The following is a 113,132-nucleotide window of genomic DNA, read 5'->3' as shown; positions in this document are numbered from 1 at the left end:
ACCAGCTGCCGCGCCAGCTGCACGAGCTCGGGCAGATCGCGCTCCAGGCTCCAGATCTCGCCATCGGGGCCCCGCCCGTACTTCGGCGGATCGAGCATCAGCCCATGGTAGCGGTTGCCGCGCCGCACCTCGCGCCGCAGAAACTTCAGCGCATCATCCACCAGCCAGCGCACCGGCGCTTCGGCGAGGCCCGAGAGCACCGCATTGTCCTTCGCCGCCGCCACTGCCTTCTTGCTCGCATCGACATGCGTCACCGTCGCCCCCGCCGCCGCCGCGATCAGGCTGGCGAGCCCGGTATAGCCGAACACGTTGAGGAAGCTGCGGCCCGCCCCCATCCGCGCTTCCATGAAATCCCACTGCACCGCCATGTCGGGAAAGAACCCCAGATGCCGGAACGGCGTGTTGGCCGCATGAAAGCGCACCGCCCCGCGCGCAAGGTCCCAGCGCGGCGGCACCCGCGGCACGAGCTGCCAGCGCCCGCCGCCCTCTTCGTCGCTGCCGCCCAGAAACTCGCCATCGGCCTCCCATTCCGCCGCCGCCGGCGTCCACATCGCCTGAGGCTCGGGCCGGATGAAGCGATACGGTCCATAGCGCTCGAGCTTCCTGCCCCCGCCCGAATCGACCAGCCCATAATCTGACCAGGGCTCGGTCACGAGCAGGCTCAGCGTTCCATCCCAGCTCATGCCGCCTTCCGACGTTTCGCTCCGGCCCCGATCTCCGCCCGCGCCGGCGCATGGGCAAGCATTGCCGCCCCCGCCGCGCGCGCCTCGTCCACGCTCACCGCCTCCAGCCGCGCGATCACTTCGCAAGGCTCGAGGAAACGCCCGTGGATCACCAGCTGCCGCGCTGCATAATCCGCCTGGCCGGTCGGGCTTTCCAGCGCCATCAGCAGCCCCGCCACCGCCTGCGCCCGCGCCCGCTCGAGCTCGGCCGTGCTCAGCGTTTGCACGGCACCCGCCAGCACCTCGTCGATCAGCGCCCGCGCCGCAGCAGCCTGGTCCTTCGCACACGCCGCATGCACGCTCATCAACCCGCCATCGGCATAGGGCGAAACAGCTGCACTCACCGAATAGGCCAGCCCCCGCGCCTCGCGCACATCCTGGAACAGCCGCGAAGACATGCCGCCCCCCACTGCCATCGTGAAGAGCACCGCCGCATCATGCGTCGCATCATGGTAGCCGGGTGCCGGCAGCCCCATCGTCAGCTGCGCCTGCTCGGCCTTGCGATGGTCTGCCGCCGTACCGGCCGAAAAACGCACCGCCTCCGCCGCCGCGCGCACGCCGGGCGTCCCCGCCGGCACGAACGCCGCCTCGGCCAGCCGCATCACTGCATCATGCTCGGCCTTGCCCGCCACCACCAGCGTCAGCTGCCCCGGCTGATAATGCGAATCGCGCCAGCTGCGCAGATCAGCGGCCGTGATCCGCTCCAGGCTGTCCTCGCTCCCCAGGATCGACCGCCCCAGCGCCTGCCCTGGAAACGCCGCCTCCTGCAGATGGTCGAACACGATGTCGTCGGGCGTATCGCGCGCCTCGCCCAGCTCCTGCAGCACCACATGCTTCTCCCGGACCAGCTCCTCCTCGTCGAAGCGCGGGTCCCCGAGCATGTCGGCGATCAGGTCCAATCCCAGCGGCAGGTCGCGCGCCAGCACGCGCGCATGAAACGCCGTCATGTCGCGCGAGGTCCAGGCATTCAGCTGCCCGCCCACATCCTCGATCGCTTCGGCAATCTCGCGCGCCGAGCGCCGCATCGAGCCCTTGAACACCATATGCTCGAACAGGTGCGCCACCCCGTTCAACGCCTCGCTTTCATAGCGGGCACCCGTGTCGGCGAGCAGGTTGATCGCCACCGTCTCTACCCCCGCCACTTCGCACGTTGCCACCCGCAGCCCATGGCGCGTCACGCCGATCAACGGCACCCTCATGCCGCCACCGCGTCCGCCGGCCGCGCCCGCTCGGCAATGAACGCCTGCACAGCACCCAGCTCGGCCGGCAGCACCGCATAACGCTCCTCGCGGTCGAACAGCCCCGCCACCCGCGCCGGTAGTGCCGGCCGAATGCCGCACGCCCGCTCCACCGCATCGCGGAACTTCGCCGGGTGTGCCGTCGCCAGCGTCACCATGGGTGCGGCCCCCACATGCCGCTTCGCCGCCGCCAACCCGATCGCCGTGTGCGGATCGATGATCTGCCCGCACTTGTCCTGCGCCCATCGCAGCGTCTGCGCCATGCTGTCCACATCCACTCGCGCGCTGGCAAACAGCGCAGAAGCCTCGCCGCGCATCGCATCCGGAACTGCCATCGCGCGCGTCGCCTCGAAGCCCTGCATCGTTGCCGCCAGTGCGGCACCATCACGCCCATGCAGGTCGAACAACAGCCGCTCGAAGTTGCTGCTCACCTGGATATCCATCGAAGGGCTGCTCGTCGGCGCCACCTGGCCCACCGAATAATCGCCGGCACTCAGCGCCCGGTGCAGAATGTCGTTCTCGTTGGTCGCCACCACCAGCCGCTCGATCGGCAGTCCCATCCGGCTCGCCACATAGCCGGCAAACACATCGCCGAAATTGCCCGTCGGCACCGAAAACGCCACCGCCCGCTCGGGCGCGCCAAGCCGCACCGCCGCATAAAAATAATAGACGATCTGCAGCATCAGCCGCGCCCAGTTGATGCTGTTCACCGCCGAAAGTGGGAACCGCCGCGCGAACGAAGCGTCGTTGAACATCGCCTTCACCAGTGCCTGCGCATCATCGAAGCTGCCCTCGATGGCGATGTTGTGCACATTCGGCGTCAGCACCGTCGTCATCTGCCGCCGCTGCACATCGGACACCCGGCCCTTCGGATGGAGCATGAACACCTCCACCCCCTCGACTCCGGCAAGCGCATTGATCGCCGCCGACCCCGTATCCCCCGAAGTCGCCCCGATCACCGTCAGATGCCGCCCCGAGCCACTCAGGAACCGCTCGAACAGTTGCCCCAGCGCCTGCATCGCCACATCCTTGAAGGCGAGTGTCGGCCCATGAAAAAGCTCCAGCAACCAATGCTGCCCATCGAGCTGCACCAGCGGCACTGTCGCTGCATGGCTGAAGCTCGCATAAGCCCGCCCGAGCAACGACCGCAGCTCCGCCTCACCGAGCACATCCCCCACAAACGGCGCACACACCCGCACCGCCGTCTCGACATAATCCAGCCCCGCCAGGTCCGCGATCTCGTCCCGGCTCAGAACCGGCCAATCCCGCGGCACATAAAGCCCGCCATCACTCGCCAATCCGGCCAGCGTGACACTCGCAAAATCCAGAACGGGAGCGCTCCCGCGCGTGCTGACATAATCCATGCCCCCGCCTAGCGCCGATTCGCGCGTGATGGAACAGCGATGGTGATGCAAGACCTTACAGGCGCGGCCACCAGCCGCTCACCCCGGCAACGCCTTCGCCCGCCGCCGCAGCACCAGCCCATAAATCGCCAGCATCGCCGCCGCCAAGCCGAACCACTGTCCTGCATAAGCAAGGTGATTGTCCGGCAAGTCCCGCGCCGAAGGCAGTCGCGAAGGCTGCAGGCCGGGGATGGCGGTCGTCGGGATCAGCATGAAGTGCGGGCGGTCGGGCTCATCGCCATAAGGGCGTTCGATCACCAGCCCTTCGAACATCGTGTCGACGGTATAGCTCGCCTCCATGGCGCGGGCACTTCGCGTCCATCCCGCCACCACCACGATATCGGGCGGCTTGTCGTTCGGCCGGCACGAGACGAGCACCAGAAAGCCGCCCTGCCCACTGCGGTTGCTGCCGCCCTTCAGGTCATAGGGACGGACCGTCCCCGGACGGCAGACATGTTGCGCGCGGCGATATTGCACGCTCCTGAGGCCGACCATGCTCTCGTAGAAGTCGGTCGGCCCCAACAGCGGCTGGTCGGGAGCGGCCTCCAGCTTGGTGACAAGATCGGCCTTCCACGCCGCGCGCTGCAGCTGCCACACGCCAAGGCTGACCAGAAAGGCGGTGAGCGCAAAAACCAGCAGCGTCGCCAGAATCGGCACACGCCGTGCCGTCATTGCCGCCCCTCGCGCGCGTCCTGCTGATACTCGATTCCCAGCAACACGCCCTTCGCCAGCCGCATCAGCCCGAGCGAAAGCCCTAGCGTCAGCGGGAGCCACAGCAGCGCATGCACCCACCAGGGCGGCTCGCGGCTCAACTCGAGCCACAACGCCAGCCCGGTGATGACAGCACCCACGATCAGGATCAGGAAGGCCGCCGCCCCGTCGCCCACATTGAAGCTGGAATAATCGAGCCCGCATGCCGTGCACGCCGGCGCATAAGCCACCGGCCCGGCAAAAAGCGCGCCTTCGCCGCAGCGCGGGCAGCGGCCTCGCAGGCCATGCTGCACCGCACTGCGAGGCGGCAGATCAGCCAAACGCGGTCTTGAGTACGGCGGCGCCGAAGTTGGAGCCCCACACATAGATGGCGATGAACAGGAACAGCCACACCACATCGACGAAGTGCCAGTACCAGGCCGCCGCCTCGAAGCCGAAATGCTGCTTCGAGGTGAAGTCACCCTGATAGACGCGCGCCAGGCACACCATCAGGAAGATCGTCCCCACCACGACGTGAAAGCCATGGAAGCCCGTCGCCATATAGAAGGTGGCGCCGTAGATGCTGCTGTCCATGCCGAAACTGGCATGATGATACTCATAGGCCTGCACCGTCGAGAAGAGCAGACCCAGCGCCACGGTCAGCCACAGCCCCTGCTTCAGCCCCTTGCGGTCATCATGGATCATCGCATGATGCGCCCAGGTGACGGTGGTGCCCGAAAGCAGCAGGATCAGCGTGTTCAGCAGGGGATAGACGAACGGATCGAGCACCTCGATGCCACTCGGCGGCCACACCCCGCCCACCGTCTCATGGCTCGATGGATAAAGCGCAGCGTTGAAATAGGCCCAGAACCAGGCAACGAAGAACATGACTTCCGACGCGATGAACAGGATCATCCCGTAGCGGTGGTGCAGCTGCACCACTGGCGTATGGTCGCCGCCATTCGCTTCGCGAACCACCGAGCGCCACCAGAAATAGAAGCACGCCACCACGCCGCCCATGCCGGGCCAGAAGGCCAGCTGCCCCCAGGCCATCTCGTGCATCCAGCCAATCGCACCCGCGGCCATCACCAGCATCGCGGCGGACATCGCCAATGGCCACGGCGAGGGATTGAGAATGTGGAAATCGTGCGTCTTGCCGCCGGCCATTGTCAGCCCTTCCTGATCATCATGTCTTGCTCGCGCTCGCGGCGTTCTGCCGCAACTGCGAAGTGGGTGTCGCTTACGCCGCCCGGATACCCGCTGTCCAGCACCCGCTAATCCGCCTGCGGGAAGAAGGTGTATGACAGCGTGATCTCCGAAATGCGGTTGGCGCTCGGATCATCGAGGATCGCCGGATCGATATAGTAGATGACCGGCATCTCCACCGTCTGCCCCGGTGCCAAGGATTGCTCGGTAAAGCAGAAACACTCGATCTTGCGGAAGTATTGCCCCGCGGTGTCGGGCGACACATTATAGGTCGCCCGCCCCACGATCGTCTTCGCACTCGTGTTGGTCGCGGTATAATAAGCGAGCGCCTTCTCGCCGATCTTGATGTCGTTGGTGATCTGCCTGGGCTTGAACCGCCACGGCAGCCCGGCAGCGGTGGTGGCATCGAAACGGATGCGAATCATCTGCCCGCCAAGCGCCTGCACGCGCGCCGCATCGGGCAAGCTCGATGCATCGGCGCGGCTCACCGTGCCATTATAGCCCGTCACCTGGCAGAACAGCCGGTAGAGCGGCACCGCCGCATAGGCCGCCCCGATCATCGACACCGCCCCAAGCGCAGCCAGCCACCCCGTCCGGCGCTTGGCAATCTCGAGCTGCGTCGTCATCGGCCGTCCCAGCCCGGCTTCTGGGCCTGCAGCTTTGCCTGAACCTCACCCGAGGGCGGCACCATCCGCACCATGGTGATGCCGAAGAACAGCACCGTCAGCGCGGCCAGCAAGATCCCCAGCGCCAGGTTGCGCGAGCGCCGCCGCGCGTCGAAGGCCGCGCGCTCGGCGGCGCTCCACAGAGCAGGATCGGTCATGCCAGCCACACATCGGCGACAAGCGCGCCGAACAGCGAGGCCAGGTAGAACAGGCTGAACTTGAACAATCGCTTCTCCGCGAACATCTCGGCCGAGGAGACGGACGTGCTGCGATACACCTGCACCGCAAAGGCAATGAACAGTGCTCCGGTGAAAATCGCCGTCGATCCATAGGCCCAGCCCGCCAGCCCGGTGATCCCCGGCAGCGGCACCAGCGTGCAAGCGACCAGCGCGAACGAATACCAGAGGATCTGCCGCCGCGTTTCGGCAAGTCCATGCGTCACGGGCAACATCGGCACCCCGGCCTTGGAATAATCGGCTTCCATGAACAGTGCCAACGCCCAGAAGTGCGGCGGGGTCCACAGGAAGATGATTCCGAACAGCACCCAGGCCATCAGCGGCGTGTCTCCCGCCACCGATGCCCAGCCCACCAGCACCGGAAACGCCCCGGCAGCACCGCCGATCACGATGTTCTGCGGCGTGCGGCGCTTGAGCCACATCGTGTAGACGAACACGTAAAAGCCGATCGAAACCGCCAGCCACGCCGCAGCGACCCAGTTGAGCGCCAAGCCCATGATCATGACGCTGCCCACCGACAGCACGATCCCGAAGGTCAGCGCCTCGCCAGCAGCAAGCCGGCCGGCGGGAAGCGGGCGGTTGGCCGTGCGCTTCATCAGCGCGTCGATATCGGCCTCATACCATTGGTTGAGCGCACCCGCGGCACCGGCCGCCACCGCCACGCACAGCACCGACACGAACGCCAGGAACGGATGCAGCTGGCCGGGGGCGGCCACCATCGCGCAGGCGGCCGTGAAGATGACCAGGGTCATCACACGCGGCTTGAGCAAGGCAAAGTAATCGCGCCAATCGGCGAATGCCGTCACCGGAGCCGTCGAAAGCGGCTCGCTGGTCTGTGCTGTGTTCATAACCCTATCCGCAGCGGCAGGAGGCACCGCCCCCTGCCGCCCACGGCCTTATTTGATGACAGGCAGCGTCTCGAACTGGTGGAACGGCGGAGGCGAGCTCAGCGTCCATTCCAGCGTCGTGGCGCCTTCACCCCAGTAATTGCCTTCCACCCGGCGACGGCTCGAAAGCGAGACGACGAGGTTGAGGAAGAAGATCAGCATGCCCACACCCATCACGGCATAGCCGAACGAGGCAATCTGGTTCCAATAGGCATACATCTCCGGATAGTCGGGAATGCGGCGCGGCATGCCATCGGCACCCAGGAAGTGCATCGGGAAGAACATGATGTTCACGCCGATGAAAAACACCCAGAAGTGCAGCTTGCCGAGGAACTCGTTGTAAGGCTTGCCGCTCATCTTGCCGAACCAATAATAGAAGCCGGCAAAGATGGCGAATACGGCGCCCAGCGACAGCACATAGTGGAAGTGCGCCACCACATAATAGGTGTCGTGGAAATAGGTATCGACACCACCATTGGCGAGGATGACACCCGTCACGCCACCGACGGTGAACATGAAGATGAAGCCGATCGCCCAGAGCATCGGGGTCTCATAGGTCATCGAGCCGCCCCACATCGTTGCGATCCACGAGAAGATCTTGATGCCGGTCGGCACCGCGATGATCATGGTGGCGGCAGTGAAGTACATCTTGGTGTTCACATCCAGACCGGCGGTGAACATGTGGTGCGCCCACACCAGGAAGCCGATGAAGCCGATCGCCACCATGGCATAGGCCATGCCCAGATACCCGAACACCGGCTTCTTCGAGAAGGTGCTGATGATCTGGCTCACCATGCCGAACCCCGGCAGAATGAGGATGTAGACCTCGGGGTGGCCGAAGAACCAGAACAGATGCTGGTAGAGAACCGGGTCACCCCCGCCATCGGCCGTGAAGAAGTGCGTGCCGAAGTTGCGGTCGGTCAGCAGCATGGTGATGGCACCCGCCAGCACCGGAAGCGACAGCAGCAGCAGGAAGGCGGTCACCAGCACCGACCACACGAACAGCGGCATCTTGTGGAGCGTCATGCCCGGTGCGCGCATGTTGAGAATGGTGGTGATGAAATTGATCGCCCCAAGAATCGAGGAGGCACCTGCGATGTGGAGCGACAGGATCGCCATGTCGACGGCAGGTCCGGGATGGCCCTGCGTCGAGAGCGGCGGATAAACCGTCCAGCCCGTACCCGCGCCGTTAAAGCCCGCAGGCCCCTCGACGAACATCGACCCGCACAGCAGCAGGAACGAAGGCACCAGCAGCCAGAACGACACATTGTTCATGCGCGGGAACGCCATATCGGGCGCGCCGATCATGATCGGCACGAACCAGTTGCCGAAGCCGCCGATCATCGCGGGCATCACGGTGAAGAACACCATGATGAGGCCATGGCCGGTGATGAACACATTCCACAGATGATAGCTGGCATCGAGATTGCCGTCGGTGAACCAGGTCAGATACTGGATCCCCGGCGCCGCCAACTCGAGCCGCATGATGCCCGAGATCGCTCCGCCGATCGTGCCGGCGATGATCGCGAAGATCAGGTAGAGGGTGCCGATGTCCTTGTGATTGGTCGAGAACAACCAGCGCTGGATGAAGCCCAGCTTGTGGTCGGCGTGGTCGTCATGCGCATGGTCCTGGTGGCCAGCAAGCGCGCTCGGGTTTGCCATTGTCGTCCCTCTCAAGCGGCAGGTGCTGCGGCAGGCGCCGCGGCAGTGGTGGCGGCGGCAGGTGCCGCGGCAGGTGTATCGGTGGCAGTAACGGGCACCACGGCAGCAGCCGGCGCTTCGGCCAGCTCGGGCGTGATGCCGTTCTCGGCCTGTTTGGCAGCGATCCAGGCATCGAAACGCGGCTGGCTCACCACCTCGATGGCGATCGGCATGAATGCGTGCTTGGTGCCGCAAAGTTCCGAACACTGGCCGAAATACACGCCCTCGCGCTCGACCTTGAACCAGGTTTCATTGATGCGGCCAGGCACGGCGTCCATCTTCACCCAGAAACTCGGCATCGCGAAGCTGTGCATCACGTCCGATGCCGTGGTCAGAATCTTAACCGTGGCCCCCACCGGCACCACGACGCGATTGTCGGTGTCGAGCAGCTTGGGGCTGCCGCGTTCCGCCGATTCGGTATCGGTCAGCATCACTGCATCGAAGCTGAAGCCGCCCTGGTCGGGATACTCATACTCCCAATACCATTGATGGCCCGTTGCCTTGATCGTGAGGTCGGCCGCGGGCGGATCATATTGGTCGGCCAGCAGCCGGAAGCTTGGCACCGCGATGATCGCCAGCAGCAGCACCGGCGCCGCCGTCCAGATGAACTCGATCGTGGTGTTGTGGCTGGTCTTGCTCGCCACCGGATTGGCCGAAGCGCGGAAGCGCCACATGGCATAGAGCAGCAGGATCAGCACGAAGATCGCTACTGCCGCCATCATCGGGTTGAGCAGGTAAAAGGTCAGGTCATACGCCTGCCGACCAAGCTCGGTGACCGGCGCCTGCATGTCCCAGCCACCCAGCGGCTGGCCATAGGCTGCATCGGGCGCCACATACACGGGGCCGGCAGAGGGAATGGCGGTGGTCGTCACCGTCTCGACCGGCGCTGCCACCGGGGCATCGGTTTGCGCTCGCGCAGCCATAGCCCAGCCTGCTGCCAGGGTCATCGATGAGAAACGCAGAGCGCGCGAAAGAGTGCGCATAAAGGCCCTTCGAAAATCGAGGCCGGACTATCCGGTCTTTTGCTGGGCCGTCTATGACGCGATGCAGCGCAGCGGGCAAGCGGCCTTGACGTCGCGCCCCCCCGATTTCAACCCTTCAAATCGGCAAAAGCCGCGTTCTGCCGCGCCATCTGCGCCTTCACCGCCTTGGGCACATCCTCGCCCTGCAGCATCGCGGCATTCCAGAGCGCCACATATTCCAGCCCATCCTCGATGCTGTGGTCGCGGCCATGGTTGAGCACACGCTTGATGCCCGTCACCGCCAACGGCGATTTGCCGGCAATCTCGTGCGCCATCGCCCGTGCGCTCGCCATGGCGGCGCCATGGTCTTCCTCGACCCGGTTGAGGAACCCCCAGTGCTTGGCTTCCGCCGCCGCAAAGCGCCGCCCGGTATAGGCGAGCTCGCGCACCAGCCCCTGCGGCAGCAGATGCGGCAGCCGCTGCAGCGTGCCGACGTCGGCAACGATGGCGATGTTCACTTCCTGCACCGTGAAGAAGCAGTTCTCGGTGCCGATGCGGATGTCGCACGCCGTGACGAAATCCACACCGCCGCCGATGCAGCCGCCCTGCACCACCGCGATCACCGGCACCCGGCAGCGATCGACGACGTTGAACGTCTCCTGCATCTCCAGAATATGCCGGCGAAACGCCTCGCGCGCCCGCCCCGCATCGGCATCCGGGTCATGGCCCGTCGCCCCCGCCCAGCCCAGGTCGAGCCCCGCGGTGAAGTGCTTGCCGCTCGACGCCACGATCACGGCGCGGATCGAAGGCTCGGCGTCGATCGCCTTGAACACCTCGATCAACTCGGTCCAGAACGCCTTGTTCATCGTGTTGAGTTCGGCCGGTCGGCACATCGTCACCTCGGCGATCGGCCCCTCGACGCGATACTCGAGCGTGGTCAGTTCCATCTTGGCATCCCCTCGGCTACAGGCTTGTTCGCATGACGCGCTTCACCATCAACAACTCGCCGGTCGAGTTCAAGCTTTCTCCCGACACGCCGCTGCTTTGGGCACTGCGCGATGCCGCCAACCTCACCGGCACCAAATATGGTTGCGGCGCCGGGCTGTGCGGCGCCTGCACCGTCCATGTCGATGGCATCGCCACCCGCTCATGCCAGGTCACCATCGGCGCGCTGGAAGGCACCTTCGTCACCACGATCGAAGGCCTGTCGGACGATCGCTCACACCCCATCCAGCAGGCCTGGATCGCCGAGCAGGTTCCCCAGTGCGGCTTCTGCCAGTCAGGCATGATCATGGCGGCGGCAGCACTCATCAAGGCCAAGCCCGAGCCGACACCCGCCGATATCGATGCGGAGATCACCAACCTCTGCCGTTGCGGCACCTATCCGCGCATCCGCCGCGCCATCATCCGCGCCGCACGCGGAGACTTGCCGACGCCGCTGCCGGGGCCGGACACGGCGCCCGGCGAAGCCGTGCGACTGGCTCCCAGCCTCAGGCCGCGGCAACCACCGACCGGATGACACGCCGGCGCCGCATCGTGGCGCCCACCAGACCGAAGCCGGCGATCATCATTGCCCAGCTCGCGGGCTCGGGGATCGGCTCCATCAGGATGTTGCCGCCGGCATAGGTGCCGAGATGGATTTCGGCACTCTGCGTCGCACTCTTGCCGATCACGCTGCCCTCGAGGACCTGGGTGATGTTGAGCGCCGCGTTCACTGCAAGCACGCTGCCATGAAACTGCCGGTTGAAATTGATCGCAGTGGCTTCGACGAAGTTCCAGATGATCCACGGGTTCAGGTCGCGCGGATTGATGGTGCCGGTGACAGCATTGGCATTCCAGTCGATCGTCCCCGTGCCGAGCACATTGATGACGATCGGCTGCACCGGCCCGACGAGGTTGAAGGCAATCTGGTTGCCGACGTCGGCGGCGTTGATGGTGAACAGCGCATACCCGTTGCTGCTGTCGGCAACGTTGAAGATTGCCCCCTGCCCGCCCTGGGTGATGGTGTTGGGGTTGCCCTCCCACTCATAGGCCGCAAGCTGCGACGAGAGCGCGGTGAAGCCCGCGATCAACGCCGAGCGTTCCGCCGTCAGCGAATTGACCAGTGGCTGGGTGAAGCTCGGGCCCAGATTGGCACTCAGCGTGGCACCGTTGAGGTTGAAATTGCCCGACGTGGCACCACCCACCTGGATCGTCGATCCCGAAGATCCGTTGACGTTGCTCGCGGAACCACCAACCTTCAGCGTCGCATTCTGCGCGTTCATGTTGAGGTTGCTCAGATTGCCACCAACGGTCACTCCGGCCGGCGTCCCCACATTGCCGCTGCCACCGTTCGAGCCATTGTTGAGCTGGCCGCCAAGATTGGCATTGCCCACGACCGTCAGCGTCGGCCGCGACGACACCGCGCCGCCCTGCGAGCCATTGCCGATGCCCCAATTGGCATTGCTGTTGGCATTGCCACCGATGAAGGTCTTGCCCTCTACCTCCTGGCCCGATGAGCTGTAGTCATTGAAAACCATGAGGTTCAGCTCGCGCATCGCCTGCAGGGCACCAGCGGCCGACGAATCGAACGCCACAACTGCATGCGCCGGCGCAGTCGCCAGCAGTGCGAGGGAAACAGCAACGGCAGACGTCGTGGCGAATCGCGAAACCATGAACAACTCCTTAATTCATGTGCCGCGATAACGTAATGGCAACATTTCATCAAGCAGTGTTTACGGCTGTTAACCTGTTTACGTTTGCTTACAATTTGGAAAGCATTCCCATCGTCGCCTGCGCTTCTGCCAGCAGCCGCCGAACGATCTCGCCCGCCGGCAAGATCTCGTGGATTGCCCCGCCGCCCTGCCCTGCCGCCATGCACTGCAGCGCCGGATTCACATCCTCGACCACGCCGCCGATCGGCCCCAGCAGATTGTGCTGCATCGATCGCATCACCTGGCCCGCAAACGGCAGGGCGGGCTTGCCCTCCCATTCCTTCGTCGTCTCATTGGCAATGCAGCGCAGCGTCTTGCCGGTAAACGCCCGGCTGATCACCGTATCCGCCTCGTTCATCGCCAGGATCGCGTCCTTGTACGGCTGTCCTGCATGCGCCTCGGTGCTGGCAATGAAGCGCGTGCCCATCCACACCCCGGTGCATCCCATTGCCAGCGCAGCCACCAAGCCGCGCCCGTCGAAAAGCCCGCCGGCCGCCACCACCGGCACATCGACTGCATCGACCACCTGCGGCCACAGCGCCACGCTCGCCACCGACCCGGTGTGCCCGCCGGCCTCGGTCCCCTGCGCGATCACCACATCGCACCCGGCCTCCACCGCCTTCACCGCATGGCGCACGTTGCCCGCCATGCACATCACCACCAGCCCCGCCGCCTTTAATTGGTCGACAATCGCCACCGGCACCCCGAGCCCTGCGATGAACGCCTTGGCGCCGCCCTCGATGATCACCTCCACCGACGCCTTCAGCGACTCCGGCTGCGCCGTCAGCAGATCGACTCCGAACGGCTTGTCGGTCAACTCGCGCACCTGGGCCATCTGCCGCGCAATCTCCTTCGGGCTCAGCCCCGCCATTCCCAGCGACCCGAAGCCCCCGGCCTCTGACACGGCAGCACACACTTCGGCATAGGAAACGCCCCCCATGCCCGCCAGCAGGATCGGATGCTCGACGCCGAGCAGGTCGCAAATCGGTGTCCGCAGAGTCATTCCGCTGCCTCCAAACCCCAGCCGATGATGGCCTTGGTTTCCAGAAACTCCGCAAACGCATGCGGTCCCCATTCGCGCCCATTGCCCGATTGCTTGTAGCCCCCGAACGGGGCCGCGAGGTCGAGCCCCGCGCCATTGATGTTCACCTGGCCTGCCCGCAGCTGCCGCGCCACCGCCTTGGCCTTCTCGGGCGAACCCTGCACATAGCCGGCCAACCCATAGATGGTGTCGTTGGCCATCGCGATCGCCGCGTCCTCGCCCTCATAGGCCAGCATCGCCAGCACCGGGCCGAAGATTTCCTCGCGGGCAATCGTCATGTCGTTCGTCACATCGGCAAAGATCGTCGGCTTCACATAATAGCCCGTCTCCAGCCCCTCGGGCTTGCCGGGGCCGCCCGCCACCAGCGTAGCACCCTCGGCAATGCCCTTCTCGATCAGCCCCTGGATCTTGTCATATTGCGTCTGGCTCACCACCGGCCCCATCGCGGCATTGCCATCGGGCGATCCCACGGTCGTGCCCTCGGCGACCGATTTCGCAATCGCCTTGGCCTCTTCCATCCTGCCCGCCGGCACCAGCATCCGCGTCGGCGCGTTGCAAGATTGGCCTGAGTTCATCATCACCGCCTTGATGCCCCCGGTCACCGCCGCCGCCAGATCGGCATCCTCCAGGATGATGTTCGCGCTCTTGCCGCCCAGTTCCTGGTGCACGCGCTTCACGGTCGGTGCCGCCGCTCGCGCCACTTCCACGCCCGCCCGCGTCGATCCGGTGAAGCTCACCATGTCGACCTGCGGGTGCCGGCTCAGCGCTGCCCCCACAGTCGGCCCATCGCCATTGACGAGGTTGAACACGCCCGCCGGCACACCCGCCGCGTGCAGCACCTCGGCCCACAGGATCGCCGAGAACGGCGCGATCTCGCTCGGCTTGAGCACCATCGTGCACCCGGTCGCCAGCGCCGGCGCAACCTTGCAGGCAATCTGGTTGATCGGCCAGTTCCACGGCGTGATGAACGCACACACCCCGATCGGCTCCTTGGCGATCAGCGTCGTCCCCTGCATCTCGTCGAAGCTGTAGGTCTTCAGCACTTCCAGCGCCGTCATCACATGGCCGATTCCCAAAGCCGCCTGCGCCTGCATCGCCAGCCAGCCGGGAGCCCCCATCTCCTCGGTGATCGCCGAGGCAATCTCGGGCATCCGCTTCTGATATTCGGCGGCAATCGCCCCCAGCAGCTCGATCCGCTCGGCGCGGCTCGTCCGCGCATAGCCCGGAAACGCCGCTGCTGCCGCGGCCACCGCGCGGTCGACATCGGCCTCGCTGCCCAGGCTGATCCGCCCCGCCACCGCCTCGGTCGCCGGGTTGATCACATCGAGCGCATTCGGCACCGCCGGCTCGACCCACTCACCACCAATATAGAATTTCCGATAGTCGCGCATGGCATCCTCCCAAGGTTCGGTGGCGCCATCCTAGCACGCACATCAAGGCTGCCGAGCCGGTCTTTCCGAGAGGGTCACCGCAAAAGTCGCTGCACAATTCCGAGGTGAAGCATCGGCCCCAACCGCCGTTACCCAACGCGACCCCTGCACCGGAGCCCCTGATGCGCCTGCCGTTTTTCCTGCTGGCACTTGCCCTCTGCGCCCCGCTCGGCGCCCAGCAGCTCCGGCTGCCGCCTCCGTCGCAAACGGTGGCGACCGATCCAGCGGCCGACCCCTTCCTGCAGGCGCTCGCCGTGCGGGAGGCTGCCGCCACGGACGATTTCGCCGCGCGCATCGCCGAGGCCGTCCTCCGCCATCCGCAGAGCGGCATCGCGCAAGCCGGCACGGATGCCGCCGCCGCGCGCCGCCAGCAGCTGCGCAGCGCCATCTTCCCGCGCATCGAGGCCGCGTTCATCGGCGCCCGCGCCCTCGATCGGGATTTCTCCGGCAACAGCACCATCATCGAGAGCAGCATCCCGCGTGGCCGTGCCGATGCCCAGCTCATCGTCGAAGCACCATTGTTCGATGCCGGCGCCATCGGCCGCATCGCCGGCGGCAGCGCCCGGCTGCGCGCCGCCCGCGCCGATGCCGGCGCCACCGGGCTCGACACGGCACTCGAAGCCATTTCCGCCCATTACCAGCTGCTCGCCCTCGCCGGCCTCGCCGATATCGCCGCCGCGCGCGCCGAGCGCCACCGAACCATCCTCGATGCCACCAGCGAGCGCGTCCGCGCCGGCGTCGGCGCCGGCGGCGACATTCCCCGCGCCCAGGCCGGGCTCGCCCAGGCCGAAGCCGAAGCCACCCGCCTGCAGCGCGGCCGCGAGGGTGCAGCCGCCCGCTACACCGCCGCCTTCGGCCTGCCCGCCCCGCTCCTCCCCATGCGCCCGCAGCCCCCCGCCAGCCGCGCCACCAGCCCGGAGGCCGCAGCGGCGCTGGCGCAGTCGAGCCCCGCCGTCGTTGCCGCCGAAGCGGAAGCCGAGGCCGCCCGCGCCGATGCCCGCGCCACCGCGCGCGATCGGCTGCCCACGCTGGCCGCCTCGGTCTCGGGCACGCGCTACAATGTCTTCGATGCCGGCCCCAACCAGGAGGTGCGCGGCCAGCTCATCCTCCGCCAGGGCTTCTCCACCGGCGGTCTCGAAGCCGCGCGCACCCGCGAAGCCCAGGCCCGCGCCCGCGCCGCCGGCCATGCCGCCGATCTCGCCCGGCAGGAAGCGATCCGCGAGACCATCACCGCCCTTGCCGATGTGCAGGGCATCGACCGGCTGCGCGCCAACCTGCGCGCCGCCTATATCGCCGACCGCCAGACGCGCGACACCATGGCCGAGCAGGTGCGGCTCAGCCGCGGCGAGCTCCTCGAGCTCATCCGCGCCGAAGACGCCCTTGCCGCCAGTGCCGCCGCGCTGCTGCAGGCCGAACTCGAAACCGATCTCGCCCGCTTCACCCTCACCGCCCGCACCGGCGAGCTCGCCGCCGTGCTCGGCCTCCAGACCATGGATCCTCGCTGATGACCGCCCTTCCCGAGCATCGCCTGTTCGAAGCCGCAACCAAGGCCATGGACGAGGCCACGCCGCTGCCCGCCGTCACCCCGCCGCACTGGTTCTGGACCCCGCTCTGGCAGGCGCGGGGCCTGCTCGGCCAGGTCGCCATCGCCGCGGTCATCGTCAATGTCCTCGCCCTCGCCACCACCCTTTATTCGATGGCGGTGTTCAACCGCATCCTCCCCGCCGGCGCCAGCGCATCGCTCACCGCACTCACCCTCGGCATGATGCTGGTCATCGCCTTCGATTTCGGGCTTCGCACCGTGCGCGGCTATTTCACCGACATCGCCGCCCGCCATGTCGATCGCGCCGTCGGCGGCCGCCTCTTCGCAAGCCTCACCGATCTGCGCATGGCCGACCGCAAGGGCTCCGCCGGCCAGCTGTCAGGCCTGCTCCGCGAATTCGAGACGCTGCGCGAGTTCGTCGCCTCGGCCAGCATCACTGCCCTCGCCGATCTCCCCTTCCTGCTTCTCTATATCGCCATCATCGCCTGGCTCGCCCCCCCGCTCGCCATCGTGCCCCTCGTCACCTGCCTCGTCATCGGCGGCGTGGCGCTGGCCAGCCAGCCACTGCTCGATCGCATCGCCGCCGCCGGGCTCGGCCAGAACCTCACCAAGCAGTCGGTGCTGGTGGAAACCGCATCGGGCCTCGAAACCGTCAAGACCAGCCACGCCGCCCCGATGCTGGCACGGCGCTGGGCACTGGCAGTCGATCATCACGCCGCCCTGTCGCTCCGCCAGCGCCTTGTCGCCGCCCTCCCCGTCAACCTCGCCGCCACCGCGCAAAGCCTTGTCTATGTCCTCACCCTCGCCGTCGGCGTGGCGCTGGTGCAGGATCGCGCCATCAGCCTCGGCGCGCTCATCGCCGTCTCAATGCTCGCCGGCCGCTGCGTCGCCCCGCTCGCACAGGTCGCGGCCCTCGCCACCCGCCTCAGCCAGAGCCGCCAGGCCTTCCTCGCCCTCGATGCCCTCATTGCGCAAGGCGCCGAAGGCGATGGGCAGCTTCACCGCCTGCGCCGCCCGGTGATGGCCGGCCAGATCAGTTTTCGAAATGTCAGCTTCACCTATCCGGGCGCCCGGATGCCGGCGCTCGATGACGTCAGCTTCGACATCGCCCCCGGCGAGCGCGTGGCCGTGCTCGGGCGCACCGGCTCGGGCAAGTCCACCCTCACCCGGCTCATCCTCGGCCTCTACACCCCGCAATCGGGTGCCGTGCTTGTCGATGGCGCCGATGTCCGCAGCCTCCATCCCGACGATCTTCGCGGCAATATCGGTGCCGTGCTGCAGGATGTCGTGCTGTTCTCGGGCTCCATCGCCGACAATATCCGCCTCGAAGACCCGCTGGTCACCGATGCCGATGTCCTCACCGCCAGCCGCCTTGCAGGGTCCGATGGCTTCATCGGCGCCCTCCCCGGCGGCTACGATACCCCGCTTGCCGATCGCGGCGAGGGCCTGTCGGGCGGCCAGCGCCAGTCGATCGCGCTGGCCCGCGCGCTCGCTCGCCCCCGCCCGATGCTGCTCCTCGACGAGCCGACCAGCGCCCTCGACCAGGTGAGCGAAGCCGCCCTCATCGACCGGCTGGAAGACCAGCTCTCGGGCCAGACCCTGCTCATCGTCACCCACCGCCAGTCGCTGCTGCGCCTCGCCACCCGCGTCATCGTGATGGACGGCGGCCGCCTCGTCGCCTCCGGCCCGCGCGACGCCGTGCTCCACAGCCTCGGCCTCCCCGCCGCCTGAACCTTCGGAAAGCGCCCCCATGACCCTCCCCGCACCCCTGACCGCCTTCGGCCCGCCTGTCCTCCCGCCAGCCCTGCCCCTCGGTCTCGACCGGCTGCCCGATGATCTCACCCCCAGTGCGGCCGCACGCATCAGCTTCCGCCTCATCGTCGGCAGCCTCGCCGCGCTGCTCGCCTGGGCCGCACTCAGCCGCATCGAGGCAAGCGCCACCGCCCCCGGCACCGTCGTCCCCGCCGGCAAGCTGCAGACCGTCAGCCACCCCGAAGGCGGCACGCTCAAAGCCATCTTGGTCAAGCCCGGCCAGCGCGTCCGCGCCGGTGCCGTGCTGCTCCGCCTCGACCCCGGGCTCGCCGGCGGCGAGCTCGGCCGCAACGCCAGCGCCCGCAACGCGCTCGATGCCCGCATCGCCCGGCTGCGCGCCGAAGCCACCGGCCAGGCCCCGGTCTTCCCCGCCGCCCTCACCGTCGCCGCCCCCGCCCTTGTCGCCGCCGAACAGGCGGTCCACGCCGCGCGCATGGCGAGTTTCGCCAGTGCGGGCGGCGGCGAGGCCGCCTCGGTCGATGCAGCCCGCCGCACCCTCGCCGAAGCCGAGGCCGATGCCGCGGCGCGCACCGAAGCCAGGGCGCAGGCCGCCCGCGAAGTCACGCTGATGGCCAGCCTTGTCGAGAAAGGTCTCGAGCCCCGGATCAGCCTCGATCGCGCCCGCTCGGCGCTCGCCCAGGCCCAGGCCGGCGCCGATGCCGCCGCCGCCGCCATCGCCCGCGCGCGCGCCGGCGTCACCCGCGCCGGCGCCGGCCTCGCGGGTGTATCCCAGAACCAGCGCGCCGAAGCCGGCCAGGCGCTCGCCGCAGCGCTTGCCGAGCGCGCCGGACTCGCCGCCGGCCTGCCCTCGCTCGCTGGCCGCGTCGATCGCACCACCATCCGTGCAGCGGCGGACAGCGTCGTCAATCGCGTCCTCGTCAACACGCCGGGCAGCGCCGTCACTCCGGGCCAGGCCCTTGTCGAGCTGCTCCCGGCCGGGGAGCGCCTTGTCATCGACGCGCGGTTGAAACCCGCCGACATCGCCTTCGCCCATGCCGGCCAGCGCGCCACCGTGCGGCTCACCGCCTATGATTCCGCCGTGTTCGGCAGCCTCGACGGCACCGTGGAAGCCATCTCCCCCGATGCGATCACCGATCCCCGCACCGGCGAAAGCCATTACGATGTCCGCATCCGCCTGAAGGGCGCTGCCCTTGAAGATGCCGGCGGCGCCCCCCTGCCCATCGCCCCCGGCATGGTCGCCGAGGTCAGCCTGCTCGGCCAGCCGCGCTCGGTGCTCAGCTGGCTGCTCACCCCCTTCACCCGGCTCCGCCAGCAGGCGTTCCGGGAAAGATGATCAGCGCTCGGGCCGCCCCCGGCCGATGCGCGCCAGCGGATGCACCCCGCTGGGGTTGGCCACCCAGCCATAAAGCGTAGGGCTCACCAGCGCCCAGCGTGCCGCGGTGAACAGCGGAATGAACGGCGGCGCCGCCATCAACAGCGCTTCGGCCTGCGCAAGCGCTGCCGCCCGCTGGTCGGGCGCCAGCATTCGTGCAGCCACCAGCGCCGCATCCGCCGCCTCGTTGCAATAGCCGGTGCGCGTGCAGCGAAACCGGTCGAGCAGCGCCGCCGCATCGGCCACCGCCAGGCTCCTGTCATCCAGCGCCAAGTCGTAATCGCCCTTCTCGATCAACCCGCGCATCATGTTGGCATCGACGATCTGCAGCTGCAGCACGATGCCAAGCGGCCGCCAGTCGACCGCCACGCGCTCGGCCACCGCCGCATGCTCGCGCCCCGGCCGCACCAGCAGCCGCAACACCACCGGCGCCGGCGGCGCCAGCGTCATCGGTGGCGCCAGGGGCGACTCCGCCACCGGCGCCGTGTCCGATGCCGCATTCGCAGCCCCATTCGGCGCAGCCCCATTCGGCGCAGTCTCGTCCACCGGAGCCGGCGCCGTCACCGCAGCCCCGCCGCGGAGCGCCGCCGGCAAGATCCCGCCCTGTGGTGCAATCGCCGGCGTCGCAAAGCTGCGCGCCAGCCCGTCGCGGTCGATGCTGGCACTCAGCGCCCGGCGCAACGCCACATCGACAAGCGGACCCGACCGGCTGTTGATCCGCCAGCCATAGACGCCGTGCAGCGGCTCGACTTGCAGCGCCTCGCGCCGGCTTCCGATCCGCGCCGCAAACAGCCCAGCCAGCCCCTCGCCCACCACGATATCGGTCTTCCCGTCGCGAAACGCCGCCACCGCAGTCTCCACATCGGTCGCCGCCACACTGTGGATGCGCACCTCGGCCGGCCGCGCTTCGGGGCTCGCCGTCATCGCCCGGCGCTGCAGCACGGTCGTCGCATCACCCTCCACCGGCGCCTGCCGCGCATAGCGCGCCAGCGTCGGCGCCCCCGGCCGCCGCACCGACATTCCCGGCTCGGCCAGCCACTCGAGCAGCAGCGGCGACGGCGCATCGAGCCGAAACTCCACCACACGGCTGGTCGGCGCCATCACGCCGAGCTGCCGCGCGCTGCGACTCCCACCTGCCGCTCTCGCCACCGCCTCGGCCCCCACCAGCCCCGCCAGTCGGAACGCCCGCTGCGGCGCCGGCGGCGCTGCCGCCCTGCGAAACCCCGCCACCACGTCATCCGCGACCAGCGGCTTGTCATCGCTCCACTTGATCGGCCGCAACCGCAGGATCAGCGACTGGCCGGAATCGACGAACCGCCACGAAGACGCCAGCCCTCCCACCAGTTGCCCGGCATCATCGCGCTCGATCAGCGTCGTCGCCGTCAGCTCATCGGCCATTCGCCGCGCCAGTGGCCCCGCCACCTGCCCCCCGACCGCCGTCGTCTCGGCATCCAGCCCTACCACCGTCACATCGAGCGTGCTGCCCTCGGGCCGGTCCCCCGCACAGCCCGCAAGCAGCACCAGCAGCGGCAGCGCCGACCGCTTCATGGCTGCCGCTGCAGCAATGGGCGCTCGTCGGACATGCGGCATTCTCCTGCAAACTCCCGGACGCAACAAACCCCGGACACAACCAAATCCCGGACGCAACCAAATCCCGGACGCAACAACCGCCCACAGCACAGCTTGGGCAACCCCAAGCAGCGATGGGTTGTGCGCAGCCATAGCGCCGCGCTAAGCCCGAGGCCATGGCCATCGCATCCGACATCATCAGCCTCATCGGCAACACGCCGCTTCTCGCCCTCAAGGGACCCAGCGCCGAAACCGGCTGCACCATCCTCGGCAAGGCGGAGTTCCTCAACCCCGGCGGCAGCGTCAAGGACCGTGCGGCGCTCTCGATCATCGAGGATGCCGAGGCCAGCGGCGCGCTCTCCCCCGGCGGTACCATCGTCGAGGGCACCGCCGGCAACACCGGCATCGGCCTCACCGTGGTCGCCGCCGCCCGCGGCTACCGCACCATCATCGTCATGCCCGAGACCCAGAGCCGCGAGAAGCAGGACACGCTGCGCGCGCTGGGTGCCGAGCTCGTCCTGGTGGCGGCCGCCCCCTATGCCAACCCCGGCCATTATGTGCACACCTCGCGCCGTATCGCCGAGGAAACCCCGGGGGCGATCTGGGCCAACCAGTTCGACAATATCGCCAACCGCCGCGCCCATGTCCGCACCACCGCCCCCGAGATCTGGGCGCAGACCGAAGGACGCGTCGATGGCTTCACCTGCGCGGTCGGCACCGGCGGCACCCTCTCCGGCGTGGCGCTGGGCCTGCGCGAGAAGAACCCGGACGTGAAGATCGCCCTCACCGATCCCGAAGGGGCGGCCCTCTACAACTGGTTCGCCTGTGGCGAGCTGCGCGGCGAAGGCTCGAGCGTCTCCGAAGGCATCGGCCAGAGCCGCATCACCGCCAACCTCGAAGGGCTCGCCGTCGATGCCCAGTACCGCATCCCCGATGCCGAAGGCCTCGCCTGGGTCCGTCGCCTCAACGCCGAGGAAGGCCTGTGCCTCGGCCTGTCCTCGGGCATCAACGTGGCCGGCGCGGTCCGGCTGGCGCAGGCGATGGGCCCCGGTCACACCATCGTCACCATCCTGTGCGATTCGGGGCTGCGCTATCTTTCGACCATCTGGAACCCCGAATGGCTGGCCGGAAAGGGCCTTGGCTGACCAGGCACCGATTCGGCTGCGACCGGCCCGCACCTCGACAGGCACGGCCATCGCGCCTATCTCGAACCCATGAGCATGCGTCTGCGCCCCTCCCGCGCCGCCAGCCCGCGCACACGCCTCGGCATCACCGGGCTGGCCGCCGTTTTCCTCATGGTGCTCCTGGCGTCGGTGGTTCTGCCCACGATCGGCGGTCCCCTCACATCACCCCCCCAGGCGGCCGACCCGTTGGAAACCCTCGGCATTGCGCCATCAGCGCCCCCGGCGCCGGCCCCGGCTCGATGATCTTGCCGGCGCGCCCCTTGGCAGCGCCGCGCCCGCAGATGCCCGCGCCAATCCCCCGGCCGACCATCGTTTCACAGACTTATCCACAGGCAGTACGGGGTTTTTGTGCACTGCACATTAACACTGTTTCGGACGCTTTTCCCAAGGATATCCCCTGATTTCTCCAGCCTTGCCCACCAATTCCCATTGAGGCCCGCCTAATCCCATGTTAAACCCCATCCACAGTGTGGTTAGGCATTGAATTCGGCTATCGGGCGCTTCGCCCAGGACCCCGCCTTCTCCCGCCGCACGCAATGGGCGGGATCAATTGTCGAACGGGTTGTTTCTTGGTTATGGGCTGAACGCCGTCGATGCGAAGAGCCGCCTGTCGATTCCGGCCGACTTCCGCGAAGTCATGGCCGCGCGCGGCGCCGACAAGGCCTTGTTCATCGGCCCCGGCCATGGCGGCGCCGATTGCCTCGTCGCCTATGATCGCCACTATGTCAGCAAGGCCGCGCAGGAATACAGCGATCGCCACGGCTCGAGCACCGAGCGCGCCCGCTTCGACGAGGCCGGCGTGCTGTTCGGCGCCGCTGCCTCGGTCAAGATCGACGACGCCGGCCGCATCGTCCTCTCCGCCGCCCTGAAGTCGCTCGGAGACATCGGCAGCCATGTCTGGTTCGTCGGCGGGCTCGACTGGTTCGAGCTCTGGAACCCCTGGCGCTATCTGGTCCGCGACACGCTCGATCCGCGCGTCGCCCGGCTGGTCCGCGCCGAAATGGCCGCCCGCGGCCTCGATCCCGCGCAAGAGCCGGCGGCATGAGCGCGCTCCCCCACATCCCCGTCCTGCTCGCCGAAACCCTTGCCGCGCTGGGGCTCCAGGCCGGCGACGTCTATGTCGATGCCACGCTCGGCGCCGGCGGCTATCTGCGCGCCGCGCGCAACGCATTCCCTGATTCCGGGCCCGGCCTCGCCCATGCCTATGGCTTCGACCGCGATCCTTCCGCCATCGCCATGGCCGCCGATCTCGCCGCCCTCGCCGATGTCACCCTGATCGAGCGGCCCTTCGCCGAGATGGAGGCCGGGCTCGCGGCGCACGGCGTCGATTCCGTCGATGCCATCGCCTTCGATATCGGCGTGTCGTCGATGCAGATCGACGAGGCGGCACGCGGCTTCTCCTTCCAGGCCGATGGCCCGCTCGACATGCGGATGAGCCAGGCCGGCCCCTCGGCCGCGGATTTCGTCAACACCGCCACCGAAGCCGAGATCGCCGACGTGCTCTGGGCGCTCGGCGACGAGCCCGCCGCCCGCCGGCTGGCGCGCGCGATCGTCAACGATCGCCCGTTCAGCCGCACCAGCGAGCTCGCCCGCCTCTGCCGTTCGGTCATCGGCGGAAAAGCTGTTCCGGGGCGAGACGCCGCCACCCGCACCTTCCAGGCGCTGCGCATCCATGTGAACGACGAGCTCGGCCAGCTCGATGCCGGGCTTGCCGCCGCCGAGCGGCTGCTCCGCCCCGGCGGCCGCCTCGCGGTGGTCAGCTTCCATTCGGCCGAGGACCGGCGGGTGAAGAACTTCCTCCGCGATCGCTCGGGTGCCGCTCCCGCCGGCTCGCGCCATGCCCCCATCGCCGCCGATGCCCGCGCGCCGAGCTTCGCCCGCCCCGCCAAGGCCGTTCGGCCGGGCGCTGCCGAGCTCGCCGCCAATCCGCGCGCCCGCTCCGCCACGCTGCGCGCTGCCGTGCGCACCGCAGCCCCCGCCTGGAACAGCACCCGCGCCGAAGCTGCAACTATCGCCGCCAAAAACGTCTCTGGGAGGGTCGCATGAAAGACTATGCCGGCACTGCGCTGATGGTGGCGCTCACCACGATCGTCGGCATCGGCTGCTACGGCGCCACCGCGCACGGTGTCGCCCAGCGCGCCGAGATCGAATCGATGCAGCGCAAGCTCGTCGCCGATGGCCGCGCCATCCGCGATCTGCAGGTGGAGCTGCGCACCCGCGCCCGCATGCCGCTTATCGAGCGCTGGAACGATGATGTGCTCAAGATGTCCGCGCCCCAGGCCGGCCAGTTCATGCGCTCGCCGGTGCAGCTGGTGTCGATGATCGCCCCAGAGCTCGAGCCCGGGCCCGAGCCCGGGCCCGGGCCCGAGGGCAATGCCCTGCCGTCCGCCCCGCAGATGCGGCTGGCAATAACCCCCGAAGCGCCCGGGCCAGGCGCGCGCGTGGTGCAGGCAGCGCTGGTCGATGCCCCCGCCACCGAAGCACCCGCCACCCTTCTGCGGGCATCCTACCCCTCAGACGAGCGCTGAGCCCGATGGCTTCCCGCGCGCTGTCATCCTTCATCGGCGGCGTACCGGGCCTCGGTGCACAGCCTGAACTGCCGGCCATGCTGCCGGGCCAGCGCCAGGCTGCGCAGCGGCTGGCGCGGCAGCGGCTGGTGATCGTCATGGTCATGTTCCTCGCCGTGCCGCTGGTGTTCGCCGGCCGGTTGTTCGATCTCGGCGTGCTCGAAGCCCAGCCCGTCAGCCGCAGCGGCATCGCCAGCAGCGCCCCGCCACGCGGAGATATCGTCGATCGCAACGGCCTCGAACTCGCGCGCACCTTCGAGGCCTATGCCATCTCGGTCGAGCCGCAGAAGCTGGCGTCGGACCCGCGCCGGCTGGCGCGCGACCTCGCCTCGATCCTGACCGGCAGCGACGAGGCCCAGCTCTACGACGAGCTCACCCACAAGGGCCGCTTCCGCTATCTGGCGCGCCGCGTGCTGCCGAGCGAAGCCCAGGCGATCAACGATCTCGGCGAGCCCGCCATCTACCTTCGCCGCGAGGCCGAGCGGCTCTATCCCAATTTCAGCCTCGCAGCGCATGTCATCGGCTATCCCGATGATGAAGGCCGCGGCAAGGTCGGGCTCGAACTCGCCTTCGACGAGCAGCTCTCTGCCCCCGCCACCCGCGGCCAGCCATTGCAGCTGGCGCTCGACCTGCGCGTCCAGCAGGCACTCGAACATGAGCTGGGCACGCTTTATCGCGACCAGAAGGCGCAGGGTGCCGTGGGCATTGTGATGGATGTGGACAGCGGCGAAGTCGTGGCAATGACCTCGCTGCCCGATTTCAACCCCAACGCCCCGGGCCTTGCAACCGACGATGGCCGCTACAACAAGGCGAGCTTCGCCACCTATGAGCTGGGCAGCACCTTCAAGGCGCTCACCATCGCTTCGGGGCTCGATGCCGGCACCATCTCCACGCTGCAGAAGCGCTATGATGCCACAAGGCCCATCCAGATGGGCCGCTTCCGCATCCGCGACGATCACGCCAAGAATCGCTGGCTCACCGTGCCCGAGATCTTCATCCACTCCTCCAACATCGGCACCGCGCGCATCGCCGTCGAAGCCGGCCGCGACGTGCAATATGCGATGCTGGAGAAACTGGGCTTCTTCAAACCCATCGAGATCGAGCTTCCCGAGCGCGCGCGCCCGCAGTTCCCGTCGCTCGAGCGCTGGGGCGAGCTTTCGACGATGACCATCGCCTATGGCCATGGCATCTCGGTCACCCCGATGCACCTCGCCTCGGCCTATGCCACGCTCGTGAACGGCGGCATCTACCGCGCCCCCACCCTGCTCAAGCGCGATGTCCCCGGCCCCGGCATCCGCGTGTTCAAGGCGGAAACCTCGGAGACGATGCGCAAGCTGCTGCGCCTCACCGTCACCAAGGGCACCGGCCGCCGCGCCAATGCCCCCGGCTACCGCGTTGGCGGCAAGACCGGCACCGCCGAGAAGATCGCGTCGGGCCGCTATGTGCGCGGCGCCAACGTCTCCACCTTCGCCGCCGCCTTCCCGATGGACGCGCCGCGCTATGTCGTCATCGCCATGGTCGATGATCCGCGCGGCTCGAAGGAAAGTGCCGGCTTCCGCACCGCCGGCATGGTCGTTGCCCCCGCCATCAGCCGGCTGGTCAGCCGCATCGGCCCCATGCTCGGCGTCCAGCCCGATTCGACGCGCGAAATCGACATGGCCGGGCTGTTGCCCGAGCCACCCGGCGCAAATCCCGCGGCGGTGGTCGAATGAGGCTCGGCGATCTGGTCGAGAATGGGGGGCCGGTCCATGTGACCGGCTTCGCGCTTGATTCGCGCAAGGTTGCCGAAGGCACGGTGTTCGGCGCCTTTCCCGGCGTGAGCAAGAATGCGCGCGTCAACGGCGAGGATTTTGTCGATGCCGCCGTCGCCGCCGGTGCCGTGGCGGTGGTCGCCCGCCCGCACGTGAAAGTGGAAGGCGCGCTCCACATCGCCGCCGCCGAGCCGCGCCAGCGCTTCGCCGCCCTGGCAGCAGCCTTTTTCGCCCCCTTCCCCGCCACCACCGTCGCCGTCACCGGCACCAACGGCAAGACCTCGACCGTCGAGCTCACCCGCCAGCTCTGGCGCCTCGCCGGCGAGCGCGCTGCCAGCATCGGCACGCTCGGCGTGACGACGAGCGAGGACCGCGTCACCGCCGCCGATGGCACCGGCGGGCTCACCACCCCCGATGTCGTCACCTTCCTCGCCACCATGGCCGGGCTGGCGCGCGAAGGCATCAGCCACGCCGCCTTCGAAGCCTCGAGCCACGGCCTCGACCAGTATCGCACCGAGGGGCTGCCCGTGCAGGCCGCCGCCTTCACCAACCTCAGCCGCGATCATCTCGATTATCATGGCACGATGGAGGCCTATTTCGTCGCCAAGCTGCGGCTGTTCGAGGAAGTCCTCGATCCCCAAGGCACCGCCGTCGTCTGGGCCGATGATGCGCCTTGGTCCCAGCACGTCATCGCCGCCGCCACCGCGCGCGGCATCAGGGTGATGACCGTCGGCACCTGGGGCGAAGCACTGAAACTCGTCGGCCGCACCGCCACGTCGCTCGGCCAGACCCTCGAAATCGACGCCGCCGGGTCCCGCCACAAGATCCTGCTGCCGCTCATCGGCGCCTATCAGGCCGCCAACGCCCTGCTCGCCGCCGGGCTCGTCATCGCCACCGGCGGCGATACGGCGCGCACCCTGTCCGATCTCGCCCGCCTCCAGCCTGTCCGCGGCCGCCTCGAACGCGCCTGCATCACCCGCGCCGGCGCTCCCGCCTATGTCGATTATGCCCATACCCCCGATGCCCTCGCCGCCGCCTGTGCAGCACTCCGCCCCCACACCCGCGGCCGGCTGATCCTGGTGTTCGGCGCCGGCGGGGACCGCGACACCGGCAAGCGCCCGCTGATGGGCGAAGTCGCGGCGCGCGATGCCGACCTAGTCATCATCACCGACGACAACCCCCGTTCCGAAGATGCAGCCGCCATCCGCACCGCCATCCACGCCGGCGCACCCGGCGCGCAGGTCATCGCGGATCGCCGCGCTGCCATCGCCGCCGGCCTCGTACAGGCCGGCGGTGATGATGTCGTGCTCATCGCCGGCAAGGGCCATGAACAGGGCCAGATCGTCGGCACCCAGGTGCTGCCCTTCGACGATGTCCAGGTCGCCCGCGAGTGCGCGGCATGACTCCCCTCTGGACCGCATCCGAAATCGCCGCCGCTTGCCGCGGCATCGCATCGGCTGACTTCAACTGCCAGAGCGTCACCTTCGACAGCCGCGAAGTGCTGCCCGGCGCCCTGTTCGTGGCGCTGAAGGGCGAGACCACCGATGGCCATCGTTTCATCGACGCGGCCGTCGCCGCCGGTGCCGCCGGCCTGCTCGTCAGCACTCCCGTCGATGCCCCGCATGTCCTTGTGGATGATACATTCCTGGCCCTCAATGCCCTTGGCAGTACCGCGCGTGACCGTTCGGCATCCCTCCGCATCGGCATCACCGGCTCGGTCGGCAAGACCGGCACCAAAGAAGCCCTCGCCGCCGCCCTCGCCCGCGCGCTGGGCCGCGATGCCGTCCATGCCTCGGTCAAAAGCTACAACAACCACACCGGCGTCCCCCTCAGCCTCGCCCGCATGCCCGCCGAAGCCCGCTTCGGCATCTTCGAAATGGGCATGAACCACGCCGGCGAACTCACCGCCCTTTCAGCCCTTGTCCGCCCGCATATCGCCGTCATCACCTGGGTCGCTTCGGCACACCGCGAATTCTTCGCGTCGGAAGCCGAAATCGCTGATGCCAAAGCAGAAATCTTCTCCGGCCTGATGCCCGGCGGCACCGCCATCATCCCCCGCGACAACCTGCATTTCGAGCGCCTGCTGGCCGGTGCCGCGGGTGCTGGCCGCATCATCACCTTCGGTCTCGAGCCCGGCGCCGATGTCGTCGCCGAGACCTTCACCCTCCATCCCGATCATTCGCAGGTGATGGCCCGCATCGGCGATCAGCGCCTCGGCTTCACCATCGGCATGGCCGGACGCCACTGGATAAACAACGCCCTGGCCGTTCTCGCCGCCGTCTGGGCCGCCGGCGGAGACCTCGCCGCCGCCGGGCTCGCCCTCGCCGACCTGTCCGATCTCCCCGGACGCGGCTCCCGCCTGCGCGTGCAAGCAGGCAGCGGCGAAGCGCTCATCATCGACGAAAGCTACAATGCCAACCCCGCCTCGATGGCCGCCTCGCTCGCCGTGCTAGGGGACGTCACCCCGGCAGGCACCGGCCGCCGCCTGGCCCTGCTCGGCGAAATGAAGGAACTGGGAGACTTGAGCGACCAGTTTCACGCCGATCTGGCACCACATGTTGTGGCTGCGGGCGTAGAGTCCATAATAGTTGTCGGTAACGCGATGAAGCCGCTGGCCGAAGCCCTTTCGGCCAAGCTAAATGTAAAACTTGTGGCCAACGCCGGCGACGCCCTTGCGGAGGCTGAAACGCTGCTCAGTGCCGATGACGTGTTGCTCGTCAAGGGCTCCAACTCCGTCCGGCTCGGCGAGGTCGTGGCCGCCCTCGCGCGCCGACAGGAGAGCCAGGCATGATCACCGCCCTCGCCGATCTCGCCGGTTTCGAAGGCGTTCTCAACCTCTTCCGCTACATCACCTTCCGCACCGTGGCCGCACTTGTCACCGCCCTCGCCATCGCCCTCGTCATCGGCCCGCGCTTCATCAACTTCCTCCGCGCCAAGCAGGGCAAGGGCCAGCCGATCCGCGAGGATGGCCCCGCCTCGCACCTGCTCACCAAGAAGGGCACGCCGACCATGGGCGGGCTGATGATCCTCATCGCCATGACCATCTCGACGCTGCTGTGGATGGACATGGGCAACGGCTTCGTCTGGGCCTGCCTCGCGGTCACCCTCAGCTTCGGCGCCATCGGCTTCATGGACGATTACGACAAGGTGACGAAGAACAGCCATGCCGGCCTGTCGGGCCGCACCCGGCTGCTGCTCGAATTCTTCATCGCCGGCCTCGCCTGCACCTTCATCGCCAGCCGCACCGGCACCACCCTCTACTTGCCGTTTTTCAACGACTTCGGCATTCCGCTCGGTGTCTTCTACATCGCCTTCGGCGCCTTCATCATCACCGGATTCGGCAACGCCGTGAACCTCACCGACGGCCTCGACGGGCTGGCAACTATGCCGATGATCATCGCGGCAGCCGCCTTCGCGCTCATCGCCTATCTCATCGGCAACATCCGCTTCGCCGATTATCTCGGGGTCCATCACGTCGCTGGCGCCGGCGAGCTCGCGGTGTTCTGCGCCGCTCTCATCGGCGCCTGCCTCGGCTTCCTCTGGTACAACGCCCCCCCGGCCGCGGTGTTCATGGGCGATACCGGCAGCCTCGCCCTCGGCGGCGCCCTCGGCACCATCGCCGTCGTCACCAACCATGAGCTGGTGCTGCTCGTCATCGGCGGGCTGTTCGTCCTCGAAACCGTCAGCGTCATCGTTCAGGTCGCGAGCTTCAAGATGACCGGCAAGCGCGTATTCCGCATGGCGCCGATCCACCATCATTTCGAAGCCAAGGGCTGGGCCGAATCGACCGTCGTCATCCGCTTCTGGATCATCGCCATCGTGCTGGCGCTCGCCGGCCTCGCCACGCTGAAGCTGCGGTGATCACGTCCCCCGCCTTCGCCGGAAAGACCTATGGCGTCTTCGGGCTCGCCCGCTCGGGCCGCGCGACCGTGGCCGCCCTGCACGCTTCGGGCGCACAGGTGCTCGCCTGGGACGATGGCGACGCCGCCCGCGAAGCCTTCGATGGCGAACTGACCGACCTCGGCACCGCCGACCTGTCCGGGCTGGCCGCGATCATCGTTTCCCCAGGCGTGCCGCACTCCGCCCCCATCTTCGCCCGCGCCGCCGCCGCAGGCGTGCCGGTGGTCGGCGATATCGAGCTGTTCGCACAGGCCCGCGCGGACCTTCCCCCACACCGCGTCGTCGGCATCACCGGTACCAACGGGAAGTCGACGACGACGGCGCTCATCCACCACATCCTCGTCCAGGCCGGCGTGCCGGCAGCGATGGGCGGCAACATCGGCTTGCCGATCCTCGCGCAGGACCCGCTGCCCTCGGGCGGTGTCTATGTCCTCGAACTGTCGAGTTATCAGCTCGAGATCACCGAAAGCCTCGCCTGCGAGGTGGCGGTGTTGCTCAACATCACCCCCGATCATCTCGAGCGCCACGGCACCATGCCCGCCTATGCCGCCGCCAAGGCGCGGCTGTTCGCGATGCAGCGCGAGGACGGCATTGCCATCATCGGCGCGCAGGCCGCGCATGACCATCATCTGCCCGGCCAGCACATCGAGGACGTCACCACCGGCGACCAAACGGCCTGGCCCGCCCTGCAAGGCCCGCACAACCTCCAGAACGCCCGCGCCGCCACCGCCGCGTGCCGTGCCCTCGGGCTCAGCAACGCCGCCATTGCCGCCGGCCTCGCCTCCTACGCCGCCCTGCCGCACCGCATGGAGCGCATCGGCACCCGCGGCGGCGTCCTCTGGATCAACGACAGCAAGGCCACCAACCCCGAATCGACCGCCCCCGCCCTCGCCGCCTTCCCGCGCACCCACTGGATTGCCGGCGGCAAGGCAAAGGGCGCCGATCTCGATGCCGTCATGCCGTGGCTCGGCAATGTCGTCGCCGCCTATCTCATCGGCGAGGCAGCCCCGCTGTTCCGGCCGCTGCTCGCACCGAAGCTGCCCGTCACCATGTCGGGCACGCTCGCCCAGGCCGTCTCCGATGCCGCCGCCGCCGCGCGCCCGGGCGAGACGGTGCTGCTGTCGCCGGCCTGCGCCAGCTTCGACCAGTTCCGCGATTTCGAGCATCGCGGCGATGCCTTCCGGACGCTCGTGGAGGCCATCGCATGAGCCGCACCGGAATCGCCTTTTCGCGGCGGGACAGCAGCTGGGCCGGGGACTGGTTCCGCACCACCGACAAGCTGCTGATGATGCTGGTGTTCGCCCTCATCGGCTGCGGCATCATCGCGGTCGCTGCCGCCTCGCCCGCCGCCGCGCGCCGTCTGTCGGGCACCGCCTTCACCTATGACAGCCTCTACTTCCTCAAGCGGCAGGTGATGTGGGTGCTGCTCGGACTGCCGGTCCTGCTCGGCGTGTCGATGCTCCCCATAAGGCTGGCGCGACGTGCTGCCGTGCTCGGCTGCGGCGTGTTCGGCGTGCTGCTGGTGCTCGTGCTGGTGGGGGGCACCAGCGACGGGGCCACCAATGGCGCCACCCGCTGGATCATGCTCGCCGGCATCAAGATCCAGCCGTCCGAATTCCTCAAGCCGCTGTTCATCGTCACCACCGCCTGGCTGTTGTCGCTCCGCTTCGAGGACCCGTCGCTGCCCACGATGCAGCTCAGCTTCGGCATCTTCGCGGTCTTCGCCGCCCTGCTGCTCATGCAGCCCGATCTCGGGCAGACGGTGCTGATGGGCGCCATCTGGCTGATGCAGGCGGTACTTGCCGGCATGCCGCTGCTGCTCGTCGGCCTCATCATCCTCGCCGGGCTTGTCGGCATCGGCATCGCCTATGTCACCCTGCCGCATGTCGCGGACCGTATCGACAAGTTCGTCACCGGCGAAGGCGACACCTACCAGATCGACAAGGCGCTCGATTGTTTTCGCGCCGGCGGGCTGTTCGGTGTCGGCCCCGGCGAAGGCGTCATGAAGTTCCGCCTGCCCGAGCCGCAGACCGATTACATCTTCTCGGTGATCGGCGAGGAATTCGGCATCATCACCTGCCTGTTCATCGCCGTCCTCTACATCACCATCGTCGTGCGCGTGTTCCTGTCGCTGCTCGACGAGGAAGACCCCTTCATCATGCTCGCAGCATCCGGCCTTGTGGCGCAGTTCGGGCTGCAGGCGACGATCAACATCGCCGTCAACCTCAAGCTCGCTCCATCGAAGGGCATGACCCTGCCCTTCATCAGCCACGGCGGCTCGTCCTTCCTCGCACTCTGCCTCGGCATGGGGCTGCTGCTGGCGCTCACCCGCCGCAACCCCTTCCTCAAGGCCTCGCCCTATGTCGAGCGCTGGAGGGGGGCATGATCGTCCTCGCAGCCGGCGGCACCGGCGGCCATATGGTCCCAGCGCACGTCCTCGCCGGCGAGCTCGCGGCGCGCGGCCAATCGGTCCACCTCGTCACCGACACGCGCGGCCTGCGCTTCCCCGGCCTGTTCGATGGGGTCCCACGCACCGTTGTCGAAAGCGGCTCGGTCGCCCGCTCGGGGCTGCTCAGCCTGCCGAGCGTCGCCTTCTCCGTCCTCAAGGGCCTGAGCGCCGCCCGCGCGCTGTTCCGTGATATCCGCCCCCGCGCCGTCGTCGGCTTCGGCGGCTATCCCGCCCTCCCCGGCCTGCTCGCGGGGCTGTCGATGCGCCTGCCCTGCCTCATCCATGAGCAGAATGCCGTCCTCGGCCGCGTCAACCGCCTGCTCGCCCCGCGCGTCGCCGCCATCGCCACCAGCTACCCCCAGGTCCGCCGCATGGAGCCCGGCTGGGCAGCGCGCACCACCCTCACCGGCAACCCCGTCCGCGCCGCCGTCATTGCCACCCGCGCCGTGCCCTTCGATGCCCACGCCGCCCGCCTACGCCTGCTCGTCACCGGCGGCAGCCAGGGGGCGAAAGTGCTGAACTCAGTCGTCCCCACCGCCGTCGCCCTGCTGCCGGAAACACTCCGCGCCCGCCTCGATGTCGTCCACCAGGGCCGCGACGAGGACGCCGAGGCGATGCGCACCGCCTATGCCGCCGCCGGCGTCACCGCCACCATCCGCGCCTATTTCGAGGACCTGCCGTCCGAAATGGCCGCAGCACACCTCGTCGTCGCACGCGCCGGCGCCTCGACCGTCGCCGAGCTCACCGTCGCCGGCCGACCCGCCATCCTCGTGCCGCTCCCCATCGCCGCCGACGATCACCAGACCGACAATGCCCGCGCCATGGCGGGCGCCGGCGGCGCCGTCATGATCGCCCAGCCGGATTTTGCACCGTCCCGGCTGGCCGCCGCCCTCGAAGCGTGGCTCGGCAACCCCGCTGCCCTTGCCGCCGCCGCCGCCGCAGCGCATGGGCTCGGCCGCCCCGACGCTGCCGCCCGGCTGGCCGACCTCGTGATGGACCTTGCTGCATGACTCCGCTCGCCAACCCCGCATCGCTGCGTCCCGGCTTCCGCACCGATATCGGCATCATCCATTTCGTCGGCATCGGCGGCATCGGCATGTCGGGCATCGCCGAAGTGATGAAGAACCTCGGCTTCGCCGTGCAGGGCTCGGATTCGGCCGAAAGCTATGTCGTCCAGGGCCTTCGCGCCAAGGGCATCGAGGTGTTCATCGGCCAGAGCGCCGAGAATGTCGCCGCCGCTTCGGTAGTCGTCATCTCCACCGCCATCAAGCGGGACAATCCCGAGGTCGTCGCCGCCGCCGCACGCCGCGTCCCCATCGTCCGCCGCGCCGAGATGCTCGCCGAACTGATGCGCCTGAAAAGCTGCGTCGCCGTCGCCGGCACCCATGGCAAGACCACCACCACTTCGATGGTTGCCGCCCTCCTCGATGCCGGCGGGCTCGATCCCACGGTCATCAACGGCGGCATCATCAACACCTATGGCTCCAATGCCCGGCTGGGTGCGGGCGAATGGATGGTCGTCGAAGCCGATGAAAGCGACGGCAGCTTCCTGCGGCTCGGCGGCACCTTCGGCATCGTCACCAACATCGATCCCGAGCATCTCGACCATTGGGGCGATTTCGCTGCCGTCCGCGAAGGCTTCCGCCAGTTCGTCGAGCATGTGCCCTTCTATGGCGCCGGCATCCTCTGCATCGATCACCCCGAAGTGCAGGCACTGCTGCCAAAGGTCTCCGATCGCCGCATCATCACCTATGGCTTCTCCGCCCCCGCCGATGTGCGCGGCGAGAATGTGACGCCGGTCCCCGGCGGCAACCGCTTCGCCGTTGTCGTCAGGTTGCGCGACGAAGAGCGCCGCATCGAGGATCTCGAGCTGCCGATGCCCGGCCGCCACAATGTCCTCAACGCGCTCGCCGCCGTCGCCGTCGCGGTCGAGCTCGGGCTCTCCGACGAGGAAATCCGCACCGGCTTCGCCCGCTTCGGTGGCGTCAAGCGCCGCTTCACCCATGTCGGTGACGTCGATGGCATCACCATCATCGACGATTACGGCCATCACCCGGTGGAAATCCGCGCCGTCCTCGCCGCCGCCCGCGAAGGCGCCACTGCCCGCGTCCTCGCCGTCGTCCAGCCGCACCGCTTCACCCGCCTGCGCGACCTGATGGCCGAGTTCCAGGCTGCCTTCAACGATGCCGACCGCGTCTATGTCACCCCCGTCTACACCGCCGGCGAAGCCCCGATCGAAGGCGTCGATGCCCAGGCGCTCGTCACCGGCCTGCTCGGTGCCGGCCACCGCGGCGCCACCACTGTCGCCGACGCCGAAGATCTCGCCCGCCAACTCGCCACCGATGCAGCGCCGGGCGACATGATCGTCTGCCTCGGTGCCGGAGACATCACCAAATGGGCAGCCGGCCTCGCCGACGCCATTTCCAGGGCGCGCACCGGATGATGCGCCATCCGTCTCTTTCTTCCCTCTCCCCTTGCGGGAGAGGGCGACTCGCCGCAGGCGAGCGGGGTGACGGGTCGCCATGCTGACCCCGCGCGGCACCCTCACGCCCCACGCCCCGCTGGCACCGCTCGTCTGGTTCAAGGCCGGCGGCCCCGCCGAATGGCTGTTCGAGCCCAGGGACGTTGCCGACCTTCGGGAATTCCTGCGCGCTCTCGATCCGGCAGTGCAGGTCATGGCGCTCGGCCTCGGCTCTAACCTCATCGTCCGCGATGGCGGCGTGCCCGGCGTCGTCGTGCGGCTCGGCAAGGCCTTTGCGCAGGTGAGCGCCAACGACATGACCCTCCATTGCGGCGGCGGCGCCTCGGGCATCCTCGTCGCCAGCACCGCGCGCGATGCGCAAGTGGCGGGCCTCGAATTCCTGCGCGGCATCCCCGGCACCGTCGGCGGCTTCGTGCGGATGAACGGCGGCGCCTATGGCCGCGAAGTCGCCGATATCCTTGTCGATTGCGATGTGGTGCTGCGCTGTGGCGCGCTCGTCACCCTCGCCGCCGCCGATCTCGGCTTCTCCTACCGCCATTCGACGCTTCCGGAGGGCGCCATCGTCGTCGCCGCCCGGCTGCGCGGCCAGCCTGGCGATCGCACCGCAATCGCTGCCGAAATGGACCGCATCGCCGCCGCGCGCGAAGCCAGCCAGCCGCTCCGCTCGCGCACCGGCGGCTCCACCTTCAAGAACCCCCACCCCCACAAGGCCTGGGAGCTTGTCGACGCCGCCGGCTGCCGCGGCCTCCTCCGTGGCGGCGCGCAGGTGAGCGAGAAGCACACCAACTTCCTCATCAACACCGGCACCGCCACCGCCGCCGACATCGAAGCGCTCGGCGAGGATGTCCGCGCGCGGGTGAAGGCGCAGTCCGGCATCTCGCTCGAATGGGAAATCCAGCGTGTGGGTGTTCTGGCATGAAGGTCGCAGTCCTCATGGGCGGCTGGTCCGCCGAGCGCGACGTGTCGCTCAGCTCGGGCGCCGGCATCGCTGCAGCGTGCCGCACGCTCGGCCATGACGTCACCGAGATCGACATGGGCCGCGATGTCGCCCAGCGGCTCGCCGCCGCTGCCCCCGATGTCGTGTTCAACGCCCTCCACGGCACGCCCGGCGAGGACGGCAGCGTCCAGGGCCTGCTCGACATATTGGGCCTGCCCTACACCCACAGCGGCTGCACCACCTCGGCCATCGCCATCGACAAGGAGCTGACCAAGGCCATCCTCGTCCCCGCCGGCATCCGCATGCCGCAAGGCGTTCTGGTCAGCAGCGCAAGCCTGTTCGCAGCCGATCCGCTGCCGCGCCCCTATGTGCTCAAGCCCGTCAACGAAGGCTCGTCGGTCGGCGTCGCCATCGTCACCGACGCCTCCAACTTCGGCAACCCCATCGCAGCCGCCGCACGCGGACCATGGCAGGAGTTCCCGACCCTCCTCGCCGAGCCCTTCATCGCCGGGCATGAACTCACCGTCGCCGTCATCGACGAAGCAAACGGCCCGCGCGCGCTCGCGGTCACCGAGCTGAAGCCCAGCTCGGGCTTCTACGACTATGCCGCAAAATATACCGATGGCCTCACCCTCCACATCTGCCCGGCCGAGATCCCGGCCGACATCGAGGCCGCTGCCCTCGCCATGGCGGTCAAGGCGCACACCCTGCTCGGCTGCCGCGGCACCAGCCGCGCCGATTTCCGCTGGGACGACGCCCAGGGCGAAGCCGGGCTCTTCCTGCTCGAAGTCAACACCCAGCCGGGCATGACCCCGCTCAGCCTCGTGCCCGAACAGGCGCGTGCATGCGGGATCAGCTATGAAGCGCTGGTGCAACGCCTCCTCGACGCCGCCGTCGCAGGAGCCTGCTGATGGCCAGCACCCGCATCAAGCGCGGCGCCAAACCCGCGCCGCCGAAGCGTCGGTTCAAACTGCCCGCGCTGTCGCCGCGCACGCGCCGCGCGCTGATGATCGGCGTTCCCGCCCTTCTCGCCACCGCCGGCGTCGCCACCGCCGTGATTGCGGACGTCCCGGCACGGATGCGTGCCAGCCTCGCCCTCGAATCCGCCGCCGCCGGCTTCGAGATCCACCATGTCGAAGTGCAAGGTGCGCGTGAAGTGCCGCGCATGGTCGTCTACAATGCCGTGCTGCAGGGCACGAGCAACCCGCTGCTCGGCGCCGATCTTGCCGCCATCCGCGCCGAGCTCCAACGCCACCCCTGGGTCGCCGATGCCAGCGTCAGCCGCCGCTTGCCGGACACGCTGGTGGTGCGGCTGGCCGAGCGCCAGCCGGTGGCGCTCTGGCAGCACCGGCAGCGCTTCCACCTCATCGATATCGGCGGCCGCGTGCTCGGCACCGGCGATCTCGATCGCTTCGCCGGGCTGCCGCTGGTGGTGGGGCCAGGCGCCAACCATCAGATTGCCGACTGGCTGACTCTCACCGCCGCATCGCCACAACTGGCCGGCCGGATCGAAGCCGGCGTGCTCGTGGGAGAGCGCCGCTGGAACGTCCATTTCAAGTCGGGCGAAACGCTGGCCCTGCCCGATACCCCCGATGGCGCCCGCGCCGCCCTCACCCGCTTCGCCGGCCTCGAAGCCGATCTGCCACCCAACCGCAAGCTGCTCGGCACCCATTTCGAGCGGTTCGACATGCGCGTCCCCGGCCAGCTCATCGTCGGCGGGCCGGAAGTGAAAAAGGCGCTCGATGCCGCCGAAAAGGCCGCGCGCGCCAAAAAAGCGGCAACAATCTGATGGCCAAGCTTCCCCTCGGCCCGGCCCGCAACAACGAGCGCACCGTGGCAGTGCTCGATATCGGCAGCTCCAAGGTCGCTGCCCTCATCGCGCGCATCGGCGCCGATGGCGTGCCCGTCGTCATCGGCACCGGCCAGAAGCCCTGCACCGGCCTCAAGCACGGCCTGGTCTCCAGCTTCGAGCGCACCGAAACCGCGGTGCGCGGCGCCATGGACCAGGCCGAGCGCGCCGCCGGCATGCAGGTCGAGTTCGTCCACGCCTCCATCTCGGCAGGCAATCTGCAATCGACAGTCGCCTCCACCGAGATCGACATCGCCGGCGCCAGCATCACCCCCGCCGACATGGAGACGCTGCGCACTGCCGGCCGCGCCGCCATCCAGCCCGGCAACCGCACCGTCGTCCACGCCCAGCCCGCCCTCTACGCGCTCGACGGTGCTGCCGCGGTCGAAAGCCCGGTCGGCTTCCACGCCGATCGGCTCGGCATGGATGTCCATGTCGTCACCGCCGAAACCCCGCCGCTCAAGAACCTCGATCGCGCCATCAAGAACGCCCATCTCGGCTTGCGCACCCTCGTCGCCGCCCCGCTCGCCGCCAGCCTCGCCACCCTCGATGCCGAGGAGCGGCTGCTCGGCGTCGCCCTCATCGAGATCGGTGCCGGCGTCACCACCGTCGCCGTCCACAGCGGCGGCATGCTCGTGGGCGTCGCCACCATCCCCATGGGCGGCAGCGACATCACCGCCGACATCGCCGCTGCCTTCAGCATCCGCATCGTCGATGCCGAGCGGATAAAGACCCTCGAAGGCGCAGCCATCGCCATGGCCAAGGACATGAGCGAGACGATCGAGCTTCCGCCGATCAACGATGAAGGCATGTCCGAAGCCACCCGCGTGCCCCGCGCCCAGATCATCGCCGTCATCCGCCAGCGCCTCGACATGATCTTCGGGCTGGTCGAGCAGCAGCTCGCGACGCTTGGCTTCACCGGCCCACGCGCTCGCCAGGTCGTGCTCACCGGCGGCGGTGCCGAGCTGCGCGCCATCGCCGATTTCGCGCAAGGTCTGCTCGGCCGCAACGTCCGCATCGGACGCCCCGGCGGCCTCGTCGGCCTGCCGCAGGCGCAATCGAGCCCGGCCTTCGCCACGCTGGCCGGGCTGGTGCTGTTCGCCGCCGCCGAAGAGCCCGACATCTGGCACAACCCGCCCACCAGCCGCGATGGCCCGCGGCGAACCGGGCTGCTTTCGGCGTGGGACCGGCTCTTCAAGGAATTCTGACTCTATTCTTCTGATTCAATAGATATAGTATGCTTGCGCACATGGGAGACACGATATGCTGGAGTTCGAACGGACCGAGCTGACCGAATTGAAGCCTCGGATCACCGTTGTCGGCGTCGGTGGCGCCGGCTGCAACGCGGTTGCCAACATGATCAATGCCGATCTGCAGGGGGTCGATTTCATCGTCGCCAACACCGATGCGCAGAGCCTTGCCGCCAGCAAGGCGGAAACGCGCATCCAGCTCGGCATGAAGATCACGCAAGGCCTGGGCGCGGGTGCCCGCCCCGAGATCGGCCGCGCTGCCGCCGAGGAGACGCTCGAGCAGCTCGAGAACAGCCTTGAAGGCGCGCACATGTGCTTCATCGCCGCCGGCATGGGCGGCGGCACCGGCACCGGCGCGGCCCCGGTCGTGGCACGCGCCGCGCGCGAGAAGGGCATCCTCACCGTCGGCGTCGTCACCAAGCCCTTCACCTTCGAAGGCTCGCGCCGCATGCGCGCCGCCGAGGAGGGCATCGCCGAGCTGCAGAAGGTGGTGGACACGCTGATCGTCATCCCCAACCAGAACCTGTTCCTCATCGCCAACCAGTCGACCAGCCTCGTCGATGCCTTCGCCATGGCCGATCAGGTGCTCCACCAGGGCGTGCGCGGCATCACCGACCTGATGATCCTCCCCGGCCTCATCAACCTCGATTTCGCCGACATCCGCACCGTCATGAGCGAGATGGGCAAGGCGATGATGGGCACCGGCGAAGCCAGCGGCGAGGGCCGCGCGCTCTCGGCCGCCGAAAAGGCCATCGCCAACCCGCTGCTCGATGAAGTGAGCATGCGCGGCGCCAAGGGGGTCATCATCAACATCACCGGCGGCACCGACCTCACGCTGATGGAGGTGGACGAGGCCGCCACCTACATCCGCGATCTCGTCGATCCCGAAGCCAACATCATCGTCGGCAGCGCGCTCAATCGCGATCTCGAAGGCACGATGCGCGTCTCGGTCGTCGCCACCGGCATCGATGCCGCTGCCAAGCCCGAGCCGGTGCGTTCGGGGTCGCGCGATCCGGCGCGTCACAAGCCCGAGCCGGCTGTCTCCACCCAGCCGAGCATCTTTGCCTCGGCCCCCAGCATCGTGCCGACCGCCAGCACACCCAAGCCCGCATCCGCCGATACCCCGGTCGCCCCCGAGCCCGTCGCCGAAGCTCCGGCCGAGGAGGACGAAATCGATCTCGGCGCCATGGCCGAGCGCATCGAGCCCGAAGCGCCCATGGCCAGCGGGGAAAGCTTCCGCTTCACCCCGGCCAATGCGCCGGTCGGCCCCGCCGGCCCTGCCCAGGCACCGCCCGCCCCGGCCGCCAAGGCCACTCCGGCGCCCGCCCCGCCCGCCCCGACGCCCGTCGTGGTCGAACCCGTGGCGGCGGAGCGCGCGCCGACGCTGTTCGAGAAGATGCTCGGCCTGTCCGGCGGTCATCGCCCCAAGCCCGTGCCGCCGCCCGCCAACCTGGCTCCCGAGCCGGAAGCGCGCGAGCCCGAAGTCGAGATCCCGCCCTTCTTCAAGCGCCAGATCAACAACTGAGGCCAGGAAACGAAAAACGGGCCGGCGCGAGACATCGCGCCGGCCCGTTTTTCGTCCTGGCCAGCTATCAGCCCGGCGTCAGCGCCAGCTTGCCGTCCCCTTCATCCACCGCCACGCTGCTGCCGTCCGCCACGGCGCCCGAAAGGATCAGTTCCGCAAGCGGGTCCTGCAGATGCCGCTGCACGGTGCGCTTCAATGGCCGCGCCCCATAGACCGGGTCATAACCCACCCGCGCCAGCCAGCGCCGCGCTGCATCGGTGAGCGTCAGCGTAATCTTGCGGTCCTTGAGCAGCGCCTGCACGCGCAGCACCTGCAAATCGACGATCGGTGCCATCGCACTCTCGCCGAGCCGCTGGAACAGCACGATCTCGTCCAGTCGGTTGAGGAACTCGGGCCGGAAATGCCCGCGCACCACTTCCATTACCTGCGCCTCGGCATCCCCCACCGGCTGGTCGTCGCGCAGTGCAGCGATATACTGCGAGCCAAGGTTCGACGTCAGGATGATCAGCGTGTTGGTGAAGTCCACCGTCCGCCCCTGGCCATCGGTCAGCCGGCCATCGTCGAGCACCTGCAGCAGCACATTGAACACATCGCCGTGCGCCTTCTCCACCTCGTCGAACAGCACCACCTGATACGGCCGCCGCCGCACCGCCTCGGTCAGCACCCCGCCTTCCTCATAGCCCACATAGCCGGGAGGCGCCCCGATCAGCCGCGCCACCGAATGTTTCTCCATGAACTCGCTCATGTCCAATCGCACCATCGCGCGCGGATCGTCGAACAGGAAGTTCGCCAGCGCCTTGGTCAGCTCGGTCTTGCCCACGCCCGTCGGCCCCAGGAACAGGAACGATCCAAGCGGCCGGTTCGGGTCCTGCAGCCCGGCCCGCGCGCGGCGCACCGCCGCCGAAACCGCGCGCACCGCCGCCTCCTGCCCAATCACCTGTGCCGACAGGATGCTCTCCATCTTCATCAGCTTGTCGCGCTCGCCCTCGAGCATCCGGTCGACGGGAATCCCCGTCCAGCGCGAGACCACCGCGGCGATATCGTCCGCCGTCACCTCCTCGCGCACCATCGCACCCACCGTCGCCCCCTCGGCTTCGGCCAGGTTGCGCTCGAGCTCGGGGATGCGGCCATAGGTCAGCTCGCCGGCCTTGGCATAATCGCCCGCCCGCTGCGCCTGCTCAACTTCCAGCCGCGCGGCATCGAGCTGCTCCTTGATATGCGTCGCCGCCGCCAGCTTGTCCTTCTCCGCCGTCCAGCGCAGCGTCAGCGCCTGGCTGTCCTCCTCAAGCCCTGCAAGCTCGGACCGCAGCGCCGTCAGCCGGTCCCTCGACGCGGTGTCGCTCTCGCGCTCCAACGCCGCGGCCTCGATCTTCAGCTGCACGATCCGCCGGTCGAGCCCCTCGATCTCCTCGGGCTTCGATTCCACCTCCATCCGCAGCCGCGACGCCGCCTCGTCCATCAGGTCGATCGCCTTGTCGGGCAGAAACCGGTCCGCGATATAGCGGTTGGAAAGCGTCGCCGCCGCCACGATGGCACCATCGGTAATCCGCACGCCATGGTGCAGCTCATATTTCTCCTTCAGCCCGCGCAGGATCGACACCGTATCCTCCACGCTCGGCTCGCCCACCAGCACCGGCTGGAAGCGCCGCTCGAGCGCCGCATCCTTCTCGACATATTTGCGATACTCGTTGAGCGTCGTCGCGCCGATGCAGTGCAGTTCGCCGCGCGCCAGTGCGGGCTTCAAGAGGTTGGAGGCATCCATCGACCCTTCCGAAGCCCCCGCGCCCACCAGCGTGTGCATCTCGTCGATGAACAGCACCACGTCCGAGCCTTCGGCGCGCACCTCGTCGAGCACGCCCTTCAGCCGCTCCTCGAATTCGCCGCGATATTTGGCGCCGGCAATCAGCGCGCCCATGTCGAGCGACATCAGACGCTTGTCCTTCAGCCCGTCGGGCACATCGCCATTGGCGATGCGCAAGGCCAGCCCCTCCACCACCGCGGTCTTGCCCACGCCCGGCTCACCGATCAGCACCGGATTGTTCTTGGTCCGCCGCGCCAGCACCTGCACCGTGCGCCTGATCTCCTCGTCACGGCCGATCACCGGGTCGAGCTTGCCGTCGCGCGCCGCCTGCGTCAGGTCGCGCGCATATTTGTTGAGCGCATCGAAGCTGTCCTCGGCCCCGGCCGTGCTCGCCGAGCGGCCCTTGCGCGCCGTCTCGATCGCGGCATTCAGCGCCTGCGCACTCACCCCCGCCCGCGCCAGCGCCTGGCCAGCCAGCGTCGTTGCGGCGAGCGCCATCGCCGTCAGCAGCCGCTCCACCGTCACAAAGCTGTCCTTGGCCTTCGTCGCAAGCTGCTCGGCCGAATCGAGAATTCGCACCGTGTCATTGTCCCACGCCAGCTGCTGCGCACCGCCGCCCGAAACCTTGGCAATCCGTGCCAGCGCCAGGTCGGTCTCGCGCAGCGCCACCGCCGGGTCGCCGCCGCCGGCGCGGATCAGCCCCGCCGCCATGCCCTGGTCATCATCGAGCAGTGCCTTCAGCAGATGCTCGGGCGCCACACGCTGATGTTGCTCGCGAATCGCGATCGTCTGCGCCGCCTGCAGGAAGCCCTTGGCGCGATCAGTGAATTTCTCGATGTTCATGGGACCCATCCTCCGTTGCAGGCCGATATGGTGTGCCCTTTTTGCAACACAAGTGGCCGCGTGCTTTTGCGTGACGCCTCGAGCGGCGTCAGCGTTTTTTGAGCCGCCCGAACACCAGCCCGCCCAGCGCCCCCGCGGCGATCATCAGCCCCAGCCCCAGCGGCGACCGGGCGCCCGCGATCGGGGTCATGTCGAACTGCAGCTTCATCAGCATGAGTGCCACCGCAATCGCCACCGCACCCGCCAGCGGATAGGCAAGTGCCGGCGCAAAGCGATACAGCCCGCCGGCAATGAGAAAGGCGATGGCAAAGCCCAGCGCCGTCACCGCACCCAATGCGGGCAGCAGGCCAATGAAATCGCGTGCCATCGTCTCCAGCCGCAGCCCCGCCGGAATGGCGATGCCGAGATCGATCAGCCCTTGCTGTACCATCAGCGAGTGCACGAGGCTCATGAAGAAGGTGGTGACCAGCGCTGCAATGAGCCAGAACGGGAGGATGCGAAGACGAGCCATGGCCATCAGCCTACACTGAAGGCGGCGAATCGGAAATGCGGGGGACAATCGTGCTGAAACTGCCACGCCTATTTCTGGGGCTGCTGCTGGCGCTGCTCTGCGGCACCACAGTCGCCGCGCAAACCATCACCACCATGGCGAAGGGCCTCGACCACCCTTGGAGCCTCGCCTTCCTCCCCGATGGCCGGGTGCTCGTCACCGAGCGGCCGGGCCGGCTCCGCATTATCAACCGCGACGGCAGCCTCGGCACCATCGAAGGCGTGCCCCCGGTCTTCGCCCGAAGCCAGGGCGGGCTGTTCGACGTGGTTCTCCACCCCCGCTTCGCCGACAACCAGACGCTCTATCTCTCCTACGCGGCCGGCACCAACGCTGCCAACGGCACCGTCATCGCCCGCGCCCGCCTCGAAGGCCGGCGCCTTGCGGATCTCGAGGTCATCTGGCGCAATGCCCCCCTCAAGGCGGGCCCGGTCCATTTCGGCGGCCGCATGGCCTGGCTCCCCGACGCCACGCTGGTGATGAGCACCGGCGATGGCTTCGATTACCGCGAACAGGCGCAGGTGAAGTCCTCGGGCCTCGGCAAGATCGTCCGCCTCCACGCCGATGGCAGCTTCCCGGCAGACAACCCCTTCCCCGGCTCCGCCGTCTGGAGCTACGGCCACCGCAACCCGCAAGGCCTCGCCCTCGATCCCGCCACCGGCATCCTCTGGGCGCATGAGCACGGCCCGCGCGGCGGTGACGAGGTCAACCGCATCGAAAAGGGCCGCAACTATGGCTGGCCCGTCGCCACCAAGGGCCTCGATTATTCCGGCGCCACCATCAGCCCATTCAAGAGCTACCCCGGCATGGTGGAGCCACGCGTCGTCTGGATACCTTCGATCGCACCCTCGGGCCTCGCCGTGTATCGCGGCGCCATGTTCCCCGAGTGGAACGGCAGCCTCATCGTCGGCGCCCTCGCCGCCCAGGAAGTGCGCCGCGTCGTCCTCGATGCCGGCGGCCGCGAACTGTCGCAGGAGCGCATCCTGCCGCAACTCAAGGCCCGCGTCCGCGATGTCCGCGTCGCCCCCGATGGTGCGCTCTGGCTCACCACCGACGACGCGGCCGGCAGCGTGCTGCGCGTCACCCCCCGCTGAGGGGCAGCGTCAGCGCGCGGCAAGCTTCTCCAGCACCACGCCCAGCCGCGTCCGGTCGATGTCATTGGCGAGCGCCTGCCTTGCCCGGTCGGCGGCCTCCAGCGCCATCGCCGCGGCCGGTGCCGCAAACTGCGCCGGCGCCATCCGCGCCAACGCCGCCAGCGCCTTCTGCAAGCGGATCTGCACTTCCACCAGCGCCGCACCATCGCGCGCGATCGGCAGAAACGCATCCTCGATCAGCTCCTGCCCGGTAATCGCCGGCACCATGATCCGCGGATATTCCGGCTCCAGCCCGTCATCCCCCAGCCAATGCCCGAGGATGCGCACCGTCCGGCCGAGCACATCGATCGCCGTGCCGGGATCATTGACCGCAGGCGACAGCGCCCGCGACGCGATTTCCGCAAGCACGATCAGCCCGAACCGCGGGTCCTGATCGAAATTGCGTTCCGCCGCGATCGTGAAGGCATCGCGCAGCTGCGCGAGCACCGCCGCATCGGTGTTGCGGCCGACCACCAGGAAAAGCGGATCGGCGAGCGTGGCAAAGCTGCCGGGCAGGTCGACAAGCCAGATGTTGAGGTCATGCGCTTCCGCACAGTCGGACAGCATCTCCATGTCGACATGCTGCACATAGCCGGTCTTGCACGCGAGCACCGGCAGCGCCGTCAGCGGCGGCCCATGGCCGGCATTCTGCCCCCCCAGATACGGCGATTTCGCTCGTGCGATGAGCGCCCTGGTCGCGGCTGCCTCCACGCGCCTCAGCGTGTCCCCCATCCGGCCGAAGCGCATGATATGGTTGATCCACCGCAGCAGCATCCCCACCACCAGCGCGATGACCGCGACCGTGGCCAGAAAGAGCACGACCCGCCCCTGCGCGCCATAAGCCCCGGTGGCGAGCGCGATGATGCCCACAAGGCTGAACAGGAACGCGCCGACAAACACCGACAGCACATTCTGGGTGGTCGAATCCTCCTCCAGCAGCCGCGATGCCCGCGGCGTGGCGCTCTCGGCGGCGGCGGCAAAGGCCTGCACCGCCACCGAAAGCGAAAAGGTGACCACCGCGAGCATCGACGATGCCAAAATGGTCAATATGTCATCGACCGCGCCCGCGCCGAGCATGTCCTCATAGCGGCCCGGAATGAACCGGCCGAACACGATACCGGTCAGCGCCACGACCACGCCGAGCAGCCCGATCGCAACCGAGCGCACCCAGATCTGCCGCACGAGCTGCCGCAGCAGCCAGGCAGACTTGTCGATCATCCCGAAAGGCCCAGCGGACGCACCATCCCCCACCGATAAGCAGCAAGCCATGCCCCGGCAAGCACGGCGGCGCTTCGCTACTGCCGCTTGAGCGTGAACCGCACCCGTCGGTTGCCGAAGTCCAGCGCCACCCGGTGGAACACCTGCAGCACGTCCGATCCCAGCAGCAGCGCTGGCGTGCTGCCCAGCCCGAACAGCGTGAACGGCCCGGCATCTGCAAAGGCGATCGGCAGCTTGCGCAAGATCAGGCTGCCCACCCGCAGCTCGGGCAAGATCCCGAGATCGGCCACCAGCGGCTCGCCGGTCACCGACATCAGCGTGATCTTGCCGGGGTCGGTGATCTGCTGCCGGCTGAACAGCCGCCGCGCCAGCGCCATGTTGCCCAGCGTCACTTACGAGCCGCTGTCCACCACCGCATAGAGCGAAAGCCCGCCGGCGCGCACCTGCGTCAGGATCAGCTGGCCCTTGCGCCGCCGCGCCGTCACCACGATCTCCTCCTCCCCCGCCGCCGACCGCTCGGGCGCGCTGCTGCTCGGCTGCACCGTCACCCGCCGCCGCTCGTAATCGAGCAGGATCCGCTGCGTGCCGAGCGCATCGATGCCGATCAGCCCATCCGCGCCGATCCAGGCCTCGGGCAGGGCCGGCAGCCGCATGGCGCGCGATGTGGCGCGCCCAAGGGAAAGGCTGTCCACCTCGACCGTCTGCACTTCCGATCGCCCGGCCATGCTCTGCAGCATCGCCACCCCCGCCAGCGGCAGCCCGAGCCGGGCTGCCAGCGCCGTCCCCACCACCGACCGGTCGGCACCGCTGTCGACCAGAAAGCGATACGGCCCGGTGTCGTTGATCGAAACATCCACGAACAGCCGGCTGCGCGTGCGCTCGGCCGCCAGCGGGTCGCCCTCGATCTCCAGCGTGTCGTCGATCATCGCCGGCGGAATGTTCGGCACCTGCGCCCGCCCGATGGCGGGAAGCAGCAAAGCGCCTGCCAGAAAGGAACGCCGGGAACTTTTCCAGGGACTGCGCATCGTCGGCGGCTCATGCGCCCGCCGTCCCGCCAGCGCAAGCCGCCGGCCTGCCGCAGCCGATCTCCGGTTGCCCAAGGCGGCGTTGCCCGCCATGACAGCGTCGATGAGCGCGCCGATCCTCCCCCCGTTCGCAGATGACGGCGCATGATCGATCCGCCATCCCTCCACGCCATCGCCGCAATGGTCCTCACCGGCGCGATGTTCTACGCCTTCGCCGCCGGCAAGCTGAAGGTCGAGATCATCTGCCTGCTGATGCTCAGCATCATCGCGCTGGGCCTCTACTGGTTCCCGCTCCCCGGCCAGGCCCCGTCGGACGGGCTCAAGCTCGCCTTCGAAGGCTTCGGCCATTATGCGCTCATCACCATCTGCGCCCTGATGATCCTCGGCCGCGGCCTTGTCGTCACCGGCGCCCTCGAGCCGGTGGTCCAGCAGCTCACGCGGGTCTGGCGCTTCAACCAGCGGCTTGGCCTGCTCGTCACGCTCATGCTGGCGATGCTGATGAGCATGTTCGTCAACGATACCCCGGTTCTGGTGCTGCTGCTCCCCATCCTCGTCACCCTCGCCACCCGCGGCGGCATGCCCGCCTCGCGCACGCTCATCCCGGTCAACAGCGCGGTCCTCATCGGCGGCATGGCCACAACCATCGGCACCTCGACCAACCTGCTCGTGGTCTCGCTCGCCACCGATCTCGGCATGCCGGCGATGAGCGTCTTTTATTTCACCCCGCTTGTGGTCGCCGCCGCCGCCGTGGCGCTGCCCTTCATGTGGCTGGTGATGCCGAAGCTGCTCCCCGACAATTCGCCCGAAGCCGGCCACAGCCCGCGCCACTTCCGCGCGATGCTGCGCCTCGGCACCACGTCCCCCGCCATCGGCAAGACGCTCGAATCGGCACTCGGCGCGTCGGTCGAAGGCATCGACATCGTCTCCGCACCCGAAAGGCCGCTGCAAGCCTTCGACCGGCTCGTCATCTCCGCGTCGCACGAGGCCATCGAGGATGTCATGCGGCTGCTCGGCGCCACCACCGCCCCCCTGGTGCTGCTCGAACGGCTCAAGGCCAGGTCGAGCGCATCCGAGGAGGATCTTGCCGTGGTCGAGCTTTCGGTCGCCCGCGATTCCACCCTCATCGGCCGCTGGATCGCCTCGTCGGGAATCGCCCTCACCCATGATGTCGCGGTCATCGCCGTCCATCACGCCAGGTCGGACAACACCGATATCTCCAGCAGCGCCGTCGAGCCGCCGCTGGCCGTCGGAGACATCATCCTCGCCACCGGCACGCTCACCGATCTCTCCCGCCTGGCCCGCGAAGAGGGCCTGCTGATGCTCGATGGCTACAAGGAGGTGCCGCGCACCGCCAAGGCGCCGCTGGCGCTTGCCATCATGGCGGGTGCCGTGGTCAGCGCCAGCCTCGGCCTGCTGCCCATCGCCATCTCGGCGCTCGGCGGCGCCATCCTCATGTTCGTCACCGGCTGCGTGCGCTTCAATCGCGTCGGCCGCGCGCTCTCCGCCAATGTCATCGTGCTCGTCGCCGCCAGCATCGCCGTCGGCCGCGTCATCCTCGAAAGCGGCGCCGCCGCCTGGCTCGGCCAGCTTATGGCGCTGGGGCTCATCCATCTGCCCGCCGGCGCCGTGCTGGCAGCGGTGATGGTGTTCGTCACCGTCCTCACCAACTTTGCCTCCAACACCACCGCCGCCGCCGTGGGCACCCCCATCGCCTTCAGCCTCGCCCAGGCGCTGTCGGTGCCGGTCGAGCCACTCGTCCTCGCCGTGCTGTTCGGCTGCAACCTCTGCTACGCCACCCCGGTCGCCTACCAGACCAACATGATGATCATGTCCGCCGGCGACTACAGGTTCGGAGACTATACCCGCACCGGCCTGCCGCTGGTGCTCATCATGATCGTCACCCTCTCGGGCCTGCTCACGCTGCGCTACGGACTTTACTAGGCCGCAGACGGATAAACCGTGAATGGCCGGGTGGAAAGCGGACATTCGCTACATTAGGTTTGAGCGATGCTCGATGCCCGTCAATTCAACATTCTGGACGCCGGACGCCTTCTCTGCCCCGCGTGCGGCTTCCCGGATTATGCTGGCGAACCTGCCTACAACGAGCAAGGTGGGTTAGCGGGCATCACCATCTGCTCGTGCTGCATGTGGGAACCCGGTTTCGATGACGATGCAATCGCTTCGGCAGGTGCCAAGGCATCTATCCTAGGTTCTCTTCGCGCTTTTCGCAGTGGCTGGGACGGCGAACTGCAATGGCAGGGTAGGCTGGCTGAACGTCCCATGGGCTGGGATGGCAAACGACAGCTCGCCTACCTGTTCGAGATTGCGCCAAACGTCCGATAGGGAGCGGAAGCTGCCATCGCCGCGGTGTCCGCAAGGGAACCAAAAACTTTACCCACCAACCGTATCAGCCGTCGACTGTTACTATCGCTCGTGCTGAGGCTCGCCGTTTACGTGCACTGGCCGGGAACAGCCGTTCTCAGTTTGCAGAACCGTGAAGGTGGCTCGGCCAGGCGGCTCCTTGTCCAACGTATGAGAGCGGCTCTCTGATTTGGTGTTCACTAACTGCGGCTCAACAGTTTGGCAGACTAGAGCCGCCGTCTGAGATTCACTGCTGGAGTAAGGCGCCGCACCTGCAATCACGAAACCTGTGAGCGAAATCACGAAAGAGGAAACCAGCATCGGGAACTCCCAGCAAGCACTCGAGAATATCAGATGGACACGTACTCGTCAAAGTCTAGGTCGGTCGAGCGAACGACGACTTTGACGTAGTTGGACCGATCAACATGGTTGTCGGCATTCTGGCGCCAGCAATCGCTCCCATCTCACGGCTTCACGACCAAGCCCTCACTTGCCGCTGAACGCCGTCGGCCGCTTCTGCAGGAACGCCGAAACCCCCTCGACGAAATCCGCCGTCCGCCCCGCCTGCAGCTGGTTCTGCCGCTCGATCATCAGCGCCTGCGTCAGCGGCAGGTCGAGGCAGGCGCGGATTCCCTGGCGGATCAGCGCATAGGCCCGCGTCGGCCCCGCCGCCAGCTTGCGCGCCAGCGCATTCGCCTCGTCCATCAGCGCGTCCGCATCGGTCACCTTGTAGATCATCCCCCAATCCAGCGCCTGCTCGGCCGAAATCCGCTCGCCCAGCATCATCATCGCCTGCGCCCTCGCCCGCCCCGCCAGCCGTGGCAGCATCCACGTCGATCCCACATCGGGCACCAGCCCGATATTCACGAACGCCTGCAGAAAATACGCCGAACGGCTCGCCAGCACGATGTCGCCGGCCAGCGCATAGGAGCAGCCCGCCCCCGCCGCCGGGCCATTGATCGCGGTGATGAACGGCACCGGCAGCGCGAACAGCCGCTCGAGCAGCGGGTTGAAGTGCGTCTCCAGCACCTTTCCGGCATCGGGCGGCCCGCTGCCGCCACCACCGCCACCAGCCCCGCCCCCCGCCAGATCGGCACCCGAGCAAAACGCCCGCCCCGCACCCGTCAGCAACAGGCACCGCGCGCTGCCCTCGTCGCGCACCCGGTCCACCGCCTCGATCATCTCCTGGATCACGCCCACATGCAGCGCATTGAGCTGTGCGGGTCGGTTGAGCGTCAGCGTCGTCACGCCATCGGCTTCGTCGAACAGAATGTGCTGATAGGCCATGGCGCAGGATCCTCGATTGCCGAACGCCCTTGTTGTGGCCGCTCACGGGGCTTTGGGAAAGTATCGGATTTGGGGGGTGCCCTACGGCCCTGCGTGCACCGGCTCGTCGGAAAGCGGCGCCGGCGCATCCTCGAGTTCAAGCCAGTTGGTCGCCGGCAAGCCATAGAGCAGGTCGAAGAACTCGAGCTGCAGTCGCGCCGCCTGCGAATGGTTGCTGTTCCACAGCATCACGATGCCGCTTTTCAGCTCGGGGTCGAACAGGATCAGCGAGCCATAGCCATCAACCGACCCCCGATGCCCCACCAGCGCATGGCCGGCATAGGTGAAGGATCGCCACCCCAGCCCATAGGCCGCCCCTGTCAACGCCCGGTCCATGGCGCCGCGCCGCCGTGTAGGCAGTGTCGCCACCCGCGGCCGGTGCAGCGTTTCGAGCGTCTCCTTTGGCAGCACCGCGGGCATCTCGCCCATCTGCGCCTGCATCCAGCGCAGCAGGTCGCGGATCGAGGAGTTCACCCCGCCCGCCGCCGGCACCCGGTAATAGCTTTCCTTCACCGTCGTCGGCTGCCGGTTTCCGCGATGCGGATGCGCCCAGCTCTTCGCCCGCTGCAGGCCCTCCAGGCCGATGCTCGCCTGTGTCATCCCGAGCGGCCCGAACAGCATTGAAGACGCGGCATCCGCATAGCGCTTGCCCGACGCACGCTCCACGATTTCGCTCGCGGCATCAAAGGCGATGTTCTGATAGCCATAGCAGGTCCCCGGCGGGCAGAGCGGCGCCAGCGTGCCGAGCCCGGCGCGCAACAGCTTGGGGTCCTCGCCCGCTTCCAGCCGGTCGTCCCAGGCGTTGCGCACCAGCCCCACGCGGTGCGAAAGCACATGGGCGATCGTCACGCCGCGCGAATCGGCGGGCAGCGTCAGCGTCGTCCCCATGCTGTCCAGCTTGGCATCGAGCGAAAGCCGGCCGTCCGCCGCCAGCCGCGCGACCAGCGCCGACGCCACGCCCTTGGAAACCGACGCCCAGCGAAACACCGTGTCGGGCGTCACCGCCGCACCCGATTCCGCCACCGTCTCCCCATAACCGCGCGCAAAGCGCACCTGCCCATCCTCGACCGCACCCACGGCGAGCCCCACCATGCCGCGCTCCTGCATCAGCCGCTCGATCCGGGCCTCGAGCCGCCGGTAATCGACCTTCGGCGGAAGCCGCGGCCTGTCCACCACCTCCAGTTGCACCACAGCCACGGCATCGGCTTGCCGGGGCGCGCCAAGGATCAACCACAGCGCCGCCGCACAGCCCGCAACCGCCAACCCGGCCAGCAACCAGCGCCAGCGCCGATGTGCCGGAAGCGAAGGCGGCGCCGGTTCAGCCATGGCTGATGGCTGGAACCCACCGCCGAAGCCCGGCGCACCGGACGTCGTGCATCCCCCGGCCGCGGATCATTCCCATTCGATCGTCCCCGGCGGCTTCGACGTATAGTCATAGACCACCCGGTTGATGCCCTGCACCTCGTTGACGATCCGCGTCGCCACCCGGCTCAAAAACGCGCTTTCGAAGGGAAAGACATCCGCCGTCATGCCATCGACCGACGTCACCGCGCGCAGCCCGCACACCTTTTCATAGGTGCGGCCGTCGCCCATCACGCCAACGGTGCGCACCGGCAGCAACACCGCAAACGCCTGCCATATCGCGTCATAAAGCCCGGCCTTGCGGATCTCGTCCAGATAAATGGCATCGGCCTTGCGCAGCGTGTCGCATGCCTCGCGCGTCACCTCGCCGGGAATGCGGATCGCCAGCCCCGGCCCCGGAAACGGATGCCGCCCCACGAACGCCGGCGGCAGCCCCAGCTCCACGCCAAGCCGGCGCACCTCGTCCTTGAACAGCTCGCGCAACGGCTCCACCAGCGCCATGTTCATCCGCGCCGGCAATCCGCCCACATTGTGGTGGCTCTTGATCGTTACCGACGGCCCGCCGGTGAACGACACGCTCTCGATCACATCGGGATAGAGCGTGCCCTGCGCCAGAAACCGCACCCCGCCGATCTTCTTCGCCTCGGCCTCGAACACATCGATGAAGGCGCCGCCGATGAACTTGCGCTTGGCTTCCGGGTCGGTCACCCCCGCCAGCCCGGCCATGAACGTCTCCGACGCATCCACATGCACCAGCGGGATATGGTAATGCTCGCGGAACAGCCCCACCACCTGCTCGGCCTCGCCTTGCCGCAGCAAGCCATGGTCGACGAACACGCAGGTCAGCTGGTCGCCGATGGCCTCATGGATGAGCACCGCCGCCACAGCCGAATCGACTCCGCCCGAAAGCCCGCACAGCACCCGCTCGCTGCCGACCTGCGCGCGGATCTCGGCAATCTTCGCGGCCCGGAAGCCCGCCATGCTCCAGCTCGCCGACATCCCCGCCACCTTGTACACGAAATTGGCCAGCAGTGCGGCCCCCTCGGGGGTGTGCACCACCTCGGGGTGGAACTGCACCCCATAGCGCCGCTGCACATCATCGGCGATCGCCGCAAAGGGCGCCCCGTCGGACACCGCGACCGCGCGATAGCCCGGCGGAATCGAATCGATCCGGTCGCCATGGCTCATCCACACCTCGCGGCGCTCGCCCTTGGCCCAGACGCCCTCGAACAACAGGCAATCATCGACGATGTCGATTCCGGCACGGCCGAATTCGCGGTGCCCCGAAGGCAGCACCTTGCCGCCGGTCTGTTCGCAAAGCACCTGCTCGCCGTAGCAGATGGCAAGGATCGGCACGTCCGCCGCCAGCACCGCCTCGGGCACCCTCGGGCTGTCCGCATCGGCCGCCGATGCCGGGCTGCCCGAAAGAATGACCGCGCGCGGCCGCAACCGCTCAAAGGCTTCGCCGCCCTTGGCGAACGGCACGATCTCCGAATAGACCCCCGCCTCGCGCACCCGGCGGGCAATGAGTTGCGTCACCTGGCTCCCGAAATCGAGGATCAGGACGGTCTCTTCGGGATGGCTCATCCCCGGCTGCTAAAGCGGCATGGAGCCCATGTCCAGCGTCGCCAGCCGCGATCGCCATGCGGCCGGCAGCGGCACCGGCCGCCGGCTGGCACGATCGACATGGACATGCACGAAGAACCCCTCCGCCGCCGGCCCTTCATGGCCGGCCGTGAACAGCCCCACCTCCCAGCGCACCGAGCTGCCGCCCAGCCGCGCCACGCGCACCCCGGCCTCGACGATCTCGGGAAAACGCACCGATCGATGGTACCGGCACCCGGTTTCCACCACCAGCCCGATCACGGCGCCGGATTCCACGTCAAGCAGCCCCCAGTCGATCAGCAGCGCATTCACCGCCGTGTCGAACCAGCTGTAATAGATCGCATTGTTAACATGCCCATAGGCATCATTGTCCATCCAGCGCGTCTGGATGCTGCGAAACGCGCCGAAGTCGCCACGGCGCAAGCCGGCACCCGAGCCCGATACCGGCATTGTCATTCGGCGGGTTGTGGCGCCTGCACCGGTCGCCAGGCCGCCGGCAGCTTCGCGTCGGCCGCCACCTTTTCGCGGGCATTGCCATACATTCTCGCCGTCAAAGCAAAGCATACCCCCAGCAGGATGTAGGCGACCGGCAGGTTCGATTCGCTCGATTGAACAGATTTGATGATCAGCAGATTGAACAGCCCGATTCCCATCGGGACCAGCATCTCGACATCGTTGTCGTTCTTGCGAAAAACGCTCTTGAACGCCAGGAACAAGGGCGACGAAAAGATTAGGAAGAAGAGCGGCAGCGCAATCACCCCATAGTCGAGCATCAGCGACAGATAATAGGTATCGATCGTCAGGCTGCCGCCGAGGTTAGTATAGCCAAGCGTTTCGGCGGAGTTGCCCGCGCCATGGCCGATAGGGTTGCGCTGCAAGATGTCGATCCCGTTGGCCCATTGCACTTCACGCGCCTCGTTCGATGGTGAATGCTGGCCACCGCCGAGCACAAGCACATAGGCGCGCCGCCAGAGTAGGATGGTGGCGACCCCCACCATTGCAATGACAGGATAGCTCACCAGCGTTGCCATTGCGCCGATCGAACCGGGATTGTCCGTGCGGCGCCGAATTGCTGCCAGCATCGTGTAGAGCCCGAAGGTCAGCAATATCCCGATGTTGCCGGAGCGCGCCCCGGTCAGATACATCGCCACCATCATTGCCATAATACCCGCAGCCAGAAGAGCGCGCTTCCAGAAAATCTTGGACGTGAAGGCAAGATGCACCGCCAACGGCAGCACCATCGACAGATACTCGGCAAAATACAGCGCGTTCATCGTGGTGCCACGCACCCGATACAAGTCGGCGGTCGTGCTGCGTGCCGAAGAATCCAACAGGTTCCCGACCAGTTCGGTATCACCCCACAGCCAAGTCGGTAGATACTCCACCCAGAAAACCTTTCCGACCCGGAACTCGTACATGGAGGTCAGCGCGGCAGGGATGGTCGAGGCGACAATCGCAACCGCAGCACGTCGTGCCATCCCCTCGCGCCGCCCCACCACGGCACCCAGCACGAACATCATGGTCCAGAAGATCTGGTTGTTCACATATTTGGTGATCGCCTGTGACGGGTCGCGGCTGATGAACACCGTAAGCGTCGTGAGCAGCCAGAAACACCAGAAGACCGTATTGATCCGCGGCAGCACCTTCACGCTCGCCGCCGCCTCGCTGCGCATCTGTTGCGAGGTGGCGAGGTTCATCAGGAACGTCGCCACCAGAATTGCCATCACGATGCGCGGCGGGCTGATCCAGGGCAGGCCGGGCACATTGAGCGCGATATAGGGCGGCCACAGCATGTGCACCGCCAGCACCCACAGCAGCAATTTCTCGTAGAAGCGATCGTGCATGCCGCCGATATCGGGCAGCAGCCACAGGATCAGCCCCGCCATGATCAGGATCGGCGCCAGCGGAAACGAGATCAGCCGCATCGGCAGCACCGCCGCCATCATCCCGTAGAATGCGGACACGGCAACCAGCGCCACAAACAGCAGCACACGCCATCCGACCCACAGCTTCCGCTGCGGATCATAAGGTCTCAGAACCGCATTGCTCGCCACGCTGCCAGATTGACTCCGTTCGTCTCTCCCCTGCCCATTACGGCCTTGCTGCGCTGCATTCAAACACTTCTGCAATGAAGTTGCCCGGCGCAGTGGCCGGCACGGCATTCCGGCACCGGCCCCATGGTTTACCGAAGCAGTCCTTTGTGCGACGGGACAGCGATGCAAGACGCGCCCCATCCGGTCATCGCGGCCCCGCACCCGGCCGACAGCCCGGCATATCGCAAGGCCACCCTGGCCGGCCTTGTTGCCGCCGTCCGCGCCCGCTGGCTCTGGGTGGTGGTCGCCGCCGTGCTGGCGCTGGTCGCCGCGGTGCTTTGGCTGCGGGGTGCGGAATACCGCCACCATGTCGAGCTGCGCGTCGCCGCCAGCCCCGGCAGTTCGGGCCGCAGCACCAATCTCGGCGGCCTCGCCAGCCTCGCCGCCATCGCCGGTGTCGGCACCACCGTCGAAGCGACGCCGTTCCGCCTCTATCTCGAGGATCTCACCAGCCCCGCCGCTGCAGCCGATCTCGCCCGGGATGCGCAGGCCATGCGCGCCCTTCTCGGCCCGGCATGGAACGGCAAGGACTGGCAACCCCCCGCCAGCCTCGGCGAGCGGCTCGCCACCGACCTGCTCGGCCTGCACGACGACGCGGCCGCACCGCAAGGCCCGCTGCAACTGCAGGCCTGGCTCGCCAGCCGGATAAGCGTCGCCCAGAGCGAACGCAGCCCCATCGTGGTGGTCGCCCTCGATCATCCCGATCCCGAGGCCGCAAAGGCGTTGCTCTGGCGCCTCCACCGCCTCGCCGATGCCCGCGCCCGCATCCGCACCCTCGAGCGCGCGCGCCGCAACATCGATCATCTCGACCAGCGAATCGGCAGCGTGCAGGAGCTCGATCACCGCCAGGCGATGGTCGCCACCCGCGCCACCGAGCAGCAGCGGCTGATGATGACGCAGAACCCCGCCCCCTATGCCGCCCAGCCGCTCGGCCAGCCGGTCGCCTCGCCGGGCCCGACCAGCCCGCGCCCCGGCCTCGTGCTGGCGCTGGCGCTCGTTCTCGGTGTCGCCGCCGGCGTCGCCGCAGCCCTGCTCGCCGGCCCGGTGCACAAGCGGACTGCGCCGTGATCATCTCGATCGTCACCCTGTCGTTCAACCAGGCCCCCTTCCTCGAAGCCGCCCTCGCCTCGCTCCACGACCAAGGATTTGACGGCCTCGAGCATATCGTCGTCGATCCCGGCAGCACCGATGGCAGCCGGGACATCCTCGAGCGCTGGCGCCCCAAGCTCTCCCGGCTCATCCTCGATCCCGACGCCGGCCCCGCCGACGGGCTCAACAAGGGCTTTGCCGCCGCCACCGGCGATGTCCTCGGCTACATCAACGCCGATGATCTCGCGCTTCCCGGCAGCCTCGCCACCATCGCCCGGCATTTCGGCAGCCCCACGGCTCCCGCGATGATCCTCGGCCGCGGCCTGCTCATCGACCGCCAGGGCCGGCCGCGGCGCACGCTGCGCTCCTCGAAGCTCAACCTGCGCGATGCCGCCTTCGGCGCCATGACCTTCGTCCAGCAAGGCCATTATTTCACCCGCACCGCCTTCCAGCGCGCCGGCGGCTTCAACCCCGCCAACCGCACCTGCTGGGATTGGGAGCTGCTCATCGACATGGCGCGCGCCGGCGCCACCGCGCGCACCGTGCCCGAAAAGCTCGGCGCCTTCCGCCTCTATGGCGATACCATCTCGGGCTCGGGTCGCCTTGCCGAACGCATGGCGGTCGATCTGGCGCGCATCCGCGAAAAGGCCCTTGGCCGGCCGCGCCGCGCCACCGATGCCACCGAGGCACATCTCCGGCTGCTCGCCCGGCGGCTGCGTGATCCCGCCGCCACGCTCGAAGGGCTCGCCGCCCGCCTGCGGCCGAGCGCTGCGGCAAGCTGAGCCACGGCGATGGCCGCCCTCATCCTGCCGCTGCTGTTCGTCGCCATGCTCGCGCTGGCCTTCGTGCAGCCGCGCACCGCCCTGCTCACCGCGCTGTTCTTCGTCTCCTGGAGCGGCCTCGAAGTCGATGTCGGGCTGCGTGTCACCGGCTATCAGCTCGTCATGGCACCGCTCTGCCTCGGCGTGCTGCTGCGCACGCTGCACAGCGCCGCCCCGCTCCCCGCAGTCGCGCTCGGCCTGCCCTTCGTGGCGATGCTGCTCTACGCCATCGTCAATTCCACCTTCCAGATCGGCTTCCTCCCCGAAACCGCCATCGCCAGCGGCGCGCTGCGCGGACCCACCGTGCGCGCCATCATCCAGATCTTCCTCCATGTGTTCAGCCTCGCCCCGCTGCTCATGGTGCCGCTGCTGATGAAGGGCCCGGCCGATGCCACCACGATGCTGCGGGTGTGGCTGACCGCGCTCGTCGTGCTCGCCCTCATCAGCTGGGTGCAGATCATCATCTGGTATGGCACGGGCACGAACCCGCTTCCCACCGGCGCCGTCAACCGGCTGCTCGGCGGCTCGGTGGACATGATCCGCGAAGGCCGCTTCGATTTCGAAGGCTTCGGCATTTACCGCATGAACAGCCTTGCCAACGAGCCGCGCAACCTCGGCACAGCGCTCGCACTCGGCCTCGTCGGCTTGCAGGCCTGGGCGCTGGCAGTGCGCGACCTGCCGGGCCGCAAGATGGCCGCCCTTTGGCTGTTCCTGTTCGTCTCGGCCGCCGCCACCTTCAGCACCTCCTTCGCCGCGGTCTGGCTCATCGGCACCGTCGCGCTGTTCCCCGCCTTCTGGATCACCCGCACCCCGATCGCGCGCTCCACCGCCAGCATCCTCGGCACCTTGGCCGCGCTGCTGGTGCCGCTGCTGCTGGCGATCGCGGGTGCGGAAGCCGCCGGCGTCCCCGTCCTCGATCTTCTCGCCGAGCGCACCATCGACCGGCTGGAAGACATCGGCCCCGTCGAGGATTTCGATCTCGCCATCTCCGGCTGGCTCGCCGCCAATCCCGATCGGCTGTGGTTCGGCGGCGGCATCGGCAACGCGCACCTCTACGCCATGCCCTATCTCGATCCAGAGCACGCCGCCTATGCCGAGGGCCAGGTGTTCCTTGCCAAGACGCTCCTGCTGCGGCTGCTGTCGGAGCAAGGCATCATCGGCCTGCTGCTGCTGCTGCTGTTCGTGCTCAGCACCGTCCTGCACGCTGCGCCGGCCCGCCACCTGCGCGCACAGGCGGTGCTGGCCCCGCTGGCGCTGGCGCTGCTCGCCATGAACATGGCGTCGGCGCAACTGGTCATCGAATTGTGGTTCCTGGTCGGCACGCTCGTGCTCGTCGCCCGCCCATACATCAACCCCACCCCCCAACGCCCCCCCCAGCAACGCCCACTCGCCCCGGCATGACCATGCGGCTGGTGCAAAGCGTGGACAGCCTCGCCGAGAAGCACGGCGGCCCCTCGCGCGCCATCGTCATGCTCGCCGAAGCGCAAGCCCGCGCCGGTTCCGACGTCCAGCTCATCGCCCGCGCTGAAGCCGACAAGCCTTATGCGCCCGATCCCGCCCTCGTGCCGCTCACGCTGGCGCAGGGCTTCGCCGAGCGCTGCCGCCACACCGCCGCCCTCCTTCGGTCCGAAGCCCCCTCGCTGCTCCACGACAACGGCCTCTGGCTCCCCGCCAACCTCGCCGCCACCGCCACCGCGCGCCGGCTCGGCCGGCCGCATGTCATCAGCCCGCACGGCATGCTCGCCCCCTGGGCGCTGGCGTGGCGGCCATGGCGCAAGCGCATCGCCAGCGCCCTGTTCCAGCAGTCGCTCCTCGAAAGTGCCGCAGGCCTTGTCGCCGCCGCCGAGCCCGAGCGCAGCCACATCCGCGCCCGGCTGCCGCGCGCCCGCATCGCCACCATCGCCAATGGCGTCAACATCCCCGCCTCCCTCCCCGCGCGCGCGCCGCAGCCCATGCGCACCCTGCTGTTCATGTCGCGCCTCCACCCGGTCAAGAACCTGCCGGCGCTCATCGCTGCCTGGGGCCGCATCATCGCCGACCCGACCTTCGATGCCTGGCGCCTGCACATCGCCGGCCCCGATGAGGACGGCCACCGCGCCGAACTGGCACCCCTTGTCACCGCGCTGGGCCAGCACCCGCGAATCACCTTCACCGGCCCGGTGAGCGAAGCCGACAAGGTCGCCACCTATGCCGCCGCAGACCTTTTCATCCTGCCCTCGCTGTCGGAGAATTTCGGCATCGTCGTCGCCGAGGCGCTCGCGCACGGCCTGCCCGCCATCACCACCCATGCCACGCCCTGGAGCGACCTGCCGCGCGAAGGCGCCGGCTTCCACGGCGCGCCCGATGCCGCCAGCCTCGAAGCCATGCTCCGCCAGGCCCTCGCCTGCCCCCCGGCCGAGCTCATCGCCATGGGTGCGCGCGGCCGGGCGCTGGTCGAGCGCCGCTTCGGCTGGCCGCGCATCGCTGCGCAAAGCCTCGCCTTCTACGAATGGCTGCTCCACGGCGGCCCCACCCCCGATTTTGTGGAAGCATGAAAAAACCCCCGCACCGGATGGTGCGGGGGCTTGTTCTGGTGGAGCCTAACGGGATCGAACCGTTGACCTCTACAATGCCATCGTAGCGCTCTCCCAGCTGAGCTAAGGCCCCAAAACTCATTGGCACTTTCTGGGTAGAAGTGCCGGGATGCGCCGCCTATGCCAATCGGCGCGGGAGCGCAACCCCTTTTAAATCTCCCCCCGTCAGCTTTCCCCCGATCAGCTCTCTTCGTCGTCGCCGCCCTTGACCACGCCAAGGTCGTCGTCATCGTCGCCCAGGTCCACGTCCGGCGCTTCGGCATCTTCCTCGGCGTCGATGTCCAGATCGTCGTCCGCCACCACCGCAGCAGCCTCGGGATCGACAACCGGCTTGGCCTGCTCAAACGGCGTCGTCTGCTTGGACTTGAGAATCGGCTCGGGCGCCCAGGCATGACCGCAATTGATGCAGGTCACAGGCTCGTCCTTCGCAAGATCATAGAAGCGCGTGTTGCACTTCGGGCAGGCACGCTTGGTACCCCATTCAGCCTTGACCACGTCATTCTCCGCACATCGACCGGCCATGCACGCGCACGCCGGGAAAGGCGGGCGCATTGCCACAGCCACAAAGCCCTGTCAAAGCGCCGCCGCATGTCTGCCGCGCCGCCAATCCCCCCCCAAGCCCCTTTGAGCCTCACCATCACCGGCCCCCTGAGGGGCAGCATCACCGTGCCGGGGGACAAGTCGATCAGCCACCGCGCCCTCATGCTCGGTGCGCTGGCAGTCGGGGAAACCCGCATCACCGGCCTGCTCGAAGGCGAGGATGTCCTCGCCACCGCCGCCGCCATGCGCGCCATGGGCGCCACCATCACCCGCCACGCCTCTGGCTCCTGGTCGGTCCATGGGGTCGGCGTGGGCGGCCTCCTCCAGCCACAGACCGCCCTCGACATGGGCAACAGCGGCACCAGCACGCGCCTGCTGATGGGCCTCATCGCCAGCCACCCCATCACCGCCACCTTCATCGGCGACGCCAGCCTGTCGCGCCGCCCGATGGGCCGCGTCATCGATCCGCTGTCACTGATGGGCGCCAGCTTCTCATCCGCCCCCGGCGGGCGCCTGCCGCTCACGATGACCGGCCTCACCCCCGCCGTGCCGCTCGAATACACCCTCCCCGTCGCCAGCGCGCAGGTGAAGTCCGCCATCCTGCTCGCTGGCCTCAACACCCCCGGCCACACCGTCATCATCGAGCCCATCCCCACCCGCGATCACAGCGAGCGGATGCTGCAGGGCTTCGGCGCCACCCTCACCGTCGAGGAGACCCCGCAAGGCCGCCGCATCACCCTCGTCGGCGAGGCCGAGCTCAAGCCGCAGACGATCACCGTCCCCGGCGATCCCTCGTCAGCCGCCTTCCCGATCGTCGCCGCGCTCATCGTCCCCGGCTCCGATGTCACCATCACCAACATCGGCATCAACCCTACCCGCGCCGGCCTCATCGAAGTCCTGCAAGCGATGGGCGGAGACATCACCCTCCAAAACCCCCGCACCATCGGCGGCGAACCTGTCGCCGATCTCCGCGTCCGTCACAGCCCCCTCAAAGGCATCGACGTCCCCGCCAGCGTCGCACCGAGCATGATCGACGAATTCTCCATCCTCTTCATCGCCGCCGCCCATGCCCAGGGCACCACCCGCACCACCGGCCTCGAAGAACTCCGCGTCAAGGAATCGGACCGCCTGACTGCCATGGCCACCGGCCTCACCGCCATCGGCGTATCGGTCGAAGAACACGAAGACGGCCTGACCATCCACGGCCACGCCGGCGACCCCCTCCCCGGAATCACACAGCCCGGTGCCACAATCACCACCCACCTCGATCACCGCATCGCCATGAGTTTTGCGGTCGCCAGCCTCCACGCAAAAGCCCCCATCACCATCGACGACCGCACCCCCATCACCACCAGCTTCCCAAACTTCCTCCCCCTCATGCAATCACTGGGCGCGCATGAAACCCACGCGACGGATTGAGTTTCAAAACCGCCTGTCGTTGCACTCGATCATCATTGCCGGTGCGGCCGCCGTGTCGGTGCCGGCCTGTGCGCAACAGCAAGACGGGCAGCTTTGGCTTCAAGCAAATACCAACGCGGCGATCGCCAAGGATCTGCAACTCACTGTCGAGCAAATCGCCCGCTTCAGCGACCGGCAGCAAGGCCTTTACCAGACCGAGTTCGGCGGCCTGCTTGGTTACCGCGCCACGCCCAATATCGAACTGGGGTTCGGCTACCGCCGCGTCGATTTCTTCAATGCAAACACCGCCGGTGGCGAGCATCGCCTGCGCCAACACATCGTTGCCACCTTTGGCCCGCTCACAACCCGGCTTCGTGTCGATCAACGCTTCAGTTCAGACGCCCCGGGTGTCGGCATCCGCATTCGGCCATTGCTGCGCTTCAACCACAGGCTGCATGAGTCCTTCACGCTGTTCGTCAGCCACGAAAGCTTTTTTCTGCCCAACAGCACGCGCTGGGGACAGCGCAGTGGCTATGAACGAGCGCGCAATATCATCGGCGTCACCGTGCCGGTGGGTCGCTTCATCAAGGCCGATGTCGGCTATCTGAACCAATTCCGCCTTGCGCAAGGCAACACACCCACGCAGATGGAACACGCCCTCAATTTCCAGTTCACCTTCAACCTGACGGACCAGAGCGCCGCATCGGTCACGGACTGATCGGCACGGCGCCACCCCATGCGTGTCCCAAGTTACGCCCGTCCGAAGCGCTCCACCATCACCCCCGCCATCACCCCCGCCGCATCCCCCACCCCATAAGGCAGCGTCGGCTCGGCCATCGCCGACAGCCCCTCCCCCATCAGCAGCCCGCGCACCGCCGCCACGATGGCCCCCGTCTCCGTCCCCACCATCCGCGCATTCCCCGTCGCCAGCCCCTCGGGCCGCTCGGTCACGCCGCGCATCACCAGCACCGGCAGGCCAAGGGCCGGCGCCTCCTCCTGCACCCCGCCCGAATCGGTGAGCGCCAGCGTCGCCTGCATCATCGCCCACACGAACGCCGGGTAGCCGAGCGGCGGCAGCAGATGCACCCCCGGCCGCCCCGCCAGTGCGGCGTGCACCGGCCACTCCACCGACGGATGCGGATGCACCGGCAACACGATCTCCATGCCATCCGAGAGCACCACAAGCGCCGCCAGCACCGCGTCCAGCCCCGCCCCATGGTTCTCGCGCCGGTGCATCGTCACCAGCAGCAGCGGCCGCCGCCGGTCCACCCCCGCCAGCGGTGCCGCCGCCGCCGCCGCCAGCGCTGCATCCGAGCGCAGCCGCGCGTGCATCCACAGCAGCGCATCGATCCCGCTGTTCCCCGTCATCACCACCCGCTCGCCCGCCACGCCTTCCGCGGCGAGCGCCGCCACCGCCGCCGCCGTCGGCGCAAAATGCAGATCCGCCAGCTGCCCGATCAGCGTCCGGTGCATCTCTTCCGGAAACGGCTCCGGCCCCCCCGTCCGCAGCCCCGCCTCGACATGCACCAGCGGAACCCCGGCATAATGCGCCGCCAGCGCACCGCCAAGCGCACTCGTCGTGTCCCCTTGCACCACCACCGCCTTGTGCCCCGGCATCAGCCCCGCCAGCACCGGCACCAGTCGCCCCAGCACCTCGGCCGGCGTCCGCGCCCCCTCCAGCACCCCCAGCCGCACATCCGCCACCAGCCCGAACGCCGCCAGCGTCTCATCGAAAAGCCGCATATGCTGCCCCGTCGCCACCACCCGGACCACGCATCCCCGCGCCCGCAGCGCCAGCACCAGCGGCGCCAGCTTCACAGCCTCCGGCCGCGTGCCGCCCACCAGCAAAAACATAGATTGCCCCCCGGCGCCCATTTTTCGCAGGCTAGGGCAGGGTTTTGCCTATCGCAACCCCCGCCCTTCCCACATCGCGGACCGCAGGCTATCGCCGCCATGTGAAAAATCCCGACCCCCTCGTCCCCCCCTTGGTCATCGCCGTCGATGGCCCCGCCGCCAGCGGCAAGGGCACGATCGCCAAGGCGCTCGCCCGTCATTATGCGCTGCCCTTCATGGACACCGGCAAGCTCTACCGCGCCTGTGGGCTGGCCGTCCGCCTCGCCGGCCACGATCCCTATGATGCCGACGCCGCCACCCGCGCCGCCCGCACCATCGACACCGCCCTGCTTAGCGACCCGGACCTGATGAGCAGCCTCAACAGCGACTATGCCTCGATCGTCTCCAGCCACCCCGCCGTCCGCGCCGCCCTTTTTGAAACGCAGCGCGCCTTTGCACAGGCACCAGGCGGCGCCGTCCTCGATGGCCGCGACATCGGCACCGTCATCGCCCCCGATGCGCCGGCAAAACTGTTCGTCACCGCCGCGCCCCTCGTCCGCGCCGCGCGCCGCCATGCCGAGCTGATGAACCGTGGCGCCGACCAGCCCCTCGCCGATGTCCTCGCCGACATCGAAGCGCGCGATGCCCGCGATTCCGGCCGCTCCGCCGCCCCCCTCACCCGGGCTGCCGACGCCGCCTTGCTCGATACCAGCGACCTCGGTATAGACGCAGCGGTCGGCCAAGCGATTCGCCTCGTTGAGGAAGCGCTTGCCCGCCGTGGCCAGCATAGCGCCTGAGGCACCCGGCTTATTGCCAGCGGTGCCCATTTTCTTTGCCGGTCATCATTGGGAGCGGACGGCATGGTGCCCCCGCGACGACATGGAAGTGGCGGGCGCGGTGCCCGGCACGAGGCTTCACGGCAGAAAACCGTGCCGGCTTCAGATACACAAGGCTGATCTCAATTTATGGCAAGTGCCGCCCAACCTACCCGCGACGATTTCGCAGCAATGCTCGAATCCTCGCTCGGCAAGAACCAGAGCTTTGAAGGCCGCGTCGTTCGCGGCATCGTCACCGGCCTCGAAAACGATCTCGCCGTCATCGACGTCGGCCTCAAGTCCGAAGGCCGCATCCCGCTGCGCGAGTTCGCCGGCCCCGATGGCAAGGCCGATCTCAAGATCGGTGATGAAGTCGAAGTCTATGTCGATCGTGTCGAGAACGCCAATGGCGAAGCGATGCTCAGCCGCGATCGCGCCCGCCGCGAAGCCAGCTGGGATGCGCTTGAATCGCAGTTCGCCGCCGGCGAGCGCGTCGAGGGCATCATCTTTGGCCGCGTCAAGGGCGGCTTCACCGTCGATCTGAACGGAGCGGTTGCCTTCCTTCCCGGTTCGCAGGTCGATATCCGCCCGGTGCGCGATGTCACCCCGCTCATGAACCTGCCGCAGCCCTTCCAGATCCTCAAGATGGATCGCAAGCGCGGCAACATCGTCGTCTCGCGCCGCTCGATCCTCGAAGAATCGCGTGCCGAACAGCGTTCGGGCCTGATCCTCAGCCTCGCCGAAGGCCAGATCGTCGATGGCACCGTCAAGAACATCACCGACTATGGTGCCTTCGTCGATCTCGGCGGCATCGATGGCCTGCTGCACGTGACGGACATGAGCTACAAGCGCGTCAATCACCCGTCCGAAGTCCTCAACATCGGCGATGTGCTGCGCGTGCAGATCATCCGCATCAACCGCGAAACCCAGCGCATCAGCCTCGGCATGAAGCAGCTCGAAGCCGATCCGTGGACGACCGCCACCGCGAAGTACGCCGTGGACACCCGCCACACCGGCCGCGTCACCAACATCACCGAATATGGTGCCTTCGTCGAGCTCGAAGCCGGCATCGAAGGCCTGGTACACGTCTCCGAAATGTCGTGGGTCAAGAAGAACGTCCACCCCGGCAAGATCGTCAGCACCAGCCAGGAAGTCGAAGTCATCGTCCTCGAAGTCGATGAAGAGAAGCGCCGCATCTCGCTCGGCCTCAAGCAGGCGCAGCGCAACCCGTGGGAAGTGTTCGCCGAGCAATATCCGGTCGGCTCGAAGATCGAAGGCGAAGTCAAGAACGCCACCGAATTCGGCCTGTTCATCGGCCTCGACGGCGAAGTCGATGGCATGGTCCACATGTCCGACATCGCCTGGGGTGTCACCGGCGAGCAGGCGCTCGGCCGTCACCACAAGGGCGAGCGCGTGCACGCGGTCGTTCTCGAAGTCGATATCGAGAAGGAGCGCATCAGCCTCGGCATCAAGCAGCTCGATTCAGCCCAGGCCCCGCGCACCGAAGTCTCGGCCGGCGGCACCGACCTCAAGAAGAACGACATCGTCACCGCCACGGTCATCGTGGCACGCGATGGCGGCATCGAGGTGAGCCTTGGCGACGATGGCACCACCACCGCCTTCATCAAGCGCGGCGATCTCAGCCGCGATCGGGACGAGCAGCGCGCCGAGCGCTTCCAGCCCGGGCAGAAGGTCGATGCCATGGTCACCGGCTTCGAAAAGGGTCGCAAGCCCATGCTCAGCATCAAGTCGCTGCAGATCTCCGAAGAGAAGGAGGCCGTGGCCCAATACGGCACCTCCGACTCGGGCGCCACGCTCGGCAACATCCTCGGTGCCGCCTTCAACAAGGCGCGCGAGGATGCTGACAAGAGCTGATTTTTTCGAGATCAGCAGCAGCAAACGCGGCGGCGACAGTCCTCTTCGGACTGTCGCCGTCGTCGTTTCCAGCCGAATTCATGACATTTGCGCTTATGTGACCCGAATTTGCGGCGAGAACAGCAGCTTGGGCCAATGGTTTCATTTGCCATTTCCCAAGGTTGGATGCACGATGCCGTTTGAAATCAGGCCCTGCACGGGGGTGTAAAAGGGGAAGCCAGTGATCAGGTCTGAACTGGTGGCAAAGATTGCCGAGGATAACCCGCATCTCACGGTGCGCGACGTTGAAGCCATCGTCTCGACGATCTTCGATGAAATCACGTCAGCGCTGGCCTCGGGCCGCCGGGTCGAGCTGCGCGGCTTCGGCGCCTTTTCCACCCGGGCCCGTGATGCGCGCACCGGCCGCAATCCGCGCACCGGCGCCACGGTCAAGGTCGACGCCAAGCGCGTGCCCTATTTCAAGCCCGGCAAGGAATTGCGCGAAAAGCTTAACGCCGACGCCGAATAGTCCGCTTCCCCCGCAACCATATCGTCCCTAAACACGTTTGCTGAGCGGACGTGGCGAAACTGGTAGACGCAGCAGACTTAAAATCTGCTTTCCCTGGTGGAAGTGCGGGTTCAAGCCCCGCCGTCCGCACCAGACCTGCTGCAGGAGGCGATATTGATCTACATCTGGCTCAATCTCGGCCCCATATTGGCCGCCACGGCGCTCGGGCTGGTGCTCGCCGTGCTCTGGCATCGCCTCCCCGGCGCGCCGCCGCTGGCGCTCGGCCGTCCGGCGCTGGTGGTCGCCACCAGCCTTGCCGAATTCTGGCTCGCCGCCATCCTCGCTGGCGCGCTCATCCTGGCGCCAAAGGACCAGGCCGGACCCTGGGTGATGGCCATCGGCTCGGGCGTCGTCATCTGGGCCGGCTTCGTGCTCCCCACCCTCCTCGTCAGCCAGCTTTATCGCGGCATGCCGGCCGGTCATATCATCCGCGATCTCGGCTATTGGCTGGTGCTCATGGTGCTGCAGGCCGCCCTGCTGCAAACCCTCGGGCTGGTGCCGCCGCCGGCATAGGCCAGCCGCCCCGCGCTGCTGCCGCACGGAACCAATTCCCCCTACCGGTCGTTGAGCGGCAGATGTCGCAGCCGCTGCATCGGCGGTGGACCTTGCCCCTGCCAAGCTGCTATGCAGAGCGTGATTGGAGTTGACAATATCATGGCGGATGGCAGCAATTGGGTCGAGATCGTGCTGCTGGCAATGCTGGCAGCGTTCATCGGCCTGCGGCTTGTCAGCGTGCTTGGCAAGCGCACGGGCGAAGAGCCGGTGCCGCGTGACGATTTCCGACCGGGCTCCCCTGAGTTGATCGCCCGTCCGAGCCGCAATCCGGAGAGCGCACCGCGCGTCGTCGCCAAGCTTCCCGAAGGCACCGATGCCGCGCTCGCACCGCGCCTCGCCGATCTTGCCGAGCAGGACCCTGCCTTCGATCCGCAGCGTTTCGTCACCAACGCCCGAGCCGCCTATCAGATGGTGCTCGAAGCTTTCTGGTCGGGCAATCTCGGCAGCATGGAGGGCCTTGTCTCGGAAGAGATACAGGAGAATTTCGCCACCGCGGTCGAACAGCGGGATGGCAAGCGCCTCTCCAACAAGATCGCCGGCATCGATTCCGCCACCATCACCGGCGTCGACCTCGTCGGCCAGATGGCCGAGATCACCGTGCGCTTCGTCGCTCGCGTCACCACGCCCGAAAGCGACACGCCTGCCGAGACAGCCGATCTCTGGACCTTCAGCCGCCACATCACGTCGCGTGATCCTGCCTGGCTGCTGATCGCCACCGACGTCGAGGCCTGATCCGGACCACCGGCGCATGATCGCACGTCGCCCGCCCCTGCTGGCGCTTGCATCGGCCCTGCTCCTCGCAGCCTGCGCGACGCAAGCCCCGCTGCAGCCCGCCCCCACAGCTCCACCGCCCGCCGCACCGGCATCCGCACCAACTCCCGCACCGGCACCGGCCTCCCCGGCAGGCCCGTCACGCGCCACCGATCTCGTCGCAACCCGTGTCGGGCATGATACACCCGCCGGCACCGGCGCCGATGCGCTCGCCGCCTTCCGCGCCGCCTGCCCGTCGCTCGCCCGCCGCAAGGACCGTTCGGGCCTCACCATCCCCGCCGATTGGGCCGCCCCCTGCGCCGCCGTCGCCACCGCGCGCGATGCCCGCAGCTTCTTCAACGCGCAGTTCGCCGCGGTCCGGCTCGCCGACGGGCCGGTGGCGGGGCGGGGCTTCGCCACCGGCTATTTCGAGCCCGAAATCGCCGCCAGCCGCACAAAGGCGCCCGGCTATGCCACGCCGCTCTACAAGCGCCCGCCCGATCTTGTCGAAGTCGATCTCGGCAGCTTCCGCGAGGAGTGGAAGGGCCGCACCCTGCGCGGGCGTCTCGACGGCAACAAGGTCATCCCCTACCCCACCCGCGCCGACATCGCCGCCGGCGCGCTCGCCGGCAAGGGCCTCGAGATCGCCTGGGCCGCCGATGCCAACGAGGCCTTTTTCCTCGAAATCCAGGGATCGGGCCGCCTCCGCCTCCCCGATGGCCGCATCATGCGCATCGGCTACGAAAGCCAGAACGGCCGCGATTACGTGCCGATCGGCCGCGTGCTCAAGGAGCAGGGCAAGCTCAAGGACCCGGTCAGCATGGCGAGCATCCTTGGCTGGCTGCGCGCCAACCCGGGAGAGGCCCCCGCCATCCGCGCCGCCAACCCCAGCGCCGTCTTCTTCCGCGAGCTGACCGACATTCGCCCCGACCAGGGGCCGATCGGGTCGATGGGCCACCCGCTCACCCCGCGCGTGTCGGCGGCAGTCGACCCCGCCTTCACCCCCTATGGCGCCCCCCTCATCGTCGAGCTTCCCGGCCAGCCGCCGGTGCTGCAGGTGGCCGCCGACACCGGCGGCGCCATCCGCGGTCCCGGCCGCATCGACATGTTCCGAGGGCCCGGAGCCGCCGGCGCCGCCGAAGCCGGCGGGCTCGCCAGCCCGATCGACCTGCTCATCCTGCTGCCGAAGCCGGCCGCCGAACGGCTGCTGGCCCGCAAACCATGACCCGCCGGCTCTCGGCGCACGAGCGGGCCCTCTGGCACCGCGTCGCCGCCTCGGTCCGTCCGCTGCCCGGCACTGCCCCCATCATCGCCCCGCCCGCCCCGCCGATGCCCCGTCCCACCGCCGCGCCGCTCCCCGCCGCACCGCCAAAACCCTTCAAGGCGCCCCCCAGGCCCGTCCTCGCCGCCACCCTCGACGGCAGTTGGGACCGCAAGCTCATCCGCGGCCGATTGGTGCCCGACCGGGTGATCGATCTCCACGACCACAGCCTCGAACGCGCCAACCAGGTCCTCAACTTCGCCGTCGAAGCCGCCGCCGAAGCCGGGGACCGCGTCCTCCTCGTCATCACCGGCAAGGGCCGCGCCGACCGGCCGGGGCGCATCAGAAACGAGCTCCACCACTGGCTCGACAGCGCCCATTTCCGCCACCGCATCGCCGCACTCCGCCCCGCCAGCCCCCGCCACGGCGGCAGCGGCGCCTTCTACCTCATCCTCAGGAGACCCCGATGAGCCCGATCCTCGTCGATCGCGACGGCCCGGTCGCCACCATCACCCTCAACCGCCCGGAAGCGATGAACGCGCTGAGCCGGGCGCTCCGGCTCGCCCTCGTCGAAGCCTGCGCCACCCTCGAGGCCGATCCCGAAGTCCATGTCGTCATCCTCACCGGCGCCGGCCCACGCGCCTTCACCGCCGGCCTCGACCTCAAGGAGCTCGGCAGCGAAGACGGTGCACTCGGTGCCGCCGCCTCGGACGCCGACGACAACCCCTGCCGCGCCATCGAAGCCCTCACCAAGCCCGTCATCGGCGCCATCAACGGCGTCGCCATCACCGGCGGCTTCGAACTCGCCCTCGCCTGCGATGTCCTCATCGCCGCCGACACCGCGCGCTTTGCCGATACCCATGCCCGCATCGGCATCATGCCCGGCTGGGGCCTCAGCCAGAAGCTCAGCCGCATCCTCGGCCCCAGCCGCGCCCGCGAACTCAGCTTCACCGGCAATTTCCTCGATGCCGCCACCGCCGAGCGCTGGGGCCTTGTGGGCCGCGTCATGCCCCTGCCCGAGCTGATGCCCGCCGCCATTGCGCTGGCGCACGACATGGCCGGAATCGATCCGGCCTTCCTGCGTGCCTACAAGGCTCTCATCAATGATGGCTATGCGCTGCCCTTCGGCGATGGTCTGAAGCTCGAAGCCGAACGCTCGAACGCCGCCAATGCTGCGGTGTCGGCCGCCAGCGTCGAGGCCGCGCGCACCGCCGTCACCGCACGGGGCCGCACGCAAGGTTGAGGGGAGCCAGATGACCACGCCATTCGCCGGCTACACGCGCACCACCCTCGACGACCGTCTGGTCAACCCCGAAGCCTATGCCGATGAAAGCGTCCTCACGGACTACGCCACGCTGCGCGCCGAAGACCCGGTGCACTGGACCGAGCCCGCCGGCTTTCGCCCCTTCTGGTCGATCACTGCCCACGCCGACATCACCGCCATCTCCAAGGCCAATCAGCGCTTCACCAACCGCCAGCGCACCTATCTCGCCCCCATCGAGGCCGAGGAGTGGACGCGCGGCATCTCCGGCGACAGCCACCTCTTCCGCACCCTCGTCGATCTCGACGATCCCCAGCACATGAAGCTGCGCCGGCTCACCCACAGCTGGTTCCTGCCCCCCAATTTGCGCAAGCTCGAAGCCGAAATCGCCGAAATCGCCCGCACCCATGTCGATCACATGCAGTTGCTCGGCCCCGATCTCGATTTCGTGAACGAAGTCGCCCTCTGGTATCCCTTGCGCGTCATCATGCGCATCCTCGGCCTTCCCACGTCGGACGAAAAGACAATCCTGCGCATGAGCCAGGAGATCTTCGGCCCGCAGGACCCCGATGTGATGGCACGCTCCAAGCTGCTCACATCCGAAACCGGGATGGCCCCACCCGGCAGCGGCAACCCCCAGGTCGATCTGTTCGCGCTGGTGCAGGAGTTCTTCGTCTATTTCGCCGCCGTCACCGCCGACAGGCGCGCCACCCCGCGCGACGATCTCGCCACCATCATCGCCAACGGCCAGGTCGATGGCGCCCCCATCTCCGATCTCGAAGCCACCAGCTATTATGCCATCGTCGCCACCGCCGGGCACGACACCACCAGCTCCACCGCAAGTGCCGGCCTGCTCCAGCTCATCCGCAACCCGCCAGCCCTCGCCCGCCTCGCGGCCGACCCGTCGCTGCTGCCCGGCGCCGTCGAGGAAATGATCCGCTGGGCCACCCCGGTGAAGCACTTCATGCGCACCGCCGCGGAAGATGCCGAAGTCGGCGGCAAGACCATCCGCGCCGGAGACAGCCTCGCCCTCTTCTACTGGTCGGGCAACCGCGACGCCGCCGTCTTCGACCATCCCGACCGCTTCATCATCGACCGCAGCCCCAACCCGCAGACCGCCTTCGGCAACGGCGTCCACCTCTGCCTCGGCCTCCACCTCGCCCGCATGGAGCTGCGCGCCCTCTTCGCCGAGCTCCTCCCCCGCCTCAAAACCATCGAACTCACCGGCGAACCCAGGAACAGCGTCGCCAACTTCGTCTCAGGCCTGAAAACGCTCCCCGTCCGGGTCACCTGGGCATGAAGCACTCCCCCGAACGTCTCGTCCTCGCCAATTACCCTTGGGCTCAGACCATGGAGACCCGCTACGGCGATCAGGACCCCAACCGCCACCTCAACAACGTCGCCATCAGCCGCTTCTTCGAAGAGGCGCGAGTGCGCTTCAACTGGCACCTGCTCACGGCAGGTCCGCCGCTCGACCGCCCCCGCTACCTCGTCGCCCATGTCGGCATCGATTATCTCGGCGAGGGCCATTATCCCGGCGCCGTCACCCTCGGCTATGGCGTGATCCACATCGGCACCAGCAGTTTTCGCGCCGCAAAAGCCATGTTCCAGCATGACAAATGCATCGCCTTGTGCGAATCGGTGCTCGTCCACCGCGGCGAGGCCGGACCGGCGCCGCTTCCGCAAGCGCTGCATGACCGGCTGCTCGCCTTTCGCTTCCCAACCGGAGACTCCCAATGACCGAATCTGCGACCGATTTTTCCACCCTCACCCTCACCCTCGATTCGGGTGATGTCACCATCAAGCTGCGTCCCGATCTGGCCCCCGGCCATGTCGCGCGCATTGCCGAGCTCGCCAACGACGGTTTCTACGATGGCGTGGTCTTCCACCGCGTCATCCCCGGCTTCATGGCGCAGGGCGGCTGCCCCAATGGCACCGGCGTCGGTGGCAGCAAGCTCCCCGATCTCAAGGCCGAGTTCAACAACGAGCCGCACGTGCGCGGCACCTGCTCGATGGCCCGCACCAGCGCCCCCAACAGCGCCAACAGCCAATTCTTCATCTGCTTCGACGATGCGAGCTTTCTCAATAAGCAGTACACCGTCTGGGGTCAGGTCTCCGACGGCATGGACCTGATCGACGCGCTCCCCAAGGGCGAGCCGCCGCGCGCCCCCGGCAAGATCGTCAAAGCCCGCGCGGCCTGAGCAGCCCAAACAGAAAACGCCCGGACCCTGCAAAGGGCCCGGGCGTTTTCTTGTTCAGCCTTCAGGAAGCGTCGCGGCTCAGCGCCCGCGGAAACCGCCGCCGCCGCCGGCACGCCGCGGCGCACCAGTCTGGCCGCCCGAGCCCTTGCCCGAAGCACCCGGCCGGCCGCCGGGAGCGCCACCGGGACGACCGCCCGCGCGCTCGCCAGCCGGCCGAACCTTGGCAGCCGGGTTGGCGCGGCGGTTGCCGCCCGAAGGCCCGCGCTCGTCGCGCCTGCGGTCACCGTGCATTTCATCACGGGGAGCAGGCGGCGCATTCTTCTCGATCGTGCGCGTCGCTTCCACGGCGGCACGGAAGTTGGCAGGCAGCGCCAGCACCGTCACCTTCTGGCGCGTCACCTTCTCGATGTCCTTGAGCAGCGTCCGCTCGTCATCGGCGCAGAACGCAATCGCCTGGCCATCGCGGCCGGCGCGCGCGGTGCGGCCGATGCGGTGGACATATTGCTCGGGAACATTGGGCAGCTCGTAGTTGATGACATGGCTCACACCCGGAATATCGAGCCCGCGCGCCGCAATGTCGGTCGCCACTAGCACGCGGATTGCACCCGCACGGAAGGCGGCAAGCGCCCGCTCGCGCTGCGGCTGGCTCTTGTTGCCATGAATCGCCTCGGCCTTGATCCCGGCATTGCCGAGCTGGCGAACGATCCGGTCCGAGCCATGCTTGGTCCGCGCAAACACCAGTGCACGCTCCACCGAATCCGCCGACAGCACCAGCTGCAGCAGGGCAGGCTTTTCGGACGCGCTGACATGGATCACCGCCTGGTCGACGCGCTCGGCGGTCGTCGCCGCCGGCCGCACCGCGACCTTCACAGGGTCCTTGAGGTAACGCCCGGCCAGCTCCTCGATAGCCTTGGGCATCGTCGCCGAGAAGAACAGCGTCTGGCGCGCCTTGGGCAGCAGCCCGACGATGCGCTTCAGGTCATGGATGAAGCCGAGATCGAGCATCTGGTCAGCTTCGTCGAGCACGAGGATCTCGACCTTGGACAGATCGAGGCTGCCGCGGTTGATGAGGTCGAGCAGCCGGCCCGGCGTCGCCACCGCAATGTCCACGCCCGGAAACAGCGCGCGCTCCTGGCGCGGGATCGGCACGCCGCCGAAGATCGTCGTCACCGAAAGCCGCAGGTTCTTGCCATAGGCGGTGAAGCTGTTGGCAATCTGCGACACCAGCTCGCGCGTCGGTGCCAGCACCAGCACGCGGGTGGCGAGCTTCAATCGCACGCGCGGATTTTCGGAAAGCTTGTGCAGGATCGGCAGCGCAAAGGCCGCGGTCTTGCCGGTGCCGGTCTGGGCGATGCCGCACAGGTCATGGCCCGCCATCACCGGCGGGATCGCCTGCACCTGGATGGGTGTCGGCACGGTATAGCCCTTGGAGGCGAGCGCCTCGGCAATCGGCTTGGAAAGGTTGAAATCGGCAAAGGTCGTTTCGCCGGAGAGTGTTTCGGTCGTCATTTTCATTCTCGTCTTCGGGCGCACATGCGCCGGGAGAGGCCGCACGCCAAAGGCGCACGGTCCTGCGGGTTGAACTACCCGCGTGATGGGGGTGGCCCTTGGGGCTGGCTTCAGGGCTCGTGGCGCCGGAGAGTCCGGGCATCGATCAACCGGGTCTGGAGCCTGGGCGACGCCGAGAAATTCTCGCGACGCTGGCCCGATCACGCACCCGGTGCTGGGGACAGGCAAGATGCCTGTTGTGAAGCCGTGTTCGCAATCGCAGCATCACCGCACAAAGTCAAGCGCGGCGCCCTCCCCGGCTTGCGGCAGCTCGTCGTACCCGTCATGCTCCCGTAACAGAACTGTCATGCCGCCGGTCTAGGGCAAAGCCTTGCCCGCTCGCGCAGACGGACGGGCGGTTCGGAGAGTCGGGCGGGGTGATGGCAGTTCCAGTACAGGCGGCAAGGCGATGATGCGCGGGCGTGCCCTGCGCCAGGCCTCACTGCTGCCAGACACTCTGCCCGCGCAAATCCTGCGCGGCGCCGAGCTGGCGCTGCTGCTGCTCGCCGGCCTGCTGCTCGCCCGCCTCGGCTGGGCGCTGCTCACTCCCGCCGGTCCCTTCGGCACCCCGCGCGGCGCCCCCGCCCTCGCCGCCATCGATCCGGCTGCGCTGGGCCGCTTCGATCCCTTCTTTCGCACCCGCGCCGAAGCGGCACCGGCCGCCGTTTCCAACCTCGATCTCACGCTCGTCGGCACCCGCGTCGATGGCGCCAGCGGCCGCGGCAGCGCCATCCTCGTGCTGCCCGACGACACCCAGGCGAGCATCGGCGTCGGCGAGGAGATCGTGCCCGGCGTCCGCCTCGTCGCCGTGGCGTTCGACAGCGTGACGCTCGACAATGGCGGCAACCGCGAGGAGCTCTTTCTCGACCAGTCGGGACCGGTGCCCGCTGGTGCCAGCGTCCGGATCGACACCGCACCCCGCCTCGCCGATCGCCCCAGCGACCGTCCTCGCCTCGCCGCCGACCTGCAGGCCACCCCGCGCATCGCCGATGGCCGCATCACCGGCTTCGTGCTCAGCACCAAGGGCTCCGGCACCGCCTTCGCCGCTGCCGGGCTGCAACCCGGCGATGTCCTCGTCAGCGTCGATGGAGCGCCCGTGGCGAACCTCGGGGATCCGGCAGCACTGGTGCGGCGGCTCGATGCCGGCGGGCTGTCGGTGCAGATCGAGCGCGGCGGCCGCGCGCTCAGCCTCACCCTCGACGGAAGAGGCGCTCAATGATCCGCAAGGCGCTTGCCGCCCTTCTCCTCTGCACCATGACCGTCCCGCTGGCCGCCCAGCAGACGGTCAACCTCCGCGATGCCGATGTGCGCGCCTATATCCAGGATGTCGCCCGCGCCACCGGCCGCAGCTTCATCATCGACCCGCGCGTGCAGGGCAAGGTGAGCGTCATCTCCGAACGCCCATTGGGGCGCGAAGCCTATTTCGAGCTGTTCCTCTCCACGCTGCGCGCCAACGGCCTTGTCGTCAGCCCGGCCGCCGGCGGCGCCTTCCGCATCGCCCCTGCCGATGGCGCCGCAACCTCCCCCGGCCTGCGCGGCGGTGCCGATTCCTTCGTCACGCAAGTCGTGCCGCTGGGCTCGATCGATGCGGCTTCCGCAGTCGAATCGCTGCGCCCGCTCGTCAGCCGCGAAGGCCAGCTCACCGCCAACCGCGCCGGCAACAGCGTCATCATCGCCGATTATGCCGACAATGTCCGCCGCGTGCGCGAGATGCTTCGCCAGCTCGATCGCAGCCGCACCGGCACCGAAGTCATCGCCTTGAAGAACGCCGGTGCCCGCGAAATCGCCGCCGCCTTGCGCGATCTCGCCAACGCCTCGCGCGGCGAAGGCACCAGCACCGTCGGCATCGTGCCGATCGACAGCTCGAACAGCATCGCACTCCGCGGCGACCCGAGCACGGTGAGCGACCTCGCCCGCACCATCCGCGATCTCGACACGCGCGCAGCCGGCGGCAGCGATGTCCGCGTCGTCTTCCTCAGCCACGCCGATGCCGAGAAGCTCGTCCCCGTCCTCCAGCAGCTCGTCGGGCAGCAACCCAGCGCCACCACCGGCAGCAGCCTCCCGCCCAGCAGCATGGCAAGCAGCAACCAGCAGGGCAGCTTCGGCGCCAGCGGCCAGAGCGGCGCGCAGGGCGGTCCCGCCTCCATTCCCCGCACTCCCGCCACAACAGCCGGCGGCGGCGGCGCCACCGGCCCCGTCCCCGGCGCCACCATCGGCGCCGGCCGCGCCGTCATCGCCCGCTTCGAGGGCGCCAACGCCATCGTCATCGCCGCCCCCGCCGAGGTGCAGCGCCAGCTCGGCGAAGTCATCCGCCAGCTCGATATCCGTCGCGAGCAGGTGCTCATCGAAGCGATCATCGTCGAGATCTCCGATGTCGCCGCCCAGCGCCTCGGCGTGCAATATCTGCTCACCGGCACCGGCGGCTCCAACATCCCCTTTGCCGCCACCAACTACACCAACGCCGCCCCCAACCTCCTCGCCGTCAGCGGTGCCGTCGTCGCCGAGCGCGAGCTGGGGTCGGACAATCCGACCACACAGGCGCTTCGCGACACCGCCCTCTCCAGCCTGCTCGGCGCCAATGGCGGCACCTTCGGCTTCGGCGGCAATCTCGGCTCCAACGCGCTGTTCGGCGTCATCATCAACGCGGTGAAGACCGATACCGCCTCCAACGTCCTCTCCACCCCGTCGGCGATGACGCTCAACAACGAAGTCGCGCACATCCTTGTCGGCCAGGACATTCCGATCACCACCGGCGAGGCGCTCAGCAACAATTTCGACAATGCCTTCCGCACCATCCAGCGCCAGAATGTCGGCATCCTTCTCGATGCCCGCCCGCAGATCAACGCCGGCGGCACCATCACCCTGCAGATCCGCCAGGAAGTCAGCTCGGTCGCCGGCCCGGTCAGCAACACCTCGAACGAGCTCATCATCAACAAGCGCGAGATCACCACCACCGTCGCCGTCGACGATGGCGAGATCATCGCCCTCGGCGGCCTCATCGACGAGAACGAGCGCCGCACGCTCGAAAAAGTGCCCTTCCTCGGCGACATCCCCTTCCTCGGCAATTTCTTCCGTTCGCGCTCCAACAACCGCACAAAGACCAACCTGATGGTCTTCATCCGCCCCACCATCGTCAAGACCGCCGCCGATGCCGCCCGGCTGGCGGGCGAACGCTATGACTACATGACCCGCGCCGAGGCCGAGGCGCGCGCCGCGCGGGGTCTCGGCGGCCTCGAATCCTCGCTCGATGCCATGGTCCGCGATTACATGCGCGCCGCCCCCCCCATCGACCCCAACCCCCTGCCGCCACCGCTGCCCCGCAAGCCATGAAGCTCCCCTACAGCTTCGCCCGCCGCCACGGCGTCGTCATCACCGGCCTCGCCGACGAGGCCGCCAGCGTGGCCCTGCGCGAAGGCGATGATCCTTCAGCCCTCATCGAAGTCCGCCGCGTCGCCGGCCGCAAGCTCAGCATCGAACACGTCACCCCCGCCCGCTTCGACCGGATGCTCGCCGATCACTATGCCGGCGATGGCATTTCCGCCGCCGCCGCGATGAACGACGATGGGCTGGGCTCGCTCGTAGAATCCATCCCGAGTGCCGAGGATCTCCTCGACAGCGCCGACGAAGCCCCCATCATCCGCCTCATCAACGGCCTCATCGCCGAAGCCGCGCGCGAAGGCGTGTCGGACATCCACATCGAACCCTATGAATCCGCCCTCGTCGTCCGCATGCGCGTCGATGGCCAGCTCACCGAGCGCCACCGCCTCCCCGCCTCGGTCGCCCCCATGGTCACCAGCCGCGTCAAGGTCATGGCCCGCCTCGACATCGCCGAGCGCCGCCTGCCGCAGGATGGCCGCATCGGCCTCGCACTCGGCGGCAAGTCGCTCGATGTCCGCGTCTCCACCCTGCCGTCGCGCGCCGGCGAGCGCGTCGTGCTGCGCCTGCTCGACAAGGAAAACGCCGGCATCGGCCTCGAAGCCCTTGGCATGCCAGGCGCCATCGAAAGCGTCTTCCGCGCCGCTCTCTCCGAGCCCAACGGCATGGTCCTCGTCACCGGCCCCACCGGCTCGGGCAAGACCACCAGCCTCTACGCCGGCCTCAAACTGCTCAACGACGGCAGCCGCAACATCCTGACGGTGGAAGACCCCGTCGAATACGCCATGGACGGGGTCGGCCAAACGCAAGTCAACGCCCGCGTGGGCCTCAGCTTCGCCGCCGGCCTGCGCGCCATCCTCCGCCAGGACCCCGATTGCGTGATGGTCGGCGAAATCCGCGATTCCGAAACCGCCGACATCGCCGTGCAGGCGGCCCTCACCGGCCATCTCGTCCTCTCCTCGGTCCACACCAACGATGCCGCCGGCGCCATCACCCGCCTGCGCGATTTCGGCGTCGAGCCCTTCCTCATCGCCTCGACGCTGCGCGCCGTTATCGCCCAGCGCCTCGTGCGCCGCCTCTGCCCCGCCTGCGCGCAATGGGCGCCGCTCGATGCCGCCCGCGCCGCCCTCGTCGGCCTCGCCACCGGCACGCCGGCCCGCCACCCGAACCCACAAGGCTGCGAAGCCTGCGGCCACAGCGGCTGGCAGGGCCGCACCGGCGTCTTCGAAGCCATCCGCATCACCGAGCCGATCCGCCAGCGCATCATGGCCGGCGGCGACGAAGCCGCGATCGGCGACGTCGCTTTCGCAAACGCCGCGACCCTCGCCGTCGCTGCGCGCAGCCTCGTCGAAGACGGCCTCACCACGCCCGAGGAAGCCGCCCGCGTCATGCGCGCCGGCGATGCCCCCCCTCCCGTAACAACGCCCCCGGTTTTGGCACCGGTGCAAAATGGCTGACTACCGCTACGCCGCCCTCGATGCCGAAGGCCGTGAGCGCCGCGGCCAGATCGCCGCCGACACCGCCGACGCCGCCCGCACCGCCCTTATGCGCAAGCAGCTCTTCGCCACCCGCCTCGAACCGGTGTCGGACCAGGGCGCCGTCGTTCGTGACAACAGCCCCACCGAATCCGGCCGCCACAAGCTGGGCCAGCGCGCGCTCATGCTCTTCACCCGCCAGCTCGCCACCCTCGCCAGCGTCATGCCGCTCGCCGATGCGCTGCGCACCCTTGCCCGCCAGACCGAGGCCGAGCGCCCCCGCGCCATCCTCGGCCGCGTCCATGCCGGCGTCGCCGAGGGCCGCCGCCTCGCCGATGCCCTCGCCCTCGAGCCGCGCAGCTTCACCCCACTCTATCGCGCCATGGTCGCCGCCGGCGAAGCCTCGGGCACCCTCCCCGATGCCCTTGAGCGCGTCGCCACCCTCCTCGAACGTCAGGCGCAGGTCCGCGGCAAGCTCATCGCCACCCTCGCCTATCCCGCCGCCCTTCTCGTCGTCGCGGTGGTCGTCGTCGCTGCGCTCATGATCTTCGTCGTCCCCAAGGTCGTCGCCCAGTTCGAGGATATCGGCCAGGAGCTGCCGCTGCTCACCCGCATCGTCATCACCCTTTCCGATGCCCTTGCCGCGAGCTGGTGGGCGCTCATCCTGCTCGCCGTCCTCGGCGGCCTCGGCTTCGCCCGCGCACTCCGCCACCCGCCCTTCCGCCTCGCCTTCGATGCGCGGCTGCTCGCACTCCCCGTCGCCGGCCGTTTGCTCCGCGCGCTCGATTCCGCCCGCCTCGCGCGCACCCTCTCCACCATGGTCGCCAGCCGCCTGCCGCTCGTCGAAGGCCTCGCCCTCACCGCCCCCACCATCACCAACCATGTCATGCGCGCCGCCACCGTCGAAGCGATGGTCGCCATCCGCGAAGGCGCCTCGCTCTCGAGCGCCATGCGCCGCACCTCGGCCTTTCCGCCGCTGCTCGTCGCCATGGCCGCCGGCGGCGAGGGTGCCGGCCGGCTCGACCTGATGCTCGAACGCGCCGCCGACTATCTCGAACGCGAGTTCGACAGCTTCACCTCGACCGCGCTGGCGTTGCTCGAGCCCGCCGTCATCCTCATCATGGGCGGCATGGTCGCCGCCATCGTCCTCTCCATCCTTCTCCCGCTGCTCCAGCTCAACACGCTCGCCGGCGCATGAGGTCCGACATGAAACAGCTTATCCGTTCGATCATTACAAACGCCCGAGCCGCGGCAAAGCCGCGGCCTGCGTCGAACGGGTTCGGCCGGGGAAGGCCCGGCCGCCCCGCCGGCCGGGCTGGCGCGAGTCGGCGCGCAAGCGTCGCTTGCTTGCAGCCGCGCCACGCCAAAAACGGTTTTACCTTGTTGGAACTGATGGTCGTCATCGTCATCATCGGCCTGCTCGCCACCGTCGTCGTCATCAACGTCCTCCCCAGCCGCGACCGCGCGCTCATCGAAAAGGCCCGCGCCGATATCGCGCTCATCGAGCAGGCGCTCGACATGTACCGGCTCGACAATCTCGCTTATCCGCCCGCAACAGACGGGCTGAACGCCCTGCTCACCCCGCCCGCCAGCCTGCCCGATCCGGCGCGCTACAGGCGGGGCGGCTATGTGCGCCGCCTCCCCGATGATCCCTGGGGCCGCCCCTATCAATATGCCAACCCCGGCACGCGTGCGGACATCGAGGTCTTCTCGCTCGGCGCCGATGGCCAGCCCGGCGGCGAGGGGGACAATGCCGACATCGGCAACTGGTAAGCGCCGGGTCACGCGCAACGGCTTCACGCTCATCGAGCTGATGGTCGTCATCGCCATTCTGGGCGTCGCGGCCTCCGCCGTCGTCCTGACCGGCCTGCCGAGCGGCCCCACGCCACGGCAGGAGGCCGAAACCCTCGGCGCGCGCCTGTCCGCCGCGCGCACGCTGGCGATCACCGCCAACACCGATACCGCCCTGCTCCTCACCCCCAGCGGCTACCGCTTCGAAACCCGGGGACCGCAGGGCTGGCAATCCCCGCTCGCCACGCGCCGCGCCCCAGTGCTGGCGGCGCACGACTGGCCCGCCGGGATGCAGGTCGATGCCCGCATCGAAGGCGGCGGCCGGCTGCGCTTCGACGCGACCGGCCTCGCCACCCCCGCCACCATCAGCATCGGCAATGTGCGCGTGAGCGTCTCCGCCGCCGGCGAGATCGATGTCCAATAAGCCCGCCAACGGCTTCACGCTGCTCGAAGTGATGGTGGCGCTGGCAGTGTTCAGCCTCGCCGCGCTTGCCCTGCTGCGGCTGCAAGGGGCGAGTCTGGCCACCACCGCCCGCCTCGACGAAAAGCTGGGCGCCGCCATCGTCGTCGCCAACCTCGCCATCGAAGCTCGCCTTGCGCTGCCCGCCCCCGCCTTCGGCGCCACCGCCGGCAGCGTGCAGGAAGGGGGCCGACCATGGGGCTGGCAGCAGCAGGTCATCCGCACCCCCGATCCCTCGTTCCAGCGCATCGAGATCGCCGTCTCCGGCGCCGATGGCTCGGTGCTGGCACGGCAAACCGTGGTGCGGCCGGCACAATGACGCGCAACGGCTTCACCCTCGTCGAACTCATGGTCGCGCTCGGCTTGTTCGGCCTGATCGCGGGTGCAAGCGTCGCCATGCTGGCGATGGCGGTCAACACCCGCGCCGCCACCCAAGGCCGGCTCGATGGCCAGGCGCAACTCCTCCAGGCCCGCGCCCTGCTCAATGCCGATCTCGGCCAGGCCGTCCCCCGCCGCTGGCGCGACGAAGCCGGCCGCCCGCAGCCCGCCTTCGCCAGCGATCCCGGATCCGGCCTGCTGCTGAGCGTGGTGCGCGCCGGCTGGTCCAACCCCGATGGCGCACCCCGCGCCAGCCTGCAGCGCGTCGAATGGCGGCTCGCCGACGGCAGCCTCGAACGCCGCGCCGCTCCCATGGTCGATGGCGCCCCCCTCGGCCCCCCGGCGCGGCTGCTGGGCCAGGTGCGCGCCATAAGGATGCGCGTCCACACCGGCGGCGGCTGGGTCGATCGCTGGCCGCCGCTCGGCACCGCCGCCGGCCCGAATGCACTCCCGCAAGCGGTCGAACTCGTCATCGACAGCCCCGAGACCGGCGAAATCCGCCAGCTTTTCCTCCTGCCCCCGGCAGCCAGACAGTGAAGGGCAAACCCTCCGAACGCGGCGCCGCCCTGCTCGCCGTGCTGCTGCTGGTCGGCGTGATGGGCGCCATCGCCGCCCTGCTGCTCGAACGCACCCGCACCGCCACCCAGCTCGTCGGCAATCTGCTGGCGCGCGAACAGGCGACTTCGCTCGGGCTGGTGGCGGAAGCCCTTGCCGTCCAGCGCATCGGCGCCATCACGCAAGCGTCGGACCGCGCAACGCAAACCGGCGGCTGGCAGGGCCAGCCGATCATGCTCCCCCTCCCCGGCGGCACCGCCAGCATCACCCCGCGCGACGGCGGCAATTGCTTCAATCTCGGCAGCCTCGTCACGCAAGCCGGCCCCGAATCGCTTGTCACCCGGCCACTCTCAGTGGCGCAGTTCACCAGCCTCATGCTCGCACTCGGCATCCCCGATCCCCGCGCCCGCGGCATCGCGGCGGCCGCCGCCGACTGGATCGACAGCGACGACCAGCCCGCCCCCCTGGGTGCCGAAGACAGCCGCTACGGCCCCCAGGGCTACCGCACCGCCGGCACGCTGATGGCCGACGCGACCGAACTGCGCGCGGTGGCCGGAGTCGATGCCGAGACCTGGGCCCGGCTGCGCCCCTTCGTCTGCGCACTGCCACTCGCCGACCTCTCCCCAATCAACCCCAACACGTTGTTGCCCGCCCAGGCGCCGCTGCTCGCCATGCTGCTCCCCGAGACGCTGGGGCCGCCCCCCGCCCGGCTGGCGCTGGCCTCCCGCGTCCTCGCCGCGCGGCCCGCCACTGGCTGGGGCTCGGTGGCCGATTTCGCCAACACCGAACTGCTCCGCGGCGAGCCGCTGCCGGGCGATGTGCTCCAGCAACTCACCGTGCGCACCGGCTGGTTCCGGCTTGCGCTCCGGCTCGAGAGCGGCGACACGAGCCTTGCCGGCACGAGCCTGATCGATGCAAGACGCTCCCCGGTGCTGGTCGCCCAGCGCCGCTGGCAGGATGAAGATTGATGCTGCTGCTGTTTCTGGCACCCGCGGACCCCGATTGGTGGCAACTCGATGATGCCGGCCGCATCGTCGCGCGCGGCACCGGCACACCGCCTGCGGTCACCCCCGTCATTGCCATTCCCCCCGCCGATGCCGTCAGCCTGCACCGGATCACCCTGCCCAATCTGGCGCCCGCACAAGCGCAGGCCGCCGCGCGGATGATGGCGACCGAATTCGCCGCCGCACCCCTCGAATCGCTCCACACCGCGATCGGCAGCCCCGGCCCCGATGGCCAGCGCTGGCTCGCGATCACCGGTGCCGATGCGATGGCCGGCTGGCTCGCCAGCCTCGATGCCTTGGGGGTGTCGCCTGCTGCCATGGTGCCCGCCCCGATGCTGCTGCCGCCCGATCCGCAAGGGGCGGTCGCCTGGCCGCTGGGGCCGCTGCTGCTGGTGCGCGCCGCCCTTCCCGATGGCCCGCGCGCCTTTGCCGCCGAGCCCGATCTGGCGGAGGCGCTGCTTCCCGTCGCCCCGCGGCTGCTCGATGCCGAGGCCGTCGCCGCGCATGCCGTGCGCCCGCCTGCACTCGATCTGCTGCAGGGCCGCTTCGCCCGCCGCCAGCCGTGGAAGGCCCCGCCGGGGCAGATGAAGCGGCTGGCGCTTCTCGCCGCCACCGTCGCGCTCTTGCTGGTCGCCGGCGATGCCGCCCGGCTCTGGCAGGCCGCGCGCGCCGCCGATGCTGCAGCCGAGACGCGCGACGCGCTTGCCGCCACGCTGCTGCCGCCAGGCACCCCCATCACCAGCGCACGCGCACAAGTGGCCGCCCGCGCTGCCTCGGCCGCATCGGGCGGCTTCAGCCGGCTCGCCGCCCCCCTGCTTGCCGCTCTCGAAACCTGCCCCGGCGTCAGCCTCGCCGCCGTCGAGGCCGATGCCACCAGCCTGTCGGCGACGCTCGAAACCGCGTCGCCCGGCGATGTCGCCGCCATCACTGCCGCCCTTGAAGCCGCTGGCCTCACCGCCACCGCCGGGCTGCCGCGCGGCACCGCCGGCACATTGCAGACCGACCTAAAGGTCAGCCGCCGATGAGCGCGCTTCCCCTGTGGTGGCGGCTGCGCAGCCGCCGCGAACAACGGCTGCTGCTGGCGCTCGCTGCGGTGGCCCTCCCCGTCCTGCTCTGGCTGCTCGTGCTCCGCCCCATCGAAGCCGCGCGCACCGCCGCCGAAGCCGATCTCGCCACCGCCACTTCCGATCTCGCCAGCATCCGCGCGCTGGCCCCGGCGTTCAGCGCGCCCCGCACTGCCGGCGGCGCGCTCCTCCCACGCGTGGAAGCCGGGCTCGCCGCGGCCGGGCTCACCGCCACCAGCCTCGATTCGACCGGCAATGGCCGCGTCACGCTCCGCCTCGCCGCCGCCCGTGCCCAGGTGCTGCTCCGCCTTGTCGCCGGCTTCGAGGCAGAAGGCCTGCTCGTCACCAGCCTCAGCACCAGCCGCAACGAAGACACCAGCGTCTCGGCCGTCCTCACCCTCGCCGAGCCCGGCGCATGATGCGCACCCGCATTCTCATGGTCACCATCGGCCTCGCTCTCGGCGCACTCATCTGGCTTCCGCTCCGCGCCATCCTTCCCGCCGGCATCGCTGCCACCGCCGTGGACGGCACGATTTGGAACGCCAGCCTGCGCGGCGCCGAAGCCGGCGGGCTGGCGCTCGGCGATGTGCAGCTCGCAGCAGAGCCCCCCGCCCTGCTCGGCGGCAACATACGCCTCGGGCTCCAGGGCCCGGCGCTGCAAGGCGAGGCCGTCCTCGGCAGCGGCATCGATGGACTGTCCGCCAGCCTCCTCCCGCTCGATGCCACGCTTCCCGCCCAGCGCATCACCACGAGCAATCTCACCCTGCGCTTCACCGCCGGCCAGTGCACCACCGCCACCGGCCAGGTCGAGGTCATCACGTCGCTCGCCACCCTCGGCGGCGCCCCCCGCTGCGCCGGCGATGCCGCCCTTGTCGATCTCGCCAGCCCCGATGGGCTTATCACTCTGCGCGCCCGCATCGACGCCGCCGGAAGGCTCACCCTGTCATGATGACCCTGCTCCTGGCACTCGCCCTTGCCGCCCCGCCCGAGCTCGGCGAACTGCCGCCGCAAAAGCTGGCGCGCGGCCAATGCGCGCTGTTCCTCTGGGATCGCGCCAGCCGCAAACGCTTCGCCATGTGGCCCGTCGGCGGCGCGCTGCTGCTCGCCGAAGCCGGCACCTCGCGCAGCCTCGCCCTCGTCCCCGGCACCGCCACCGGCAACCCCGCCTTCGGCATCACCCCGCGCGCCCGGTTCGAAGCCGGCGGCGAGTCGGTGGCGCTCGACCTCATCCTCGAAGCCGCACCCGGTGCCGCCAGCGCCACGGTGCAGGACGGCATTCTCACCCGCACCCTCGCCGATGGCACCGCGGTCGTGCTGCCGGTGGCCGGCATCATCGGCTGTGGCTGAAAAGCGCGCCACCACCCCGCGCGAATGGGCACTCGCCATCGCCGGCGGCCTCGGGTTTGCGCTCGTCCTCATCGCCGTCGCCCGGCCGGACATGTTCGCATCCGACGATGCTCCCGCGACCGTCCCGATCGACAGCACGGCACCACCGCCATCTGCCCCTCCACAACCCCCGAACATCCCTCCCGCACCCCCTTCACCCCCTTCGCAAACCCTGCTCCGCGGCGTCCTGCTCCCCCGCGCCGCCATTTTCGAGGATGAAGCGGGCCGCCAGCGCCTCGTCCGCATCGGTCAGCCGTTGCGCCCCGGCACCGCCATCCTCGCCAGCCTGACGCCGCGCAGCGCCACCCTCCGCACCCCCGACGGCAGCCTGCAAACGCTGATGCTCGACGGCACCGCCGCCCCGCCTTCGGAAGCCGCGGCGCCAGCCCCCACCGGCGCTGCGCTCAAGGCGACTCCCGCATCACTCCGCGCCACCAGCAACGATTACCGGCTGGCCCTGCAGCCGCTGCGCACTGGCGGCGGCGATGTCCGCGGCTGGACCGTGCGCGATCCCGCCGCCGTGCCCTTGTTCAAGCTGGCGGGGCTCCGGCCCGGCGATGTGCTCCTCGCAATCAACGACCAGCCGCTGTTCAGCGAAGAAAAGATCATTGATTTGCCTGGAGAAATCGCCGGCGCCTATGCCGTGAAGCTCGATTATTCCCGCGATGGTCGAAAAACCACAACCACGGTGCAACTCGCTCGCTGACACAAAAGCGTCACCTCGAAGCAATCCCAACGTCACGAAACTTGCCTAGAGGCTCCTGCGTCAGGCTGCCGCTGAATGTTGGCGTGCAACGCACTGGCCTGAACGAATCAACAGTCCGTCGGGACTTTCAGGGGACACGCATCATGCTCCAGGCACAGCCCACCAAGCTTCGCACCTTCCTGCTGCTGGGCTCCGCCCTGGCGCTCGCCGCCTGCAGCGGCGCCAACGACATCGCCTCGCCCGGCGAAGGCGTGATCGTCATCCCCGCCCCAACGCCGACTCCGGCCCCCACACCGACCCCAACCCCAACGCCGACGCCCACCCCCGGTGGCCCCGCCACCTCGTGCCCCGGCACCCTTACCGCCGCCGGCACCATCGCCAACCGCTTGATCTGCCAGCTTTCCGGCACCTACACCGGGGCGCTTCGCCTGCAGAACGTCCGCGGCGTCATCTATGCCCTCAACGGCCGCGTCAACATCGGCCAGGATCAGGGCGCCAACCCCGATGCCCCCATCGCCGGCACAACCGCAGGCACGCTGACCATCGATCCCGGCGTCAAGATCTTCGGCTCCTCGGGTGCCGATTCGCTCGTCATCAACCGTGGTTCGCAGATCTTCGCCGAAGGCACCGCCAGCAACCCCATCATCCTTACCGCCCGCGCCAACATCGAAGGCACCACCAACGCCAACTCGATCGGCCTGTGGGGCGGCCTCGTCGTCCTCGGCCGCGCGCCGATCCACACCTGCATCGGCACCGCCACACCGGGCAGCGTCGATTGCCAGAACAACATCGAAGGCCTCACCAACGCTTTTTATGGCGGTGCCCGCGCCATCGATAACAGCGGCCGGATGCGCTATGTGCAGATCCGCTATCCCGGGTTCGAAGTGGCGCCGGGCAACGAATTGAACGGCATCACCTTCGGCGGCGTCGGCTCGGGCACCTTCGCCGAGAACATCCAGGTCCACAACAGCTCGGACGATGGCATCGAATGGTTCGGCGGCCGTATCAATCACCGCTACATCGTCGTCACTGGCGCCGATGACGACAGCCTCGATACCGATTTCGGGTACAAGGGCTTCCTTCAGTTCGTCGTCGTCGTGCAGCGCACGGCGGGCGGGGACCGCATCCACGAAGCCGAAACCGGTGGCTTCGAAGCGCGCACCCCGCGCTCCTTCCCGCGCGTCGTCAACTTCACCTATGTCAACCGCCGGGCAGCCGATCCGCTGCTGCTGCGCGGTGGCACCGACTATGCCTTCGTCAACGGCCTGATCTCGGCCACCGCCGCAGTCTGTCTCGATATCGATGGCGACCAGACCGCAGCCGCCGCCAATGCCGCGCAGGACGAGCAGGGCCCGCCGATCTTCCGCTCGGTCCTCTTCGGTTGCGCCACCACCGTACGCGACGAAGCCGATGTTCCGGCGTCGCTCATCACCCCGCTGGTGACCGGCAACAACAACGTCCTCAGCTATACGCCCACCCTCACCGACAGCATCCTGCCTGGGGCCACCGAGACGGCGGCCGTCGCCACCAACCCGACCTTCCTCGGTGGCCCGCTCACCTTCGCAAACTATGTCGGTGCGTTCCAGAACGCTGCCGATCGCTGGTTCGATGGCTGGACCTGCGGCCTCGTCGGCCAGGTCACCTGCGAAGCCGTGCCCGCCGACAACGGCAACTGATGAGGCCGACGGGCGGCGCTGCCTTGGCGCCGCCCGCCGCTGGCTTCCGGTCCGGGTCACCGGCGGCCAGCACCAGCAGGCGGCAGCGCTGCTGCACGAAACGACTGCACGATCCGGGGGACGCCATGATGCGCATTGAAACCACCACCAGTCATCGCGCCGCAAGCGGCCTGTTGATCATGCTCCTCGCTTCGACAGCGCTCGCCAGCGCCGGTCGCGCGCAGGGCGCACAACCGGCGCCCGCCGAAGCCACGACACAGCAAGTTGCGCCCGGCGAAGCACCGCCCCCGGCTGACACCGAGGAACAGGTCGACATCTCGGCCCCCGGCGGCGGCGGCCTCGATGAAATCGTCGTCATCGGCACGCGAATCCCCAACGTCATCCGCTCCACCCGCGAGGTCGTCTCGGTTCTCAGCCAGGCCGATATCGCCCGCTCGGGTGAAGGCGACATCGCCGGCGCCCTCAAGCGCGTCACCGGCCTGTCGGTCGTGGGCGGCAAATATGTCTATGTCCGAGGCCTCGGCGAGCGCTACTCGCTGGCCCTGCTCAACGGCCTGCCCATCCCCTCGCCCGATCCGCTGCGCCGCGTCGTGCCGCTCGATCTGTTTCCCACTTCGGTGCTCGCATCGTCGGTCGTCCAGAAGAGCTATTCGGCCAATTATCCCGGCGAGTTCGGCGGCGGCGTCATCAACCTCACCACGCGCGCGGTGCCCGACAAGCCCTTCCTCACCTTCGGCGGCACCGTCGGCGGCAACACCGTCACCACCGGCGAGCTGGGCTACACCTATCGCGGTGGCGATTGGGATGCCTGGGGCTTCGATGATGGCACCCGCTCGGTCCCCGGCCCGCTCCGCGCCGCCCAGGCCACCGGCAACGTCATCGGCCTCGGCGCCTTCAGCCTCGGCGAGCTGCAGAACATCGCCCGCAGCTTCACCAATTCCAACACCTCGGTCATCCAGCGCAACTCCAACATTCCCGCCGATCTGGGCCTGAACTTCCAGGCCGGCACCAGCTTCGACATCGGTGATGTGCGCATCGGCATCATCGCCTCGGCCGGCTGGGAAAACGAGTGGCAGACCAAGGCCGGCAAGCAGCAGAATGCGCTCGGCGCCGGTGTTGTCGGCGGCGAGGAGATCCTCCTCATCAACCAGGATTTCGATTTCCTCTCGACCGAACACAACATCAAGGTCAACGGCCTGATCGGGCTCGGTGCCGAATTCGGCGAACACAAGATCCGCTTCACCAACCTTTATGTGAAGGACGTGATCAAGGAAGCCCGCCAGCAGATCGGCGTCAATGCCGCCGATTTCGACGGCGTGCTGCTCAACCGCACCGCCACCGCCTTCTTCGAGCGCCAGCTCATCGACACCCAGGCGGTCGGCGAGTTCCGCTTCGGCAACCTCAGCCTCGATGTGCGCGGCACCTATGCCAACTCCAAGCGCCTCTCGCCCTATGAGCGCGGCTTCCGCTACGCCTTTTCGGAAGAGTTCGGAATCAACGATTTTGTTAACGGCCTGCAGGGCCCCGGCCAGGGCGCGACCATCGCCTTCAGCCGCCTGAACGAGAACGTCTATGGCGCCGCGGTCGACCTCGGCTACAAGTTCGAGACGCTCCCGGTGCCGGTGCGGATCGTCGCCGGCTACGCCTATAACGACAACCAGCGCGAGTCCGATTTCTTCCAGTATCGCTTCCAGCCGTCGGACGCGCTGCCCATCGGCGTCATCCAGCAGCGCCCCGACTTCCTGTTGTCGGACTTCAACATCCAGACCTACGGCATCTTCCTCACCCAGACCAACACCCAGCCGGGTGCGGCGCGTTACGAAGCCTCGCTCAAGGTCCATGGCGGCTATGGCCAGATCGAGGTCGAGGCGGCCGATGGCGTGCAGCTGGTCGCCGGCGTGCGCTACGAAAAGGGCCGCCAGCGTGTCATCCCGGTCGATCTCTACAACGCCGGCTTCGTCGATGTGCCCGCCACGCAGATCGACCGCAACTACTGGCTCCCCGCCGGCACCGCGACGTGGAACTTTGCCGAAGACATGCAGCTGCGGCTTTCGGCCTCAAAGACCGTCGCCCGCCCGCAATTCCGTGAGCTCGCCAACCAGTTCTATTTCGACACCGACAATGATCGCGGCAGCTTCGGCAACCCGCTGCTCGTGGACAGCCAGCTGACCAACGTCGAAGGCCGCTACGAATGGTATTTCGGCCGTGACGAGCGGATCACGCTCGGCGGCTTCTACAAGAAGATCAACAAGCCGATCGAGATCATCGCCTTCATCACGTCGGACACGATCACCACCACCTTCGGCAACGCCCCGCGCGCGCAGCTCTATGGCGCCGAAGTCGAGGTGCAGAAGATCTTCGGCCTCGATACGTTGTCGGACGCCGCGTTCTTCCAGAGCCGCCGCGTCCAGCTCGGGCTCAACTACACCTTCAGCAAGTCCAAGCTGCAGGTTCGCCAGGGCGACACCGCCATCGACCCCACTTTTCAGGAAGTGGCGGCCGGCAACCTGTTCCGCGACGGCGCCCGCCTCACCGGCCAGTCGGACCACATCGCCAACTTCCAGATCAGCCTGCAGGACCAGGACAGCCTGTCCGAGCAGACCATCCTGCTCAACTATGCGTCCGACCGCGTCAGCCAGCGTGGCGCCGCGCTGCTGCCCGACCTCATCGAGCGCCCCGGCATCCGCCTCGATTTCGTCTGGCGCCAGGCGATCCCGATCGCCGGCCTCAACTTCGACCTGAAGTTCGAAGCCCGCAACCTCACCAACACCCGCTTCCAGGAGTTCCAGACGCTCAACTCGTCGCGGATCGACTACAACACCTATGCACTGGGGCGGACGTTCCAGCTTGGGGCGAGTCTGAACTTTTAAGCGCAGCGTGGCGACAGGATAGCGAAGCTATCCTGCGACTCACGCAAGCTCGGCCAGCGAGCCGGACAGCTTCGCTGGCCGAACTCGTCTGACCCCGGCCTTCGCCGGGGCAGGCGTCAACCGCGGCTTTGCCGCGGCGCTCGTCCTTATCTCTCGGCCGACGTCGAACGGGTTCGGCTGGCAGGTGCGCCAGCCGCCCCGCCGGCCGAGCGCCGCGCGAGTCGCCGGATAGCTTCGCTATCCGGTCGCCGCGCTAGCTCCACCCCCAAACCCGCTCCCGAAACCACGCGGTGATGATGTACTTCACCCCCCGGCGCACCGGCATCCCCTGGTGCAGCGTCAACGGGTTGGGCAGCCCGTTCGGCAGCAGGTTGTTCCACGCCAGCAGCTTGCCCTGCTCTGGCTGGAACGTCTTGTCGAGCTTCTTGAAGCGCGTTGCGCCCCCGGCTTCGGGCATGTTGAGATAGATCATCCCCGTCCAGGTCCGCTGGCCCGAAACCGTGCAATGCTCGATATAGCCAAGGCCATCGGGCGTGAACGTGTCGGTGTGGGCCTTGAACTCCTGCCCCTCGGCATAGCGCTGCCCCTGCAGCGGCTCGCAATGCGTCTGCTCGAGGCCCAGAAAATCGGCAATCCGCCGCGTCACCGCAGCCGCGAGCGGGTCGGTGACATCAAGATCCCCCGTCTCGGAAGTGCGGAAGTCCGGATCGCCATTGGGATCGACGATCGTCGAAGGGCGCCGCTTGGCATCGACTTGCGCAATCAGCGCTGCGCACTCCTCCACACTCAGAAAGTCGCGTTTCTGCCAGATTTCGACGTGCCGCACCGGCAAGCGCTGCGCATCTTCAAAGCTCATGGCAGCAGCCTATCCAGCGCGCCCGCCGCCAGCAACAACCAAAGCGGAAATGCCACCGCCGCCAGCAGTGCACCGAGCGGCAGCATGGTGTCCCGCGCCACGTCGCGACCGCGCAGCCGGTCGGCCGCCACCAGCGCCAACCCGAGCAGGCTTGCACCCAGCACCACCAGCGGGAGCGCCGCCCAGCCGAGCCAGGCACCGATGGCACCCAGCAGCTTCGGGTCACCCGCCCCCATGCCCTCGCGCCCGCTCAGCCGCCTGTATCCCACAGCGATCAGCCACAATAATCCAAAGCCCGCCACCGCCCCGATGGCGCGCGCCGGCAGATTGCCCAGCCCAAGCCAGAGCCCGAGCCCCGCCAGCGGCCAGACCACGGCATCCGGCAGCCAGAAATGCTCGGCATCGAGCACGAGCAGCAGCAACAGCGACAGCCCGAACCCTGCACCCGCCACCCCCTCCAGCCCCGAAGCCACCGCGATCGGAGCCACCACCACCACCGCCGCCGCCAATTCGATCGCCAGGTGCCGCGCCGGCACCGCCGCCCCGCAGCGGCGGCAGCGGCCGCGCTGCACCAGCCAGCTCAGCACCGGCACCAGTTCGTGCGCGCGCAGCGTGGCGCCGCACGATGCGCAGCGCGATCGCCCCGACAGCGCATCCTCGCCGCGCGGCCAGCGCCAGCTCAGGCCGGCGATAAAACTTCCCAGCAGCAGGCCCACCACCCCGGCGAGCGCCAGCAGCATCACGGAATAAGGATCTGCCGGATCGCCGCACCGCTCGCGAGATCATCGAGCGCCGCGTTGATCTCGCCCATCGGCCGCATCGCCGACAGCAACCGCTCCACCGGCAGCCGACCGGCGCGCCAGAGCGCGATATAACGCGGAATATCCCGCGCCGGCACCGCAGCCCCCATATAGCTGCCGATCAGCGTCTTGGCATCGGCCACCAGGCTCACCGCCGGAATCGTCAGCGGATCCGCAGGGTTGGGAAGCCCCACCGTCACCGTCCGCCCGCCGCGCGCCGTCAGTCGATAGGCCTCGGCGAGCACGACGCCCTTGCCCACGCTCTCGATCGCCACATCCGCACCGCCCGGCAGCACGCCGCGCAGCACCGCCTCGGCCTCATCGGGATGCGCCACCGCGCGTGCGCCGAGCTCGAGTGCCAGCGCGCGCTTCTCCGCCACCGGGTCGATCGCCACCACTGGCTCGCCCCCCGCTGCAATCGCCCCGAGCAACGCCGCCAGCCCGACCCCGCCCAGCCCCCAGATCGCCACCGATTCACCCGGCCGCAGCATCGCCGAATTGAACACCGCCCCCACCCCGGTGAGCACCGCGCAGCCGAACAGCGCGGCGATTTCGGGCGCGATGTCGGCATCGATCTTCACCGCCGAGCGCTCGTCCACCACCGCATAATCGGCAAAGGCCGAGCAGCCGAGGTGATGGTTCACCGCCGCCCCGTCGAGCGCCAGCCGCCGCCCGCCGCCGAGCAGTTCGCCCTTGCCATTGGCAGCAGCTGCGGGCGCGCAAAGCCAGGGCGTTCCCGCCGCACAGGCCGCACAGCTGCCGCATGCCGGCAGGAACGCCAGCACCACCCGGTCCCCCGCCGCCAGCCGCGCGCCGGGGCCGGCTGCCACCACCGTGGCGCACGCCTCATGCCCCAGCGCCATCGGCACCGGACGCGGCCGATCGCCGTTCACCACCGAAAGATCGGAATGGCAAAGCCCCGCCGCTTCGATCCGCACCAGCAGTTCGCGCGGGCCCGGCGGCGCCAGGTCGAGTGCTGTCATCGTCAGTGGCGCCGATGCCGCAAAGGGCGTGGTCGCACCATGTTCGGTGAGCAGGGCAGCGCGTATCTTCATGCCGCCACCGCCAGCCGTGCGGCATTGAGCGTGGCCTTCACCAGTGCCGCCGTGGCATCGACCAGCGGCGCCGGGCAATTGCCGGCATCGAGCACCAGCGGAATCTCGGTGCACGCCGCCAGCACCACATCGGCACCATCTTCGGCAAGGCGCACCGCGAGCCGTGTGGCTGCCGACCGCGCCGCCGGGCCGGTGTCGCCGCCCTTCACCCGCGCCACGAGCGCCGCCACGGCATCAGCCGGCGGCGCGATCACGCGAACGCCGGCAGCTTCGAGCGGGGCATGGTAGAGGCGCAGACCATGGGTCGCTCCCACGGCCAGCAAGCCGACAGTGCGGGGTGCGCAGGCGAGCGTGGCCGCCACCGCGGTTTCGATGAGATCGACGAACACGGCATCGGCCGGGAGCACGTCACGAACCGCACCTGCCCAGCCATGCGCGGCATTGCACGGCATCGCCAGCACCTCGGCACCGCCCGCCAGCAGCCGCCCGGCCATGGCGGCCAGCACCGGCCCCGGCGAGGCACCCCCGGCCATGGCAGCATTGCGATCGGGCACATTGGGGTTTGATTCGAGCAGCACGCGCGGATGCGCCTCGTCGCGCGCCGCCTTCACGGCCCCCACCAGCATCGTCAGGAAATCGGCACTCGCCGCCGGCCCCATGCCGCCCAAGATGCCGATCGTCCGCCAGCCCGGCTCCGCCCCTACAAGTTCAGGCATGCGCAACCTCGGGGTGCAGGGCGGTTCGGGCGGGGATCATCCCCCGCCCTTGCCTCCCCCGCCCGCGTCGCGCAAGCCTCAGGCGGTGACCCGCGCCAGGCCGGTGCGGCGACGCATCGCCCCACCGATCATCCCGAAGCCCGCGATCAGCATCGCCCAGCTCGCAGGCTCGGGCACGATGTCGGTGCCGCCGTCGATGGCACGCACGGCAAGGGTGATATTGTCCAGCCCCACATCATAGCCATCCGGGCCCCATGCCAGCAGCAGCGGCGAGCTCGACCACGCGCTGTTCACCGATACGTCCACATGGCCGGGATGCATCGTGGAAAGCCCGGAGGCGCTGGCAAGCGTGCCGCCACTGTTGCTCAGCGTGTAATTCATCGTGCGGCAGCTCACGCGGTTGAGATAACAAGCAGCATCGAAGCTGAGCAGTTGCACCTCGAAGCCGCTGATCGGCGTGAAGGTGATTTCCGACCGGTAGTTGGTGGCATTTGCGCCGCCATAGACCACATTCGTCAGGTTGCCATAGTTCCCCGACCAATGCTCGAGATAGTCGGTGTAGGTCAGCCCGGTGCTCACCGTCACGCTGCGATAGCTGATGCCCAGCTGGGCCGTGGAGCCATAGCTGCCGCCAATCCGCGTGCCATTGCCGCACGAGGCGGTGCCGGCGATCCCGCAGATGTTCCCGGCAAAATCGAGGACGATCATGTCAGCCGCTGCCGCCGGCATCGCCGCACCCACAACTCCGGCCGCACAAAGCGAAGCAAGAAGTACCTTACGCATCACATATTCTCCCACCTGCAGCGGGCACCCTGCGCACCCCTGCACCAGTCCAAGCGTCAAAACGCGCAACAATGGGTCAAGCTTTCGGAAAAATTAATTCCTGCATCCTTGCGCAGTCGTGCAGCCCGGCTAATCTTGCCACGGGCAATCTGGGGGGACATGCAGATGCCGCGGACGGCGACCATGGAAATGCTCATCGCCCAATGGCGCGCAGGCGACACGGAATCGCGCGACAGGCTCGTGGAGGCGCTCTATCCCGAGCTGCGCACCATCGCATCCGCGCAGATGCGGCGCGAACGCAATGTCAGCTTCTCGTCGGGCGATCTCGTCAACGATGCCGTGCTGCGCCTCGTCCAGATGGGGCATGTGACCCTCAACGACCGTGCGCACGTCATGGCACTGGCAGCGCGGCTGATGCGCAACATCGTCATCGATCATGCCCGTGCGAGGCGCACCGACAAGCGCGCCCATGTGAAGATCCCGCTCGACGAAGGGCTGGACGGCGAGAAAATACCTGACCTGATTGCCCTCGAAACCGCGCTTGTACGCCTGGGAGCAATCGACGCTGCTCTCGCGGAGCTGGTGGAAATGCGATATTTCGGGGGCATGGGGCTGGGAGACATCGCGATCGTCTCCGGCCTGTCGGAAACCACATTGAAGCGTCGCTGGCGCACGGCCCGCGCCTGGCTGGCCGACGCGCTCGACCGCCCGCTCGATGAGCTCTGACCTCGCGACCGAACGCGCCGCCCTGGCACTGTTCGACGATCTCGTCGACGTCCGCGAAACCGAGCGCGAGCTCTGGATCGCCGAGCGCACCACCGATGCCGCGGTCAAGGACCGGCTGCGGGCCATGCTCGCCGCCGATGCCATCTCGTCGCTTGGCACCGGCGCCGCTGCCCTGTTCACATCGCAGCCGGCGCCCACCCATGTCGGCCATTACCGCATCGAAGGGTTGATCGGCCGTGGCGGCATGGGCGCCGTCTATCGCGGCCGCCGCGATGCCGGGGATTTCGATCACCAGGTCGCCATCAAGATCATCAAGCCCGGCCTGTTGTCGGACGTGCTTACCCAGCGTTTCCTCGCCGAGCGGCAAACTCTTGCCAGCCTCTCGCACCCCAATATCGCCCGGCTCCACGATGGCGGCAGCACCGCCGAAGGCGCCCCCTACATCATCATGGAGCTGATCGACGGCCAGCCGATCGACCGCTGGGCCAGCAGCAAAGGCCTCGATGCCCGCAGCCGGGTGGCGCTCCTCATCACCGCCGCACGCGCCACCGCCCATGCCCATAGCCGGCTGATCATCCATCGGGACATCACCCCCGCCAATGTGCTCGTCACCACCGATGCCACGGTCAAGCTCATCGATTTCGGCATCGCCCGCGCCGCCGAAGGCGAGATGACCACCAGCACCGACATCTACGGCCTCGGCCGCGTCGCCACCCGGCTGCTGCCCGCGCCCGATGCCGAGCTGGCCGCCATCATCGCCCGCGCCACCCATGCCGATCCGGAGGCACGCTATCCCACCGCCGATGCCCTTGCCGATGATCTGCAAGCGTGGAGCAACGGCATGCCGGTGGAGGCCATGCCGCGCCGCCGCCGCTATGTCGCCGCCAAGTTCGTCGCGCGCCACCGGCTGGCCGTCGCCGGCAGTGCTGCCGCGGTCGTGCTCCTCTTCGGCGCACTCGGCGCCGTGCTCGTCGCCAACCGCCAGGCCCGGCTCGCCGAAGCCGAAGCGCAGGCGCGCTTTGCCCAAACCCGCGGCATCGCCCATGCATTGCTCTTCCCGGTCTTCGATGCCGTGTCCGCCGTCCCCGGCGCCACCCGCGCCCGCGCGCTTCTCGCCGAAACCGGGGTCGAATATCTCGACGCCCTGGCCGCCATGCGCGCCGCCCCGCCCGATGTAGCCGCCGAAGCCGGGCGCGGCTATGTGCGCCTCGCCGCTGTCATCGGTGGCGGCCAGGCCGCCCAGCTCGGCCACTACGCCGATTCGGGCGCACTTCTGGCGCGCGCCGACGCGCTGCTCACCCGGGCCTTCAAGGCCGCTCCGGGGGACCGCACGGCAGCCATCGATTTCGCCCGGCTGCGCGTCGAGCAGGCCGGCCAGGCGCTCTACAACGACAATGACACAAGGGCAGGGCGCGCCGCCGCCCGCGACGCGCGCGATGCCACCGCGCGCCTCGCCGCGACCGATGTGGAGGCCGCAGCGCTCCATGCGTCAGCCCTGCAGGCGCTGGCCGATGCCGATGGCTGGGACAATGACGACGAAAAGGCCATCATCGGCCACAAGGCTGCCGAAGCCTTCATCGCGGCCTTGCCAACCGCCCTTCGCGAAGATCCGCTTGTGCTGGCACCCCGCAGCGCCAACCTGCGGCTCCTCGGCGAAGCCCAGCACCGCCGCAAGACCGCCGAGGCTGCGGCAACCCTCGCCCGCGCCGTCTCCATCAACCGCGCGCTGCTTGCTGCCCGTCCCGGGGATCCCAGCCGACAGCGCAAGCTCATCGCCTCGCTCTGGTATTCAGGCGTCATCGCCCGCGGCACCGGTCAGCCAAAGGCCGCCAAGGCGTTCCTCGAAGAGGGCATCGCGCTGGCGCGCCTGATGGTGGCGCGCGATCCGGCCGATGCCGGCGGCCGGCAGATGGTCTCCATCACCGCCGAAATCCTCGCACAGCTCGCCGCCGACCGCGGTGACGCCGCCGAAAACGCTCGCATCGCCACCGAACTCATCGATGCGCACGAAGCGCTGGTCGCACTTGCGGAGAATGCCGCCGGCGCCCGCCGCTCGATGGCCTCGGCGCTGCGCACCCAGGGCGGCAACCGCTACAATGTCGGCGATGTCCCCGGCGCTTGTGCCATCTGGCGCCAGACCATGACCCTCTACACCTCGCTGGAGCGAGACGGCGCCCTTACCGATTTCGACCGCAAGAACGGCTTTCCCGAAACCCGGTCACTTCTTGCCGACATCTGCGAGGGCGGCGTGCCCGTCAGCGCTCGTCCGGCCCGTCTGTAGCGCCACGGCATCGCCAGCCTCCAGCAAGGCACGATCGGCGCGGTTGTGCCGCACCGAAGACCATACCGACAGCCCGATCAGGCCTGCCCCCACCAGCCCGGTAACGGCTTCCGGAATGTGCACGAGCACCGATGCAAACATGATCGAAGCCAGCGCCAGAATAGCCCAGAAGGCACCATGCTCCAGAAAGCGGAACTGGCCGAGCGTGCCTTGCCGCACCAGTGCAATGGTGATCGACCGCACGAACATCGCCCCGATGCCGAGGCCGAGCGCGATGATGACGAGATTCGTCGTCAGCGCGAACGCGCCGATCACGCCGTCGAACGAGAAGGAGGCATCGAGCACTTCCAGATAGAGAAACGCTGCCAGGCCGGACCGCTGCACGCCCTCCACGGCCCCCTCCGGCGCGCCGAGGACATGACCCATCCATTGCACCGCGAAATACACCACGATCCCCATGATGCCGCTCACCATGAACACATGCGCATCCGCCACCGCCAGCTGCGTGGAGACGCCAAACAGCGCCAGCAGCACGACGATGATCTCCACCGCATCGAGCCCGGCCACCTTGCGCAGCGGCGCCTCGACAAGCCCGATCCAGTCATGTTCCTTCTCGGCGTTGAAGAAGAATTTCAGCCCGACCAGCATCAGAAAGGCGCCGCCGAAGCCCATGATGCCGATGTGCGCCTCGGAGACGATGGCCGCGTAGCGATCGGGATCGTTGAGCGCCAGCGATACCGCGGCCACCGGGCCCAGCTGGCCGGCAATGGCCACGATCAGGATTGGAAACACCACCCGCATCCCGAACACGGCGATAAGGATGCCCCAGGTGAGAAAACGGCGCTGCCAAACCGGGTCCATATCCTTCAGAACGGTGGCGTTGACCACGGCATTGTCGAACGACAGCGACACTTCGAGCACACCGAGCACGATGCAGATCCACAGCACCGACAGGGCAGCCCCCACCGATCCACCCGAAGTGTAGCCATACCAGCTGCCCAGCCCGAGGCAGAGGATCGTGAAGGCAATCGATCCATAAAAATGCTTCAGCATCGAGATCTTGTCCCATCCGCGCACGCGGCGCTGCATCGCAATCCATCTCGCCATGGCCGGCCGCCGGACGCATGCGATGCGCCGACAGCGTGCAGATAGGGTGCACGCCGCCTTTCGGAAAGCGCTGGCGAGAAAACTTCTTCGGCAGAACCGCGCCGGCAGCCCGAGGCCAGCGCTGATGCTGCAACGCGCCGCCCTGCATCAGCAAGGGCGGCAAGTGGCGGAGTCGGAGGGATTCGAACCCTCGGATCCGGTTACCCAGATCGGCAGTTTAGCAAACTACTGGTTTCAGCCACTCACCCACGACTCCGAGCAAGAAGCGGCCCTATACCGACCCCTTGGCAAGGTTGGCAACCAATCAATCGCATGGTCGCCCTTCAGCCCGATCTCAGCGCCCGATCGAGGTATAGGCAATGCCGCGCCGCGCCATCTCGGCCGGATCATACACATTGCGCAGGTCCACCATCACCGGGGACTTCAGCAGCGCCTTCACCCGGTCCATGTCGAGCGCGCGGAAAGCGTCCCACTCGGTCACCAGCACCGCCACATCGGCACCTTCGAGCGCATCATAAGGGTCGGTCGCATAATGCACGTTGGTCAGCACCATCGCTGCCTGCTCATGCCCTTCGGGATCATAGGCACGAATTTCCGCGCCACCATCCTGCAAGGCCTGGATGATATCGATCGCCGGCGAATCGCGCATGTCGTCGGTATTGGGCTTGAAAGTGAGGCCGAGCACTGCAACGCGCTTGCCGCGCACATCGCCCCCGGCCGCCGTCACCACCTTCTTCGCCATCGCGCGCTTGCGCTGGCCATTGACCGCCGCCACCGTCTCAACGATCCGCACCGGCGTGCCGAAATCCTGCGCGGTCTTCACCAGCGCCAGCGTGTCCTTGGGAAAGCAGCTGCCGCCATAGCCGGGGCCGGCGTGGAGGAACTTCGAGCCGATGCGGTTGTCCAGCCCGATGCCGCGCGCCACATCCTGCACATTGGCGCCCGCCGCCTCGCAAAGGTCCGCCATCTCGTTGATGAAGGTGATCTTGGTCGCCAAAAACGCATTGGCGGCATATTTGGTCAGCTCCGCCGTACGCCGGCCCACGAACAGCAACGGGGACTGGTTGAGGAACAGAGGCCGATAAAGCTCGGCCATCACCGCGCGCGCCCGGTCATTTTCGCAGCCCACCACGATCCGGTCGGGCCGCTTGAAATCGCCGATCGCAGCGCCCTCGCGCAGGAATTCGGGATTGGACACCACGGCGAACTCGGCATGCGGATTGGCTTCTGCCATGATCCGCTCCACTTCGTCCCCCGTCCCCACCGGCACGGTCGATTTGGTCACGATCACGGCATAGTTCGTCAGGTTGGCGGCAATCTCGCGCGCTGCGGCATGCACATAGCTCAGGTCGGCATGGCCATCGCCACGCCGGCTCGGTGTGCCCACCGCAATGAAGATCGCCTCCGCCCCGGCAATGCCCTCGGCAAGATCGGTGGTGAAGCTCAGCCGCCCGGCCTTGACGTTGCTCGCCACCAGCTGTTCCAGCCCCGGCTCATAGATCGGCATCACGCCCTGGTGGAGCCGATCGATCTTGCCGGGGTCCTTGTCCACGCACACGACATGATGGCCGAAATCGGCAAAACACGCTCCCGAGACCAGGCCTACATAGCCTGATCCGATCATCGCAACGCGCATCGAGTGAACCTTCCTTGATCGGCTTTTCACCGGGGGTTGAATTGCCGCAGTCGCCTAGCATGGGTTGCACTGCAAAAAAACCCGAATGCCCCGGATCATTGCATCTGCTTGCGCCTCGGCCATCACGCATTAATCTTTGCAATGCCAAACCGCAGCCGCCGACGCGTCAGGGCAGCAGCGGCCGGTGGGAGACCTGCATGACCATTTCAACTCGAATTGCCGCTTCGGGCCTGCTGCTTGCGGCACTCGCCGGCGCCATCCCCGCGGTGGCCCAGCAGCCGGCACAGACAACCGCCGTTCCCGCCGAGCCCGCCCCCTTTCCCCCCCAGCAGCAGACCACCTATGCCGAGGATGACGTGCTCGGTGCCGCCGAAGATGTCTTCGGCAAGGGCACCGAGGGCCTGGCCGAAGCCGTGCGCCGCACCTTCGCCCAATATGGCCAGCCCAATGCCTATATCGTCGGCCGCGAAGCCGGTGGCGCCATCATCTTCGGCGTCCGCTACGGCTCGGGCACCCTGTATCACGCGGTCGAAGGCGAGCGGAAAGTCCATTGGACAGGCCCATCGGTGGGCTTCGATGTCGGTGGAGACGGTTCGAAGACCTTCGCGCTGGTCTACAACCTCTACGACAGCGAAGACATCTACCGCCGCTACCCCGCCGCCGAGGGCAAGGCCTATCTCGTCGGTGGCATCGCCATCAACTATCTGCAGCGGGACAAGGTCATCATCGTGCCGATGAAGCTGGGGCTCGGCTGGCGCCTCGGGATCAACGCCGGCTATCTGAAGTTCAGCAAGGAGGGCAAGATCATCCCCTTCTGATCACGTCACCGCCCCCACAAGCGGCTGCCCCGCCGCCAGTCGCGCCAGATTGCCGACCAGCCGCTCGATGATCCGCCGCGTGGTGTCGGGGGAACTCCAGGAGATGTGCGGCGTGATCCGAACGCGCGGATGGCCGATCAGCCAATGCCCCTCGGGAAGCGGCTCGGGGTCGGTCACATCGAGGCTGGCCCAGATTCGCCCTGCATCGAGCGCCGCCCGCAGGGCCGCCTCCTCCACCAGCGGCCCGCGCGCCACATTCACCAGATGCGCCCCCGCCTTCATCCGCCCCAGGAAATCGGCCCCCACGATCCCGCGGGTCGCATCGCTGATCGGCGCCACCAGCACCAGATGGTCGGCGCGCGCCGCCAGCGTTTCGATCGGCACCAGTTCAACCCCGTCCACCGGCGACGGCGCGTCGCTGGCCCGCGTCGCCACCACCTTCATCCCGAACGCCAACCCCAGCCGCGCCGCAGCCTGGCCGATCTGCCCCAGCCCGAGCAGCCCCAGCGTCCGCCCGTCGAGTGTGCCGAGCGGGGCCCCCAGCAGTTCGTCGCGCTCCGGCCAGCGAGCACCCCAGCGGCCACGGCCGAGGGTCACGTCATCGAGGGTCTTGGTGCGTGCCAGCAGCAGCCCCAGCACGAATTCGGCGATGGGGATCGCCGTGGTGCCCGATCCCGTCGCCACCTGCGGCGCCTCGAACAGCCATTCGGGATAATCATCGAGCCCGGCCGAAGCGATCTGCACCAGCTTCACCGATCCCGGCCAACCCGCCGGCCGCGGCACCTCGGCCACCGGCACACCCTTCCCCTTTTCCTCGCTGTGCAGCACGAACAGCACATCGGCGTCGGACGGCAGGTCCCAGCGGTCGCGCCCCAGCGTCTCCATCGCCACCGCCTCGGTCACCCCCGGCAGGCCGGCAATCATCGCCGACATCGGCGGCGCAAACTGATGAACGATCCGCATGTGTCGCATCCCTCCCCCAAGACTTTTATTCGATTGTTGCTGGGCTGTTGCCCGCCACTATCACCGCCGCTAGAGCCTCAATGCAACCCATCAACAGGATCAGTCATGTCGCAAATCATTGTCACCGACCGCGCCGGTACCGACCACACGCTCGATGCCCGCCCCGGCCTTTCGGTCATGGAAATCATTCGCGAAGGCCGGCTCGACGAGCTGCTGGCACTGTGCGGCGGCGCCTGCTCCTGCGCCACCTGCCATGTCCATGTGGCGCAAGCCGATCTCCCCCGCACCGGCGCCGCCACCCCGGACGAGCTCGACCTGCTCGACAGTTCGGACCATTTCACCCCCAGCTCGCGCCTCAGCTGCCAGATCCCCTTCACCGCCGCCCTCGACGGCCTGCGCGTGACCATCGCACCGGAAGATTGATGCCAGCGCCGACGCTCATCCTCGCGTCGGCAAGCCCGCGCCGTGTGGCACTGCTGGCGCGGCTGGGCATCACCCCGGCCGCCATCGACCCGGCGGACATCGACGAGACCCCCCACAAGGCCGAGCCGCCGCGCGCCCATGCCGCGCGGCTGGCGCGGGAAAAAGCGCTGGCCGTCGCTGTCCGCCACCCGGGGCAGTTCGTCCTCGCCGCCGACACCGTCGTCGCCGTCGGTGCCCGCATCCTGCCCAAGGCCGAGGACGAAGCGACCGCGCGGCGCTGCCTCACCCTCATGTCCGGCCGCCGCCACCGCGTCCACACCGCCGTGGCGCTGGTGACCCCCGATGCGGCGCTGCGCGAGACGGCATCCGAAAGCCAGGTCATCTTCCACCGCCTCGCCGCCACCGATCTCGACGCGCTGATCGCCGCCGGGGACTGGCAGGGCAAGGCCGGCGGCTATGCCCTGCAAGGTGCTGCCGAAGCCCATATCCGCTGGATCGCCGGCAGCTGGTCGGGGATCGTCGGCCTGCCACTTTCCGAAACCCGCCGGCTGCTGCTGCGCGCCGGCTTCCCCCTTGGCTGATGCCCTCATCGAGACCGCCCCAGGTGCCACGCGCGCGCTGGTGCTGGACGGCGAGACCATCCTCGAAGCGCACATCGAACGCGAGGATGCGCCGCTCCGCCCCGGCCACCGCAGCCCGGCACGGCTGACCACCATCCTCGTCAAGGGCCTTGGACAGGGTAGCCGGGGTATCGCCACCCTGCCCTGCGGCACGGAGTTGCTGCTCTCCCCGCTGCCCGATGCGACCGAAGGTGCCACGATCGGCATCGAAATCACCCGCGCCGCCCTTCCCGAAGCCGCCCGCCCGCGGCTTCCCCGCGCCCGCCCCCTGCCCGCAGTCCCGCCCGTCACGCCCGGCGCCAGCCTTGCCGAGCGGCTGCGGGCCACTGGCCACAGGCTGCAAACCTTGATCGGCCCCGAAGACCGCCTTGAAGCCGCTGGCTGGTCCGAGATCGTCGAGCAGGCCCGCACCGGCCACATCGCCTTCCCCGGCGGCCTGCTCACTATCACCCCCACACCCGCCATGACCACGGTCGACATCGACGGCGACATGCCCCCCGAGGCCCTCGCCCATGCAGCACTCGTGCCGCTCGCCCAGGCGATCCGCCGCCTCGATCTGCAGGGCAGCACCGCCATCGACTTTCCCAGCCTCCAGGGCGCTGCTCGCAAGTCGCTCGACCAGGCTCTCGCTTCCGCCCTCAAGGCGCATCTCCCCGGCGCGCACGAAGCCACCGCGATCAACGGCTTCGGCCTGGTGCAGATCATCCGCCCCCGCACCCGGCCGAGCCTGATGGAAGCCGTTCGCACCCCCGGCTTCGACGCACTGGAGATATTGCGCCGCGCCGCCCGCCACGGCCATGGCCCGGCCACGCTCCATGCGCCGCGGGCGATCATCGACTGGCTGCAAGCCCGGCCGGCACTGCTCGAATCGGCATCGCGCCTGCGCGGCGGCGCCCTCACCTTGCACCCGGACCCCCGACTCGCCACATCAGCCCCCCATGTCAGCTGATCCCCGCCCCCCCGCCTCCCGCGCTTGCGCCTATTGCAACCGCCAGCCCCGCGTGGCGGCGTTCGATCCCTTCTGCTCGAAGGGCTGTGCAGACCGTGACCTCCTGCACTGGCTCGGCGAAAGCTATGCACTTCAGGGCAACAGCCCTCTGGACAGCGACGAAGACCCGGTCTAGGACGCGCCTTCGCTCAGGCGAGCCCGGGTAGCTCAGGGGTAGAGCAGGGGATTGAAAATCCCCGTGTCGGTGGTTCAAATCCGCCCCCGGGCACCATTTCCCAAAGCATGGCGCATCACAGCTTCTTCGGCGGCAGCGGGAAGAAGCCCGAGGTGCGCGCCATATAATCGGCATAGCCGGGCCTGTTCTTCTTCAGCCCCTTCTCCAGCATCGGCGCTCCGCTCCACTTGGTGAGCGTATAGGTCAGGAACACCGGCCCCAAAGTCACCCACAACGGCGCACCGGCCGCAATGGCCACCGCCCATATCCCCCACCAGGTCACCGCATCGCCGAAGTAGTTCGGATGCCGCGTATAGCGCCACAGCCCGGTGTCGAGCACCTGCCCGCGCCGCGTCGGATCCTTGCGGAACGTCTCGAGCTGCACATCGCCGATCGTCTCGAACGCGATGCCGAACAGCGCCAGCGCCGCCCCGGCCCAGGCCAGCGGCGTGAGCGGCGTGCCGGGGTCGGTGAGCAGTCCCGCCTGCGCCGGCAGGCTCACCAGCCACACCAGCGGCCCCTGCAGCAGGAACACCTGCACAAGCGAAGCGGTGCTGAAGCTCCACTGCCGCTTCGCCATCACCGAGCTGAGGATCTTGTCATAGCGCGGATCACGCCCCAGCCGTCGCCAGCGGATGAGCAGATGGGTGCCGAGCCGCATGCCCCAGGCCGTCGTCAGCCCGAACAGCGCCCAGCCCAGCGGACCGCGCGGCGCATCGAGCAGGATGAACGCGGTGATGGTCGCCAGGAAGACCATGCCATAGGCCCACACCACATCGACAAAGCTCACATCCTTGATCATCACCGCCAGGCGCCAGAGGATGACCATCGCCACCACGATGGCGACCAGATTGTGCGCAAGTGCCAGGATCATGCAGTCGAACTTCCCTGTGCGTGGCCGGCATCGCCGATGCCGCGTGGCGCAAGATCGAACGAAACTGCCGCCCCGCCTGCCCCATGGCACAACCATACCCACTGCCGCCGGCCAACGCCAAGCCTATCTGGCAGCGGTTTTGCAACGGCAAAAGGCAGGGCTGTTGCCAGCCCTGCCTTCGCCATACGGTCCTGCGGTCGGACGGATTGGGAGCGCCCGGCCGGAGCAACCGGCTAGTCGATGCTGGCCATCCGTGCCGGCTGCGCCGAAGCCACCGCGCTCTTCACGCACGCCGCGGTCTGCTGCTTGCCGCGCAGGTCATCGGCTGCGCCGGTGCAGACGCTGCGGGCAGCGTAGCGGACGCGGTTCTCGAAGGTGCTGCGGCCGGCGTCGGTGGTCAGGTTGAGATCGGCGGTGCGGACGACGGCACTGCGAACGGTTTCCGAAGCCTGGGCCGGGGCGGTAGCGCCCATCAGGCAGATGCCGGCGAAAACCACGGTGCCGAAGGCGCCGAGAACGTTGCGGGAGAGCGAAGCGGGGGTGGCGAACATGGCTGAAATCCTCTGTTTGGCGAAGGAGCGGACCATCCGGCCTCCGATGCCAAATGCTTTGCACAAGCCGTGCCAGTTTTTCAGCCCGTCCCCAGAACCTGTTATTTCAATGACTTAAGAATCCGCCGCCTGTCGCGGCAGAACAGCTGTCTGGACAAAATCCCAATCCGCCGCGCAATTTCCCAACTAACCGCAATTATTCAGAAGGCATTCATCGGCCAAATCCTGACATCGCATATAATTGATATTGACTCGCATTACGCTGCATGGTCATGAAGCGCACCCGTTGCCGCAAAGGACCCCCATGCCCATCAATCTCCGCGCCCTGCTCCTGGCAACGCTCGCCCTCGTCCCGCTGCCGGCGCTTGCCGAAGACACCGCTGCCATCGTCGAGGATGGCCTCACCGTCACCGCCACCCGCACTGCGACGCGCATCAGCGATGTGCCCGCCACCGTCTCGGTCATCACCGCCGAGGACATCGAGAACCTGCTCATCGATGACATCAAGGATCTCGTCCGCTTCGAGCCGGGGATCAGCGTCCGCAGCCAGCCCAGCCGGCCGGGTGCGGCGCTGGGCACCACCGGCCGCGACGGCAACTCCGGCTTCACCATCCGCGGCCTCAGCGGCAACCGCATCCTCATCCAGCAGGATCTGATCCGCGTGCCCGACAGCTTCGCCTTCGGTGCCCAGGCAGTCGGTCGCGGCGATTATGCCGATCTCGATCTCATCAAGTCGGTCGAGTTCCTGCGCGGCCCCACCTCCGCCCTCTATGGCTCGGACGGCTTGGCCGGCGCCGTCAGCCTCACCACGCGCGACCCTGAAGACCTGCTGCGGCCTGGCCAGAACGTCGCCGTCCGCGCCCGCCTCGGCTACAGCGGCGCCGATAAAGGCTGGGGCAAGTCGATCATGCTGGCATTGGGCGAAGGCCCATTGTCGGCGCTCATCGCCTATAGCCGTCGCGACTCCGGCCCGCTGCAGAACTTTGGCCGTCTCGAGGTCGATGGCCCGCTGCGCACCGCTCCCAACCCGCAAGCCACCGACAGCGACTCGGTCCTCGCCAAACTCGTGCTCGATCTGGGCGGCGGCCACCGGCTGCGCCTGACCGGCGAGCATGTGGCGCGCGCCACAACCACCGATGTCCGAAGCGGCCGCGGCGTGCCCCCCCTGGCAGCGACCAGCGTCCTCGACCTGCGCACCGACGACACCACCACCCGCAACCGCGCCAGTCTCGATTGGCGCTACGAAGGCACCGAGACCGTCGAGAGCGCCTTCCTGATCGGCTATCATCAGGACAGCCGCACCCGCCAGTTCGCCTTGGAAGACCGCAACACCGCCGCCGATCGCACGCGTGACAACAGCTTCGACAACCGCGTTACCGGCGCCAACGGCCAGCTCGCCCTGCGCTTCGGCGACACCGCGCAGCGCCTGCTGATCGGCGGGGACTGGAGCAAGACCCTCCAGACCGGGCTTCGCGACGGCACCGTCCCGCCGGCGGGTGAACCCTTCCCGATCAAGGCTTTCCCCGATACCGACTATACCCAGGCCGGTGCCTTTATCGCCGGCACGCTCGATCTCGGCGGCGGCCGCGCGCTGCTCTACCCCTCGGTGCGCTTCGATCATTTCGAGCTCACCCCGCGCCCCGATGCCACCTTCCCCGGCAACAGTGCGGCGCAATCGGGGAGCCGCGTCTCCCCCAAGCTCGGTGCCGTCGTCTGGGCCACGCCGGTGCTGGGGCTCGCCGCAAGCTATGCCGAAGGCTTCCGCAGCCCGACGCCGAGCCAGGTCAACAACGGCTTCGCCAACCCGCTGCAGGGCTATGCCTCGATCCCCAACCCCGATCTGCGCCCCGAAACCAGCCGCAGTTTCGAGGCCGGGCTGCGGCTGCGCGATGCTGCGGTTGCCGGTGCGGTGCTCAACGCCAACCTCACCGCCTTCACCGCACGCTACCGCAACTTCATCGATCAGCAGGTCATCGGCGGTGCCTTCACCCCCGCCAGTCCCGCCATCTTCCAGTTTATCAACTTCGGCCGCGTCGCTGTCGAAGGCATCGAACTCAAGGCCGATCTTGCGCTGGGCGCTGGCTTCACCCTCAACGCCGCGGCCGCCTGGGCACAAGGCACCAGCAGCGGCGCGCTGCCGAACGGCACCATCATACCCGAAGCGCCGCTGTCGCCGATCGACCCGTTCAATCTCGTCGCCGGCCTCGGCTGGCGCGGGCTGGATGGGCGACTGCAAACCCAGCTCATCGTCACCCACAGCGCCGGCAAGGCCCAGGCCGACATCGCCGAAGCCTGCACGCCCGCCTGCTTCGGCTCGCCGGCCTTCACCATTGTCGACATCACCGCCGCATTCCAGATCACTCCCTTCGCCACGGCGCGCATCGGCCTCTTCAATCTCACCGATCGCCGCTACTGGTGGTGGAACGATGTCCGCGGCCTTGCCGGCACCAGCGCCATCGCCGATGCCTTCACCCAGCCCGGCCGCAATTTCAGCGCCAGCCTCATTCTCCGCTATTGATAATGACTCCTACTGATATTAGCATTCAAACCACAGGAGACCCCGCATGACCCGCTTCCTCGCCGCCTTGCTGCTCGCCACCGCCCCCCTTGGCAGCATCCTGCCGCTCGTCGCTGCTCACGCGCACGGCCCCATCTCTGCCGATGCCGCCACCCAGGCCAAGTACGAGGCCGACCGCGCCGCCATCCTCGGCATGGCCGGCAACTACAAGGTGAAGTTCGATTTCAAGGAGACCACCGCCTGGGATGCCGCCTACAAGCTGCACGAAGCCAAGCCCTCGGGCGGCCATGAGGTGGTGCGCGTGATCGAGGACACGCCACGCACGATCGTCCTCCAGCATATGCTGGTGGCGGAAAAGGACGGCAAGGCCTTCGTCATCAAGCATTGGCGGCAGGACTGGACCTTTGAGCCAGCCCAGCTGCTCACCTACAAGGGCCCCGACCAATGGGAGCTCGAAGCCGTGCCCGAACGGATGCGCAAGGGCCGCTGGTCGCAGACCGTGTGGCAGACCGATGATTCCCCGCGTTATGGCGGCTGGGGCGAGTTCTCCAACGAAGGCGGCGTGCCGCGCTGGCGCAGCAACTGGACGTGGCGCCCGCTCGCCAGGCGCGATGCAGTCCGCAAGCCCGCCTATGATCGCTACATGGCAATCAACCGCCACCAGCCGACGCCGGCTGGCTGGATACACTGGCAGGACAATATGAAGATGGCCGGGGACAAGCCTGTAGTTCAGGAAGCCGGCCTCAACAGCTACGAGAAGTTCGACGGCTTCAACGCCGCCCGCGCCGACAGCTACTGGGCCGCCACCAGCGATTACTGGGCTGTCGTCCGCGCCGCCTGGGCCGAGGTGATGGCGCGCGACAAGGGCATCCGCATCAAGGAACAGGCCGATTGGGGCAGCGTCACCTCCGAGCGGCTGATGACCCTCGCCGATGAGGTCGAGGCCGGCAAGGTCAACACCAAAGCCGCCGGCGACGAAGCGCGAGCCCTCATCCTCACCAGTACCCGCCCACAAGTGGCGACGCGCTGATCTTGCCCGTGCATCGCGCCGGCCCTAGCGTCGGCGCGATGCACACCCCCTTCCCCGTCGCCGCCCTGCAGATGGGCAGCAATCCCGCCGGCACCGCCGCCACCCTGGCGGACATCCTCGCCTGCGAAGCCGAGATCGCCGCCAGCGGTGCCCGCCTCGTCGTCCTCCCCGAAGCCCTTCTCGGCGGCTACCCCAAGGGCGAAACCTTCGGCGCCCAGCTCGGCTTCCGCACGCCCGAAGGCCGCGCCCGCTTCGCCGAATATCATGCCGCCGCCGTCACCCTCGATGGCCCCGAGATCGCCGCCCTCGCCGGCCTCAGCGCCCGCACCGGCGCCACGCTCGTGGTCGGCATCATCGAGCGCGCCGGCGCCTCGCTCTTCTGCACCGCCGTCTTCATCACTCCGGAAGCCGGTCTCATCGCCCACCACCGCAAATTGAAGCCCACCGCCATCGAGCGGCTGATCTGGGCCGAAGGCGATGGCAGCACCATGCCGGTCGTGGAAACCCCCGCCGGCAAGCTTATCGCCGCCATCTGCTGGGAGAACCAGATGCCGCTGTTCCGCGCCGCCATGTACGCCAAGGGGCCCGACATCTGGTGCGCCCCCACCGTCGATGATCGCGACATCTGGCGCGCCACCATGCGCCATATCGCCAACGAAGGCCGGCAGTTCGTCATCAGCGCCTGCCAGTCGCAACCGGCACCCCAAACGCCGATCGCCAACTGGCCCGCCGGCCGCCCGCTCATCGCCGGCGGCAGCCTCATCATCGGCCCGCTGGGAGACATCCTCGCCGGCCCGCTCGGCCCCGAGCCCGGTCTGCTCACCGCCGAAATCGACTTGGCGAGCCTCCCCGGCGCGCGCTTCGATCTCGATGTCAGCGGCCATTATGCCCGGCCGGACCTGTTCACGCTCCATGTCGATGAACGCCCCCGCATCAATGTCAGCCCCCGCCGCCACGAAGACTGACGGAACAACCCCGCCGCCCCATGGTTGACCCGCAGAAGCGGAGCCAGCCCATGCAAAAGCCCTCCCCCACGCAGCCCTCCTCCACACGAGCGAGCATCATCGTCGGCATCGGCCTCGGCGGCTTCTTCGATGGCATTTTGCTCCACCAGATCCTGCAATGGCACCATCTGCTCAGCCTCGTCCCCGGCGTCGACAGCCTGCGCCTGCAGGCGCTGTGGGACGGCTGGTTCCACGCGTTGATGTACATCATCACTGCCGTCGGCCTCATCGGCCTCTGGCGCAGCCGCGCTGCCCTGCCGCCGGCCAGGCACCTCGGCGGCGGCCTGCTCATCGGCGTCGGCGCCTGGCATGTGCTCGACAGCATCGCCTCGCACTGGGTGCTCGGCATCCACCGCATCCGGGTGGACAGTCCCAATCCGCTGGTCTGGGATCTCGTCTGGTTCGTCGTCTTCGGCCTCGTGCCGCTCGCCATCGGCTGGCTGCTCATGCGCGGCCGCCCCATGCCGGGTCCGGGTCGCCGCAACGCTACCACCGCCGTCGTTCTGCTTGCCGCTTTCGCCACCGGCGCCGCCGCCTGGTCGCTCCGCCCAGCTGAAGACCAGCGCTTCACCACCATCGTCTTCCGCCCTGATGTCACTCCGGGCCAGGTCATCGACGTCCTCGCCGCCACCGACGCCCGGCTGGTCTGGACCGACCCTGCCATGGGCGTCGTCGTCGTCGCCATGGCGCCCGATCGTCGCTGGAGTCTCTACCCCCGCGGCGCCCTGCTCGTCAGCGGCTCAGGCGTCCCCACCGGCTGCTTCGGCTGGACCCGCGCCTGATCTGCAATGTCGAAAAAAATGGTGCACCCGAAAGGATGGGAAGAGTGAGTTGATTGAGCCGGTAAGCTATTGAGATATATTGTAGACGTCATCTTTGTGGCGCACCCTTGTGTCACACCTTAGTGTAGCGTTCACGAGCTGACACGGAAGGAGTAAAGTTACGCGGTAAAGGCCGCTCTCGACCCGATTGTGTTGAAGAAGTCAGCGTTGTTCGCGGGCCGATAGGGCGATGTGAGCGGTGCGAGCGCGGGCGGTGTCGTTCAGGCCGGCACCGGATGC

108 protein-coding genes and 4 tRNA genes (1 of these 112 running past the window's edge) are annotated in these 113,132 nt (G+C 68.2%); 71 read left to right on the top strand and 41 right to left on the bottom strand.

Features of this window, described 5'->3' with window-relative positions:
• From FHS79_RS08950 to FHS79_RS08895, 12 genes are all read right to left on the bottom strand, one after another.
• Positions 1-683, bottom strand: partial view of a class I SAM-dependent methyltransferase gene (locus FHS79_RS08950; protein WP_184198557.1) — the 5' portion only. 190 nt of this gene lie to the left of the window's left edge; the window shows 683 of its 873 coding nt (coding positions 1-683); it begins with the start codon at positions 681-683; its stop codon lies beyond the left edge, outside the window.
• On the bottom strand, positions 680-1,921 hold the full coding sequence (locus tag FHS79_RS08945) for a M16 family metallopeptidase (protein WP_184198554.1): 1,242 nt from the start codon (positions 1,919-1,921) through the stop codon (positions 680-682). The genes FHS79_RS08950 and FHS79_RS08945 overlap by 4 nt, the downstream gene beginning before the upstream one ends.
• Positions 1,918-3,324, bottom strand: a complete 1,407-nt coding sequence (thrC, locus tag FHS79_RS08940; RefSeq protein ID WP_184198551.1) for a threonine synthase — start codon at positions 3,322-3,324, stop codon at positions 1,918-1,920. Before thrC ends, FHS79_RS08945 begins: the two co-directional genes overlap by 4 nt.
• 78 nt (positions 3,325-3,402) lie before the next feature.
• On the bottom strand, positions 3,403-4,035 hold the full coding sequence (locus tag FHS79_RS08935; RefSeq protein ID WP_184198548.1) for an SURF1 family cytochrome oxidase biogenesis protein: 633 nt from the start codon (positions 4,033-4,035) through the stop codon (positions 3,403-3,405).
• Positions 4,032-4,394: a DUF983 domain-containing protein gene (locus tag FHS79_RS08930; RefSeq protein ID WP_243452777.1), complete on the bottom strand. Its 363-nt coding sequence runs from the start codon at positions 4,392-4,394 to the stop codon at positions 4,032-4,034. The genes FHS79_RS08935 and FHS79_RS08930 overlap by 4 nt, the downstream gene beginning before the upstream one ends.
• Entirely contained in the window at positions 4,387-5,220 is an 834-nt protein-coding gene (locus tag FHS79_RS08925) for a cytochrome c oxidase subunit 3 (protein ID WP_184198542.1), read from the bottom strand. The genes FHS79_RS08930 and FHS79_RS08925 overlap by 8 nt, the downstream gene beginning before the upstream one ends.
• 107 nt (positions 5,221-5,327) lie before the next feature.
• Positions 5,328-5,885 (bottom strand): cytochrome c oxidase assembly protein, encoded by a 558-nt coding sequence (locus FHS79_RS08920; protein ID WP_184198539.1) that lies wholly within the window; start codon positions 5,883-5,885, stop codon positions 5,328-5,330.
• Positions 5,882-6,082, bottom strand: coding sequence for a hypothetical protein (locus FHS79_RS08915; RefSeq protein WP_184198536.1), 201 nt, complete (start codon positions 6,080-6,082; stop codon positions 5,882-5,884). The genes FHS79_RS08920 and FHS79_RS08915 overlap by 4 nt, the downstream gene beginning before the upstream one ends.
• Positions 6,079-7,008, bottom strand: a complete 930-nt coding sequence (locus FHS79_RS08910; protein WP_184198533.1) for a heme o synthase — start codon at positions 7,006-7,008, stop codon at positions 6,079-6,081. Before FHS79_RS08910 ends, FHS79_RS08915 begins: the two co-directional genes overlap by 4 nt.
• A gap of 48 nt (positions 7,009-7,056) precedes the next feature.
• Positions 7,057-8,709 carry a cytochrome c oxidase subunit I gene (ctaD, locus tag FHS79_RS08905; RefSeq protein ID WP_184198530.1) on the bottom strand — a complete coding sequence of 551 codons (1,653 nt, stop codon included), beginning with the start codon at positions 8,707-8,709 and terminating at the stop codon, positions 7,057-7,059.
• An 11-nt stretch (positions 8,710-8,720) separates the two neighbouring features.
• Complete coding sequence (gene coxB / locus FHS79_RS08900; protein WP_184198526.1) at positions 8,721-9,695, bottom strand: cytochrome c oxidase subunit II; 975 nt, start codon at positions 9,693-9,695, stop codon at positions 8,721-8,723.
• 143 nt (positions 9,696-9,838) lie between these two features.
• Positions 9,839-10,657, bottom strand: a complete 819-nt coding sequence (locus FHS79_RS08895) for a crotonase/enoyl-CoA hydratase family protein (protein WP_184198523.1) — start codon at positions 10,655-10,657, stop codon at positions 9,839-9,841.
• Positions 10,658-10,689: 32 nt separating this feature from the next.
• Here FHS79_RS08895 and FHS79_RS08890 point away from each other — a divergent pair, with 32 nt between their 5' ends.
• Positions 10,690-11,229: a (2Fe-2S)-binding protein gene (locus tag FHS79_RS08890; protein ID WP_184198519.1), complete on the top strand. Its 540-nt coding sequence runs from the start codon at positions 10,690-10,692 to the stop codon at positions 11,227-11,229.
• On the opposite strand, the gene FHS79_RS08885 is transcribed toward FHS79_RS08890, so the two are convergent.
• The 3 genes from FHS79_RS08885 to FHS79_RS08875 all read right to left on the bottom strand — a co-directional run bounded on the left by FHS79_RS08885 (position 11,201) and on the right by FHS79_RS08875 (position 14,836).
• On the bottom strand, positions 11,201-12,364 hold the full coding sequence (locus tag FHS79_RS08885; protein WP_184198642.1) for a collagen-binding domain-containing protein: 1,164 nt from the start codon (positions 12,362-12,364) through the stop codon (positions 11,201-11,203). The genes FHS79_RS08890 and FHS79_RS08885 overlap by 29 nt on opposite strands.
• 88 nt (positions 12,365-12,452) lie before the next feature.
• Positions 12,453-13,406 (bottom strand): NAD(P)H-dependent flavin oxidoreductase, encoded by a 954-nt coding sequence (locus tag FHS79_RS08880; protein WP_184198517.1) that lies wholly within the window; start codon positions 13,404-13,406, stop codon positions 12,453-12,455.
• Entirely contained in the window at positions 13,403-14,836 is a 1,434-nt protein-coding gene (locus tag FHS79_RS08875) for an aldehyde dehydrogenase family protein (RefSeq protein ID WP_184198514.1), read from the bottom strand. Before FHS79_RS08875 ends, FHS79_RS08880 begins: the two co-directional genes overlap by 4 nt.
• A 161-nt stretch (positions 14,837-14,997) precedes the next feature.
• Between FHS79_RS08875 and FHS79_RS08870 the strand changes: the two genes are divergently transcribed.
• From FHS79_RS08870 to FHS79_RS08860, 3 genes are read left to right on the top strand one after another with little or no spacing between them, the layout of a single operon-like run.
• Positions 14,998-16,380 carry a TolC family protein gene (locus tag FHS79_RS08870; protein WP_184198512.1) on the top strand — a complete coding sequence of 461 codons (1,383 nt, stop codon included), beginning with the start codon at positions 14,998-15,000 and terminating at the stop codon, positions 16,378-16,380.
• Positions 16,380-18,149, top strand: coding sequence for an ATP-binding cassette domain-containing protein (locus FHS79_RS08865; protein WP_243452776.1), 1,770 nt, complete (start codon positions 16,380-16,382; stop codon positions 18,147-18,149). The genes FHS79_RS08870 and FHS79_RS08865 overlap by 1 nt, the downstream gene beginning before the upstream one ends.
• 19 nt (positions 18,150-18,168) lie before the next feature.
• Entirely contained in the window at positions 18,169-19,524 is a 1,356-nt protein-coding gene (locus tag FHS79_RS08860; protein WP_184198509.1) for an HlyD family type I secretion periplasmic adaptor subunit, read from the top strand.
• Here the strand turns inward: FHS79_RS08860 and FHS79_RS08855 are convergent, their stop codons facing one another.
• Complete coding sequence (locus FHS79_RS08855) at positions 19,525-21,111, bottom strand: ABC transporter substrate-binding protein (RefSeq protein ID WP_184198506.1); 1,587 nt, start codon at positions 21,109-21,111, stop codon at positions 19,525-19,527.
• Between the two features lie 197 nt (positions 21,112-21,308).
• On the opposite strand from FHS79_RS08855, the gene FHS79_RS08850 reads away from it, so the two are divergent.
• From FHS79_RS08850 to ftsZ, 18 genes are all read left to right on the top strand, one after another.
• Positions 21,309-22,277, top strand: coding sequence for a cysteine synthase A (locus tag FHS79_RS08850; protein WP_184198503.1), 969 nt, complete (start codon positions 21,309-21,311; stop codon positions 22,275-22,277).
• A 69-nt stretch (positions 22,278-22,346) separates the two neighbouring features.
• A complete protein-coding gene (locus tag FHS79_RS08845; protein ID WP_243452775.1) occupies positions 22,347-22,559 on the top strand; it encodes a hypothetical protein in 213 nt (70 codons plus the stop codon).
• A 307-nt stretch (positions 22,560-22,866) separates the two neighbouring features.
• Entirely contained in the window at positions 22,867-23,361 is a 495-nt protein-coding gene (locus FHS79_RS08840; RefSeq protein WP_184198500.1) for a division/cell wall cluster transcriptional repressor MraZ, read from the top strand.
• Positions 23,358-24,362 carry a 16S rRNA (cytosine(1402)-N(4))-methyltransferase RsmH gene (gene rsmH, locus FHS79_RS08835; protein WP_184198497.1) on the top strand — a complete coding sequence of 335 codons (1,005 nt, stop codon included), beginning with the start codon at positions 23,358-23,360 and terminating at the stop codon, positions 24,360-24,362. The genes FHS79_RS08840 and rsmH overlap by 4 nt, the downstream gene beginning before the upstream one ends.
• Positions 24,359-24,844: a hypothetical protein gene (locus tag FHS79_RS08830; protein ID WP_184198494.1), complete on the top strand. Its 486-nt coding sequence runs from the start codon at positions 24,359-24,361 to the stop codon at positions 24,842-24,844. The genes rsmH and FHS79_RS08830 overlap by 4 nt, the downstream gene beginning before the upstream one ends.
• 5 nt (positions 24,845-24,849) lie before the next feature.
• Positions 24,850-26,595 carry a peptidoglycan D,D-transpeptidase FtsI family protein gene (locus FHS79_RS08825; RefSeq protein WP_243452774.1) on the top strand — a complete coding sequence of 582 codons (1,746 nt, stop codon included), beginning with the start codon at positions 24,850-24,852 and terminating at the stop codon, positions 26,593-26,595.
• A complete protein-coding gene (locus tag FHS79_RS08820; protein ID WP_184198491.1) occupies positions 26,592-28,037 on the top strand; it encodes a UDP-N-acetylmuramoyl-L-alanyl-D-glutamate--2,6-diaminopimelate ligase in 1,446 nt (481 codons plus the stop codon). Before FHS79_RS08825 ends, FHS79_RS08820 begins: the two co-directional genes overlap by 4 nt.
• Positions 28,034-29,425: a UDP-N-acetylmuramoyl-tripeptide--D-alanyl-D-alanine ligase gene (locus FHS79_RS08815; RefSeq protein ID WP_184198488.1), complete on the top strand. Its 1,392-nt coding sequence runs from the start codon at positions 28,034-28,036 to the stop codon at positions 29,423-29,425. Before FHS79_RS08820 ends, FHS79_RS08815 begins: the two co-directional genes overlap by 4 nt.
• Positions 29,422-30,495 carry a phospho-N-acetylmuramoyl-pentapeptide-transferase gene (gene mraY / locus FHS79_RS08810; RefSeq protein ID WP_184198485.1) on the top strand — a complete coding sequence of 358 codons (1,074 nt, stop codon included), beginning with the start codon at positions 29,422-29,424 and terminating at the stop codon, positions 30,493-30,495. The genes FHS79_RS08815 and mraY overlap by 4 nt, the downstream gene beginning before the upstream one ends.
• Positions 30,492-31,742, top strand: a complete 1,251-nt coding sequence (gene murD / locus FHS79_RS08805; RefSeq protein ID WP_184198482.1) for a UDP-N-acetylmuramoyl-L-alanine--D-glutamate ligase — start codon at positions 30,492-30,494, stop codon at positions 31,740-31,742. Before mraY ends, murD begins: the two co-directional genes overlap by 4 nt.
• Positions 31,739-32,920, top strand: a complete 1,182-nt coding sequence (locus FHS79_RS08800) for a peptidoglycan glycosyltransferase FtsW (protein ID WP_184198479.1) — start codon at positions 31,739-31,741, stop codon at positions 32,918-32,920. The genes murD and FHS79_RS08800 overlap by 4 nt, the downstream gene beginning before the upstream one ends.
• Complete coding sequence (gene murG, locus FHS79_RS08795; RefSeq protein ID WP_184198476.1) at positions 32,917-33,993, top strand: undecaprenyldiphospho-muramoylpentapeptide beta-N-acetylglucosaminyltransferase; 1,077 nt, start codon at positions 32,917-32,919, stop codon at positions 33,991-33,993. The genes FHS79_RS08800 and murG overlap by 4 nt, the downstream gene beginning before the upstream one ends.
• Entirely contained in the window at positions 33,990-35,426 is a 1,437-nt protein-coding gene (gene murC / locus FHS79_RS08790) for a UDP-N-acetylmuramate--L-alanine ligase (RefSeq protein ID WP_184198471.1), read from the top strand. The genes murG and murC overlap by 4 nt, the downstream gene beginning before the upstream one ends.
• 79 nt (positions 35,427-35,505) lie before the next feature.
• Complete coding sequence (gene murB, locus FHS79_RS08785) at positions 35,506-36,384, top strand: UDP-N-acetylmuramate dehydrogenase (protein WP_184198468.1); 879 nt, start codon at positions 35,506-35,508, stop codon at positions 36,382-36,384.
• Positions 36,381-37,313, top strand: a complete 933-nt coding sequence (locus FHS79_RS08780; protein ID WP_184198465.1) for a D-alanine--D-alanine ligase — start codon at positions 36,381-36,383, stop codon at positions 37,311-37,313. Before murB ends, FHS79_RS08780 begins: the two co-directional genes overlap by 4 nt.
• Entirely contained in the window at positions 37,313-38,191 is an 879-nt protein-coding gene (locus FHS79_RS08775; protein WP_184198461.1) for a cell division protein FtsQ/DivIB, read from the top strand. The genes FHS79_RS08780 and FHS79_RS08775 overlap by 1 nt, the downstream gene beginning before the upstream one ends.
• A complete protein-coding gene (gene ftsA, locus FHS79_RS08770) occupies positions 38,191-39,459 on the top strand; it encodes a cell division protein FtsA (RefSeq protein ID WP_184198458.1) in 1,269 nt (422 codons plus the stop codon). Before FHS79_RS08775 ends, ftsA begins: the two co-directional genes overlap by 1 nt.
• A gap of 55 nt (positions 39,460-39,514) precedes the next feature.
• Positions 39,515-41,026, top strand: a complete 1,512-nt coding sequence (gene ftsZ / locus FHS79_RS08765; protein WP_184198455.1) for a cell division protein FtsZ — start codon at positions 39,515-39,517, stop codon at positions 41,024-41,026.
• A 67-nt stretch (positions 41,027-41,093) separates the two neighbouring features.
• On the opposite strand, the gene clpB is transcribed toward ftsZ, so the two are convergent.
• Both clpB and FHS79_RS08755 read right to left on the bottom strand, forming a co-directional pair.
• Positions 41,094-43,670: an ATP-dependent chaperone ClpB gene (clpB, locus tag FHS79_RS08760; protein ID WP_184198452.1), complete on the bottom strand. Its 2,577-nt coding sequence runs from the start codon at positions 43,668-43,670 to the stop codon at positions 41,094-41,096.
• An 88-nt stretch (positions 43,671-43,758) separates the two neighbouring features.
• Positions 43,759-44,181 carry a hypothetical protein gene (locus FHS79_RS08755; RefSeq protein WP_184198449.1) on the bottom strand — a complete coding sequence of 141 codons (423 nt, stop codon included), beginning with the start codon at positions 44,179-44,181 and terminating at the stop codon, positions 43,759-43,761.
• Positions 44,182-44,216: 35 nt separating this feature from the next.
• Here FHS79_RS08755 and FHS79_RS08750 point away from each other — a divergent pair, with 35 nt between their 5' ends.
• Positions 44,217-45,311: a PQQ-dependent sugar dehydrogenase gene (locus tag FHS79_RS08750; protein ID WP_243452773.1), complete on the top strand. Its 1,095-nt coding sequence runs from the start codon at positions 44,217-44,219 to the stop codon at positions 45,309-45,311.
• Positions 45,312-45,320: 9 nt separating this feature from the next.
• Here the strand turns inward: FHS79_RS08750 and FHS79_RS08745 are convergent, their stop codons facing one another.
• The 3 genes from FHS79_RS08745 to FHS79_RS08735 form a co-directional block, all read right to left on the bottom strand.
• Positions 45,321-46,568: a DUF2254 domain-containing protein gene (locus FHS79_RS08745; protein ID WP_184198446.1), complete on the bottom strand. Its 1,248-nt coding sequence runs from the start codon at positions 46,566-46,568 to the stop codon at positions 45,321-45,323.
• Between the two features lie 77 nt (positions 46,569-46,645).
• Entirely contained in the window at positions 46,646-46,960 is a 315-nt protein-coding gene (locus FHS79_RS08740) for a hypothetical protein (protein ID WP_184198443.1), read from the bottom strand.
• On the bottom strand, positions 46,961-47,545 hold the full coding sequence (locus tag FHS79_RS08735; RefSeq protein WP_184198440.1) for a retropepsin-like aspartic protease: 585 nt from the start codon (positions 47,543-47,545) through the stop codon (positions 46,961-46,963).
• A gap of 192 nt (positions 47,546-47,737) precedes the next feature.
• On the opposite strand from FHS79_RS08735, the gene FHS79_RS08730 reads away from it, so the two are divergent.
• Both FHS79_RS08730 and FHS79_RS08725 read left to right on the top strand, forming a co-directional pair.
• Positions 47,738-49,534, top strand: coding sequence for an SLC13 family permease (locus tag FHS79_RS08730; RefSeq protein WP_184198436.1), 1,797 nt, complete (start codon positions 47,738-47,740; stop codon positions 49,532-49,534).
• Between the two features lie 66 nt (positions 49,535-49,600).
• Entirely contained in the window at positions 49,601-49,936 is a 336-nt protein-coding gene (locus tag FHS79_RS08725) for a hypothetical protein (RefSeq protein ID WP_184198434.1), read from the top strand.
• Between the two features lie 504 nt (positions 49,937-50,440).
• Here FHS79_RS08725 and FHS79_RS08720 read toward each other — a convergent pair.
• The 5 genes from FHS79_RS08720 to FHS79_RS08700 all read right to left on the bottom strand — a co-directional run bounded on the left by FHS79_RS08720 (position 50,441) and on the right by FHS79_RS08700 (position 56,238).
• Positions 50,441-51,241, bottom strand: a complete 801-nt coding sequence (locus FHS79_RS08720) for an enoyl-CoA hydratase-related protein (protein WP_184198431.1) — start codon at positions 51,239-51,241, stop codon at positions 50,441-50,443.
• 81 nt (positions 51,242-51,322) lie between these two features.
• Positions 51,323-52,606 carry a serine hydrolase domain-containing protein gene (locus FHS79_RS08715; protein ID WP_184198428.1) on the bottom strand — a complete coding sequence of 428 codons (1,284 nt, stop codon included), beginning with the start codon at positions 52,604-52,606 and terminating at the stop codon, positions 51,323-51,325.
• 66 nt (positions 52,607-52,672) lie between these two features.
• The gene (gene guaA, locus FHS79_RS08710; RefSeq protein ID WP_184198425.1) at positions 52,673-54,229 is read right to left on the bottom strand and encodes a glutamine-hydrolyzing GMP synthase; all 1,557 of its coding nucleotides are present in this window, start codon (positions 54,227-54,229) and stop codon (positions 52,673-52,675) included.
• 9 nt (positions 54,230-54,238) lie between these two features.
• Positions 54,239-54,703 carry an acyl-CoA thioesterase gene (locus tag FHS79_RS08705; RefSeq protein WP_243452772.1) on the bottom strand — a complete coding sequence of 155 codons (465 nt, stop codon included), beginning with the start codon at positions 54,701-54,703 and terminating at the stop codon, positions 54,239-54,241.
• Positions 54,700-56,238, bottom strand: coding sequence for an O-antigen ligase family protein (locus tag FHS79_RS08700; protein ID WP_184198422.1), 1,539 nt, complete (start codon positions 56,236-56,238; stop codon positions 54,700-54,702). Before FHS79_RS08700 ends, FHS79_RS08705 begins: the two co-directional genes overlap by 4 nt.
• A 225-nt stretch (positions 56,239-56,463) precedes the next feature.
• On the opposite strand from FHS79_RS08700, the gene FHS79_RS08695 reads away from it, so the two are divergent.
• Genes FHS79_RS08695 through FHS79_RS08680 form a run of 4 tightly spaced genes read left to right on the top strand, consistent with a single transcriptional unit; the run spans position 56,464 to position 60,784 of the window.
• On the top strand, positions 56,464-57,408 hold the full coding sequence (locus FHS79_RS08695) for a hypothetical protein (protein ID WP_184198419.1): 945 nt from the start codon (positions 56,464-56,466) through the stop codon (positions 57,406-57,408).
• Complete coding sequence (locus tag FHS79_RS08690) at positions 57,405-58,211, top strand: glycosyltransferase family 2 protein (RefSeq protein WP_184198417.1); 807 nt, start codon at positions 57,405-57,407, stop codon at positions 58,209-58,211. Before FHS79_RS08695 ends, FHS79_RS08690 begins: the two co-directional genes overlap by 4 nt.
• Before the next feature lie 9 nt (positions 58,212-58,220).
• Positions 58,221-59,651: a hypothetical protein gene (locus FHS79_RS08685; protein WP_184198414.1), complete on the top strand. Its 1,431-nt coding sequence runs from the start codon at positions 58,221-58,223 to the stop codon at positions 59,649-59,651.
• A 2-nt stretch (positions 59,652-59,653) separates the two neighbouring features.
• Entirely contained in the window at positions 59,654-60,784 is a 1,131-nt protein-coding gene (locus tag FHS79_RS08680) for a glycosyltransferase (protein WP_207792283.1), read from the top strand.
• A 36-nt stretch (positions 60,785-60,820) separates the two neighbouring features.
• Here the strand turns inward: FHS79_RS08680 and FHS79_RS08675 are convergent.
• Positions 60,821-60,896: transfer RNA gene (locus FHS79_RS08675), tRNA-Ala, on the bottom strand.
• Positions 60,897-61,003: 107 nt separating this feature from the next.
• Positions 61,004-61,318 carry a TIGR02300 family protein gene (locus tag FHS79_RS08670; RefSeq protein ID WP_184198408.1) on the bottom strand — a complete coding sequence of 105 codons (315 nt, stop codon included), beginning with the start codon at positions 61,316-61,318 and terminating at the stop codon, positions 61,004-61,006.
• A gap of 93 nt (positions 61,319-61,411) precedes the next feature.
• Between FHS79_RS08670 and aroA the strand changes: the two genes are divergently transcribed.
• Both aroA and FHS79_RS08660 read left to right on the top strand, forming a co-directional pair.
• Positions 61,412-62,782, top strand: a complete 1,371-nt coding sequence (gene aroA / locus FHS79_RS08665; protein ID WP_184198405.1) for a 3-phosphoshikimate 1-carboxyvinyltransferase — start codon at positions 61,412-61,414, stop codon at positions 62,780-62,782.
• Complete coding sequence (locus FHS79_RS08660) at positions 62,760-63,479, top strand: DUF2490 domain-containing protein (RefSeq protein ID WP_184198402.1); 720 nt, start codon at positions 62,760-62,762, stop codon at positions 63,477-63,479. Before aroA ends, FHS79_RS08660 begins: the two co-directional genes overlap by 23 nt.
• A 32-nt stretch (positions 63,480-63,511) precedes the next feature.
• On the opposite strand, the gene wecB is transcribed toward FHS79_RS08660, so the two are convergent.
• Positions 63,512-64,615 carry a non-hydrolyzing UDP-N-acetylglucosamine 2-epimerase gene (gene wecB / locus FHS79_RS08655; protein WP_184198399.1) on the bottom strand — a complete coding sequence of 368 codons (1,104 nt, stop codon included), beginning with the start codon at positions 64,613-64,615 and terminating at the stop codon, positions 63,512-63,514.
• A 131-nt stretch (positions 64,616-64,746) separates the two neighbouring features.
• On the opposite strand from wecB, the gene cmk reads away from it, so the two are divergent.
• The 12 genes from cmk to FHS79_RS08595 all read left to right on the top strand — a co-directional run bounded on the left by cmk (position 64,747) and on the right by FHS79_RS08595 (position 73,859).
• Positions 64,747-65,391, top strand: coding sequence for a (d)CMP kinase (gene cmk / locus FHS79_RS08650; RefSeq protein WP_184198624.1), 645 nt, complete (start codon positions 64,747-64,749; stop codon positions 65,389-65,391).
• A gap of 168 nt (positions 65,392-65,559) precedes the next feature.
• Positions 65,560-67,284 carry a 30S ribosomal protein S1 gene (rpsA, locus tag FHS79_RS08645; protein ID WP_184198397.1) on the top strand — a complete coding sequence of 575 codons (1,725 nt, stop codon included), beginning with the start codon at positions 65,560-65,562 and terminating at the stop codon, positions 67,282-67,284.
• 220 nt (positions 67,285-67,504) lie between these two features.
• Positions 67,505-67,792, top strand: a complete 288-nt coding sequence (gene ihfB / locus FHS79_RS08640) for an integration host factor subunit beta (protein WP_184198394.1) — start codon at positions 67,505-67,507, stop codon at positions 67,790-67,792.
• A gap of 44 nt (positions 67,793-67,836) precedes the next feature.
• Positions 67,837-67,924 (top strand) — tRNA-Leu (locus FHS79_RS08635).
• A gap of 21 nt (positions 67,925-67,945) precedes the next feature.
• Positions 67,946-68,344 carry a hypothetical protein gene (locus tag FHS79_RS08630; protein ID WP_184198391.1) on the top strand — a complete coding sequence of 133 codons (399 nt, stop codon included), beginning with the start codon at positions 67,946-67,948 and terminating at the stop codon, positions 68,342-68,344.
• A 111-nt stretch (positions 68,345-68,455) separates the two neighbouring features.
• Positions 68,456-69,118, top strand: a complete 663-nt coding sequence (locus FHS79_RS08625; RefSeq protein WP_184198388.1) for a Tim44/TimA family putative adaptor protein — start codon at positions 68,456-68,458, stop codon at positions 69,116-69,118.
• Positions 69,119-69,134: 16 nt separating this feature from the next.
• The gene (gene mltA / locus FHS79_RS19150; protein ID WP_184198385.1) at positions 69,135-70,361 is read left to right on the top strand and encodes a murein transglycosylase A; all 1,227 of its coding nucleotides are present in this window, start codon (positions 69,135-69,137) and stop codon (positions 70,359-70,361) included.
• Positions 70,358-70,867 carry a Smr/MutS family protein gene (locus FHS79_RS08615; protein WP_184198382.1) on the top strand — a complete coding sequence of 170 codons (510 nt, stop codon included), beginning with the start codon at positions 70,358-70,360 and terminating at the stop codon, positions 70,865-70,867. Before mltA ends, FHS79_RS08615 begins: the two co-directional genes overlap by 4 nt.
• Complete coding sequence (locus tag FHS79_RS08610) at positions 70,864-71,640, top strand: enoyl-CoA hydratase (protein ID WP_184198379.1); 777 nt, start codon at positions 70,864-70,866, stop codon at positions 71,638-71,640. Before FHS79_RS08615 ends, FHS79_RS08610 begins: the two co-directional genes overlap by 4 nt.
• Positions 71,641-71,650: 10 nt before the next feature.
• The gene (locus FHS79_RS08605) at positions 71,651-72,958 is read left to right on the top strand and encodes a cytochrome P450 (protein ID WP_184198376.1); all 1,308 of its coding nucleotides are present in this window, start codon (positions 71,651-71,653) and stop codon (positions 72,956-72,958) included.
• Positions 72,955-73,398 (top strand): acyl-CoA thioesterase, encoded by a 444-nt coding sequence (locus FHS79_RS08600; RefSeq protein WP_184198373.1) that lies wholly within the window; start codon positions 72,955-72,957, stop codon positions 73,396-73,398. Before FHS79_RS08605 ends, FHS79_RS08600 begins: the two co-directional genes overlap by 4 nt.
• A complete protein-coding gene (locus tag FHS79_RS08595) occupies positions 73,395-73,859 on the top strand; it encodes a peptidylprolyl isomerase (protein WP_184198370.1) in 465 nt (154 codons plus the stop codon). Before FHS79_RS08600 ends, FHS79_RS08595 begins: the two co-directional genes overlap by 4 nt.
• A 78-nt stretch (positions 73,860-73,937) precedes the next feature.
• Here FHS79_RS08595 and FHS79_RS08590 read toward each other — a convergent pair whose 3' ends face one another.
• Positions 73,938-75,368 carry a DEAD/DEAH box helicase gene (locus FHS79_RS08590; protein WP_184198367.1) on the bottom strand — a complete coding sequence of 477 codons (1,431 nt, stop codon included), beginning with the start codon at positions 75,366-75,368 and terminating at the stop codon, positions 73,938-73,940.
• Positions 75,369-75,816: 448 nt separating this feature from the next.
• Here FHS79_RS08590 and FHS79_RS08585 point away from each other — a divergent pair, with 448 nt between their 5' ends.
• The 16 genes from FHS79_RS08585 to FHS79_RS08510 all read left to right on the top strand — a co-directional run bounded on the left by FHS79_RS08585 (position 75,817) and on the right by FHS79_RS08510 (position 92,147).
• On the top strand, positions 75,817-76,626 hold the full coding sequence (locus FHS79_RS08585) for a type II secretion system protein N (RefSeq protein ID WP_184198364.1): 810 nt from the start codon (positions 75,817-75,819) through the stop codon (positions 76,624-76,626).
• Entirely contained in the window at positions 76,623-78,737 is a 2,115-nt protein-coding gene (gene gspD, locus FHS79_RS08580) for a type II secretion system secretin GspD (RefSeq protein WP_184198361.1), read from the top strand. The genes FHS79_RS08585 and gspD overlap by 4 nt, the downstream gene beginning before the upstream one ends.
• Positions 78,734-80,239, top strand: a complete 1,506-nt coding sequence (locus FHS79_RS08575; RefSeq protein ID WP_184198358.1) for a GspE/PulE family protein — start codon at positions 78,734-78,736, stop codon at positions 80,237-80,239. Before gspD ends, FHS79_RS08575 begins: the two co-directional genes overlap by 4 nt.
• Positions 80,232-81,455, top strand: a complete 1,224-nt coding sequence (gene gspF, locus FHS79_RS08570; protein WP_184198355.1) for a type II secretion system inner membrane protein GspF — start codon at positions 80,232-80,234, stop codon at positions 81,453-81,455. The genes FHS79_RS08575 and gspF overlap by 8 nt, the downstream gene beginning before the upstream one ends.
• Before the next feature lie 8 nt (positions 81,456-81,463).
• Positions 81,464-82,030, top strand: a complete 567-nt coding sequence (gspG, locus tag FHS79_RS08565) for a type II secretion system major pseudopilin GspG (RefSeq protein WP_184198352.1) — start codon at positions 81,464-81,466, stop codon at positions 82,028-82,030.
• Complete coding sequence (locus FHS79_RS08560; RefSeq protein WP_184198349.1) at positions 82,008-82,472, top strand: GspH/FimT family pseudopilin; 465 nt, start codon at positions 82,008-82,010, stop codon at positions 82,470-82,472. The genes gspG and FHS79_RS08560 overlap by 23 nt, the downstream gene beginning before the upstream one ends.
• Positions 82,462-82,827, top strand: coding sequence for a type II secretion system minor pseudopilin GspI (gene gspI, locus FHS79_RS08555; protein ID WP_184198346.1), 366 nt, complete (start codon positions 82,462-82,464; stop codon positions 82,825-82,827). Before FHS79_RS08560 ends, gspI begins: the two co-directional genes overlap by 11 nt.
• Positions 82,824-83,423, top strand: coding sequence for a type II secretion system minor pseudopilin GspJ (gene gspJ / locus FHS79_RS08550; protein ID WP_184198343.1), 600 nt, complete (start codon positions 82,824-82,826; stop codon positions 83,421-83,423). The genes gspI and gspJ overlap by 4 nt, the downstream gene beginning before the upstream one ends.
• A complete protein-coding gene (gspK, locus tag FHS79_RS08545; RefSeq protein ID WP_184198340.1) occupies positions 83,420-84,409 on the top strand; it encodes a type II secretion system minor pseudopilin GspK in 990 nt (329 codons plus the stop codon). The genes gspJ and gspK overlap by 4 nt, the downstream gene beginning before the upstream one ends.
• Positions 84,409-85,470, top strand: a complete 1,062-nt coding sequence (gene gspL, locus FHS79_RS08540; protein WP_184198336.1) for a type II secretion system protein GspL — start codon at positions 84,409-84,411, stop codon at positions 85,468-85,470. The genes gspK and gspL overlap by 1 nt, the downstream gene beginning before the upstream one ends.
• Positions 85,467-85,928, top strand: coding sequence for a type II secretion system protein GspM (gene gspM / locus FHS79_RS08535; protein WP_184198333.1), 462 nt, complete (start codon positions 85,467-85,469; stop codon positions 85,926-85,928). Before gspL ends, gspM begins: the two co-directional genes overlap by 4 nt.
• Complete coding sequence (gene gspN, locus FHS79_RS08530) at positions 85,925-86,458, top strand: type II secretion system protein N (RefSeq protein ID WP_184198331.1); 534 nt, start codon at positions 85,925-85,927, stop codon at positions 86,456-86,458. Before gspM ends, gspN begins: the two co-directional genes overlap by 4 nt.
• The gene (locus FHS79_RS08525) at positions 86,455-86,856 is read left to right on the top strand and encodes a hypothetical protein (RefSeq protein ID WP_184198327.1); all 402 of its coding nucleotides are present in this window, start codon (positions 86,455-86,457) and stop codon (positions 86,854-86,856) included. The genes gspN and FHS79_RS08525 overlap by 4 nt, the downstream gene beginning before the upstream one ends.
• Entirely contained in the window at positions 86,849-87,601 is a 753-nt protein-coding gene (locus FHS79_RS08520) for a hypothetical protein (protein ID WP_184198325.1), read from the top strand. The genes FHS79_RS08525 and FHS79_RS08520 overlap by 8 nt, the downstream gene beginning before the upstream one ends.
• A gap of 143 nt (positions 87,602-87,744) precedes the next feature.
• Positions 87,745-89,277 (top strand): hypothetical protein, encoded by a 1,533-nt coding sequence (locus tag FHS79_RS08515; protein ID WP_184198322.1) that lies wholly within the window; start codon positions 87,745-87,747, stop codon positions 89,275-89,277.
• A gap of 125 nt (positions 89,278-89,402) precedes the next feature.
• Positions 89,403-92,147 (top strand): TonB-dependent receptor domain-containing protein, encoded by a 2,745-nt coding sequence (locus FHS79_RS08510; protein WP_243452771.1) that lies wholly within the window; start codon positions 89,403-89,405, stop codon positions 92,145-92,147.
• 253 nt (positions 92,148-92,400) lie between these two features.
• Here FHS79_RS08510 and FHS79_RS08505 read toward each other — a convergent pair whose 3' ends face one another.
• The 5 genes from FHS79_RS08505 to FHS79_RS18785 all read right to left on the bottom strand — a co-directional run bounded on the left by FHS79_RS08505 (position 92,401) and on the right by FHS79_RS18785 (position 96,357).
• Positions 92,401-93,003, bottom strand: a complete 603-nt coding sequence (locus FHS79_RS08505; RefSeq protein WP_184198319.1) for a prolyl hydroxylase family protein — start codon at positions 93,001-93,003, stop codon at positions 92,401-92,403.
• Positions 93,000-93,743, bottom strand: a complete 744-nt coding sequence (locus FHS79_RS08500) for a prepilin peptidase (RefSeq protein ID WP_184198618.1) — start codon at positions 93,741-93,743, stop codon at positions 93,000-93,002. Before FHS79_RS08500 ends, FHS79_RS08505 begins: the two co-directional genes overlap by 4 nt.
• On the bottom strand, positions 93,743-94,858 hold the full coding sequence (locus tag FHS79_RS08495; RefSeq protein ID WP_184198316.1) for an alcohol dehydrogenase catalytic domain-containing protein: 1,116 nt from the start codon (positions 94,856-94,858) through the stop codon (positions 93,743-93,745). The genes FHS79_RS08500 and FHS79_RS08495 overlap by 1 nt, the downstream gene beginning before the upstream one ends.
• Entirely contained in the window at positions 94,855-95,574 is a 720-nt protein-coding gene (gene cuyB / locus FHS79_RS08490; RefSeq protein WP_184198313.1) for a cysteate racemase, read from the bottom strand. The genes FHS79_RS08495 and cuyB overlap by 4 nt, the downstream gene beginning before the upstream one ends.
• Positions 95,575-95,652: 78 nt before the next feature.
• The gene (locus tag FHS79_RS18785; protein WP_243452770.1) at positions 95,653-96,357 is read right to left on the bottom strand and encodes a PEPxxWA-CTERM sorting domain-containing protein; all 705 of its coding nucleotides are present in this window, start codon (positions 96,355-96,357) and stop codon (positions 95,653-95,655) included.
• Positions 96,358-96,516: 159 nt separating this feature from the next.
• On the opposite strand from FHS79_RS18785, the gene FHS79_RS08480 reads away from it, so the two are divergent.
• Both FHS79_RS08480 and FHS79_RS08475 read left to right on the top strand, forming a co-directional pair.
• Entirely contained in the window at positions 96,517-97,083 is a 567-nt protein-coding gene (locus tag FHS79_RS08480) for an ECF-type sigma factor (RefSeq protein ID WP_243452769.1), read from the top strand.
• Positions 97,073-99,364, top strand: a complete 2,292-nt coding sequence (locus FHS79_RS08475; RefSeq protein WP_184198310.1) for a serine/threonine-protein kinase — start codon at positions 97,073-97,075, stop codon at positions 99,362-99,364. The genes FHS79_RS08480 and FHS79_RS08475 overlap by 11 nt, the downstream gene beginning before the upstream one ends.
• On the opposite strand, the gene FHS79_RS08470 is transcribed toward FHS79_RS08475, so the two are convergent.
• From FHS79_RS08470 to FHS79_RS08460, 3 genes are all read right to left on the bottom strand, one after another.
• Positions 99,302-100,471, bottom strand: a complete 1,170-nt coding sequence (locus tag FHS79_RS08470; RefSeq protein ID WP_243452768.1) for a DUF475 domain-containing protein — start codon at positions 100,469-100,471, stop codon at positions 99,302-99,304. The two genes, FHS79_RS08475 and FHS79_RS08470, sit on opposite strands and share 63 nt — an antisense overlap.
• A gap of 164 nt (positions 100,472-100,635) precedes the next feature.
• Positions 100,636-100,727: transfer RNA gene (locus tag FHS79_RS08465), tRNA-Ser, on the bottom strand.
• A gap of 78 nt (positions 100,728-100,805) precedes the next feature.
• The gene (locus tag FHS79_RS08460; protein ID WP_184198308.1) at positions 100,806-102,107 is read right to left on the bottom strand and encodes a UDP-glucose dehydrogenase family protein; all 1,302 of its coding nucleotides are present in this window, start codon (positions 102,105-102,107) and stop codon (positions 100,806-100,808) included.
• Between the two features lie 197 nt (positions 102,108-102,304).
• Between FHS79_RS08460 and FHS79_RS08455 the strand changes: the two genes are divergently transcribed.
• A complete protein-coding gene (locus FHS79_RS08455; RefSeq protein ID WP_243452767.1) occupies positions 102,305-102,925 on the top strand; it encodes a DUF1134 domain-containing protein in 621 nt (206 codons plus the stop codon).
• Here the strand turns inward: FHS79_RS08455 and FHS79_RS08450 are convergent, their stop codons facing one another.
• Positions 102,926-103,888: an NAD(P)-dependent oxidoreductase gene (locus FHS79_RS08450; RefSeq protein ID WP_184198302.1), complete on the bottom strand. Its 963-nt coding sequence runs from the start codon at positions 103,886-103,888 to the stop codon at positions 102,926-102,928. It abuts the gene before it with no gap.
• Positions 103,889-103,993: 105 nt separating this feature from the next.
• Here FHS79_RS08450 and FHS79_RS08445 point away from each other — a divergent pair, with 105 nt between their 5' ends.
• The 5 genes from FHS79_RS08445 (at position 103,994) to FHS79_RS08425 (ending at position 106,151) form a co-directional block, all read left to right on the top strand.
• Positions 103,994-104,311 (top strand): 2Fe-2S iron-sulfur cluster-binding protein, encoded by a 318-nt coding sequence (locus FHS79_RS08445; protein WP_184198299.1) that lies wholly within the window; start codon positions 103,994-103,996, stop codon positions 104,309-104,311.
• Entirely contained in the window at positions 104,311-104,892 is a 582-nt protein-coding gene (locus FHS79_RS08440; RefSeq protein ID WP_184198296.1) for a Maf family protein, read from the top strand. Before FHS79_RS08445 ends, FHS79_RS08440 begins: the two co-directional genes overlap by 1 nt.
• Positions 104,885-105,880 carry a ribonuclease E/G family protein gene (locus FHS79_RS08435; RefSeq protein WP_184198294.1) on the top strand — a complete coding sequence of 332 codons (996 nt, stop codon included), beginning with the start codon at positions 104,885-104,887 and terminating at the stop codon, positions 105,878-105,880. The genes FHS79_RS08440 and FHS79_RS08435 overlap by 8 nt, the downstream gene beginning before the upstream one ends.
• Complete coding sequence (gene yacG, locus FHS79_RS08430; RefSeq protein ID WP_184198291.1) at positions 105,870-106,055, top strand: DNA gyrase inhibitor YacG; 186 nt, start codon at positions 105,870-105,872, stop codon at positions 106,053-106,055. The genes FHS79_RS08435 and yacG overlap by 11 nt, the downstream gene beginning before the upstream one ends.
• 21 nt (positions 106,056-106,076) lie before the next feature.
• Positions 106,077-106,151 (top strand) — tRNA-Phe (locus FHS79_RS08425).
• A gap of 19 nt (positions 106,152-106,170) precedes the next feature.
• Here FHS79_RS08425 and FHS79_RS08420 read toward each other — a convergent pair.
• Complete coding sequence (locus tag FHS79_RS08420; RefSeq protein ID WP_184198287.1) at positions 106,171-106,968, bottom strand: DUF1295 domain-containing protein; 798 nt, start codon at positions 106,966-106,968, stop codon at positions 106,171-106,173.
• 233 nt (positions 106,969-107,201) lie between these two features.
• Positions 107,202-107,519, bottom strand: a complete 318-nt coding sequence (locus FHS79_RS08415) for a UrcA family protein (RefSeq protein WP_184198284.1) — start codon at positions 107,517-107,519, stop codon at positions 107,202-107,204.
• Positions 107,520-107,823: 304 nt separating this feature from the next.
• Between FHS79_RS08415 and FHS79_RS08410 the strand changes: the two genes are divergently transcribed.
• From FHS79_RS08410 to FHS79_RS08395, 4 genes are read left to right on the top strand one after another with little or no spacing between them, the layout of a single operon-like run.
• Positions 107,824-110,037, top strand: coding sequence for a TonB-dependent hemoglobin/transferrin/lactoferrin family receptor (locus FHS79_RS08410; protein ID WP_184198281.1), 2,214 nt, complete (start codon positions 107,824-107,826; stop codon positions 110,035-110,037).
• 46 nt (positions 110,038-110,083) lie between these two features.
• The gene (locus tag FHS79_RS08405; protein WP_184198278.1) at positions 110,084-111,067 is read left to right on the top strand and encodes a DUF6607 family protein; all 984 of its coding nucleotides are present in this window, start codon (positions 110,084-110,086) and stop codon (positions 111,065-111,067) included.
• Positions 111,068-111,105: 38 nt separating this feature from the next.
• On the top strand, positions 111,106-112,032 hold the full coding sequence (locus FHS79_RS08400) for a carbon-nitrogen hydrolase family protein (RefSeq protein ID WP_184198275.1): 927 nt from the start codon (positions 111,106-111,108) through the stop codon (positions 112,030-112,032).
• 50 nt (positions 112,033-112,082) lie between these two features.
• On the top strand, positions 112,083-112,853 hold the full coding sequence (locus FHS79_RS08395; protein WP_184198272.1) for a DUF2243 domain-containing protein: 771 nt from the start codon (positions 112,083-112,085) through the stop codon (positions 112,851-112,853).
• Positions 112,854-113,132 lie beyond the last annotated feature (279 nt).

Source organism: Polymorphobacter multimanifer (genome assembly GCF_014205635.1).
Lineage (GTDB): Bacteria > Pseudomonadota > Alphaproteobacteria > Sphingomonadales > Sphingomonadaceae > Sandarakinorhabdus > Sandarakinorhabdus multimanifer.
This window is presented reverse-complemented; position numbering and strand designations above follow the sequence as displayed.

Coding starts and splice junctions, on each gene's coding strand:
- FHS79_RS08945 (WP_184198554.1), bottom strand. CDS start 1,921: ATGAGGGTGCCGTTGATCGGCGTGACGCGCCATGGGCTGCGGGTGGCA.
- thrC (WP_184198551.1), bottom strand. CDS start 3,324: ATGGATTATGTCAGCACGCGCGGGAGCGCTCCCGTTCTGGATTTTGCG.
- FHS79_RS08935 (WP_184198548.1), bottom strand. CDS start 4,035: ATGACGGCACGGCGTGTGCCGATTCTGGCGACGCTGCTGGTTTTTGCG.
- FHS79_RS08925 (WP_184198542.1), bottom strand. CDS start 5,220: ATGGCCGGCGGCAAGACGCACGATTTCCACATTCTCAATCCCTCGCCG.
- FHS79_RS08920 (WP_184198539.1), bottom strand. CDS start 5,885: ATGACGACGCAGCTCGAGATTGCCAAGCGCCGGACGGGGTGGCTGGCT.
- FHS79_RS08915 (WP_184198536.1), bottom strand. CDS start 6,082: ATGACCGATCCTGCTCTGTGGAGCGCCGCCGAGCGCGCGGCCTTCGAC.
- FHS79_RS08910 (WP_184198533.1), bottom strand. CDS start 7,008: ATGAACACAGCACAGACCAGCGAGCCGCTTTCGACGGCTCCGGTGACG.
- ctaD (WP_184198530.1), bottom strand. CDS start 8,709: ATGGCAAACCCGAGCGCGCTTGCTGGCCACCAGGACCATGCGCATGAC.
- coxB (WP_184198526.1), bottom strand. CDS start 9,695: ATGACCCTGGCAGCAGGCTGGGCTATGGCTGCGCGAGCGCAAACCGAT.
- FHS79_RS08895 (WP_184198523.1), bottom strand. CDS start 10,657: ATGGAACTGACCACGCTCGAGTATCGCGTCGAGGGGCCGATCGCCGAG.
- FHS79_RS08890 (WP_184198519.1), top strand. CDS start 10,690: ATGACGCGCTTCACCATCAACAACTCGCCGGTCGAGTTCAAGCTTTCT.
- FHS79_RS08885 (WP_184198642.1), bottom strand. CDS start 12,364: ATGGTTTCGCGATTCGCCACGACGTCTGCCGTTGCTGTTTCCCTCGCA.
- FHS79_RS08880 (WP_184198517.1), bottom strand. CDS start 13,406: ATGACTCTGCGGACACCGATTTGCGACCTGCTCGGCGTCGAGCATCCG.
- FHS79_RS08875 (WP_184198514.1), bottom strand. CDS start 14,836: ATGCGCGACTATCGGAAATTCTATATTGGTGGTGAGTGGGTCGAGCCG.
- FHS79_RS08870 (WP_184198512.1), top strand. CDS start 14,998: ATGCGCCTGCCGTTTTTCCTGCTGGCACTTGCCCTCTGCGCCCCGCTC.
- FHS79_RS08865 (WP_243452776.1), top strand. CDS start 16,380: ATGACCGCCCTTCCCGAGCATCGCCTGTTCGAAGCCGCAACCAAGGCC.
- FHS79_RS08860 (WP_184198509.1), top strand. CDS start 18,169: ATGACCCTCCCCGCACCCCTGACCGCCTTCGGCCCGCCTGTCCTCCCG.
- FHS79_RS08855 (WP_184198506.1), bottom strand. CDS start 21,111: ATGAAGCGGTCGGCGCTGCCGCTGCTGGTGCTGCTTGCGGGCTGTGCG.
- FHS79_RS08850 (WP_184198503.1), top strand. CDS start 21,309: ATGGCCATCGCATCCGACATCATCAGCCTCATCGGCAACACGCCGCTT.
- FHS79_RS08845 (WP_243452775.1), top strand. CDS start 22,347: ATGAGCATGCGTCTGCGCCCCTCCCGCGCCGCCAGCCCGCGCACACGC.
- rsmH (WP_184198497.1), top strand. CDS start 23,358: ATGAGCGCGCTCCCCCACATCCCCGTCCTGCTCGCCGAAACCCTTGCC.
- FHS79_RS08830 (WP_184198494.1), top strand. CDS start 24,359: ATGAAAGACTATGCCGGCACTGCGCTGATGGTGGCGCTCACCACGATC.
- FHS79_RS08825 (WP_243452774.1), top strand. CDS start 24,850: ATGGCTTCCCGCGCGCTGTCATCCTTCATCGGCGGCGTACCGGGCCTC.
- FHS79_RS08820 (WP_184198491.1), top strand. CDS start 26,592: ATGAGGCTCGGCGATCTGGTCGAGAATGGGGGGCCGGTCCATGTGACC.
- FHS79_RS08815 (WP_184198488.1), top strand. CDS start 28,034: ATGACTCCCCTCTGGACCGCATCCGAAATCGCCGCCGCTTGCCGCGGC.
- mraY (WP_184198485.1), top strand. CDS start 29,422: ATGATCACCGCCCTCGCCGATCTCGCCGGTTTCGAAGGCGTTCTCAAC.
- FHS79_RS08800 (WP_184198479.1), top strand. CDS start 31,739: ATGAGCCGCACCGGAATCGCCTTTTCGCGGCGGGACAGCAGCTGGGCC.
- murG (WP_184198476.1), top strand. CDS start 32,917: ATGATCGTCCTCGCAGCCGGCGGCACCGGCGGCCATATGGTCCCAGCG.
- murC (WP_184198471.1), top strand. CDS start 33,990: ATGACTCCGCTCGCCAACCCCGCATCGCTGCGTCCCGGCTTCCGCACC.
- murB (WP_184198468.1), top strand. CDS start 35,506: ATGCTGACCCCGCGCGGCACCCTCACGCCCCACGCCCCGCTGGCACCG.
- FHS79_RS08780 (WP_184198465.1), top strand. CDS start 36,381: ATGAAGGTCGCAGTCCTCATGGGCGGCTGGTCCGCCGAGCGCGACGTG.
- FHS79_RS08775 (WP_184198461.1), top strand. CDS start 37,313: ATGGCCAGCACCCGCATCAAGCGCGGCGCCAAACCCGCGCCGCCGAAG.
- ftsA (WP_184198458.1), top strand. CDS start 38,191: ATGGCCAAGCTTCCCCTCGGCCCGGCCCGCAACAACGAGCGCACCGTG.
- ftsZ (WP_184198455.1), top strand. CDS start 39,515: ATGCTGGAGTTCGAACGGACCGAGCTGACCGAATTGAAGCCTCGGATC.
- clpB (WP_184198452.1), bottom strand. CDS start 43,670: ATGAACATCGAGAAATTCACTGATCGCGCCAAGGGCTTCCTGCAGGCG.
- FHS79_RS08755 (WP_184198449.1), bottom strand. CDS start 44,181: ATGGCTCGTCTTCGCATCCTCCCGTTCTGGCTCATTGCAGCGCTGGTC.
- FHS79_RS08750 (WP_243452773.1), top strand. CDS start 44,217: ATGCGGGGGACAATCGTGCTGAAACTGCCACGCCTATTTCTGGGGCTG.
- FHS79_RS08745 (WP_184198446.1), bottom strand. CDS start 46,568: ATGATCGACAAGTCTGCCTGGCTGCTGCGGCAGCTCGTGCGGCAGATC.
- FHS79_RS08730 (WP_184198436.1), top strand. CDS start 47,738: ATGATCGATCCGCCATCCCTCCACGCCATCGCCGCAATGGTCCTCACC.
- FHS79_RS08725 (WP_184198434.1), top strand. CDS start 49,601: ATGCTCGATGCCCGTCAATTCAACATTCTGGACGCCGGACGCCTTCTC.
- FHS79_RS08720 (WP_184198431.1), bottom strand. CDS start 51,241: ATGGCCTATCAGCACATTCTGTTCGACGAAGCCGATGGCGTGACGACG.
- FHS79_RS08715 (WP_184198428.1), bottom strand. CDS start 52,606: ATGGCTGAACCGGCGCCGCCTTCGCTTCCGGCACATCGGCGCTGGCGC.
- guaA (WP_184198425.1), bottom strand. CDS start 54,229: ATGAGCCATCCCGAAGAGACCGTCCTGATCCTCGATTTCGGGAGCCAG.
- FHS79_RS08705 (WP_243452772.1), bottom strand. CDS start 54,703: ATGACAATGCCGGTATCGGGCTCGGGTGCCGGCTTGCGCCGTGGCGAC.
- FHS79_RS08695 (WP_184198419.1), top strand. CDS start 56,464: ATGCAAGACGCGCCCCATCCGGTCATCGCGGCCCCGCACCCGGCCGAC.
- FHS79_RS08685 (WP_184198414.1), top strand. CDS start 58,221: ATGGCCGCCCTCATCCTGCCGCTGCTGTTCGTCGCCATGCTCGCGCTG.
- FHS79_RS08680 (WP_207792283.1), top strand. CDS start 59,654: ATGCGGCTGGTGCAAAGCGTGGACAGCCTCGCCGAGAAGCACGGCGGC.
- aroA (WP_184198405.1), top strand. CDS start 61,412: ATGTCTGCCGCGCCGCCAATCCCCCCCCAAGCCCCTTTGAGCCTCACC.
- FHS79_RS08660 (WP_184198402.1), top strand. CDS start 62,760: ATGAAACCCACGCGACGGATTGAGTTTCAAAACCGCCTGTCGTTGCAC.
- wecB (WP_184198399.1), bottom strand. CDS start 64,615: ATGTTTTTGCTGGTGGGCGGCACGCGGCCGGAGGCTGTGAAGCTGGCG.
- rpsA (WP_184198397.1), top strand. CDS start 65,560: ATGGCAAGTGCCGCCCAACCTACCCGCGACGATTTCGCAGCAATGCTC.
- FHS79_RS08625 (WP_184198388.1), top strand. CDS start 68,456: ATGCAGAGCGTGATTGGAGTTGACAATATCATGGCGGATGGCAGCAAT.
- mltA (WP_184198385.1), top strand. CDS start 69,135: ATGATCGCACGTCGCCCGCCCCTGCTGGCGCTTGCATCGGCCCTGCTC.
- FHS79_RS08615 (WP_184198382.1), top strand. CDS start 70,358: ATGACCCGCCGGCTCTCGGCGCACGAGCGGGCCCTCTGGCACCGCGTC.
- FHS79_RS08610 (WP_184198379.1), top strand. CDS start 70,864: ATGAGCCCGATCCTCGTCGATCGCGACGGCCCGGTCGCCACCATCACC.
- FHS79_RS08605 (WP_184198376.1), top strand. CDS start 71,651: ATGACCACGCCATTCGCCGGCTACACGCGCACCACCCTCGACGACCGT.
- FHS79_RS08600 (WP_184198373.1), top strand. CDS start 72,955: ATGAAGCACTCCCCCGAACGTCTCGTCCTCGCCAATTACCCTTGGGCT.
- FHS79_RS08595 (WP_184198370.1), top strand. CDS start 73,395: ATGACCGAATCTGCGACCGATTTTTCCACCCTCACCCTCACCCTCGAT.
- FHS79_RS08590 (WP_184198367.1), bottom strand. CDS start 75,368: ATGACGACCGAAACACTCTCCGGCGAAACGACCTTTGCCGATTTCAAC.
- FHS79_RS08585 (WP_184198364.1), top strand. CDS start 75,817: ATGATGCGCGGGCGTGCCCTGCGCCAGGCCTCACTGCTGCCAGACACT.
- gspD (WP_184198361.1), top strand. CDS start 76,623: ATGATCCGCAAGGCGCTTGCCGCCCTTCTCCTCTGCACCATGACCGTC.
- FHS79_RS08575 (WP_184198358.1), top strand. CDS start 78,734: ATGAAGCTCCCCTACAGCTTCGCCCGCCGCCACGGCGTCGTCATCACC.
- gspF (WP_184198355.1), top strand. CDS start 80,232: ATGGCTGACTACCGCTACGCCGCCCTCGATGCCGAAGGCCGTGAGCGC.
- gspG (WP_184198352.1), top strand. CDS start 81,464: ATGAAACAGCTTATCCGTTCGATCATTACAAACGCCCGAGCCGCGGCA.
- FHS79_RS08560 (WP_184198349.1), top strand. CDS start 82,008: ATGCCGACATCGGCAACTGGTAAGCGCCGGGTCACGCGCAACGGCTTC.
- gspI (WP_184198346.1), top strand. CDS start 82,462: ATGTCCAATAAGCCCGCCAACGGCTTCACGCTGCTCGAAGTGATGGTG.
- gspJ (WP_184198343.1), top strand. CDS start 82,824: ATGACGCGCAACGGCTTCACCCTCGTCGAACTCATGGTCGCGCTCGGC.
- gspL (WP_184198336.1), top strand. CDS start 84,409: ATGCTGCTGCTGTTTCTGGCACCCGCGGACCCCGATTGGTGGCAACTC.
- gspM (WP_184198333.1), top strand. CDS start 85,467: ATGAGCGCGCTTCCCCTGTGGTGGCGGCTGCGCAGCCGCCGCGAACAA.
- gspN (WP_184198331.1), top strand. CDS start 85,925: ATGATGCGCACCCGCATTCTCATGGTCACCATCGGCCTCGCTCTCGGC.
- FHS79_RS08525 (WP_184198327.1), top strand. CDS start 86,455: ATGATGACCCTGCTCCTGGCACTCGCCCTTGCCGCCCCGCCCGAGCTC.
- FHS79_RS08515 (WP_184198322.1), top strand. CDS start 87,745: ATGCTCCAGGCACAGCCCACCAAGCTTCGCACCTTCCTGCTGCTGGGC.
- FHS79_RS08510 (WP_243452771.1), top strand. CDS start 89,403: ATGATGCGCATTGAAACCACCACCAGTCATCGCGCCGCAAGCGGCCTG.
- FHS79_RS08505 (WP_184198319.1), bottom strand. CDS start 93,003: ATGAGCTTTGAAGATGCGCAGCGCTTGCCGGTGCGGCACGTCGAAATC.
- FHS79_RS08500 (WP_184198618.1), bottom strand. CDS start 93,743: ATGCTGCTGGCGCTCGCCGGGGTGGTGGGCCTGCTGCTGGGAAGTTTT.
- FHS79_RS08495 (WP_184198316.1), bottom strand. CDS start 94,858: ATGAAGATACGCGCTGCCCTGCTCACCGAACATGGTGCGACCACGCCC.
- cuyB (WP_184198313.1), bottom strand. CDS start 95,574: ATGCCTGAACTTGTAGGGGCGGAGCCGGGCTGGCGGACGATCGGCATC.
- FHS79_RS18785 (WP_243452770.1), bottom strand. CDS start 96,357: ATGCGTAAGGTACTTCTTGCTTCGCTTTGTGCGGCCGGAGTTGTGGGT.
- FHS79_RS08480 (WP_243452769.1), top strand. CDS start 96,517: ATGCAGATGCCGCGGACGGCGACCATGGAAATGCTCATCGCCCAATGG.
- FHS79_RS08475 (WP_184198310.1), top strand. CDS start 97,073: ATGAGCTCTGACCTCGCGACCGAACGCGCCGCCCTGGCACTGTTCGAC.
- FHS79_RS08470 (WP_243452768.1), bottom strand. CDS start 100,471: ATGGCGAGATGGATTGCGATGCAGCGCCGCGTGCGCGGATGGGACAAG.
- FHS79_RS08460 (WP_184198308.1), bottom strand. CDS start 102,107: ATGCGCGTTGCGATGATCGGATCAGGCTATGTAGGCCTGGTCTCGGGA.
- FHS79_RS08455 (WP_243452767.1), top strand. CDS start 102,305: ATGACCATTTCAACTCGAATTGCCGCTTCGGGCCTGCTGCTTGCGGCA.
- FHS79_RS08450 (WP_184198302.1), bottom strand. CDS start 103,888: ATGCGGATCGTTCATCAGTTTGCGCCGCCGATGTCGGCGATGATTGCC.
- FHS79_RS08445 (WP_184198299.1), top strand. CDS start 103,994: ATGTCGCAAATCATTGTCACCGACCGCGCCGGTACCGACCACACGCTC.
- FHS79_RS08440 (WP_184198296.1), top strand. CDS start 104,311: ATGCCAGCGCCGACGCTCATCCTCGCGTCGGCAAGCCCGCGCCGTGTG.
- yacG (WP_184198291.1), top strand. CDS start 105,870: ATGTCAGCTGATCCCCGCCCCCCCGCCTCCCGCGCTTGCGCCTATTGC.
- FHS79_RS08420 (WP_184198287.1), bottom strand. CDS start 106,968: ATGATCCTGGCACTTGCGCACAATCTGGTCGCCATCGTGGTGGCGATG.
- FHS79_RS08415 (WP_184198284.1), bottom strand. CDS start 107,519: ATGTTCGCCACCCCCGCTTCGCTCTCCCGCAACGTTCTCGGCGCCTTC.
- FHS79_RS08410 (WP_184198281.1), top strand. CDS start 107,824: ATGCCCATCAATCTCCGCGCCCTGCTCCTGGCAACGCTCGCCCTCGTC.
- FHS79_RS08405 (WP_184198278.1), top strand. CDS start 110,084: ATGACCCGCTTCCTCGCCGCCTTGCTGCTCGCCACCGCCCCCCTTGGC.
- FHS79_RS08400 (WP_184198275.1), top strand. CDS start 111,106: ATGCACACCCCCTTCCCCGTCGCCGCCCTGCAGATGGGCAGCAATCCC.
- FHS79_RS08395 (WP_184198272.1), top strand. CDS start 112,083: ATGCAAAAGCCCTCCCCCACGCAGCCCTCCTCCACACGAGCGAGCATC.